This window comes from Microbacterium petrolearium (assembly GCF_054782875.1).
This window is the reverse complement of sequence record NZ_BAAGRQ010000005.1, coordinates 1-113,528: the sequence shown is the minus strand read 5'-3', so window position 1 is coordinate 113,528 and position 113,528 is coordinate 1. Positions and strand designations below refer to the sequence as shown.

The 113,528-nt window shown below is 72.2% G+C and carries 106 protein-coding genes, 3 tRNA genes, 1 other RNA gene and 1 pseudogene (1 of these 111 running past the window's edge); 69 read left to right on the top strand and 42 right to left on the bottom strand.

Going from position 1 to position 113,528, the window contains the following annotated elements; all coding sequences use genetic code 11:
• The 3 genes in view from ACYVJ0_RS05945 to def are tightly spaced (at most 10 nt apart) and all read left to right on the top strand, a layout consistent with a single transcriptional unit that may run on beyond the window.
• Positions 1-722, top strand: the final stretch of a protein-coding gene (locus ACYVJ0_RS05945; RefSeq protein ID WP_460816626.1) for a pyruvate carboxylase. 2,686 nt of this gene lie to the left of the window's left edge; only the last 722 of its 3,408 coding nucleotides appear in the window; the start codon falls outside the window, past its left edge; the stop codon is at positions 720-722.
• Positions 723-732: 10 nt separating this feature from the next.
• A complete protein-coding gene (locus tag ACYVJ0_RS05940; protein ID WP_460816625.1) occupies positions 733-2,625 on the top strand; it encodes a MinD/ParA family ATP-binding protein in 1,893 nt (630 codons plus the stop codon).
• On the top strand, positions 2,622-3,113 hold the full coding sequence (gene def, locus ACYVJ0_RS05935; protein WP_449854820.1) for a peptide deformylase: 492 nt from the start codon (positions 2,622-2,624) through the stop codon (positions 3,111-3,113). The genes ACYVJ0_RS05940 and def overlap by 4 nt, the downstream gene beginning before the upstream one ends.
• 80 nt (positions 3,114-3,193) lie before the next feature.
• Here def and ACYVJ0_RS05930 read toward each other — a convergent pair whose 3' ends face one another.
• Positions 3,194-5,017 (bottom strand): AMP-dependent synthetase/ligase, encoded by a 1,824-nt coding sequence (locus tag ACYVJ0_RS05930; protein WP_460816623.1) that lies wholly within the window; start codon positions 5,015-5,017, stop codon positions 3,194-3,196.
• Between the two features lie 127 nt (positions 5,018-5,144).
• Here ACYVJ0_RS05930 and ACYVJ0_RS05925 point away from each other — a divergent pair, with 127 nt between their 5' ends.
• Together ACYVJ0_RS05925 and ACYVJ0_RS05920 are read left to right on the top strand one after the other, a co-directional pair.
• Complete coding sequence (locus ACYVJ0_RS05925) at positions 5,145-5,855, top strand: lysophospholipid acyltransferase family protein (protein ID WP_449854822.1); 711 nt, start codon at positions 5,145-5,147, stop codon at positions 5,853-5,855.
• A gap of 71 nt (positions 5,856-5,926) precedes the next feature.
• Positions 5,927-7,261: a class II 3-deoxy-7-phosphoheptulonate synthase gene (locus ACYVJ0_RS05920; protein WP_460816622.1), complete on the top strand. Its 1,335-nt coding sequence runs from the start codon at positions 5,927-5,929 to the stop codon at positions 7,259-7,261.
• Between the two features lie 22 nt (positions 7,262-7,283).
• Here ACYVJ0_RS05920 and ACYVJ0_RS05915 read toward each other — a convergent pair whose 3' ends face one another.
• The 4 genes from ACYVJ0_RS05915 to ACYVJ0_RS05900 all read right to left on the bottom strand — a co-directional run bounded on the left by ACYVJ0_RS05915 (position 7,284) and on the right by ACYVJ0_RS05900 (position 13,694).
• Complete coding sequence (locus ACYVJ0_RS05915; protein ID WP_460816620.1) at positions 7,284-8,309, bottom strand: helix-turn-helix domain-containing protein; 1,026 nt, start codon at positions 8,307-8,309, stop codon at positions 7,284-7,286.
• A gap of 267 nt (positions 8,310-8,576) precedes the next feature.
• A complete protein-coding gene (locus ACYVJ0_RS05910; protein WP_460816618.1) occupies positions 8,577-10,139 on the bottom strand; it encodes an HNH endonuclease signature motif containing protein in 1,563 nt (520 codons plus the stop codon).
• Positions 10,140-10,345: 206 nt separating this feature from the next.
• Positions 10,346-12,304 (bottom strand): Stk1 family PASTA domain-containing Ser/Thr kinase, encoded by a 1,959-nt coding sequence (gene pknB, locus ACYVJ0_RS05905; RefSeq protein ID WP_460816617.1) that lies wholly within the window; start codon positions 12,302-12,304, stop codon positions 10,346-10,348.
• Positions 12,305-12,377: 73 nt separating this feature from the next.
• Positions 12,378-13,694 (bottom strand): LysM peptidoglycan-binding domain-containing protein, encoded by a 1,317-nt coding sequence (locus tag ACYVJ0_RS05900; protein WP_460816615.1) that lies wholly within the window; start codon positions 13,692-13,694, stop codon positions 12,378-12,380.
• 171 nt (positions 13,695-13,865) lie between these two features.
• Between ACYVJ0_RS05900 and ACYVJ0_RS05895 the strand changes: the two genes are divergently transcribed.
• Positions 13,866-14,216, top strand: a complete 351-nt coding sequence (locus ACYVJ0_RS05895; RefSeq protein ID WP_460816614.1) for an Rv2175c family DNA-binding protein — start codon at positions 13,866-13,868, stop codon at positions 14,214-14,216.
• Positions 14,217-14,255: 39 nt separating this feature from the next.
• Here ACYVJ0_RS05895 and ACYVJ0_RS05890 read toward each other — a convergent pair whose 3' ends face one another.
• Positions 14,256-15,344 carry a polyprenyl synthetase family protein gene (locus tag ACYVJ0_RS05890; RefSeq protein WP_460816612.1) on the bottom strand — a complete coding sequence of 363 codons (1,089 nt, stop codon included), beginning with the start codon at positions 15,342-15,344 and terminating at the stop codon, positions 14,256-14,258.
• Between the two features lie 64 nt (positions 15,345-15,408).
• Between ACYVJ0_RS05890 and ACYVJ0_RS05885 the strand changes: the two genes are divergently transcribed.
• The 25 genes from ACYVJ0_RS05885 to ACYVJ0_RS05765 all read left to right on the top strand — a co-directional run bounded on the left by ACYVJ0_RS05885 (position 15,409) and on the right by ACYVJ0_RS05765 (position 43,208).
• Positions 15,409-15,798: a DUF3040 domain-containing protein gene (locus tag ACYVJ0_RS05885; protein ID WP_460816610.1), complete on the top strand. Its 390-nt coding sequence runs from the start codon at positions 15,409-15,411 to the stop codon at positions 15,796-15,798.
• Positions 15,799-16,048: 250 nt separating this feature from the next.
• Positions 16,049-16,480 (top strand): division/cell wall cluster transcriptional repressor MraZ, encoded by a 432-nt coding sequence (mraZ, locus tag ACYVJ0_RS05880; RefSeq protein WP_449854832.1) that lies wholly within the window; start codon positions 16,049-16,051, stop codon positions 16,478-16,480.
• A 101-nt stretch (positions 16,481-16,581) separates the two neighbouring features.
• A complete protein-coding gene (gene rsmH / locus ACYVJ0_RS05875) occupies positions 16,582-17,535 on the top strand; it encodes a 16S rRNA (cytosine(1402)-N(4))-methyltransferase RsmH (RefSeq protein ID WP_460816608.1) in 954 nt (317 codons plus the stop codon).
• The gene (locus ACYVJ0_RS05870; RefSeq protein ID WP_460816607.1) at positions 17,532-18,167 is read left to right on the top strand and encodes a hypothetical protein; all 636 of its coding nucleotides are present in this window, start codon (positions 17,532-17,534) and stop codon (positions 18,165-18,167) included. The genes rsmH and ACYVJ0_RS05870 overlap by 4 nt, the downstream gene beginning before the upstream one ends.
• Positions 18,168-18,186: 19 nt before the next feature.
• Complete coding sequence (locus ACYVJ0_RS05865) at positions 18,187-19,971, top strand: peptidoglycan D,D-transpeptidase FtsI family protein (RefSeq protein ID WP_460816606.1); 1,785 nt, start codon at positions 18,187-18,189, stop codon at positions 19,969-19,971.
• Positions 19,972-19,996: 25 nt separating this feature from the next.
• A complete protein-coding gene (locus tag ACYVJ0_RS05860; protein WP_460816604.1) occupies positions 19,997-21,409 on the top strand; it encodes a UDP-N-acetylmuramoyl-tripeptide--D-alanyl-D-alanine ligase in 1,413 nt (470 codons plus the stop codon).
• The gene (gene mraY / locus ACYVJ0_RS05855) at positions 21,406-22,515 is read left to right on the top strand and encodes a phospho-N-acetylmuramoyl-pentapeptide-transferase (RefSeq protein ID WP_460816602.1); all 1,110 of its coding nucleotides are present in this window, start codon (positions 21,406-21,408) and stop codon (positions 22,513-22,515) included. Before ACYVJ0_RS05860 ends, mraY begins: the two co-directional genes overlap by 4 nt.
• Complete coding sequence (murD, locus tag ACYVJ0_RS05850) at positions 22,497-24,053, top strand: UDP-N-acetylmuramoyl-L-alanine--D-glutamate ligase (protein ID WP_460816600.1); 1,557 nt, start codon at positions 22,497-22,499, stop codon at positions 24,051-24,053. The genes mraY and murD overlap by 19 nt, the downstream gene beginning before the upstream one ends.
• Positions 24,019-25,266 (top strand): putative lipid II flippase FtsW, encoded by a 1,248-nt coding sequence (ftsW, locus tag ACYVJ0_RS05845; RefSeq protein WP_460816598.1) that lies wholly within the window; start codon positions 24,019-24,021, stop codon positions 25,264-25,266. The genes murD and ftsW overlap by 35 nt, the downstream gene beginning before the upstream one ends.
• A 62-nt stretch (positions 25,267-25,328) precedes the next feature.
• A complete protein-coding gene (locus ACYVJ0_RS05840; protein WP_460816596.1) occupies positions 25,329-26,402 on the top strand; it encodes a UDP-N-acetylglucosamine--N-acetylmuramyl-(pentapeptide) pyrophosphoryl-undecaprenol N-acetylglucosamine transferase in 1,074 nt (357 codons plus the stop codon).
• Positions 26,403-26,538: 136 nt separating this feature from the next.
• A complete protein-coding gene (murC, locus tag ACYVJ0_RS05835) occupies positions 26,539-27,939 on the top strand; it encodes a UDP-N-acetylmuramate--L-alanine ligase (RefSeq protein ID WP_460816594.1) in 1,401 nt (466 codons plus the stop codon).
• 7 nt (positions 27,940-27,946) lie between these two features.
• On the top strand, positions 27,947-28,987 hold the full coding sequence (locus ACYVJ0_RS05830) for a cell division protein FtsQ/DivIB (RefSeq protein WP_449854842.1): 1,041 nt from the start codon (positions 27,947-27,949) through the stop codon (positions 28,985-28,987).
• Between the two features lie 441 nt (positions 28,988-29,428).
• A complete protein-coding gene (ftsZ, locus tag ACYVJ0_RS05825) occupies positions 29,429-30,598 on the top strand; it encodes a cell division protein FtsZ (RefSeq protein ID WP_460816592.1) in 1,170 nt (389 codons plus the stop codon).
• A 2-nt stretch (positions 30,599-30,600) separates the two neighbouring features.
• Positions 30,601-31,284, top strand: coding sequence for a YggS family pyridoxal phosphate-dependent enzyme (locus ACYVJ0_RS05820; protein WP_460816708.1), 684 nt, complete (start codon positions 30,601-30,603; stop codon positions 31,282-31,284).
• Between the two features lie 34 nt (positions 31,285-31,318).
• Positions 31,319-31,774, top strand: coding sequence for a cell division protein SepF (locus ACYVJ0_RS05815; protein WP_460816590.1), 456 nt, complete (start codon positions 31,319-31,321; stop codon positions 31,772-31,774).
• A 109-nt stretch (positions 31,775-31,883) separates the two neighbouring features.
• Positions 31,884-32,132: a YggT family protein gene (locus ACYVJ0_RS05810; RefSeq protein WP_449854554.1), complete on the top strand. Its 249-nt coding sequence runs from the start codon at positions 31,884-31,886 to the stop codon at positions 32,130-32,132.
• 127 nt (positions 32,133-32,259) lie between these two features.
• Positions 32,260-32,850 carry a DivIVA domain-containing protein gene (locus ACYVJ0_RS05805; protein WP_449854549.1) on the top strand — a complete coding sequence of 197 codons (591 nt, stop codon included), beginning with the start codon at positions 32,260-32,262 and terminating at the stop codon, positions 32,848-32,850.
• A 10-nt stretch (positions 32,851-32,860) separates the two neighbouring features.
• A complete protein-coding gene (gene lspA / locus ACYVJ0_RS05800) occupies positions 32,861-33,568 on the top strand; it encodes a signal peptidase II (protein WP_460816589.1) in 708 nt (235 codons plus the stop codon).
• Entirely contained in the window at positions 33,568-34,488 is a 921-nt protein-coding gene (locus tag ACYVJ0_RS05795) for an RluA family pseudouridine synthase (protein ID WP_460816587.1), read from the top strand. The genes lspA and ACYVJ0_RS05795 overlap by 1 nt, the downstream gene beginning before the upstream one ends.
• Positions 34,489-34,549: 61 nt before the next feature.
• Positions 34,550-35,125, top strand: coding sequence for a GNAT family N-acetyltransferase (locus ACYVJ0_RS05790; protein ID WP_460816585.1), 576 nt, complete (start codon positions 34,550-34,552; stop codon positions 35,123-35,125).
• A gap of 35 nt (positions 35,126-35,160) precedes the next feature.
• The gene (gene dnaE / locus ACYVJ0_RS05785; protein WP_460816584.1) at positions 35,161-38,673 is read left to right on the top strand and encodes a DNA polymerase III subunit alpha; all 3,513 of its coding nucleotides are present in this window, start codon (positions 35,161-35,163) and stop codon (positions 38,671-38,673) included.
• Between the two features lie 72 nt (positions 38,674-38,745).
• The gene (locus ACYVJ0_RS05780) at positions 38,746-40,326 is read left to right on the top strand and encodes a hypothetical protein (RefSeq protein WP_460816582.1); all 1,581 of its coding nucleotides are present in this window, start codon (positions 38,746-38,748) and stop codon (positions 40,324-40,326) included.
• A 20-nt stretch (positions 40,327-40,346) separates the two neighbouring features.
• Entirely contained in the window at positions 40,347-41,675 is a 1,329-nt protein-coding gene (gene hisD, locus ACYVJ0_RS05775) for a histidinol dehydrogenase (protein WP_460816581.1), read from the top strand.
• A 12-nt stretch (positions 41,676-41,687) separates the two neighbouring features.
• Positions 41,688-42,185 carry a transcriptional regulator NrdR gene (gene nrdR, locus ACYVJ0_RS05770; protein ID WP_449854542.1) on the top strand — a complete coding sequence of 166 codons (498 nt, stop codon included), beginning with the start codon at positions 41,688-41,690 and terminating at the stop codon, positions 42,183-42,185.
• A gap of 3 nt (positions 42,186-42,188) precedes the next feature.
• A complete protein-coding gene (locus tag ACYVJ0_RS05765) occupies positions 42,189-43,208 on the top strand; it encodes a quinone-dependent dihydroorotate dehydrogenase (RefSeq protein WP_460816580.1) in 1,020 nt (339 codons plus the stop codon).
• Positions 43,209-43,428: 220 nt separating this feature from the next.
• Here the strand turns inward: ACYVJ0_RS05765 and ACYVJ0_RS05760 are convergent, their stop codons facing one another.
• Positions 43,429-43,989, bottom strand: a complete 561-nt coding sequence (locus ACYVJ0_RS05760) for a DUF3043 domain-containing protein (protein WP_460816578.1) — start codon at positions 43,987-43,989, stop codon at positions 43,429-43,431.
• A 68-nt stretch (positions 43,990-44,057) separates the two neighbouring features.
• On the opposite strand from ACYVJ0_RS05760, the gene ACYVJ0_RS05755 reads away from it, so the two are divergent.
• The 5 genes from ACYVJ0_RS05755 (at position 44,058) to ctaF (ending at position 49,195) form a co-directional block, all read left to right on the top strand.
• A complete protein-coding gene (locus tag ACYVJ0_RS05755) occupies positions 44,058-45,452 on the top strand; it encodes a dipeptidase (RefSeq protein WP_449854539.1) in 1,395 nt (464 codons plus the stop codon).
• Positions 45,453-45,563: 111 nt separating this feature from the next.
• Entirely contained in the window at positions 45,564-45,929 is a 366-nt protein-coding gene (gene erpA / locus ACYVJ0_RS05750) for an iron-sulfur cluster insertion protein ErpA (protein WP_449854538.1), read from the top strand.
• A 158-nt stretch (positions 45,930-46,087) separates the two neighbouring features.
• The gene (ctaC, locus tag ACYVJ0_RS05745) at positions 46,088-46,996 is read left to right on the top strand and encodes an aa3-type cytochrome oxidase subunit II (RefSeq protein ID WP_449854537.1); all 909 of its coding nucleotides are present in this window, start codon (positions 46,088-46,090) and stop codon (positions 46,994-46,996) included.
• Positions 46,997-47,001: 5 nt separating this feature from the next.
• Positions 47,002-48,750, top strand: a complete 1,749-nt coding sequence (gene ctaD, locus ACYVJ0_RS05740) for an aa3-type cytochrome oxidase subunit I (RefSeq protein ID WP_460816577.1) — start codon at positions 47,002-47,004, stop codon at positions 48,748-48,750.
• A gap of 4 nt (positions 48,751-48,754) precedes the next feature.
• Positions 48,755-49,195 carry an aa3-type cytochrome oxidase subunit IV gene (gene ctaF / locus ACYVJ0_RS05735; protein WP_449854535.1) on the top strand — a complete coding sequence of 147 codons (441 nt, stop codon included), beginning with the start codon at positions 48,755-48,757 and terminating at the stop codon, positions 49,193-49,195.
• 76 nt (positions 49,196-49,271) lie between these two features.
• Here ctaF and ACYVJ0_RS05730 read toward each other — a convergent pair whose 3' ends face one another.
• The 3 genes from ACYVJ0_RS05730 to ACYVJ0_RS05720 are packed head-to-tail and all read right to left on the bottom strand — an operon-like array spanning position 49,272 to position 52,719.
• Positions 49,272-50,732: an MFS transporter gene (locus tag ACYVJ0_RS05730; protein WP_460816575.1), complete on the bottom strand. Its 1,461-nt coding sequence runs from the start codon at positions 50,730-50,732 to the stop codon at positions 49,272-49,274.
• A complete protein-coding gene (locus tag ACYVJ0_RS05725) occupies positions 50,729-52,063 on the bottom strand; it encodes a M20/M25/M40 family metallo-hydrolase (protein ID WP_460816574.1) in 1,335 nt (444 codons plus the stop codon). Before ACYVJ0_RS05725 ends, ACYVJ0_RS05730 begins: the two co-directional genes overlap by 4 nt.
• Positions 52,060-52,719 carry an SIMPL domain-containing protein gene (locus tag ACYVJ0_RS05720; protein ID WP_460816572.1) on the bottom strand — a complete coding sequence of 220 codons (660 nt, stop codon included), beginning with the start codon at positions 52,717-52,719 and terminating at the stop codon, positions 52,060-52,062. The genes ACYVJ0_RS05725 and ACYVJ0_RS05720 overlap by 4 nt, the downstream gene beginning before the upstream one ends.
• A gap of 277 nt (positions 52,720-52,996) precedes the next feature.
• On the opposite strand from ACYVJ0_RS05720, the gene ssrA reads away from it, so the two are divergent.
• Positions 52,997-53,367, top strand: a transfer-messenger RNA (tmRNA) gene (ssrA, locus tag ACYVJ0_RS05715).
• 58 nt (positions 53,368-53,425) lie between these two features.
• On the opposite strand, the gene ACYVJ0_RS05710 is transcribed toward ssrA, so the two are convergent.
• From ACYVJ0_RS05710 to ACYVJ0_RS05630, 17 genes are all read right to left on the bottom strand, one after another.
• Entirely contained in the window at positions 53,426-53,704 is a 279-nt protein-coding gene (locus ACYVJ0_RS05710; protein WP_460816571.1) for a hypothetical protein, read from the bottom strand.
• Between the two features lie 6 nt (positions 53,705-53,710).
• Positions 53,711-55,159, bottom strand: coding sequence for a phytoene desaturase family protein (locus ACYVJ0_RS05705; protein WP_460816569.1), 1,449 nt, complete (start codon positions 55,157-55,159; stop codon positions 53,711-53,713).
• Positions 55,160-55,206: 47 nt separating this feature from the next.
• Positions 55,207-55,848 (bottom strand): hypothetical protein, encoded by a 642-nt coding sequence (locus ACYVJ0_RS05700; protein WP_449854529.1) that lies wholly within the window; start codon positions 55,846-55,848, stop codon positions 55,207-55,209.
• On the bottom strand, positions 55,845-56,861 hold the full coding sequence (locus tag ACYVJ0_RS05695; protein WP_449854528.1) for a hypothetical protein: 1,017 nt from the start codon (positions 56,859-56,861) through the stop codon (positions 55,845-55,847). The genes ACYVJ0_RS05700 and ACYVJ0_RS05695 overlap by 4 nt, the downstream gene beginning before the upstream one ends.
• Positions 56,858-57,859, bottom strand: a complete 1,002-nt coding sequence (gene pilM, locus ACYVJ0_RS05690; protein WP_449854527.1) for a type IV pilus biogenesis protein PilM — start codon at positions 57,857-57,859, stop codon at positions 56,858-56,860. Before pilM ends, ACYVJ0_RS05695 begins: the two co-directional genes overlap by 4 nt.
• Positions 57,860-57,875: 16 nt before the next feature.
• The gene (locus ACYVJ0_RS05685; protein ID WP_460816568.1) at positions 57,876-58,703 is read right to left on the bottom strand and encodes a prepilin peptidase; all 828 of its coding nucleotides are present in this window, start codon (positions 58,701-58,703) and stop codon (positions 57,876-57,878) included.
• Positions 58,703-60,466 (bottom strand): hypothetical protein, encoded by a 1,764-nt coding sequence (locus tag ACYVJ0_RS05680; RefSeq protein ID WP_460816566.1) that lies wholly within the window; start codon positions 60,464-60,466, stop codon positions 58,703-58,705. The genes ACYVJ0_RS05685 and ACYVJ0_RS05680 overlap by 1 nt, the downstream gene beginning before the upstream one ends.
• Positions 60,457-61,107, bottom strand: coding sequence for a PilW family protein (locus tag ACYVJ0_RS05675; protein ID WP_460816565.1), 651 nt, complete (start codon positions 61,105-61,107; stop codon positions 60,457-60,459). Before ACYVJ0_RS05675 ends, ACYVJ0_RS05680 begins: the two co-directional genes overlap by 10 nt.
• Positions 61,104-61,547, bottom strand: a complete 444-nt coding sequence (locus ACYVJ0_RS05670) for a type IV pilus modification PilV family protein (protein WP_460816564.1) — start codon at positions 61,545-61,547, stop codon at positions 61,104-61,106. The genes ACYVJ0_RS05675 and ACYVJ0_RS05670 overlap by 4 nt, the downstream gene beginning before the upstream one ends.
• A 79-nt stretch (positions 61,548-61,626) precedes the next feature.
• Positions 61,627-62,049 carry a prepilin-type N-terminal cleavage/methylation domain-containing protein gene (locus ACYVJ0_RS05665; protein WP_460816562.1) on the bottom strand — a complete coding sequence of 141 codons (423 nt, stop codon included), beginning with the start codon at positions 62,047-62,049 and terminating at the stop codon, positions 61,627-61,629.
• A gap of 129 nt (positions 62,050-62,178) precedes the next feature.
• Positions 62,179-63,414: a type II secretion system F family protein gene (locus ACYVJ0_RS05660; protein WP_460816560.1), complete on the bottom strand. Its 1,236-nt coding sequence runs from the start codon at positions 63,412-63,414 to the stop codon at positions 62,179-62,181.
• A complete protein-coding gene (locus tag ACYVJ0_RS05655; RefSeq protein WP_460816559.1) occupies positions 63,411-64,595 on the bottom strand; it encodes a type IV pilus twitching motility protein PilT in 1,185 nt (394 codons plus the stop codon). The genes ACYVJ0_RS05660 and ACYVJ0_RS05655 overlap by 4 nt, the downstream gene beginning before the upstream one ends.
• Positions 64,596-64,709: 114 nt before the next feature.
• Positions 64,710-66,398, bottom strand: a complete 1,689-nt coding sequence (locus tag ACYVJ0_RS05650; protein WP_460816557.1) for a GspE/PulE family protein — start codon at positions 66,396-66,398, stop codon at positions 64,710-64,712.
• Positions 66,399-66,490: 92 nt separating this feature from the next.
• Positions 66,491-67,096, bottom strand: a complete 606-nt coding sequence (locus tag ACYVJ0_RS05645; RefSeq protein WP_460816555.1) for a hypothetical protein — start codon at positions 67,094-67,096, stop codon at positions 66,491-66,493.
• Positions 67,093-67,911 carry an inositol monophosphatase family protein gene (locus ACYVJ0_RS05640; RefSeq protein WP_460816553.1) on the bottom strand — a complete coding sequence of 273 codons (819 nt, stop codon included), beginning with the start codon at positions 67,909-67,911 and terminating at the stop codon, positions 67,093-67,095. The genes ACYVJ0_RS05645 and ACYVJ0_RS05640 overlap by 4 nt, the downstream gene beginning before the upstream one ends.
• 164 nt (positions 67,912-68,075) lie before the next feature.
• Positions 68,076-68,151 (bottom strand) — tRNA-Lys (locus ACYVJ0_RS05635).
• A 164-nt stretch (positions 68,152-68,315) separates the two neighbouring features.
• Complete coding sequence (locus tag ACYVJ0_RS05630; protein ID WP_449854516.1) at positions 68,316-68,567, bottom strand: DUF6458 family protein; 252 nt, start codon at positions 68,565-68,567, stop codon at positions 68,316-68,318.
• 140 nt (positions 68,568-68,707) lie between these two features.
• Here ACYVJ0_RS05630 and ACYVJ0_RS05625 point away from each other — a divergent pair, with 140 nt between their 5' ends.
• Positions 68,708-69,019 (top strand): helix-turn-helix domain-containing protein, encoded by a 312-nt coding sequence (locus tag ACYVJ0_RS05625; RefSeq protein WP_460816552.1) that lies wholly within the window; start codon positions 68,708-68,710, stop codon positions 69,017-69,019.
• Between the two features lie 60 nt (positions 69,020-69,079).
• On the opposite strand, the gene ACYVJ0_RS05620 is transcribed toward ACYVJ0_RS05625, so the two are convergent.
• The 4 genes from ACYVJ0_RS05620 to ACYVJ0_RS05605 form a co-directional block, all read right to left on the bottom strand.
• Positions 69,080-69,379 carry a hypothetical protein gene (locus tag ACYVJ0_RS05620; protein WP_460816550.1) on the bottom strand — a complete coding sequence of 100 codons (300 nt, stop codon included), beginning with the start codon at positions 69,377-69,379 and terminating at the stop codon, positions 69,080-69,082.
• An 82-nt stretch (positions 69,380-69,461) separates the two neighbouring features.
• Positions 69,462-70,481, bottom strand: a complete 1,020-nt coding sequence (locus tag ACYVJ0_RS05615) for a hypothetical protein (protein WP_460816548.1) — start codon at positions 70,479-70,481, stop codon at positions 69,462-69,464.
• A 21-nt stretch (positions 70,482-70,502) separates the two neighbouring features.
• Positions 70,503-71,195: a phosphocholine cytidylyltransferase family protein gene (locus ACYVJ0_RS05610; protein ID WP_460816546.1), complete on the bottom strand. Its 693-nt coding sequence runs from the start codon at positions 71,193-71,195 to the stop codon at positions 70,503-70,505.
• A gap of 79 nt (positions 71,196-71,274) precedes the next feature.
• Positions 71,275-72,135 carry a hypothetical protein gene (locus ACYVJ0_RS05605; protein WP_460816545.1) on the bottom strand — a complete coding sequence of 287 codons (861 nt, stop codon included), beginning with the start codon at positions 72,133-72,135 and terminating at the stop codon, positions 71,275-71,277.
• Here ACYVJ0_RS05605 and ACYVJ0_RS05600 point away from each other — a divergent pair.
• The 3 genes from ACYVJ0_RS05600 to ACYVJ0_RS05590 are packed head-to-tail and all read left to right on the top strand — an operon-like array spanning position 72,092 to position 75,155.
• Positions 72,092-73,321: an ABC transporter ATP-binding protein gene (locus ACYVJ0_RS05600; protein WP_460816543.1), complete on the top strand. Its 1,230-nt coding sequence runs from the start codon at positions 72,092-72,094 to the stop codon at positions 73,319-73,321. The genes ACYVJ0_RS05605 and ACYVJ0_RS05600 overlap by 44 nt on opposite strands.
• Positions 73,297-74,865, top strand: a complete 1,569-nt coding sequence (locus tag ACYVJ0_RS05595) for a hypothetical protein (RefSeq protein ID WP_460816541.1) — start codon at positions 73,297-73,299, stop codon at positions 74,863-74,865. The genes ACYVJ0_RS05600 and ACYVJ0_RS05595 overlap by 25 nt, the downstream gene beginning before the upstream one ends.
• A 23-nt stretch (positions 74,866-74,888) precedes the next feature.
• Positions 74,889-75,155, top strand: a complete 267-nt coding sequence (locus ACYVJ0_RS05590) for a DUF3039 domain-containing protein (protein WP_449854508.1) — start codon at positions 74,889-74,891, stop codon at positions 75,153-75,155.
• Between the two features lie 37 nt (positions 75,156-75,192).
• Here ACYVJ0_RS05590 and ACYVJ0_RS05585 read toward each other — a convergent pair whose 3' ends face one another.
• Positions 75,193-76,521 carry a nicotinate phosphoribosyltransferase gene (locus tag ACYVJ0_RS05585; RefSeq protein WP_460816540.1) on the bottom strand — a complete coding sequence of 443 codons (1,329 nt, stop codon included), beginning with the start codon at positions 76,519-76,521 and terminating at the stop codon, positions 75,193-75,195.
• A 51-nt stretch (positions 76,522-76,572) separates the two neighbouring features.
• Between ACYVJ0_RS05585 and murI the strand changes: the two genes are divergently transcribed.
• The 3 genes from murI to rdgB are packed head-to-tail and all read left to right on the top strand — an operon-like array spanning position 76,573 to position 78,737.
• Positions 76,573-77,397, top strand: coding sequence for a glutamate racemase (gene murI, locus ACYVJ0_RS05580; protein WP_460816538.1), 825 nt, complete (start codon positions 76,573-76,575; stop codon positions 77,395-77,397).
• Positions 77,398-77,403: 6 nt separating this feature from the next.
• A complete protein-coding gene (gene rph, locus ACYVJ0_RS05575; RefSeq protein WP_449854505.1) occupies positions 77,404-78,147 on the top strand; it encodes a ribonuclease PH in 744 nt (247 codons plus the stop codon).
• Entirely contained in the window at positions 78,144-78,737 is a 594-nt protein-coding gene (rdgB, locus tag ACYVJ0_RS05570) for an RdgB/HAM1 family non-canonical purine NTP pyrophosphatase (protein WP_460816535.1), read from the top strand. Before rph ends, rdgB begins: the two co-directional genes overlap by 4 nt.
• A gap of 6 nt (positions 78,738-78,743) precedes the next feature.
• Here rdgB and ACYVJ0_RS05565 read toward each other — a convergent pair whose 3' ends face one another.
• Positions 78,744-81,173 carry an ATP-dependent DNA ligase gene (locus tag ACYVJ0_RS05565; protein WP_460816533.1) on the bottom strand — a complete coding sequence of 810 codons (2,430 nt, stop codon included), beginning with the start codon at positions 81,171-81,173 and terminating at the stop codon, positions 78,744-78,746.
• 65 nt (positions 81,174-81,238) lie between these two features.
• Between ACYVJ0_RS05565 and ku the strand changes: the two genes are divergently transcribed.
• Entirely contained in the window at positions 81,239-82,039 is an 801-nt protein-coding gene (gene ku, locus ACYVJ0_RS05560; protein ID WP_460816531.1) for a non-homologous end joining protein Ku, read from the top strand.
• Here ku and ACYVJ0_RS05555 read toward each other — a convergent pair whose 3' ends face one another.
• Both ACYVJ0_RS05555 and ACYVJ0_RS05550 read right to left on the bottom strand, forming a co-directional pair.
• The gene (locus ACYVJ0_RS05555) at positions 82,040-82,735 is read right to left on the bottom strand and encodes a DedA family protein (protein ID WP_460816530.1); all 696 of its coding nucleotides are present in this window, start codon (positions 82,733-82,735) and stop codon (positions 82,040-82,042) included.
• A 53-nt stretch (positions 82,736-82,788) separates the two neighbouring features.
• Positions 82,789-82,870, bottom strand: a tRNA-Leu gene (locus tag ACYVJ0_RS05550).
• A 152-nt stretch (positions 82,871-83,022) separates the two neighbouring features.
• Here ACYVJ0_RS05550 and ACYVJ0_RS05545 point away from each other — a divergent pair.
• The 7 genes from ACYVJ0_RS05545 to ACYVJ0_RS05515 are packed head-to-tail and all read left to right on the top strand — an operon-like array spanning position 83,023 to position 87,557.
• Complete coding sequence (locus tag ACYVJ0_RS05545; RefSeq protein WP_460816707.1) at positions 83,023-84,192, top strand: CpaF family protein; 1,170 nt, start codon at positions 83,023-83,025, stop codon at positions 84,190-84,192.
• Complete coding sequence (locus ACYVJ0_RS05540) at positions 84,189-85,046, top strand: type II secretion system F family protein (RefSeq protein ID WP_460816528.1); 858 nt, start codon at positions 84,189-84,191, stop codon at positions 85,044-85,046. Before ACYVJ0_RS05545 ends, ACYVJ0_RS05540 begins: the two co-directional genes overlap by 4 nt.
• Positions 85,043-85,984 (top strand): type II secretion system F family protein, encoded by a 942-nt coding sequence (locus tag ACYVJ0_RS05535; RefSeq protein ID WP_460816526.1) that lies wholly within the window; start codon positions 85,043-85,045, stop codon positions 85,982-85,984. Before ACYVJ0_RS05540 ends, ACYVJ0_RS05535 begins: the two co-directional genes overlap by 4 nt.
• A gap of 47 nt (positions 85,985-86,031) precedes the next feature.
• Entirely contained in the window at positions 86,032-86,250 is a 219-nt protein-coding gene (locus tag ACYVJ0_RS05530) for a hypothetical protein (protein WP_460816524.1), read from the top strand.
• Positions 86,247-86,645: a TadE/TadG family type IV pilus assembly protein gene (locus tag ACYVJ0_RS05525; RefSeq protein ID WP_449854498.1), complete on the top strand. Its 399-nt coding sequence runs from the start codon at positions 86,247-86,249 to the stop codon at positions 86,643-86,645. The genes ACYVJ0_RS05530 and ACYVJ0_RS05525 overlap by 4 nt, the downstream gene beginning before the upstream one ends.
• Complete coding sequence (locus ACYVJ0_RS05520; RefSeq protein WP_460816522.1) at positions 86,620-87,114, top strand: TadE family protein; 495 nt, start codon at positions 86,620-86,622, stop codon at positions 87,112-87,114. Before ACYVJ0_RS05525 ends, ACYVJ0_RS05520 begins: the two co-directional genes overlap by 26 nt.
• Complete coding sequence (locus tag ACYVJ0_RS05515) at positions 87,111-87,557, top strand: pilus assembly protein TadG-related protein (protein ID WP_460816520.1); 447 nt, start codon at positions 87,111-87,113, stop codon at positions 87,555-87,557. The genes ACYVJ0_RS05520 and ACYVJ0_RS05515 overlap by 4 nt, the downstream gene beginning before the upstream one ends.
• 32 nt (positions 87,558-87,589) lie before the next feature.
• Here the strand turns inward: ACYVJ0_RS05515 and ACYVJ0_RS05510 are convergent, their stop codons facing one another.
• Positions 87,590-88,810, bottom strand: a complete 1,221-nt coding sequence (locus ACYVJ0_RS05510; RefSeq protein ID WP_460816705.1) for an MFS transporter — start codon at positions 88,808-88,810, stop codon at positions 87,590-87,592.
• Positions 88,811-88,957: 147 nt separating this feature from the next.
• On the opposite strand from ACYVJ0_RS05510, the gene prfB reads away from it, so the two are divergent.
• Positions 88,958-90,067 (top strand): peptide chain release factor 2, encoded by a 1,110-nt coding sequence (gene prfB / locus ACYVJ0_RS05505; RefSeq protein ID WP_460816518.1) that lies wholly within the window; start codon positions 88,958-88,960, stop codon positions 90,065-90,067.
• Between the two features lie 567 nt (positions 90,068-90,634).
• Here prfB and qcrB read toward each other — a convergent pair.
• Genes qcrB through ctaE form a run of 4 tightly spaced genes read right to left on the bottom strand, consistent with a single transcriptional unit; the run spans position 90,635 to position 94,871 of the window.
• Positions 90,635-92,347, bottom strand: a complete 1,713-nt coding sequence (qcrB, locus tag ACYVJ0_RS05500; protein ID WP_460816516.1) for a cytochrome bc1 complex cytochrome b subunit — start codon at positions 92,345-92,347, stop codon at positions 90,635-90,637.
• Positions 92,347-93,399 (bottom strand): cytochrome bc1 complex Rieske iron-sulfur subunit, encoded by a 1,053-nt coding sequence (gene qcrA / locus ACYVJ0_RS05495; protein WP_460816704.1) that lies wholly within the window; start codon positions 93,397-93,399, stop codon positions 92,347-92,349. Before qcrA ends, qcrB begins: the two co-directional genes overlap by 1 nt.
• 36 nt (positions 93,400-93,435) lie before the next feature.
• Complete coding sequence (gene qcrC, locus ACYVJ0_RS05490) at positions 93,436-94,239, bottom strand: cytochrome bc1 complex diheme cytochrome c subunit (RefSeq protein ID WP_460816514.1); 804 nt, start codon at positions 94,237-94,239, stop codon at positions 93,436-93,438.
• 20 nt (positions 94,240-94,259) lie between these two features.
• Positions 94,260-94,871, bottom strand: a complete 612-nt coding sequence (gene ctaE / locus ACYVJ0_RS05485) for an aa3-type cytochrome oxidase subunit III (RefSeq protein WP_449853749.1) — start codon at positions 94,869-94,871, stop codon at positions 94,260-94,262.
• A gap of 147 nt (positions 94,872-95,018) precedes the next feature.
• Here ctaE and trpD point away from each other — a divergent pair, with 147 nt between their 5' ends.
• Together trpD and ACYVJ0_RS05475 are read left to right on the top strand one after the other, a co-directional pair.
• A complete protein-coding gene (trpD, locus tag ACYVJ0_RS05480) occupies positions 95,019-96,080 on the top strand; it encodes an anthranilate phosphoribosyltransferase (protein WP_460816512.1) in 1,062 nt (353 codons plus the stop codon).
• A 266-nt stretch (positions 96,081-96,346) separates the two neighbouring features.
• Complete coding sequence (locus tag ACYVJ0_RS05475) at positions 96,347-97,438, top strand: MFS transporter (RefSeq protein ID WP_460816510.1); 1,092 nt, start codon at positions 96,347-96,349, stop codon at positions 97,436-97,438.
• 21 nt (positions 97,439-97,459) lie between these two features.
• Here the strand turns inward: ACYVJ0_RS05475 and ACYVJ0_RS05470 are convergent, their stop codons facing one another.
• Together ACYVJ0_RS05470 and ACYVJ0_RS05465 are read right to left on the bottom strand one after the other, a co-directional pair.
• Positions 97,460-98,377, bottom strand: coding sequence for a 5'-3' exonuclease (locus tag ACYVJ0_RS05470; protein ID WP_460816508.1), 918 nt, complete (start codon positions 98,375-98,377; stop codon positions 97,460-97,462).
• A gap of 4 nt (positions 98,378-98,381) precedes the next feature.
• Entirely contained in the window at positions 98,382-99,434 is a 1,053-nt protein-coding gene (locus ACYVJ0_RS05465) for an FUSC family protein (protein WP_460816506.1), read from the bottom strand.
• A 56-nt stretch (positions 99,435-99,490) separates the two neighbouring features.
• Between ACYVJ0_RS05465 and ACYVJ0_RS05460 the strand changes: the two genes are divergently transcribed.
• The 14 genes and pseudogenes from ACYVJ0_RS05460 to ACYVJ0_RS05395 all read left to right on the top strand — a co-directional run.
• Complete coding sequence (locus ACYVJ0_RS05460) at positions 99,491-100,039, top strand: DNA polymerase III subunit gamma/tau (protein WP_460816504.1); 549 nt, start codon at positions 99,491-99,493, stop codon at positions 100,037-100,039.
• On the top strand, positions 100,036-100,386 hold the full coding sequence (locus ACYVJ0_RS05455; protein WP_460816502.1) for a hypothetical protein: 351 nt from the start codon (positions 100,036-100,038) through the stop codon (positions 100,384-100,386). The genes ACYVJ0_RS05460 and ACYVJ0_RS05455 overlap by 4 nt, the downstream gene beginning before the upstream one ends.
• A 131-nt stretch (positions 100,387-100,517) precedes the next feature.
• Positions 100,518-102,107, top strand: a complete 1,590-nt coding sequence (gene serA, locus ACYVJ0_RS05450) for a phosphoglycerate dehydrogenase (protein WP_449853739.1) — start codon at positions 100,518-100,520, stop codon at positions 102,105-102,107.
• Positions 102,108-102,109: 2 nt separating this feature from the next.
• Positions 102,110-103,162, top strand: coding sequence for a 3-isopropylmalate dehydrogenase (locus tag ACYVJ0_RS05445; RefSeq protein ID WP_460816500.1), 1,053 nt, complete (start codon positions 102,110-102,112; stop codon positions 103,160-103,162).
• Between the two features lie 105 nt (positions 103,163-103,267).
• Positions 103,268-104,359: a branched-chain amino acid aminotransferase gene (locus tag ACYVJ0_RS05440; RefSeq protein ID WP_460816499.1), complete on the top strand. Its 1,092-nt coding sequence runs from the start codon at positions 103,268-103,270 to the stop codon at positions 104,357-104,359.
• Between the two features lie 25 nt (positions 104,360-104,384).
• Positions 104,385-105,152 carry a fumarylacetoacetate hydrolase family protein gene (locus ACYVJ0_RS05435; RefSeq protein WP_460816498.1) on the top strand — a complete coding sequence of 256 codons (768 nt, stop codon included), beginning with the start codon at positions 104,385-104,387 and terminating at the stop codon, positions 105,150-105,152.
• On the top strand, positions 105,152-106,357 hold the full coding sequence (locus ACYVJ0_RS05430) for an MFS transporter (protein ID WP_460816496.1): 1,206 nt from the start codon (positions 105,152-105,154) through the stop codon (positions 106,355-106,357). The genes ACYVJ0_RS05435 and ACYVJ0_RS05430 overlap by 1 nt, the downstream gene beginning before the upstream one ends.
• Before the next feature lie 125 nt (positions 106,358-106,482).
• Positions 106,483-106,842 (top strand): annotated as a pseudogene (locus tag ACYVJ0_RS05425) (D-glutamate cyclase family protein); the annotation flags it as partial.
• Positions 106,843-106,897: 55 nt separating this feature from the next.
• Positions 106,898-108,409, top strand: a complete 1,512-nt coding sequence (gene gltX, locus ACYVJ0_RS05420; RefSeq protein WP_460816495.1) for a glutamate--tRNA ligase — start codon at positions 106,898-106,900, stop codon at positions 108,407-108,409.
• An 83-nt stretch (positions 108,410-108,492) separates the two neighbouring features.
• Positions 108,493-108,564: transfer RNA gene (locus ACYVJ0_RS05415), tRNA-Gln, on the top strand.
• Positions 108,565-108,754: 190 nt separating this feature from the next.
• Complete coding sequence (locus ACYVJ0_RS05410; protein WP_460816493.1) at positions 108,755-108,955, top strand: helix-turn-helix domain-containing protein; 201 nt, start codon at positions 108,755-108,757, stop codon at positions 108,953-108,955.
• A gap of 103 nt (positions 108,956-109,058) precedes the next feature.
• On the top strand, positions 109,059-110,153 hold the full coding sequence (locus ACYVJ0_RS05405; RefSeq protein WP_460816491.1) for a tyrosine-type recombinase/integrase: 1,095 nt from the start codon (positions 109,059-109,061) through the stop codon (positions 110,151-110,153).
• 816 nt (positions 110,154-110,969) lie between these two features.
• Positions 110,970-112,298, top strand: a complete 1,329-nt coding sequence (gene mobF, locus ACYVJ0_RS05400; protein WP_460816490.1) for a MobF family relaxase — start codon at positions 110,970-110,972, stop codon at positions 112,296-112,298.
• Positions 112,237-113,528 (top strand): ATP-dependent DNA helicase (locus ACYVJ0_RS05395; RefSeq protein ID WP_460816488.1); only part of this gene is annotated, 1,292 nt, incomplete at its 3' end. The genes mobF and ACYVJ0_RS05395, both read left to right, overlap by 62 nt.

The window sequence follows — 113,528 nt, the reverse complement described above, 5'->3', positions numbered from 1 at the left end:
AGGAGAACCCTCACAATTACGACATCCCGGATTCCGTCGTCGGATTCATGGCGGGGGAGCTGGGCGACCTGCCCGGCGGGTGGCCCGAGCCGTTCCGCTCCAAGGTGCTCGCCGGCCGCGAGGCCACCGTGCGCACCGTGGAGCTGACCGACGAGCAGCGCGAGGGGCTGGCGGGCGACACCGCCACCCGCAAGCGCACCCTCAACCGGCTGCTGTTCCCCGGTCCCGCCGCCGAGTTCGAGCGCAACCGCGAGCAGTACGGCGACCTCTCGGCCCTCGGCACCCCCGACTACCTCTACGGCCTCACGCCGGGCGAGGAGCACATCGCCGAGATCGACCCCGGCGTGCAGCTGTACGTGGGACTCGAGGCGATCGGCGAGGCCGACGACAAGGGCATGCGCACCGTCATGACGACGCTCAACGGCCAGCTGCGCCCGGTGTACGTGCGCGATCGCAGCATCGCCGTCGAGACCCGCCAGACCGAGAAGGCCGATCCGGCGCAGACCGGCCATGTCGCGGCGCCGTTCGCGGGCGTCGTGACGCTCAAGGTGGCGGAGGGCGACGAGGTGCAGGCGGGCCAGCCGGTCGCGTCGATCGAGGCGATGAAGATGGAGGCGGCCATCACCGCGCCCGTCGCGGGGCGCGTGCAGCGCCTCGCCGTGACGGGCACGCGGCAGGTGGAGGCGGGCGACCTTTTGGTCGTCGTCGCGCCCGCCGAGTAGTTTTCTCTGTGTGACACCCGACAAGAACGACCTCCTCGACGAACCCGAGGATCATGGGATCCTCGGTGACGCGGTGGCCGACAGCTCCGTGATCGGCGTGCCCGGCACGCGGACCTCGCAGCTGCGCGTGCCGTTGCCGCGCGGCTACGAGGACCTCGACGACGACGCCGACGTGGTCGACGACTCCGACGACCTCGCGCGCGGCACGATCGTGCTGGAGCTGCCGGCCGACGACGACGCCGACGACGACACCACCGACGAGCCCGAGGCGGAGATCGACGAGCCGGAGGCCGAGACCGGCGAGATCGAGGAGGACGCCGTCGCGGCGGCGCGGGCGCGCATCGGCGAGGCCCTCGTCGCGGCCCGCGCGGCGATCGCCGCCGACTCGCCGCTCGCCGGGGTGGGCGGCACCGATCGCGCGGACGCGGCGCCCGACGCCTCCGCCGCGCCGGAGGCCGGCGAGGCGGCCGCGGAGGAGCGCGCCACGAGCACCGGGGCGGGCGAGACGATCGAGCCTGCGGATGCCGCCCAGCCGGACGCGACGATCGAACCGCCGTCGGCGCCGGAGCCCGAGCCCGCACCCGTGCCCGAGCCGGCACCCGAGCCGGAGCCGCCGTCGGCGCCCGAACCCGAGCCGACGCCCGAGCCCGAGCCCCAGCCGACGCCCGAGCCCGCGCCGGCCGCCGCGCCGCGCGAGCGCGTCGCGGAGGTGCCGCGCCCCGCGGACGCCGCCATCCAGACCGACGCGCACGCGGCGGACGACACCGAGAAGGACGAGCCCGACGTGAGCCCTGCCGACCACCAACCCACGAATGACGACGCGCCGGTGCAGGGCGCCGCAGCCGCCCCGGGCGAGTCGGCGGCGCTCGCGCGCACGACCCGGTTCGTCGCGCAGCCGGTCGAGTCCAAGCGCGTGAACGCCGCGGGCGCCGAGAGCGCCGACCAGCTCACGAGCGACCGGCTCGTCGAACCGGGCCGCCACGCCAAGGTCGAGCCGGAGGGCGCCGCGTGGCGCTCCCTCGTGTTCCGCGCCACGCGCGGCCTCATCAACCCGGGGGACAGCCGCAGCGTGCGCGCCCGCAAGCAGCTGAGCGCGCAGATCTCGTCGCCCCTGCACGGCGGCGCGCGCTTCGTGCCCGTCGTGAGCCGCAAGGGCGGCGTGGGCAAGACCACCGTCACCACCCTGCTGGGCATGGCGCTGGCCGACGCCCGCGACGACCGCATCATCGCCGTCGACGCCAACCCCGACCGGGGCACGCTCGCCGAGCGTGTCGCGGGCCGCTCGGGCCGCACGGTGCGCGACGTGGTGCGCGATCACGCGCGCATCTCGGGGTACGGCGACATCTCCGACCTCGTCTCGCGCGACGAGACGCGACTGGACGTGCTCGCCTCCGACACCGATCCGCACGTCGCGCAGGCGTTCGACGACAGCGACTACCGCACGGTGGCGCAGGTCGCGGCGCACTACTACTCGATCGTCCTCACCGACACGGGCACGGGGATCGTGCACTCCGTCATGGAGGGCACGCTCGACCTCGCCGACGAGCTCGTCGTCGTGGCCGGGCTCAGCGTGGACGAGGCGCGCCTGGCGTCCGAGACCCTGACGTGGCTCGAGGCGCACGGCCGCGGGGACCTCGTCGAGCGGGCCGTCGTCGTGCTGAACCAGTCGTCTCCCGGCACGCCGCTCGTGCGCCTTGCGGAGCTCGAGTCGCACTTCGCCAGCCGCGTGCGCGCCGTCGTGCGCCTGCCGTACGATCCGGCCGTCGCGACCGGCGGCGCGATCGACTGGGCCGAGCTGCGGCGCGAGACGCGGCAGGGCGCGCGCGAGCTCGCCGCGCGCGTCGTGGAGGGCCTGCGCGGCACCGCGCGCTCGGCGGCGGTCGCGAAGGGCGGCGCGCGGTGACCGTCCGCGAGATCCGCCTCTACGGCGACCCCGTGCTGCGCACGCCTTGCGCGCCGATCGAGGTGATCGACGCGGGCATCAGGGCCCTCGTCGACGACCTGCTCGACACCGTGAAGCTGCCCGGCCGAGCCGGCGTCGCGGCGCCGCAGATCGGCGTGGGCCTTCGCGCCTTCAGCTACAACGTGGACGAGCGCGTCGGGTACGTGCTGAATCCGCGCATCGTCGAGGTGCGTGGCGAGGCCGTGCCCACGGGGGAGGGGTGCCTCTCGGTGCCCGAGCTCTGGCACGACGCGCTGCGCCACCCGTACGCGCGCGTGGAGGGTGTCGACCTCGACGGGCAGAAGGTCGTGCTGGAGGGCGAGGGCCTGTTCGCCCAGATGCTGCAGCACGAGACCGATCACCTCGACGGCGTCGTGTACCTGCAGCGGCTGCCGAAGGAGGAGCGCGCCGTCGCGATGCGCCGCGTGCGCGAGAGCTCCTGGTTCTGACGCGGCACGGATCGATCCGCGCCGCACGGTGATGCACGAAGGCCCGGCCCCTCGGGGAGCCGGGCCTTCGCGCGTGCGTGTCAGCCGAGCACGACGTTGGTGGTCGTCTCGCCCGTCGCGGCGTAGAGGTCCTCGACCTCGGCCGAGAAGTCGCGCAGGATCTCGGCGCGCTTGATCGACAGCTTCGGCGTGAGGTGTCCCGTCGCCTCCGTCCACTCCGTGCCGAGGATCGTGAACTTGCGGATCGACTCCGCGCGCGAGACGCGGGCGTTCGCCTCGTCGATCTGGCGCTGCACCTCGGCGCGCACGATCGGGCTCTTCGCCGCCTGCTCGAGCGTGAGGTCCGGCGACTCGCCGTGCGTCTCGAGCCACGCGGGCAGCATCTCGGGATCGAGCGTGACGAGCGCCGAGATGAAGGGGCGCTGATCGCCCACGACGACGACCTGGCCGACGATCGGGTTGGCGCGGATCGGGTCCTCGAGCACGGCGGGCGCGACGTTCTTGCCGCCGGCCGTGACGATGATCTCCTTCTTGCGGCCCGTGATGGTCAGGTAGCCGTGCTCGTCGAGCGATCCGATGTCTCCCGTGCGGAACCAGCCGTCGTCGAACGTCGCGGCCGTGGCCTCGGGGTTCTTCCAGTACTCCTTGAAGACGCTGATGCCGCGCACCTGCACCTCGCCGTCGTCGGCGATCCGGATGTCGACGCCCGGCAGCGCCGGTCCCACCGTGCCCACGCGGATGTCGGTCGGCAGGTTCACCGACGCGGGTGCGGTGGTCTCGGTGAGGCCGTAGCCCTCGAGGATCTTGATGCCGAGGCCCCGGAAGAAGTAGCCGAGGCGCGGGCCGAGCGGCGCGGAGCCCGAGACGGCGTACTCGACGTTGCCGCCCATGAGCGCGCGCAGCTTGGAGTACACGAGCTTGTCGAACAGGGCGAACTTCAGCCGCAGCGCGAGGCCGACCTTCTCGCCTTCCTGCACCCGCCGGGAGTGCTCGATCACCGTCGCGGCGGCCGCCTGGAAGATCCGGCCCTTGCCCTCCGCCTCCGTCTTGGCCTCGGCGGAGTTGTAGACCTTCTCGAACACGCGGGGCACGGCCAGCAGGATGGTGGGCTTGAACGACCCCAGCGCCTTCACGAGGTTCTTCGTGTTCGGCTCGTGGCCGGTGCGCACGCCCGCGTGGATGTACAGGATCGACATGAACCGGGCGAACACGTGCGCCGTCGTGATGAAGAGCACCGTCGAGGCGTTGCGCAGCGGCAGCTCGAGGGCCTTCGCGGAGTTGCGCGCCAGCTCCACGAAGTTGCTGTGGGTGAGCACACAGCCCTTCGGGCGCCCGGTCGACCCGGACGTGTAGATGATCGTGGCGAGGTCCTCGCCGCGCGCGAGCGACCGGCGACGCTCGATCTCGGCGTCCGGGACGTCGCGCCCCTCGGCGGTGAGCGTCTCGATCGCGCCCTCGTCGAGCCGCCAGACCCTGCCGATGAGCGGCAGCTCGTCCTTGACCTCCTCGTAGCGGGCCACGTGCTCGCCGTGCTCGGCGATGAGCGCGACGGCGCCGGAATCGGACAGGATCCACTGCACCTGGGCGGCGGAGCTCGTCTCGTACACGGGCACCATCACGGCGCCGGCGTAGAAGAGCCCGAAGTCCACGAGCGTCCACTCGTACGTGGTGCGCGCGATGAAGCCGATCTTGTCGCCCGGCTCGATGCCGGCCGCCACGAATCCCTTGGCGAGGCCGATCACCTGCCGCTCGAACTCGCGCGCCGTGATGTCGCGCCAGCCCTCGCCGTCGGGCACGCTGAACAGCGCGAGATCGGGGGTGGCTTTCGCGCGGATCGCCAGCAGGTCTGCGATGTTCGCCTCGGGGTCGGCGGGGACGATCGCGGGTACAGAGGTCACGTTCACGGCAGCTCCTTTGACACCGCTCGGATGGGTCTCTCCACTCTAAGCGCACTGTGGGCGCTGCGCCGCGCGAACGCGAGGGTTTAGGCTCGATGGCGCCCGGGACGACGACGGAAGGCGGGAGCGCGCGGTGTTCTACTGGTTCCTCAAGTACCTCGTCGTCGGTCCGATCGTGAAGGCCGTGTTCCGGCCGTGGATCGTGGGCAAGGAGAACATCCCCGCGGAGGGCGCCGCGATCCTCGCGAGCAACCACCTGTCGGTGATGGACTCGGTCTTCCTGCCGCTGCTGATCGACCGCCCCATGTCGTTCCTCGCCAAGTCCGAGTACTTCACGGGGCGCGGGCTGAAGGGCTGGGCGACGAAGTGGTTCATGAAGGGCACCGGCCAGATCCCCATCGACCGCTCGGGCGGGCAGGCGTCGGAGGACGCGCTGAACACGGGGCTCGGCGTCATCGCGCGCGGCGGCCTGCTCGGCCTCTACCCCGAGGGCACCCGCAGCCCCGACGGCGTGCTCTACCGCGGCCGCACGGGCGTGGCGCGCATGGCGCTCGAGGCGAAGGTGCCCATCGTCCCCGTGATCATGGTCGACACCGAGAAGATGCTGCCGATCGGCTCCACGATGCCGCGCGTCGTGCGCGTGGGCATCGTGATCGGCGAGCCGCTCGACTTCTCGCGCTACGCGGGCATGGAGAACGACCGCTTCGTGCTGCGCTCCGTGACCGACGAGATCATGGTGGCCCTGCAGCGGCTGGGGCAGCAGCGGTACAGCGACGAGTACGCCTCGTCCGCCAAGGCGCGGATCGCCAAGGAGCGCCGCGAGGGCGCCGCCGTCACGCCCTGACGAGCCCCGCGCCGCGCCCGGGCGGGCCGCGCGCGGTCGGGACCGTTCCGAGCGCGCATTAGGATCGGAACATGGCCGATCCGCACCACCTCGATGCCTGGCGTTCGCTTCCGATCAAGCAGCAGCCGGCGTATGCGGACCCCGCGGCGGTCGCCGAGGTGACGGCCGAGCTGGCGGCCCTGCCGCCGCTCGTGTTCGCGGGCGAGGTGGACTCCCTGAAGGCCAGCCTGGCCGAGGCCGCCGCCGGTCGCGCGTTCCTGCTGCAGGGCGGCGACTGCGCCGAGACGTTCTCGGGCGCGACGGCCGACAAGATCCGCAACCGCGTCAAGACGGTGCTGCAGATGGCCGTGGTCCTCACCTACGGCGCGTCGATGCCCGTCGTGAAGATGGGCCGCATGGCGGGCCAGTTCGCCAAGCCGCGCTCGAGCGACACCGAGACGCGCGGCGACGTGACGCTGCCGGCCTTCCGCGGCGAGATCGTGAACGGCTACGACTTCACGGCCGCCTCGCGCGAGGCCGACCCGCAGCGCCTGCTGCAGGCGTACCACACGTCCGCGTCGACCCTGAACCTCATCCGCGCGTTCACGAAGGGCGGCTTCGCCGACCTGCGCGAGGTGCACTCGTGGAACCGCGGCTTCGCGCAGAACCCGGCGAACCAGCGCTACGAGCGCCTGGCGACGGAGATCGACCGGGCCATCAAGTTCATGGGCGCGGCCGGCGCCGACTTCGACGCGCTCAAGACCGTCGACTTCTACACGGGCCACGAGGGCCTGCTGATGGACTACGAGCGGCCGCTCACGCGCATCGACTCGCGCACGAACACGCCGTACAACACCTCGGCGCACTTCCTGTGGATCGGGGAGCGCACGCGCGATCTCGACGGCGCGCACGTCGACTACTTCTCGCGCATCCGCAACCCCATCGGCGTCAAGCTGGGCCCGTCGACCACGCCGGAGACGGCGCTCGCGCTGATCGACAAGCTCGACCCCGAGCGCGAGCCGGGCCGCCTGACGTTCATCACGCGTATGGGCGCCGGGAAGATCCGCGACGCGCTGCCCCCGCTGCTCGAGGCCGTGAAGGCCGCCGGCGCCCAGCCGCTGTGGGTGACCGACCCGATGCACGGCAACGGCATCACGACGGCCACGGGCTACAAGACGCGTCGCTTCGACGACGTCGTCGACGAGGTGCGCGGCTTCTTCGAGGCCCATCGCGCGGTCGGCACGTTCCCGGGCGGCGTGCACGTGGAGCTCACGGGCGACGACGTCACGGAGTGCCTGGGCGGCTCGGAGCACATCGACGAGGCGACCCTCGCCACGCGCTACGAGTCGCTGTGCGACCCGCGCCTGAACCACATGCAGTCGCTGGAGCTGGCGTTCCTCGTCGCCGAGGAGCTCGAGCGCCTGTAGGCGCCTCAGGCGTGGGCCGGGATCACGGCGCCGCGAGGATCGCGTCGGACAGCCACGGGCCGAGCTCTCGGAACGCGGGCCCGTCGCCGTCGCCGTGCTCTCGGCGCGCGCCGGCGAGAAGAGCCGCATCCGGGCAGGGCTGATCGTTGATGATCGAGACCAGTTCGAGGTAGCGGCCCTCGGTCGCGTTGTAGTCCGTGTCCTGGAGCGCCGCGAGGGTGACGCCGTCGAGGTCGCGATAGCGGGCCGCGAGCCGTCGCCTGAGGTCGTCGTCCGCCGCGACGCCGGAAGACTCCGCGAGCTGCTCGACCAGCTGCCCGGCGAGGGCCGCAACCCTGGCGTCGCCTGCGGCGAACCCCGCCTGGTGGGCGGCCACCAGTCTCGGCATCAGGTCGGCGCCGGCGGAGGCGATGAACTCCTGCACGCGGGGTGTGAACCCGGGGAAGTGCGCATGTGTATCGCGCAGGTGGGAACGGGTCGTCTCGCGGAACCGCTTGTCGCGCAGCAGCTCCGCCAGGGTGATCCAGGCGTCGAGCTGCTCCGGGGTGGGGTCGGGCGGCAGCACGGGCCGGGCGCGGCGGATCTGCTTGCTCGCCTCGTCCGGAAGGCCCGCGCAGACATCGTCGAGGAAGTCGTCGATCAGTCGCTGGCGCTCCTCGTCGGACATCGTCACCAGCTTGCGCAGGAGGTTCGCGCGCTCCGCCGTGCCCTCCTGCCGCACGAGCGCGCGGAGCACGGCCCGCTTCGTCTGCATGTCGGTCGTCCGCTTCTCGATCACGTCGAGGTGCTCGGCCAGCATGTCGCGCAGCGAGGTGGTGCCGGCGAGGACCGGTCGCACCTGCTCCAGGCCGGTGTCGAGGTCGCGCAGCGTGCGGACGAACTCCAGGCGGGCGATCGCCTCCACGTCGTAGAGGCGATGGCCGCCGTCGGTCGCGTCGGTGGGCTGCACGAGCCCCTCATCGGCGTAGTAGCGGATGGCGCTGACGCTGAGCCCGGTGCGGTGCGCGACCTCGCCGATGGAGGAGAGGGTGTCTTCTGAGATGTTCATGTCCCCACCATGCGACCTCAAGCCGCTTGAGATGCAAGCCCTGCAGCCGGGAACCGTCACCGGATCCGATCGGCGAGCTCGTCCGGATGACGATCCGGACCGTCGTGCCGCGCCGGCGGCGGCCGCCGGCGGACGATCCGCGCCGGTGACGTTCGTCCACGCATCCCGGCCACGGTGGGCCCCACGGGTCCTGATGGTGCGGGGGCGCGGCTCGCTCCGGTCCGCTCGGCCGGGGTGGCTCACGCCCCCCCCGGAGCCGGCGACCGGTCACGCGGCGCGTGGTGGTGGCCCCAACGCCCAGCGCAGGGGTGAGCGGGTGGGGAGTTCGGTGGGTTCGCTGCTGTCGGGTGGGTGGAGCAGGAAGGGGCCGTGGCGGTCGCGGGTGATGCGGAAGCGGTGGTGGTGGAGGTTCATGTGGTGGAACCGGCAGAGGAGGATGCCGCGGTCGGTGTCGGTGCGTCCGCCGTGGGCGGCCCAGGTGTCGATGTGGTGGGCTTCGCAGTAGGAGGCGGGCATGCCGCATCCGCGCCATCGGCAGCCGCCGTCGCGGATGGCGAGGGCGATGCGCTGCTTCGGGGTGAACAGGCGCTGTTCCCGCCCGACGTCGAGGGGGTTCCCGTGCGCGTCGACGGTGACGGGGGTGTGCCCGGTGGTGCAGATGGCCTGCTCGACGGCCGGGGTGGGGAGTGGGTGGCCGCCATCCTCGGTGTATCCGGGGCCGGGCCAGGGGATGGGACCGGTCCTGCCGGTGCGGCCGGCACCGTTGCCGGCGACTTCGGCGGTCCCGCTGGGAGCGCCATCGCCCGTGCCGCCGCCGCCGGCGACGTGGCGGGTGGGGTCGATGGTGACGACGCGGACGCCCGGCTGGCGGGCACCGAACACCGTTTCGGCGTCGGCGACGGCGCCGGCGCGGAGCACCCCGAGGATGAGGTCGTAGGTGAGCTGGTCGTTCGTCCGGGGGTCGTCGGTGAGCTGTTGCGCTTTCGCGGCCTCGTCGGCGTCGACGAACCGGGGTCCGCCGCGGCGGGGCCGCAGGGCCGCGTCGATCACGGCCCGCATCCACGCCGCACCGTCGTCGTCGAACACGATCTTCGCGTGCGCGATGCCGTCCGCGTCCGTCCACATCCGGAACGAGCGTGCCTCGAACCGGGCCAGGAACCGCGCCTCCGCACCCTCCGGGTCCAACCGGTCCCGCAACACCCGCGCCGCGGTGGCGAGATCCTCGACCGTGCACTCGGCCGCGACGGCGACCAGCTGCTCGGCCGCGAGCCGCCATGCCTCCACTGCGGCATCCGCGCTGGCCGGCGACGAATCCTGCGACGAGCCGGTGGGTGGCTGGCCGAGGCCGCGGAGGATCGCGTCCATCTGCGCCGCCGTCACGGCCCCGCTCAGCAGGGCCTGGTCCACCGGGTCGTGCCACGGCGGCGCCGGCGGAACATTCGGGGCATCCGGATCGGCCGGATCGGCGGGACTGGGACCATCCGGCGCAGCACCCGGTCCCAGCGCGGACTCCACCAGCGACTGACCCACCCGCACCTGTCGGGCGGCGTCGCCGCGGGTGCTTCCGGACAGCTCCTGCACGAGAGCGACCGCGTTGCGATGCCCCCGACCCTGCGCGAGGCCCTTGTGCCCCGCCGCCCGTGACGACCGCGCGGAGACCACCCCGGCTGCGACCGCGCGGACGCGTTCGGCGGTCTTCGCCAGATCCGTCGCCACGGTCAGCAGCGCCAGCACGTCCTCGTCGGGAAGGGCCGCTACGACAGCGACATCCACCGGCGGCAGCGACGCGACTGCGCCCGCCCGGTCCTGGAAATCGCTGAGGAATGTCATACCCGCATCGTCCCACCCACCACCGACATCCGAACCCGCGGAAGACCCGGCCAGGGGCCGAAATGCCCGTTCTGTGGATAACCCGGTGGAAACGACGGGTGTGGACGAACCGACACCCCGCACGACCCCAACCAGAAGAGTTGCGCTGGTCGCGGCCTTCGGCGCTCCGTTCAGCAACCGACCGGTGGACAGCCGAGCGCGACGGATCAGATCGGCGAGCTCGTCCGGATGAGGAGCTGGATGGTCGTGCCGCGCTGGCGGCGGTCGCCGGCGGAGGGATCCGTGCCGGTGACGTCCGTCCACGCGTCCGGGAACGTGTTCCACAGCGGGTTGTAGCTCACCTCGAAGCCCTGATCGCGCAGGGTCTGCGCCGCCGCGTCGCGCGTCATGCCGGCGACATCGGGCACCTCGAACAGCTCGGGGCCGAGCGACTCGATGAGCGTCACGGTCTCGTCGCGCGCCCACACGCCGTCCTTGGGGACGATGCCGATCACGCGGCCGGCCTCGATGTCGCTGCTGTACTGCTTCTGCCGCTCGCCGGCGACCTGCAGACCGGCTTCGGTGAGGGTGGCCGTGGCGGAGTCGACGCTCAGGCCCGTCACATCGGGCACGGGGCCGAGCGAGACCGACAGGATCGCCCCGTCGCCCTCGTGCGCGGTGCAGCCGTCGATGCAGTCGAGGACCTCGTCGGATCCGCTGGGCTGGATCCGCACGTTGCTCACCCTGCCGCGCTCCGGCTCGAGGAAGTACTCGCGCACCTCGATGACCGAGAGCCCCAGCGCCTCCAGCTGCGCCGTCACCTCGGCCTGCGGGATGTCGGTGAGCTTCGGGATCGCGACCTCGGCGGGCCCGATCGAGACCTCGAGCGTGACCACCGTCTCCTGATCCACGCGGGCTCCCGCATCGGGATCCGTGGCCATCACCTCGCCGGGGGTCACGTCGACGCTGTGGACGTCGCGCCGCTCGGCGACGAGGTTGTGCTCCTCGAGCACGGCCGCCGCCTCGTCGTACGCGAGTCCCTGCACCTGCGGGACCGCCACCTGCGAGCCGGGGCCGGATCCCCACCACCAGCCCGCGCCGCCGGCCGCCGCGGCCAACAGCAGCACGAGCGCGACGAGCAGGCCGCCCCTGCGTGTGCGTCGCGCGCTCGCCCGGCGCAGGCGCGAGGAGTTGTCCTCGCTCGGCGCCACCGGCCCGGTGCTGCGCGGCACGTCGTCGGTCAGAGCGGTCGTGGCGGCGAAGGGCAGCACCTTGGTCGCCTCGGCGTCGCCGCGGTCGACCTCGGGCATCGCGCGGGTGCGCGAGGCGAGCGGCGCGATGCCGAGCTCGCGCTCGATCTCGCGCAGGCGCTCGAGCATCTCCTGCGCGTCGGAGGGCCGCTCGTCCGGCGTCTTCTCGGTCGCCCACAGCACGAGCTCGTCGAGCTGCTCGGGCACGCCGGGGTTCTTCACGCTCGGCCGCGGCACCGAGTCGGTCGCGTGCTGGTAGGCGATCTGCATGGGCTGCTCGCCCTTGTACGGCTGCTCGCCCGCGAGCATCTCGTAGAGCATGATGCCGAGCGCGTAGATGTCGCTGCGGGCGTCGGCCGTGCCGCGCGTGACGAGCTCGGGCGCGAGGTAGGCGATCGTGCCGAGCAGCTGGGCGCCCGTGGCGGTGTTGGCGCTCGTGGCGCGCGCGAGGCCGAAGTCGCCGATCTTGATGCGGCCGTCCTCGGCCAGCAGCACGTTCTCGGGCTTCACGTCGCGGTGGATGAGCCCGGCGCGGTGCGCCGCCGCGAGGCCCGAGAGCACGGCGTCCATCACGGTGATCGTCTGCGTCACGGTGAGGCGCTTCTGCTCCTTCAGCAGCTCGCGCAGCGTGATGCCGGGCAGGTACTCCATGACGAGGTAGGCGAGCTCGCCGTCCTGGCCCTGGTCGAACACGTTGACGACGTGGGGATCGGCCAGCCGGGCCGCCGAGCGCGCCTCCTGGATGAAACGGCTCTGGAAGACGCTGTCGTCGCTGAGATGCGCGTGCATCACCTTGAGGGCCACGCGGCGCTCGAGTCGCAGGTCGGTGGCGACGTAGACCGTCGCCATTCCGCCGCGCGCGATCCGCGCCCGCACACGATACCGGCCGTCGACAAGCCGCCCGATGAGGGGGTCGACCTGCTGGCTCGTGCTCACGGGAGAAGTCTACGGAAGGCGGCCTGGCAACCCGGCCAGCGGCGCACCGCGCGCGCCCACCCCATCGTGCCGCTCAGCCCAGCGTCGCGAGCCAGGCGTAGGCCTGCTGCTCCCACTGGCCGTAGCGCTCGGGGAAGGCGGAGATCTGGACGGCCTGGGCCGCGTCGCCGAACGACAGGCCCTCCCAGCCGGCGATGTCGTAGAGCCCGCGCGGCTCGCCGCCGTTGGGGGCGCCGCGGCCGCCGAAGAACGCCTTGGTGGCGCGGGCCGGATCGAGGATCTGCTCGGGCGTGCCCCAGCCCTGGCTGGGTCGCTGCTGGAACAGGCCGAGCGAGTCGCGGTCGCCGTGGTGCACGTTGCGGAGCTCGGACTCGACCATCGCCGTGGCCAGTGCCGTGGCGATGGCGCGGTCGGAGGCTCCCACCTCGCGCCCCACGCGGATGATGAGGCGCGCGTGCTCGGTCTGCTCGGCGTCGAGCGTCGCGTGCCTCTGCGCGTCGGCGGCGGCCGGTTGCGGCATGCTCAGCAGGAGCTTCTGACCCGGGTAGATGATGGCGCCGTCCGAGAGGCCGTTGGCGCGCAGCAGCGTCGACACGGCCACGCCGTGCTTCTGCGCGATCGCCCACAGCGTCTCGCCCACCTCGACGACGTGTGCATCGGCCTGCGCCTCGGGGGCGCCGGCCGCGGGGGAGATCGCGGTCGTGGCGGCGGCGGGCACCGGCGCCGGCGCGGCGCCGATACGCAGCTGCTGGCCCGGGTGGATGACGGCGGCGTCGCTGATCCCGTTGGCGCTGAGGATGGCCTGCACGCTCATGCCGTGCTGCCTGGCGATGGCCCACACGGTCTCGCCGGGCGCCACCGTGTGCGTCGTCGCGGCGGGCGCGGGTGCCGCGGCGGCCGGAGCCGGGGCGGGCGCTGCGGCGGGGGTGGGCGCGGGGGTCGTGAGCGCGAGCTTCTGGCCGGGGTAGATGACTGCCGACGCCTTGAGTCCGTTCGCGGCCAGCAGCGCCTCGACGGTCATGCCGTGCTGACGGGCGATCGACCAGATCGTCTCGCCGGCGGCGACGGTGTGCACCGTGGGGTCGGACGGCGCGGGCACGGGCACCGATCCCGCCGACGGGGGAGTGAGCCGCAGCACCTGGCCGGGATGGATCGTGCTCGTCGTGCGCAGGCCGTTCCACACGAGGACGTCGATCGTGCGCAGGCCGTTGCGGATGGCGATGCGCGTGATGGTGTCGCCCTCCTCGACGACGTGCTGCTCGGCGGTGGCGTGCGCCGGCGTCGCGTACATCGCGCCGGCGAGCGATCCGACGATCGCGACCGGCGCCGTCGCCAGCATCGTGCGGTGCGCTCGCGCGCCGTCCGTCGAGTTGCGTCGTGTTCCACGCATCACTGACCCCCTCGCGATCTCCAGACACACCGTGTCAGACATGTATATCCGTGTCAACTGGTGCTAGCGGGCGAGGGTGGTGTGACTGGAGTGAGTTCTGAGACTGGTGGGACGAGTACTCGGCGCACCGGGCGAGACTCCGGTCGGCCCCCGGAGTGCGAGAATGGCGGCGTGGTGGATCAGACTCCTGCGACGTACCCGACCGACTGGCTGCCGCTCCCCGATGTGGCGGAGCTGCTGGGCGAGACCGTGAGCCGCGTGCGCCGGCTGCTGGACGAGCGCGCGCTCGTCGGATCGCGCCGCGACGGCATCCTCAAGGTGCCGTCGGTCTTCCTCGTGGACGGGCGGCCGCTGTCGTCGCTGCGCGGCACGGCGATCCTGCTGCACGATGTCGGCTTCTCGGACGACGAGGCCATCGACTGGCTGCTGACGCCGGAGGAGTCGCTCGGCGTCGCGCCGATCGAGTCGCTGCTGGCCGGCCGCAAGGCCGAGGTGCGCCGCGTCGCGCAGGCGCTCGCCTGATCCCGGCGACTCGACGCCTCGCGGCGGTCAGGCGTGCGCTCAGGACGTGCGCTGCGTGGCGGCGCGCGCGAGCTCGCGCAGCGAGCCGACGGCCGCGTTGTCGAGCCGGGCGCCGCTGAGCGCGCGATCCGCCTCGCGTGCGTAGGACGCGATCGCGTCCTCCGTGCGATCGAGAGCGCCGGAGCGGCGGATGGCGTCGGCGAGCATCGAGATCTGGCCGTCGTCGAGCGTCGGGTCGCCGAGCAGCTCGTCGAACACGCGGCGCACCGAGCCGGGCACGCTCTCGCGCGCCCACGCGATGAGCACCGTGCGCTTGCCCTCGCGCAGATCGTCGCCGGTCGGCTTGCCCGTCTCCGCCGCGTCGCCGAACACGCCGAGCACGTCGTCGCGCAGCTGGAACGCCATGCCGAGCCGCCGGCCGAAGTCGCCCAGCGACGCGCGCTGGTCCGGCTCGCCGCCGGCCAGCGCGGCGCCGATCACGAGCGGCTGCTCCACGCTGTAGCGGGCCGACTTCAGCGAGGCGACCCGCAGTGCGCGGGCCGCGTGATCGCCGTCGGGCACCGTGCGCCATGCCGATTCCTCGGCGAGGTCGAGGAACTGGCCCATCGTCACCTCGCGACGCATCAGGGCGTACTCGGCGCGCGTGGCTGCGGCCGTGGTGGGGGAGAGCGCGAGCGCGTCCTCCATGAGGTCGTCGCTCCAGGCCACCAGCAGGTCGCCGACGAGCAGGGCGCCGGAGCGACCGAACGCCGCCGCATCGCCCGCCCAGCCGGCCGCGCGGTGGGCCGCCTCGAGCGCGCGGTGCGCGGAGGGGCGGCCGCGGCGCGTGTCGGCGTTGTCGACGAGGTCGTCGTGCACGAGGGCGGCGGCCTGGAAGATCTCGAGCGCGCACGCGGCCGGCAGCAGGGCCTCGCGCGCGGCGCGCGCGCCGTCGCGATCCGCGACGGCTCGCCAGCCGGCGGCGCAGAATCGGGCGCGCAGACGCTTGCCGCCGCGCAGGGCGGCGGCCGCGTGGTCGACCATGAGCACGGCCTCGTCGCCGTGCTCCGAGGCCTCTGCCCTGCGGTCTGCGACGAAGCTATCCAAACGCTGGGAGATGTCCGCGATGAGGTCGTCGGCAGGCTGCACGGGGCCTAGCCTAGTGAGAGGACCCGGCGATAGACTGGGGCGAGCGAAGCACAAGGGGGACCGGATGCCTCTCTCCGAACAGGAGCAGCGTCTGCTCGACGAGATGGAACGCCATCTCATGCAGAACGACACCGACGTCGTCAACGCCTCGAATGCCGGCCGCGCGCTCAGCTACCGCAATCTCGTCATCGGTGCGATCATCGCGCTCGTCGGTCTCGGCGGCGTGATCGCGGGCGTGGCCCTGTGGCAGTCCAACATCGTCCTCGGCGTCGTCCTCGGCGTCATCGGCTTCGTCGCGATGCTCGTGGGCGTCGTGCTCGCCACCAGCCCTTCCGCCGCGCCCCCGATCGCCCCGGGCTCCGCGCCGCGCCGTCCCTCCGGCGGCGGGGCCGGATCCGCCTCGTTCATGGATCGCATGAACGAGCGCTGGGACCGCCGCCGACAGGGCGGCTGACTCCCTTCCCCTCCACTTCGACGAAAGCCCCGGCCATCGCGGCCGGGGCTTTCGTCGTCTCTGCCGCCGCGTCCGGCTGATCCTTCCACTCGCCCTCCACCGGCCTCCACCGCCGCCTTCCCTTGAGTTTCCGGGGAAGGCGGCGGCTTCTTTGTCGTGCGAAGATGCTCTTGACCCTTGCGGGTGGGGGAAAGTGGAGTAAAGTGGGGCGCACCTCGGGTTGGCCGGACGATGAGGGGGGTGAAGGCCGATGCTGTTGGGCACACACACCCCCAAGCTCGACGACAAGGGCCGCGTCATCCTCCCCGCCAAATTCCGGGAGGAGCTCGCCGGCGGCGTCGTCGTGACGCGCGGCCAGGAACGCTGCCTCTACGTCTTCAGCACGTCGGAGTTCGAGCAGGTGCACGAGCGCATCCGGCAGGCGCCGCTGAGCAACAAGCAGGCGCGCGACTTCCTGCGCATGTTCCTCTCCGGCGCGAGCGCCGAGACGCCCGACGGTCAGAACCGCATCACGGTGCCCCAGCACCTGCGCCAGTACGCAGGGCTCGAGAAGGAGCTCGTCGTCACGGGCGTCGGCGCGCACGCCGAGATCTGGGACGCCCAGGCGTGGAACGACTATCTCTCCGCGAACGAGGAGAACTACTCCGAGATGGAGCAGGAGGTGATCCCCGGCCTCTTCTGACCCTCTGGCTGTGACCCTCACCCGACGCGCCCTGACCCCACTTCCCCGGTGTCAGGTCGAGCGGATGGGGATCAGAGCCAGAGGAGCAGGGCCCCGACATCATGAACCTCCGCGACATCCACACCCCCGTCCTGCTCGAGCGCTGCGTCGAGCTGCTCGGCCCTGCGCTCCGCGCCCCCGGCGCCGTCTACGTCGACGGCACCCTCGGCATGGGCGGTCACTCCGAGGCGTTCCTCGAGCGGTTCCCGCAGGCGAGGCTGGTGGGCCTCGACCGCGACCCCGATGCCCTGCGCATCGCGGGGGAGAGGCTGGCCCCGTTCGCCGACCGGATCACGCTCGTGCACACGGTGTACGACGGCATCCGCTCCGCCCTCGACGACGCCGGCGTCGCGCGCGCCGACGCGATCCTCTTCGACCTCGGGGTGTCGTCGCTGCAGCTGGACGAGGCCGAGCGCGGCTTCGCGTACGCGCAGGATGCGCCGCTCGACATGCGCATGGACCCGACGGGCGGCCCCACGGCCGCCGACGTGCTGGCGACCTACGCCGAGGGCGACCTGCGGCGCATCTTCGAGCGCTACGGCGAGGAGAAGCTCGCCGCCCGCTACGCCCGCGCCATCGTGCGGGCGCGCACGGAGGCGCCCATCGAGCGCTCCGGTCGCCTCGTCGACATCCTGCAGGACGCCACGCCGGCCGCCGTCAAGAACGCAGGCCACCCCGCCAAGCGCGTCTTCCAGGCGCTGCGCATCGAGGTCAACGGCGAGCTTTCCGCCCTCGAGCGCGCGATCCCCGCCGCCCTCGACGCGCTCGCGGTGGGAGGCCGGATCGTCGTGCTGTCGTACCAGTCGCTGGAGGACCGCTTCGTGAAGCGCCTGTTCGCGGAGGCCATCGCCTCGAGCGCCCCGCGGGGGCTGCCCGTGGAGCTCCCGGAGCACGCCCCGCGGTTCCGCGCCCTCGTCCGCGGCGCGGAGCAGGCGAGCGACGAGGAAGCCGAGCGCAATCCGCGCGCCAAGCCCGTGCGCCTGCGCGCGCTCGAGAAGCTGAGGGAGGCCGCATGAGCCTGGCCGAGCAGTTCCCCGCCCTGCCGTCGCGGCACGTCGCGCGGCCCGAGCGCCGCGACGAGGCGCCCGAGCGCCGCCTGCGGCCGGTTGAATCGACCCTGCCGCGCCGGCGCCCTCGCATGGTCTACGCCATCGTCGCCGTCGGCGGCGCGGTGGCGATCGCCGTCGCGCAGATGGCGCTGTCGGTGCTCACCACCCAGGACAGCTACCGCGTGGCCGACCTGACGCAGCAGCAGCGCGAGCTCTCGCTCGAGGCGCAGGCGCTCGAGGACGCCGTCGCCGGCCTGAACTCGCCGCAGTACCTCGCGGCCAACGCCGCCGCGCTGGGCATGGTGGTCGGCGGCGCGCCCACGTACCTGCGCCTGAGCGACGCCGCGATCATCGGCTCCGGCGCGGCCGCTGAAGGGACCTCCTCCGTGTCGGCCCAGGACCCGCAGATCGGCAACGCGCTCGTGGGCGACACGCCGCTCGTGACCGATCCCGGCCGCTCGCTGCAGGGGGCGGTGCCCGCCGAGGAGGCGCCGGGCGGCGCGATCGGCGGCGACGCCGCGACCGGCGCGGAGACGCCGCCGTCCGGATCCGAGATCCCACCCCTGACCGAGGGGCTTCCGAGCCCCGCGACCCGGTGACACGACAGGAGCATCGCCCATGACCTCGAGGTCGGAGCGCACGCCGCGTCAGCGCACGGTCATCGCGCTGTTCGCGGTCGTCGCGGTGCTCGCCGCGTTCCTCGTCCGCCTCGTCGACATCCAGGTGGTGAACGCCGACGACCATGTCGGCGATGCGCAGGCCATGGGCCTCGCGGGGGAGCGGACGCTCTACGGCAATCGCGGCAGCATCGTCGACGCCGACGGCACGGTGCTGGCGAGCAGCACGCAGCTGTACGACGCGCAGATCGACCCGTTGCTGGCCACGAGCATGGAGCGGCTCTCGGACGACGGCAAGACGAAGGAGATCGTCCCGTTCGCGGACTTCGCGGGGCAGATCGCGCAGGTCACGGGCCAGGATCCGGCGGATCTGGAGAAGATCGTCTCCGACGCCCTCGCGGACAACCCCGAGTCGCGGTTCGCGTACATCAAGCGCGGCGTCAGCACCGCGCAGTACCGGGAGCTCGTCGAGCTCGGGCTGCCGTTCATCACCTTCGCGCCGCAGCCGTCCCGCGTGTATCCGAACGGCGCCGTGGGCGGGAACCTGCTGGGGTTCATGAGCAACGACGGCGAGGCGCTGGCCGGCTACGAGCTGCTCGGCGACGCGTGCCTGCAGGGCTCGAACGGGCGGGAGACCTATCAGCAGAGCCCCGACGGCGTGCGCATCCCCGGCACCGAGACGGTGGAGCCGGCGCAGGACGGCGGCACGCTGCAGATGACGATCGACGCGGACCTGGAGTGGTACCTCAGCGAGATGATCGCGGAGGAGACGCAGCGGATGGGCGCGCTCAGCGGCACCGTGACGGTGGTCGAGGTGGCCACGGGCAAGATCCGCGCCGCGGCGGAGTACCCGGCGCTCGATCCGAACGACGTCCTCGCGTCGGATCCCGCCGACCGCGGCTCGCGCATCTTCACGACGACGTTCGAGCCGGGGTCGACCTTCAAGCCGATCACCGCGTCGATGCTGCTGGACCAGGGGGCGGCCACGCCGATGTCGACCGTGCCGGCGGCCGGGCGCGAGACGTTCCCGAACGGCGCGGCGGTGGGAGACCCGTTCTCGCACGAGACGTACAACTACACGCTCGCCGGCGCGCTGATCGACTCGTCCAACGTGGCCATGTCGAAGTTCGGCGAGAAGCTGCCGGCGCAGGTGCGCCACGACTACCTCGAGAAGTTCGGGGTGGGGCAGCGCACGGCGATCGGCTTCCAGGGGGAGGAGCCGGGCGTTCTGCACCCCGCCGAGAACTGGGACAACCAGACGTACTACGCGACGAACTTCGGCCAGGGCTTCACGACCACCGTGCCGCAGGTGGCGAGCGCGTATCAGGCCATCGCGAACGGCGGCCTGCAGCAGCCCCTGAGTCTCGTCGAGTCGTGCACGAAGGCCGACGGCACGGTGGTCGAGCCGGAGCTGCCCGAGCCGAAGCAGGTCATCAGCGAGCAGGCCGCCGCCGAGACGGCGCTCATGATCGAGAACGTGGCGGCGCAGGGCAGCATCGCCGAGCAGATCGAGGTGCCGGGCTACCGCATCGCGGCCAAGACCGGCACCGCCCAGAAGCCGGCCGAGGGCGGCGGCTACAAGGCGGGCGTCTACTTCACGAGCATCGTCGGCTTCGCCCCGGCCGAGGACCCCGAGTACGTCGTCATGGTCACCCTCGATGAGCCCACTCAGGTAAGGTCGTCTGCGGCCACGGCCCCGGCGATGCAGAAGGCGATGACGCAGGTGCTGAAGCACTACCGCGTGATGCCCTCGACCGGGGAACCCCACCTCTTCCCGAAGTATTGATGCGCGCGCTCGCGCGGAGGTCCAGATGATCGCCCTGACCCTGGCAGAGGTCGCCGCCGCGGTGCGCGGCGACCTGCGGCCGCACGGCTCCGACACCCCCGACACCGTCGTCTCGGGAGGCGTCGACACCGACTCGCGCGCCATCCGCTCCGGCGGCGTGTTCGTCGCGAAGCCGGGCGAGGCGACCGACGGGCACCTGTTCGTCGGCAAGGCGATCGAGAACGGCGCGGCGCTCGCGATCGTGGAGCGGCCCGTCGACGAGCCCGTGTCGCAGATCGTCGTGGCCGACGCCGTCGCCGCGCTGGCCGAACTGGCCCGCGAGGTGGTGGCGCGCGTGCGCGCCGGCGGCCGCCTGCGGATCGTCGGGATCACGGGATCGAACGGCAAGACGACGACGAAGAACATGCTCGCGGCCGTCCTGGGTCCCGAGGGCGAGACGGTCGCGCCCGTGGCGTCGTTCAACAACGCCGTGGGCGCGCCGCTCACGATGCTGCGGGTCACGCACGACACGCGGTTCCTCGTCAGCGAGTTCGGTGCCGACGCGCCCGGGCAGATCGCGCGTCTGGCCGGGCTCGTCACGCCCGACATCGGCGTGGTGCTCATGGTCGGCATGGCGCACGCGGGCGGCTTCGGCGGCATCGAGGAGACCGTGAAGGCCAAGTCGGAGCTCGTGCGCGCCGTGCGGCCGGGCGGCGTGGCGGTGCTGAACGCCGACGATCCGCGCGTGGCCGGCATGGCGACGATCGCCGCCGAGCGGGGCGTGGACGTGCGCTGGTTCGGCCGCGACGAGGGCGCCCAGGTGCGCGCGGGCGAGGCGACCGTGACGGCCGCGGGCACGGCGACGGAGGTCTCCGTCGACGGCCGCACCCTGCCGCTGCGCCTGCGGGTGCTCGGCGCCCACCACGTCGTCAACGCCCTCGCCGCGATCACCGCCGCCACGGAGCTCGGCGTCGCCCCGGACGACGCCGTCGCGCGGCTCGAGGAGCTCGAGCTCGCGGAGCGCTGGCGCATGCAGGTGCTCGGCAGCGAGCGCGTGCGCATCATCAACGACGCGTACAACGCCAGCCCCGACTCGTACCACGCGGCGCTGCGCACGCTCGCGCAGATCACGGGTCCCGACGAGCGCATGGTCGCCGTCCTGGGTGCGATGAGCGAGCTGGGCGAGTACGACAACGCCGAGCACGCGAAGGTCGCGCTCCTCGCGGTGCGCCTGCGGATCCCGCGCATCGTCGTCGTCGGCCGCGAGGCGCGCGGGCTGTACCTGTCCGTCATCGCCGAGGGCTCGTGGGACAGCGAGGCGGTGTTCTTCGAGACCGCCGACGAGGCCTACGACTACCTCATGGGCGAGCTGCGCGACGGCGACCGCGTGCTCGTGAAGTCGTCGAACGCGGCGGGCCTGCGGTTCCTGGGGGATCGTCTGGGAGAATCCTTCTCGTGAGATCACTCCTGACGGCGGCCGCGATCTCGTTCGCGTTCACGCTCTTCCTCACGCCGGTCTTCCTGCGGTTCTTCCGCAGGTGGGGCTGGGCGCAGGTGATCCGCACGCCCGACGACCCCCGCAACCCCAATCACGGCGCGAAGCGCGGCACGCCCACGATGGGCGGCGTCATCTTCATCGCCGGCACGATCCTGGGCTATCTCGTCGGCTGCTACGCGGGCAACAACCCGCCGACGCCGTCCGGTCTGCTCGTGATCTGGCTCATGCTCGGCTTCGGCGCGGTGGGCTTCATCGACGACTGGCTGAAGGTGCGCAAGCAGCACTTCGGCGGGCTCGGCAGCTGGCAGAAGATCGTGGGCCAGATCCTCGTGATCATCCCGTTCGCCGTCGCCGCGCAGGCCTTCCCCGACGACTGGGGCCAGACACCCGGCGGCTTCGGCGTGTCGTTCTTCCGCGAGCTGCCCTGGCTGTCGTTCGCGCTCGTCGCTCCCGTGCTGGGCTGGCTTCTGTACCTCGCGTGGCTCGCGCTGCTGGGCGTCGGGTTCTCGAACGCCGTCAACCTCACCGACGGCCTCGACGGGCTGGCCGCCGGCATCGGCATCTTCGTGATGGGCGCCTACAGCCTCATCGCGTACTGGCAGTTCAACCAGGCGTGCACGGGCGAGGGGCTCGCGGCGGTCGACCAGTCGGCGTGCTACACGGTGCGCGACCCGCTCGATCTCGCGATCATCGCCGCCGCCGTCGTGGCGGGTCTCGTCGGCTACCTGTGGTGGAACGCGCCCAAGGCGCAGGTGTTCATGGGCGACGTGGGGTCGATGTCGATCGGCGGCGCCGTGATGGGCATGGCGGTGCTCACGCACACCGAGCTGCTGGGCATCCTCATCGCCGGCGGGTTCATGCTCGGCCCGGGATCCGTGGTGCTGCAGCGCCTGTACTTCAAGGCGACGAAGGGCAAGCGGCTGTTCCTCATGAGCCCGCTGCACCACCACTTCGAGCTGCGCGGCTGGCTCGAGGTGACGATCGTCGTGCGGTTCTGGATCATCGGCGGCATCCTCGCGGTCATGGGCGTTGGCCTCATGTACGTCGAATGGCTGAGCCTCCTGTGAACGCCGCCGATCGCCTCGCGACCCTGACGAGCTGGCGCGCCGACTGGTCCGGCCTGCGCGTGGCCGTGCTCGGGCTCGCCGCCACCGGATTCTCCGTGGCCGACACGCTCGCCGAGCTCGGGGCCGACGTGCTCGTCGTCAGCGAGAAGGCCGAGGAGGAGTACGCGCGCCTCGTGCCCGTGATCGGCGCGCGGCTGCACCTTGGTCCGCTCGATGAGGTGCCCGCCGAGCTGGAGGCCTTCGATCCCGAGCTCATCGTCGCCTCGCCCGGGTTCCCGCCGTCGCACCCCGTGATCCGCTGGGCCCTCGAGCGGGGCGTGGCGCTGTGGGGCGACATCGAGCTCGCGTGGCGGGTGCGCGACAAGGTGCTCCGGCCCGACGGCACCCCCGCCGAGTGGGTGCTCGTCACGGGCACGAACGGCAAGACCACGACCACGCGCCTGGCCGCGACGATGATGAAGGACGGCGGGCTGCGCGCCGCGCCCTGCGGCAACATCGGCGTGCCCATCCTCGATGCCGTGCGCGATCCGGCTGGCTTCGACGTGCTCGTCGTCGAGCTCTCCAGCCACCAGCTCTGGTACCTCGGCCTCAGCGCGCTCGAGGGCCAGCCGGTGCCGCACGCGAGCGTGTGCCTCAACCTGGCCGACGACCACCTGCAGTGGCACGGGTCCTTCGAGGCCTACCGCGACGCCAAGGCCGTGGTCTACCGCAACACCCGCGTCGCGTGCGTCTACAACAAGGCGGACGAGGCGACGCGGCGCATGGTCGAGGACGCCGACGTCGTCGAGGGCGCGCGCGCGATCGGATTCGACCTGGGGGTGCCGGGACCGAGCGACCTCGGGGTCGTCGACGGCATCGTCGTGGACCGCGCCTTCCTCGACGACCGCCGCACCTCGGCCCTCGAGCTCACGACGCTCGCCGAGCTCGCGGAGCGCGACCTCGCGGCCCCGCACGTCGTCGCGAACATCCTCGCCGCCGCCGCGCTGGCGCGCTCGCTCGGCGTCGAGCCGGTCGCGATCCGCGACGCGCTGCGGGGCTTCCGCCTCGACCCGCACCGCATCGAGGTCGTGGCGCGCGCGCAGGGGATCACCTGGGTCGACGACTCCAAGGCGACCAACCCCCACGCGACGGCCTCGTCGCTCGCGGCGTTCCCCGGCGCGATCTGGATCGTCGGCGGGCAGCTGAAGGGCGTCGACATCGGCGACCTCGTCGCGGCCCGCGGCCCCGGGAGCAAGGCGGCCATCGTCATCGGAACGGAGCGGGGCGAGGTCGTCGCGGCGTTCCGGCGACACGCGCCCGGGGTGCCGCTGTTCGAGGTGGACCACACCCAGACTGAGGATGTCATGACCAGGGCCGTCGAGCTGGCGGCGCAGGTCGCGCGGGACGGAGACGTGGTGCTGCTGGCACCGGCCGCCGCCTCATTCGACCAGTTCCGCGGCTACGACGACCGCGGCGACAGATTCGCACAGGCCGTGAGGGCATGGATCGAGAGGGGGACGCGCGATGAGCACGACGACGCGTCCTCCGGCGGCCGCTGACGCGCGCGGGACGGACGAGCCCGGCCCGCGCCGCGGCCTGCTGGCGCGGGTCTCGCTCGGTCAGGCGTTCGCGGCGGCGCCCGTCGAGTTCCTGCTCATCTCGTCGACCGCGCTGATCCTCACGGGCTTCGGCGCCGTCATGGTGCTCTCGGCCACGTCGGCGACCTCCATCACGGCCGGCGGCGGGCCGTACGACGCCGCCATCCGCCACGGGCTGTTCGCGCTCGTGGGCGTCCCGCTGATGTTCATCGTCAGCCGGTTCCCCATCGCGTTCCTCAAGAGGATCTCGTGGTTCGCGCTCATCGCGGCGGTGCTGCTGCAGCTGCTCGTGTTCACCCCGCTCGGCTACGAGTCCGGCGGCAACCGCAACTGGATCGATGTCGCGGGCTTCACGCTGCAGCCCTCGGAGTTCCTCAAGCTCGCGCTCGCGCTCTGGGTGGGGTTCATCCTGTACCGCAAGCGGACCCTGCTGGCGAACTGGAAGCACGTGTTCATCCCGCTCGTGCCGGTGGCACTGCTCGCGATCGGCACGGTGCTGGCGGGCGAGGACCTCGGCACGGCCATGATCCTCGTGCTGCTCGTGCTGGGCGCGCTGTTCTTCTCGGGCGTCAAGCTGCGGATCTTCATCCTCCCCGTGCTCGTCGGCATCGTCGGTGTGTTCGCGCTGGCCGTGACGAGCCCCAACCGCATGGCGCGGATCATGAGCTTCCTCGACTCCGAGTGCGCCGACTACTACGACTCCTGCTATCAGCCGCTGCACGGCATCTGGGCGCTGGCCGAGGGCGGCGTCTTCGGGGTGGGCCTGGGCAACTCCAAGCAGAAGTACGAGTGGCTGCCGGCGGCGGCGAACGACTACATCTTCGCGATCGTGGGCGAGGAGCTCGGCCTCATCGGCTGCGCCGTCGTCCTCACCCTGTTCGCGCTGTTCGCCTACGGCGCGTTCCGCATCATCCGGCGCACCGACGATCCGTTCGTGCGCGTCGTCGCGGGCGGCATCACGGTGTGGATCGTGGGGCAGGCCCTCATCAACATCGGCGTCGTGCTGCGGGTCTTCCCGGTGTTGGGCGTGCCGCTGCCGTTCCTGTCGTCCGGCGGCACCTCGCTCATCTCGGTCCTGCTCGCCTCCGGCGTGCTCCTCGCCCTCGCGCGCACGCTGCCGCCGGTGTCGGAGACGATGACCCCGGCTCCGACTCCCGCGCCGCGCCGCCGCTGACCGGCGCCCGCCGGCGCGCGCCGCTCGGCGGGGATCCATCCGCACCCTGCGAGGATGGACGGGTGACGACCTATCTGCTCGCCGGCGGCGGCACCGCCGGCCACGTCAACCCCCTGCTCGCCGTGGCCGACGGGCTGCGCGAGCGCTCCGCGGACGACGAGGTGCTCGTCCTGGGCACGAGGGAGGGACTCGAGGCGCGGCTCGTCCCCGAGCGCGGCTACGAGCTGCTCGTCGTCGACAAGGTGCCGTTCCCGCGCCGCCCGAACGGCGCCGCCCTGCGGTTCCCCGTCCGCTTCGCGCGTGCCGTCTCGCAGGTGCGCGGGCACATCCGCCGCCACGGCGTCGACGTCGTGCTGGGCGTCGGCGGCTACGCCTCGGCACCCGCCTACGTGGCGGCGCGGCGCGAGCGCGTGCCGTTCGTCGTGCACGAGGCCAACGCCCGCCCCGGCCTGGCCAACGTGCTGGGCGCGCGCGGCGCGGCGGCCGTCGGCGTCGCGTTCGCGGGCACGCCACTGCGGGGCGCGGAGGTGGTGGGCATGCCGCTGCGTCCCGAGATCGCGCGCCTCGACCGCGACGCCCGCCGCGCGGAGGCCCTGGAGCTGTTCGGCCTCGCCGCCGACCGCCCCGTGCTGCTCGTGTTCGGCGGATCGCTCGGCGCCAAGCGCATCAACGACGCCATGGCGGGCGCGTGGCGCGACATCGTGGACGCGGGATGGCAGATCCTGCACGCCGCGGGGGAGCGCGCCGGCGAGGTGGACGCGGGCGGCGAGGGCTACGTCGTCGTGCGCTACCTGGACCGGATGGACCTGGCCTTCGCCGCGGCGGACGTCGTGCTCTCTCGCGCCGGGGCCTCGACGGTGAGCGAGATCAGCGCGCTCGGCATCCCCGCCGTGTACGTGCCGTACGCCGTCGGCAACGGCGAGCAGCGGCTGAACGCGGCCGGCGCCGTGGGCGCCGGGGCGGCGATCCTCATCGACGACGCCCAGCTCACGCCCGCGCGCCTGCGTTCGGAGCTCGTGCCGCTGCTGCGCGACGCGGGGCGCCTCGACGAGATGCGCACCGCGGCGGCGCGCGCGGGGACCCGCGAGGGCACCGCGCACGTCATCGCGATGCTCGACCGAGCGCTCGGCCGCTGATCCCGCCGCGCCGCTCGTGGGCGTCGGCGCCCCGCGAGGCGGATGCGGTGCCGTGCGGCGCGCATCGTGGGAGTCCGCCGCCTGTTCGGGCGCGCCGAGCGCGAGTGTCGGCGGGCGAACCTAGACTCGAAGTGCCATGATCAAGCCCGACCTCTCCGTGCCCATCCCGAGCCAGATCCGCGCCGTGCACTTCATCGGCATCGGCGGATCGGGCATCTCGGGACTCGCGCGCATGTTCCTCGCCGCCGGCGTCCCCGTCTCGGGCTCGGACCGCTCCGAGAGTCAGAACACGCGCGACCTCGCGGAACTGGGCGCCACGGTCCACATCGGGCACGATGCCGCCAACCTCGGCGACGTCGACACGGTCGTGTACACGGGGGCGATCTGGCCCGAGAACCCCGAGTACCTCGCGGCGAAGGAGCGCGGTCTCACGCTGCTGCACCGCTCGCAGGCGCTGAAGTACCTCGTCGGCGCCCGCCGCCTCGTGTCCGTCGCCGGCGCGCACGGCAAGACCACCTCGACCGGCATGATCGTCACGGGCCTCGGCCGGCTGGGCGCCGACCCGAGCTTCGTCAGCGGCGGCGTCATCCAGGACAGGGGCGCGTCCAGCGGCACCGGATCCGACGACCTGTTCGTCATCGAGGCCGACGAGTCCGACGGCACGTTCCTGCTCTACGACACCTCGATCGCGCTCATCACGAACGTCGACGCGGACCACCTCGACCACTACGGCTCGCACGAGGCGTTCGACGACGCGTTCGTGCGCTTCGCCGACGGCGCACGCGAGGCCGTCGTCATCTCGGCGGACGACGAGGGCGCGCGCCGGGTGAGCGAGCGCCTCACGCACCGGAACGTGACGACCTTCGGCGAGTCGCACCGCGCCGACCTGCGCATCGTCGACATCCGCACCGACGGGCCCGTCGCCTTCGCGCTGGAGCACGCGGGCGAACGGGTCGAGGGCCGGCTGCAGGTGCCGGGGCGCCACAACGCGGTCAACGCCGCCGGCGCGGTGGCCGTGCTGCTGCAGCTCGGCTACGGTCTCGAGCCCGCGCTCAGGGCCGTCGAGGGCTTCGGCGGCACGGTGCGCCGCTTCGAGCTGCACGGCGCCGAGCGCGGCGTGAGCGTGTTCGACGACTACGCCCACCACCCCACGGAGGTCGCCGCCGCACTCGCGGCCGCCCGCACCGTCGTCGGCGACGGGCGGATCATCGCCCTGCACCAGCCGCACACCTACTCGCGCACGCAGCTGATGGCCGGCGAGTTCGCCAAAGTGCTCGAGGAGCTGGCCGACCACACCGTCGTGCTCGACGTGTACGGCGCCCGCGAGGATCCCATCCCCGGCGTCACGGGCGAGCTCGTGAGCGGCGCGTTCGACGATCCGTCGCGCGTGCGCTTCCTCGCCGACTGGCAGGAGGCGGCCGAGTACACGGCGGGCGTGGCGCGCGAGGGCGACTACGTCATCACCCTCGGCTGCGGCGACGTGTACCGGATCATCCCGCAGGTGCTCGGCGCCCTGCGCGAGGGCGCGGAGGGCTGACGGGGGCATGAAGCGGCCCGGCCCCCTTCCCGCAGCGCGGCCGACCCCGCCCGAGCCGCGTGAGCCCGAGCGGGAGCTCGCGCTCGCGCGCGACGACCACGACCACGCGGTGGACACCGCGCCGATCGCCGACGTCGTCGAGCTGCCGCCCCGTCGCCTCTTCGGCCGGCGGGCCGAGCGGCGGCGTGAGGGGCTCGACGACGGTCCCGACGGGCTCGACGCGACCGTCGATGCCGAGGAACCGGACCTCGACGGCACGCGCGGCGAGGAGCAGGCGACGGGATCCGTCGGCTGGCGAGAGCTCTGGCGCGCCTCCCGCGCCCGCCGCCGGGCGCTGCGCGCGGAGATCCGCCGCTTCACCGCCCGCACGCGCCGTCGCCGCTGGTACGCGATCGGCGCCGCGGCGGCCCTGCTGCTGCTGGTCGGCGGCAGCGTGGGCGCGGCGTACAGTCCGCTGTTCGCGGTGCGCGACGTCATCGTCGTCGGCTCGGAGACCCTCGACGAGGCCGCCGTCGAGGCGGCGCTCGCGACGCAGGTGGGCCGGCCCCTGCCGCTGGTGGACCACAGCGAGGTGAAGGCCGCGCTGCTCGGCTTCCCGCTCATCGAGACCTACGCGATCGAGGCGCGACCGCCGCACGAGCTCGTCATCCGGATCGTGGAGCGCACGCCCGTCGGCGTGATCCAGACGGACGCCGGCTTCACGCTCGTCGACGCCGCGGGCGTGGCGCTGTCGACCACCGCCGAGCCTCCCGCGGGTCAGCCCGTGATCTCCGTCGAGGCGGGTCCCGGCTCCGAGACCTTCGCCGCCGTCGGCCAGGTGCTGCGCTCGCTCCCGGCCGAGCTGCACGGGCAGGTGACCGCGGCCACGGCGAGCACGCCGCAGGATGTGCGGCTCACGCTCGGCGCCACCGGCACCGAGATCGTGTGGGGGACCGCCGACGAGTCGGCCATGAAGGCGCTCTCGCTGCAGAAGATGATGGCCGCGAAGCCGCCCGAGGGCGTCGCCCTGTACGACGTCTCCTCGCCCGAGGCCGTCGTCGTGAGGTAGCGGGGTGTGTTCTTTTCAGAAGCGTCTGCGCCGCTCGGGCACCCGCTGTGCGGGTGCCGCTCGCGTGCTCGCGCCGTCGCGTCCCGCGCCGGCGAGGCGGCGCTGCGCGCCGCGGGGCGGCCGCATTGGCGGCCGCACGCTCGCGCTTCGCGCTCACACAGTGATCGGTTGTGCTGTGGCTTGCTGACCGGTTGCACCCCTCGGTTGCTGAACGGAGCGGCGGAGCCGCGGAGATGAAGCGACCACCGCAACCGCGTCGGCGCGCGGCACGCAATCCGGGTGGGAAGCGCGACACGCCCCGGTCCAATCCGAACGCGATCCGCTGGCCCGCTTACCTTCGGAGAAGGGAAATACATACCGGGCAATTCTTTAACGTTCAGGTTGAACGTGAAGGTTGACCGCTCGGGATGAGAGCCAGGGTTCGCACAATCGGAGGCCGGCATGAGCCAGAACCAGAACTACCTCGCCGTGATCAAGGTCGTCGGCGTCGGCGGCGGTGGCGTCAACGCCGTCAACCGCATGATCGAGCTGGGCCTGCGCGGGGTCGAGTTCATCGCCGTCAACACCGACGCGCAGGCGCTGCTCATGAGCGACGCCGACGTCAAGCTCGACGTGGGCCGCGAGCTCACGCGCGGCCTCGGCGCGGGCGCCGACCCGGAGGTGGGGCGTCGCGCGGCCGAGGATCACGCCGAGGAGATCGAGCAGGCCCTCGCGGGCGCCGACATGGTCTTCGTCACGGCGGGCGAGGGCGGCGGCACCGGCACGGGCGGCGCGCCCGTGGTCGCGCGCATCGCCAAGTCCATCGGCGCGCTCACCATCGGCGTCGTGACCAAGCCGTTCTCCTTCGAGGGTCGCCGCCGTCAGCAGCAGGCCGAGACGGGCGTGGCTGCGCTGAAGGAGGAGGTCGACACGCTCATCGTCGTGCCGAACGACCGCCTCCTCGAGATCAGCGACCGCGGCATCTCGATGGTCGAGGCCTTCGCCACGGCCGACCAGGTGCTCCTTGCCGGTGTGCAGGGCATCACCGACCTCATCACGACCCCCGGTCTCATCAACCTCGACTTCGCGGACGTCAAGAGCGTCATGCAGGGCGCCGGATCCGCGCTCATGGGCATCGGCTCCGCCCGCGGGGCCGATCGCGCCATCAAGGCCGCCGAGCTGGCGGTCGAGTCGCCGCTGCTCGAGGCCTCGATCGAGGGCGCGCACGGCGTGCTGCTGTCGATCCAGGGCGGATCGAACCTCGGCATCTTCGAGATCAACGACGCCGCGCAGCTCGTCAAGGAGGCCGCCCACCCCGAGGCCAACATCATCTTCGGAACCGTCATCGACGACACCCTCGGCGACGAGGTGCGCGTCACGGTCATCGCGGCCGGCTTCGACGGCGGCGAGCCGCAGACGCGGCTCGACGTGCCGTCGCTCGCGGCCCGCCCCGCCGCCCCCGCGGTCCCGGCCGCGGCGGCTGCCGCCGATCCGGCCGAGCGCGCCGAGGGCGCGGCGCCGAAGGACGAGCGCGAGAGCGTCTCCGTCGCGGCGGCGCCCGTGGTGCCCGACGCGAGCGGCTTCGACTCGGCGTTCGACGAGGACCTCGACATCCCCGACTTCCTGAAGTGACCGTGCCGGATCTCGCCGCCCGCCTCGCAGACGTCGACGAGCGCATCGCCGACGCCGCGAGGGCGGCCGGGAGGGATCCGGACGAGCTGACGCGCATCGTCGTCACCAAGTTCCATCCGGCCGCCCTCGTGCGCGAGCTGCATGCGCTCGGCGTGCGCGACGTGGGGGAGAACCGGCAGCAGGAGCTGACGGGCAAGACCGAGGAGTGCGCGGACCTCGCGGATCTCCGCTGGCACTTCATCGGCCAGGCGCAGACGAAGAAGGCGAAGGCCATCCGCCGTGCCGCCTCGGTCGTCCACTCGGTGGACCGCGAGAGGCTGGCGGATGCGCTCGAGGCGGCGGGCGAGGGCATGCCCACCCTCGACGTGCTGCTGCAGATCAACCTCACCGACGATCCCGGCAGGGGCGGCGTGGCGCCCGAGGGCGTCGAACCGCTCGCCGAGCACATCCTGGGGCTGTCCACGCTGCGTCTGCGCGGCGTCATGGCGGTCGCGCCGCTCGACGAGAACCCGGCCGCGGCGTTCGCGCGGCTGGCCGAACACGCCGAGCGCGTGCGCCGGCTCGCGCCGGAGGCCACGTGGCTCTCGGCGGGGATGACGGCGGATTTCGCGGAGGCGATCGCGGTGGGCGCGACACACCTGCGCATCGGGACGGCAATCACGGGGGCGCGGCCCGACCGGGCTTAGCCTCGAAGACAACGAGCACCTTACGGAGGACGCGATGGCGAACCCGCTCAAGAAGACGATGGTCTACCTCGGCCTGGCGGACGAGGAGGAGTACGACGAGGCCGACGAGCGGCAGACGCCCGTGCGCGCCACGCGCGAGGAGCGCCACGCCCGCGACGAGGAGGTGCCCGCGCCCGTGACGCCGATCCGCCGCCCCGCCGTCGTGCGCCAGCCCGCGTCGGCGCCCGTCACCGAGATCGTCACGGTCCACCCCAAGCAGTACCGCGACGCGCAGACGATCGCCGAGCACTTCCGCGACGGCGTGCCCGTGATCATGAACCTCTCGCAGATGAGCGACGCCGACGCGCGCCGCCTCATCGACTTCGCGAGCGGCCTCTCGCTCGGCCTGTACGGGCGGATCGAGCGGGTCACCAGCAAGGTGTTCCTGCTCAGCCCCGAGAACATCGCGGTCTCGGGCGACGGCGCCATCACCGGCGACGACGCGCTCTGAGCGCCGTCGGCCCCGGTCGGGCGCGTCGGGCATCCGGTCGCGCCCGGGATAGGCTCATCTCGTGATCGCGCTCGTCTTCACGCTGCTGAACCTCCTCGTGCTCCTGTACATGCTCGTGCTGTTCGGGCGGCTGATCCTGGACTACATCCCGCTGTTCAACCGCGAGTGGCGTCCGAAGGGCGCCATGCTCGTGATCGCGGAGGCGGTGTACACGGTCACGGACCCCCCGATCCGCTTCCTGCGCCGGTTCATCCCGCCCCTGCGGGTGGGCGGTGTCGCGATCGACTTCGCGTTCGCGATCACGATGTTCCTGTGCATCATCCTGCTCTCCGTCACGAGCGTCCTCGCCGGCGTCTGAACCCGTTCTCGGATTCGCGTCTGGGGTACGGCTCCCGGCATGGTCCGGTTATGCTTGCTCGAGACTGAAGCCGCGGGCCCGACCCCGCGGCCCTCCGACTGTCTCTGATCGAAAGAGGTCCCTCCCCATGGCACTCACCCCGGATGACGTCGTCACCAAGCAGTTCCAGCACGTCCGGTTCAAGGAGGGGTTCGACCCGGATGAGGTCGACGACTTCCTGGACGAGATCGTCGTCGAGTGGCGCAAGGCGCTCGAGGAGAACGAGCGCCTGAAGGCGCGCGTCGCCGAGCTCGAGTCGGGCGCGACGCCCGCGGCCCCCGCGGCCGAGGCTCCGAAGCCCGTCGAGACGCCGCAGCCGGCCGCGCCCGCCGAGGCGCCGCAGGCGAACGCCGCGACGAGCGCCGTGAGCATCATCGAGCGCGCGCAGCGCCTGCACGACGAGCACGTCGCCGAGGGCAAGGCCGAGGCCGAGAAGCTCGTCGCGGACGCACGCTCGCAGGCCGGCGAGATCATCGCCGACGCCGAGCGCAAGCAGCAGGAGATCCGCGTGCGCCTCGAGAACGAGCGCAAGTCGCTCGAGTCGCGCATCACGGAGCTGCGCGGTTTCGAGCGCGACTACCGCGCCGAGATGCGTTCGTTCTTCGAGACGAAGCTGAAGGACCTCGAGAGCTCGAGCACCGCGTCGTCGTCGACGCCGGTCTCGGCGATCGGTCTCTGAGCCCGGCCCGTTGAGCGGCCGAGCCCCCCTTCGCACGGCGGCGGCCGGCGCCCTCATCGCGATCCTCGCGGTGACGGTGCTGGCCGCCGACCAGTTCTCCAAGCACCTCGTCCTGCAGTCGCTGGAGCCCGGCACCACGGTGCCGGTGGTCGGCGACGCCCTGCAGTTCGTCCTCGTCTTCAACCCCGGCGCCGCGTTCTCGCTGGGTGAGGGCGTCACCTGGATCTTCACGATCGCGATGGCGGTCGTCGCGGCCGCGATCGTCTACGTCGCCGCCACGCGGGTGCACTCCCGGCTGTGGGCCGTCGTGCTCGGGCTGCTGCTGGGGGGAGTGCTCGGCAACCTCGCCGACCGACTGTTCCGCGATCCCGGCTTCGCCGTCGGGCACGTGGTCGACTTCATCCTCACGCCCTGGATGTGGTTCTGGGCGCCGCACCCGGCGATCTACAACGTCGCCGACATCTTCATCGTCGGCGGCATGGCGGCCGTCGCGCTGCTGCTCGTGATCGGGCTGGAGCTCGACGGCACGCGCGGCGAGAAGGCGGCGGACGGCGGCGGCGCTCCCGCGGCCGACGACGCCGGCGAGGCCGCCGCGCGCCCGGCGGTCGAGACGGTCGAGGGCGACGCGTCGGCCCCCGCCGAGGCCGATCGCGCCGCGACGGATCGGGACGACGCGGTCGACCGGGTTCCGGCGGACGCCGCGGGAGACCGGGACTGATGGAGTCCCGCAGGCTTCCCGTCCCCGACGGGCTGGACGGCACGCGCGTCGACGCGGCCCTGGCCAAGATGCTCGGCTTCTCGCGGACCTTCGCGGCGGAGGTCGTCGAGGCCGGCGGCGTGCAGCTCGACGGCGCGGTCGTCGCGAAGTCGGATCGCGTCACGGCGGGCTCGTGGCTCGACGTCGAGTGGCGGCCGAAGGAGGAGCCGCGCGTCGTCGCGGTCGTGGTGCCCGAGCTCGGGATCGTCCACCAGGACGACGACATCGTCGTGGTCGACAAGCCGGTGGGCGTCGCCGCCCATCCGTCGCTCGGCTGGGAGGGCCCGACCGTGCTCGGCGCGCTCCTCGCAGCTGGGGTGCAGGTCGCCACGAGCGGCGCCGCCGAGCGGCAGGGGATCGTGCATCGCCTCGACGTGGGCACGAGCGGGCTCATGGTGGTCGCCAAGACCGAGCGCGCGTACACGCTGCTCAAGCGCGCCTTCAAGGAGCGCACGGTCGACAAGGTCTACCACGCCGTGGTGCAGGGGCATCCGGATCCGCTGGTCGGCACGATCGACGCGCCGATCGGGCGACACCCCAGCCACTCGTGGAAGTTCGCCGTCACGCGCGACGGCAAGGACTCCGTGACCCACTACGAGACGATCGAGGCCTTCCCGGGCGCCTCGCTGCTCGAGATCCATCTGGAGACGGGCCGCACGCACCAGATCCGCGTGCACATGGCCGCCCACCGGCATCCGTGCGTCGGCGATCCGCTCTACGGCGCCGACCCGACCATGTCGGCGCGCCTGGGACTGACGCGCCAGTGGCTGCACGCCCACCGCCTCGCCTTCGACCACCCCGGCACGGGCGACCGGGTCGAGTTCGCGTCGCCGTACCCCGCCGACCTCCAGAACGCCCTCGACATCCTCCGCGGCGAGTAGCACCGCGCGCGAGGGTCGACCACCCGTTCCCGATGTCGGGGGCGGCGGGCAGGATGGCGGCATGGCCATCACGACGCGCCCCGCGACCGACTTCGAGGGCGTGCGCGCGCTGGTGGGGCCCAAGCGCCCCGACGCGAACGTGTGCTGGTGCCTGAGCCACCGGGTTCCGGCGAAGCTCAACCGCGAGCTGGTCGGGCCGGCCAGGGCCGAGTTCGTGCGCGCCATGTGCGAATCGGATCTGCCGCCGGGCGTGCTCGCGTACGACGGCGACGAGCCGGTCGGCTGGGCCGGTGTCGCGCCGCGCGCCGACACCCAGTTCGCCCGCAGCCGCACGATCCCGCACGTCGACGATCTGCCTGTCTGGACCGCGTGGTGCTTCCGCGTGCGCCCCGGGCACCGGCGCAAGGGCGTCCTCGACCGCCTGCTCCGGGGCGCCATCGCCTTCGCGCGTGAGCGCGGCGCCCCCGCGCTGGAGGGCTACCCGGTCGACAACCGCGGTGAGCGGGTGGACCAGACCATGGCGTTCGTGGGCTTCCGCGACATGTTCGAGCGCGCGGGCTTCACGAAGGCAGCCGACACGATCTCGGTCTCGGGCGGGTTCCCCCGCGTCGTCATGCGCCTCGACCTGCGCCGCTGAGCCGCGGTGTCGGAGGTCGAACCTAGACTCGATCCATGGCCTCCGACTCCTTCGTTCACCTGCATGTCCACAGCGAGTACTCGATGCTGGACGGGGCGGCGAAGCTCGGGGCGATGACGCAGGCGGCGGCCGATTACGGGATGCCGGCGATCGCCGTCACCGACCACGGCAACACGTTCGCGGCGTTCGAGTTCTACCGGGCCGCGCAGTCCGCGGGCGTGAAGCCCATCATCGGCCTCGAGGCGTACGTCACCCCCGGCACGCACCGCACCGACAAGACGCGCGTGGCGTGGGGAAGCCCCGACCAGAAGAGTGACGACGTCTCGGGCAGCGGCGCGTACACCCACATGACGATGTGGGCCGAGAACACCCCCGGCATGCACAACCTGTTCCGGCTGAGCTCGCTGTCGAGCATCGAGGGGTACTACTTCAAGCCGCGCATGGACCGCGAGCTGCTGCAGACCTACGGCAAGGGCCTGATCGCGACGACCGGCTGCCCCTCCGGCGAGGTGCAGACCAAGTTGCGTCTCGGCCAGTACGACGCCGCGCGCCAGGCGGCCGCCGAGTTCCAGGACATCTTCGGCAAGGAGAACTACTTCGCCGAGATCATGGATCACGGCCTCGACATCGAGCGCCGCGTGATGACCGATCTGCTGCGCCTCGCGAAGGACCTGGGCATCCCGCTCGTGGCCACCAACGACTCGCACTACACGCACCAGCACGAGGCCGACGCCCACGCGGCGCTGCTGTGCGTCCAGTCCGGATCGACGCTCGACGACCCGAACCGGTTCAAGTTCGACGGCGACGGCTACTACGTCAAGACGGCCGCCGAGATGCGTCAGCTGTTCCGCGATCACCCGGAGGCTTGCGACAACACGCTGCTCATCGCCGAGCGGTGCGACGTCGAGTTCGACACGAGCGCCAACTACATGCCGAAGTTTCCCGTGCCCGACGGGGAGACCGAGGAGAGCTGGCTCATCAAGGAGGTCGAGAAGGGCCTCCACTACCGCTACCCGAACGGCGTGCCAGACCGCGTGCGGCAGCAGGCGGACTACGAGACCGGGATCATCCTGCAGATGGGCTTCCCCGGCTACTTCCTCGTCGTCGCCGACTTCATCAACTGGGCCAAGGACAACGGCATCCGTGTCGGCCCGGGCCGTGGTTCGGGCGCCGGGTCGATGGTCGCGTACGCCATGCGGATCACCGACCTCGACCCGCTCGAGCACGGCCTCATCTTCGAGCGCTTCCTCAACCCGGACCGCGTCTCGATGCCCGACTTCGACGTCGACTTCGACGACCGCCGCCGCGGCGAGGTGATCGACTACGTCACCGACAAGTACGGCGACGAGCGCGTGGCGCAGATCGTGACGTACGGCACCATCAAGTCGAAGCAGGCGCTCAAGGACGCCGGCCGCGTGCTCGGCTTCCCGTTCAGCATGGGGGAGCGGCTGACGAAGGCGATGCCCCCCGCCGTCATGGGCAAGGACATGCCGCTCGACGGCATGTTCAACCCCGAGCACCCCCGCTACAAGGAGGCCAGCGAGTTCCGCGCGCTCATCGAGAGCGACCCCGAGGCCAAGACGGTCTACGACCGCGCGGTCGGCCTCGAGGGACTGAAGCGGCAGTGGGGCGTGCACGCGGCGGGCGTGATCATGTCGAGCGAGCCGCTCATCGACATCATCCCGATCATGAAGCGGGAGCAGGACGGCCAGATCGTCACGCAGTTCGACTACCCCGCGTGCGAGGCCCTCGGCCTCATCAAGATGGACTTCCTGGGGCTGCGCAACCTCACGATCCTCTCCGACGCGCTCGACAACGTCCGGGCCAACCGCGGCGAGGAGGTCGACCTCGAGCACCTCTCGCTCGACGACCGCGAGGCCTACGCGCTGCTGTCGCGCGGCGACACCCTCGGCGTGTTCCAGCTCGACGGCGGGCCGATGCGCTCGCTGCTGCGCCTCATGAAGCCGGACAACTTCGAGGACATCTCGGCCGTCATCGCCCTGTATCGGCCGGGCCCCATGGGTGCCAACTCCCACACGAACTACGCGCTGCGCAAGAACGGGCTCCAGGAGATCACCCCGATCCATCCCGAGCTCGAGGAGCCGCTGCGCGACATCCTCGACACGACCTACGGCCTGATCATCTATCAGGAGCAGGTCATGGCCATCGCGCAGAAGGTGGCGGGCTTCAGCCTCGGACAGGCCGACATCCTGCGCCGCGCGATGGGCAAGAAGAAGAAGTCGGAGCTCGACAAGCAGTACGCGGGCTTCTCGGGCGGCATGAAGGAGCGCGGCTACTCCGAGGGCGCCATCAAGGCGCTGTGGGACATCCTGCTGCCGTTCTCGGACTACGCGTTCAACAAAGCGCACTCCGCCGCATACGGCGTGGTGTCGTACTGGACCGCGTACCTCAAGGCCCACTATCCGGCCGAGTACATGGCCGCGGTGCTCACGAGCGTCGGCGACTCGCGCGACAAGCTCGCGATGTACCTCAACGAGTGCCGCCGCATGGGCATCCGGGTGCTGCAGCCGGATGTGTCGGAGTCGATCGGCTTCTTCTCGGCCGTCGGCGACGACATCCGCTTCGGCCTCGGCGCCATCCGCAACGTCGGATCGAACGTGGTCGACGGCATCGTCGCGGCACGCAAGGACGGGCCGTACACGAGCTTCCACGACTTCCTGAGCCGCGTGCCGATGCACGTGGCCAACAAGCGCACGGTCGAGTCGCTCATCAAGGCGGGCGCCTTCGACTCGATGGGCTCGACGCGGCGCGCCCTGCTGGAGGTCCACGAGCAGGCGGTCGAGGCCTCGGTCGATCGCAAGCGGAACGAGGCGCAGGGGGCGATCGGCTTCGACTTCGACAGCCTGTGGGACGAGCCCGAGACGGCGCAGAAGGTGCCGGAGCGCCCGGAGTTCACGAAGAAGGACAAGCTGGCGTTCGAGCGCGAGATGCTCGGCCTCTACGTCTCGGATCACCCCCTCGCCGGGCTCGAGGTGCCGCTCGCGAAGCACCGCAGCATCACGATCCACGACCTCATCGCCTCGGAGGATCTGCAGGACGGCGACCAGGTGACGGTGGCGGGTCTCGTGACGAGCGCGCAGCATCGCGTGGCCAAGTCGAGCGGCAACCCCTACGGCATGATCACGGTCGAGGACTTCGAGGGCGAGGTCACCGTGATGTTCATGGGCAAGACCTACACCGAGTTCCAGCCGATCCTGCAGCAGGACTCGCTCCTCGTCGTGCGCGGCCGCGTGTCGCGGCGTGACGACGGCCTCAACCTGCACGCGCAGTCGGCCTTCGTCCCCGACGTCGGGGGTCTCGAGGCGTCCGGGCCGCTGACGCTGCTGCTGCCGGAGCAGCGCGCCACGGAGCGGCTCGTCCTCGAGCTCTCCGAGGTGCTGCAGCGCCACGCCGGCGACACGGAGGTGCGGCTGAAGATGCACCGCGGCAGCTCGGCCAAGGTGTTCGAGGTGCCGCTGCCGGTGCGGATCACGGCCGACCTGTTCGGCGACCTCAAGTCGCTGCTCGGGCCGCAGTGCCTCGGGTAGTCCTCCCCGTCGACGCGTCGGCGGTGGCGGTTAGGATCGAAGACGGAACGCTCGACGATCAGAGGGAGACCCGTGTCCGAGAACAGTGAGGTCGCCGCAGGCGGCGTGCCCGGCCTGTGGAAGTTCACGCTGCGCGAATGGATCGTCATCGGGACGGGTCTCGTCCTGCTGATCCTGTCGTTCTTCAGCGTCATCGACGGTGATTACGCGCCCATGTGGGGCCAGGGGCTCGTGCAGATCGCGGCGCTGCTGGCTCTCATCGCCGCGACCGCGATGCTGGTCGTGCGCCGCCTCGCCCCGGGGGCGAAGATCCGCATCGGATCGCTCTCGGTGGATCAGTTCGCGTCCGTCGCGTTCGTCTCCTACGCGATCGTCGCGTGGCACTCGCTGCTTTTCATCAGCGTGCTCGGCGCCCAGCTCGGCGAGCTGATGTCGTTCTTCGGACCGGGCGAGTCCGTGCTGTCGGCCGGCTGGGCCGCCTGGGTCTCGGCGTTCGTCGCGCTCGTCGGCGTGTTCTTCACCGTGTTCGCCCCGCTCGTGCCGCCGTTCCGCGCCGACTTCGACGGCCGCGAGGAGGTGCCCGCGGCGCGCGCCGCGCGCCCCGCGCGCCCCGTCGTGCAGAAGCCGCGCGCGCCCAAGCCGGAGCAGGGGCAGCAGGGCGCCTGGCCCGGCTACGGCGCCCCCGGACAGCAGCAGGGCGGCTACCCGTACGGGCAGCAGCAGCCCGGCGCCTACCCCTATGGCCAGCAGCCCTACGGCCAGTACCCGCCCCAGGGTCAGCCGTACGCCCCGCAGCCCTACGGTCAGCCGGGCCAGGAGCAGCCGTACGGCGCTCCCCAGCCCTATGGCCAGCCCGGCCAGGAGCAGCAGGGCCCGCAGGCCCACGGTCAGCAGTTCGGCCAGCAGCCGTACGGGCAGCCCGGCCAGGGACAGCCCGGGCAGGAGCAGTCCGGCCAGGAGCAGCAGTACGGCCAGCAGCCCTACGGCGCGCCCCAGCCCTACGGCCAGCAGCCGTACCCGCCGCAGCAGGGCACGCCGCCGCAGGCGCACGAGCAGGGTCAGCCCACGCCGGCCGCGCCGCACGGCGGCAACCCGTACGTCGCCCCGACGGCCTCGCAGCCCGAGATCGACGAGGTGACGGAGGCGCCGGCCGACGCCGATGCTGCTCGTTCCGCGCGCGCTCACGCTGGATCCGACATCGAGGCGAGCCTCGGGCTCGCGCCGGCCGAGGACGAGGCGCCGTCGTACCGCCGCACGAGCGGCGAGCCCGCGAGCGAGCCGGTGGACCCGCTGGACGCCGAGACCGTGATCCGAGGCAACGGCGAGAGCGCTTCCGATGAGACGGCGCAGGCCGTGGCCTCCGTGGCCGCCACCGAGGAGCCCGCGCCGGCCCCGGAGGCGGGCGAGCAGGCGCCGGCCGATGGGCAGGCGCAGGGCAGTCCCGCATCGCTGCCCGTCACGAACAACCAGCCGTTCTGGGCGCTCGCGCCGGTGGAGCGCGACGTCGTGGATGAGAACGGCACGCCGCTGTTCCGCATCGGTCCGACCGCATGGGCGCTCGTACTCGAGGAGCGCGGCGACGTCTTCGTGGTGCGCCACGACGACGGACGCGTCGGCTACCTGCTCGACACCAGCGGCGTCACGCGCGGCTGACCCGCGAGGAGCACCACCTGATGCGCACGATCGATCTGCGCGGCCGTCGCCTGAACACGGCCGATCTGCTCGCCGCCGTCCCGCGCGCCACCGCGGCGCGGGCGGCGGCGCTGCAGGCGGCCGCCGAGATCGTCGAGGACGTCCGCGCGCGGGGCGAGCAGTCGCTGCGCGAGCAGGCCGAGCGCTTCGACGGCGTGACGGGCCACGCGGTGCGGGTGCCGGCCGAGCACGTCGCCGACGCCGTCGCCGGGCTCGACCCCGAGGTCCACGCCGCGCTCGAGGAGTCGATCCGCCGCGTGCGCGAGGCCTCGGCCGCGCAGATCCCGCCCACGCGCGTCACCGAGCTCGCGCCCGGCGCGCGCGTCACGCAGCGCTGGCAGCCCGTCGGGCGCGTCGGCGTGTACGTGCCGGGCGGCAAGGCCGTGTACCCGTCCAGCGTGGTCATGAACGTCGTGCCCGCGCAGGTCGCGGGCGTGCGCAGCATCGCGCTCGCCTCGCCGCCGCAGGCCGACGCCGAGGGTCGCGTGCACCCGACGATCCTCGCCGCGGCCGGCCTGCTCGGCGTCACCGAGGTCTACGCGATGGGCGGCGCCGGGGCGATCGGCGCGCTCGCGCACGGCGTCGCGACGCTCGGCCTCGAGCCCGTCGACACCGTCACCGGTCCCGGCAACAACTTCGTCGCGGCGGCCAAGCGTGCCGTCGCCGGCGTCGTGGGAGTCGACTCCGAGGCCGGTGCCACCGAGATCCTCATCGTCGCCGACGACACGGCCGACGCGCGCCTGATCGCGTACGACCTCGTGAGCCAGGCCGAGCACGACGAGCAGGCCTCGGCGGTGCTCGTGACCGCGTCCGCGGACCTCGCGCGCGCCGTCGATGCGGCGGTGGAGCAGGTCGCCGCGGCCACCCGGCACCGCGAGCGGGTCGCCGCCGCGCTGGCGGGGGAGCAGTCGGCCATCGTGCTCGTCGACGATGCGGCCGCGGCCGAGGCGTTCAGCAACGCGTACGCGCCGGAGCACCTCGAGCTGCACCTCGCCGACGCCGCCGAGGCGGCGTCGCGCTACACGAGCGCGGGCGCGCTGTTCCTCGGCCCCTATGCGCCCGTGAGCCTCGGCGACTACCTCGCGGGATCGAATCACGTGCTGCCGACGGGCGGCCAGGCCCGCTACGCCGCGGGCCTCGGCGCGCAGACGTTCCTGCGTCCGCAGCAGGTCATCGAGTACGACCGCGACGCCCTCGCCGAGGTGAGCGACCGCATCGTCGCGCTCGCGGCGTCCGAGGCGCTTCCCGGCCACGGCGACGCCGTCGTGGCGCGCTTCGCGTCCGGCGACGTCGCAGGCTCCGCCGCGTAAGCTGGCCCGGCTATGCACTGTCCCTTCTGCCGCCACGCCGACTCCCGCGTCATCGACTCCCGCACGAGCGACGACGGCCTCTCCATCCGCCGTCGGCGCCAGTGCCCGCAGTGCGGCAAGCGCTTCTCGACGATCGAGACCGCGTCGCTCAACGTCATCAAGCGCTCCGGCGCGGTCGAGCCGTTCAGCCGCGACAAGGTGATGGCGGGCGTGCGCAAGGCGTGCCAGGGGCGTCCCGTGACGGACGCCGATCTGGCCGTGCTCGCCCAGAAGGTGGAGGAGGCCGTGCGGCAGACGGGCCTGAGCCAGATCGACGCGAACGAGATCGGCCTGGCCACGCTCGGCCCGCTCCGCGAGCTCGACGAGGTCGCCTACCTGCGGTACGCGAGCGTCTACCAGGCGTTCGAATCGCTCGAGGACTTCGAGGCGGCCATCGCCGACCTGCGCGCCGATCACGCCGGAGTGGGCGCGCACACCGCGGGCGGGGCCGATCAGGGCGCGGGGGCCTGACGCGTGTACCCGCTGCTGTTCCGCGCGTTCCTGTCGCGCCTCGACCCCGAGACGGCCCACCACCTGGCCATGGCCGTGATCCGCGTGCTCGGCTCCCGCCCGATCGCGCCGATCGTGCGCGCCTTCACCCGGCCCGATCCGTCCCTGGCCGTCGACGCGCTCGGCGTGCGGTTCCCGTCGCCGTTCGGCGTCGCCGCCGGGTTCGACAAGAACGCGGTCGGCGTGCGCGGCCTCGATGCCCTCGGCTTCGGACACGTCGAGATCGGCACGGTCACCGCGATCCCGCAGGACGGCAACCCCCGCCCGCGCCTGTTCCGCCTCGTCCCCGACCGCGCGGTCGTGAACCGCATGGGCTTCAACAACCGGGGCGCTCGGGCCGCCGCCCGGCGCCTGGCGCGACTGCGCCGCGGGGGAGCGGTCGTCGGGGCCAACATCGGCAAGAGCCGCGTCGTCGACGTCGAGCACGCCACGGCGGACTACGTCGCCAGCGCGACGATGCTCGCGCCGCTCGCCGACTACCTCGCGGTGAACGTCTCCTCGCCCAACACCCCGGGCCTGCGCGGGCTCCAGGCCGTCGAGACGCTGCGCCCCCTGCTCCAGGCCGTCAAGGCGGCCGCGGGCCGGACCCCGCTGCTCGTCAAGATCGCGCCCGACCTCCCGGACGACGAGGTCACGGCCGTGACCCGACTCGCGGTGGATCTGGGCCTGGCGGGCATCATCGCGACGAACACGACGATCGCGCGCGAGGGACTGCTCACCGACGCGGGCGTCGTCGAGGCCGCCGGTGCCGGCGGGCTCTCGGGCGCGCCCCTCAAGGCGCGCGCGCTCGAGGTGCTGCGCGTCATCCGGGCCGCGGCACCCGATCCGGCGTTCTGCGTCGTCTCGGTCGGCGGCATCGAGACCGCCGAGGACGTGCGCGAGCGCCTGGCCGCGGGCGCGACCCTCACGCAGGGCTACACGGCGTTCCTCTACCGCGGCCCGCTCTGGGCCCGCGAGATCAACCGCGCCCTCGCCCGCCCTTAAGTCCGCAAGTCTGTGCCAAGTCCGCGCGTGCGTCCGCCCGGACTCAGCACAGACTTGCGGACATGCACCGAGCCCTGCGACGGCGCCGCGAAGCGGCCCCGGAGCGTGCGGGCGCGAGTGCGCCCGCCGTCACGCCGGATGGCGCGGAGCGCCCTCCCGAGCCCGCCAGGGCGCGCCGTCAGGCGTGCCCGCAGCGTGCGAGACACGTGACACGGATGACTCAGGCCGGGTACTCGCCGCGCTTCACCTGCGGCTTCGGCAGGCGCATCCAGCGCATCTGCACGGAGCGCATCGCGGCGTACCAGCCGAGGCCCTTCTCGCGCCGGTCCTTGCCGAACTTCTCGGCGGCCTTCTTCTTGACGGTGTTCGAGAGGATCACCATGTCGCCGACCGTGAAGAGCACGAACACCCAGAGGCCGATCATGCCGTAGTACTGGAACTGGATCGGCAGGAACATCGTGACGATCAGCACGATGATGAGGGCCGGCATGAGCAGCTCGCCGAGGTGCCAGCCGGCGTCGGTGTAGTCGCGCACCCAGCGGCGCTGCGGGCCCTTGTCGCGGGGCTGCAGGTAGCGCTCCTCGCCGTTGGCCATGCCGACGCGGGCGCGGTCCTGGCGCTCGCGCAGCTCGGCGCGGGCGCGCTTGCGCGCCTCCTTCGTGTTGGCGACGAGCGGGCGGCGGTTGGCGGCCTCGCGCTCGGCGCGGGACGGGGTGGGACGGCCCTTGCCGACGGTCGTCATCGACGCGTCGTCGCCGGCGGACGCGGGGGTGTTGGCCACGGGGAGCACCTCGGATCGTTCGGGGGCCGCGCGCGGAGGGGCACGGCATGCCGATCTAGGATACCCGCATGACCTCCACGCCCACCCCGGACCAGCAGCTCGTCGAATCGGCGGAAGGAGGGATCCCCGCGGCGCTCGCCGACCTCGGGCGCCTCGTGCGCATCCCCGGCATCGCGTGGCCCGCCTTCGATCAGGATCAGCTCGTGCGCAGCGCCGACGAGATCGCCCGGCTCGCGCGCGAGACCGGCGTCTTCGACGAGGTGCGCATCCACCGCGCGGCCATCCCCGGCACGGACGAGGTGGGCCAGCCCGGTGTGCTCGCCACGCGCGCGGCCCGCAACGGCCGCCCGACCGTCATGCTCTACGCCCACCACGACGTGCAGCCCCCGGGAGACGACGCGCTCTGGGAGACGCCGCCGTTCGAGCCGACCGTGCGCGACGGCCGCCTCTACGGGCGCGGCGCCGCCGACGACAAGGCCGGGGTGATGGCGCACATCGCCTCGCTGCGCGCCCTGCGCGAGACCTACGGCGACGACCTCGACCTCGGGATCGTCCTCTACATCGAGGGCGAGGAGGAGTTCGGCTCGCGCTCGTTCACGCAGTTCCTCGAGGACAACGCCGAGGCGATGCGCTCGGACGTCATCGTCGTCGCCGACTCCGGCAACTGGGACTCCGAGACGCCGGCCGTCACGGTGTCGCTGCGCGGCAACGCGAAGTTCCACCTCACGGTGCGCACGCTCGATCACGCCTCGCACTCGGGCATGTTCGGGGGAGCGGTGCCCGACGCGATGCTCGCGACCATCAAGATGCTCTCCTCCCTGTGGGACGAGAACGGCGCGGTGGCGGTCGAGGGCCTCACGGCGCGCGATGCCGAGACACCCGAGTACGGCGAGGACACGTTGCGCGAGGAGACGGGGCTGCTCGAGGGCGTGCGCCCGATCGGCGACGGCACGATCCTGTCGCGCATCTGGAACAAGCCGTCGATCACGGTCACCGGCATCGACCACACGAGCGTCGCCGCCGCGTCGAACACGCTCTCGCCCGAGGTGACCGTGGTCGTGAGCGCCCGCGTGGCGCCGGGACAGGACGCGCGGGCCGCCTACGAGGCCATCAAGGCGCACCTCGAGGCGCACAACGCCTTCGGCGCGCAGCTCACCTTCGGCGAGGTCGACTGCGGCGACGGCTTCCTCGTCGACACGAGCGGATGGGCCGTGCAGGCGGCGCGCGACGCGATGCGCGACGGCTACGGCAAGGATCCCGTGGACTACGGCGTGGGCGGATCGATCCCGTTCATCGCCGATCTCGTGCAGCGCTACCCGGGCGCGCAGATCCTCGTGACGGGCGTGGAGGACCCGCACTCGCGCGCGCACAGCCCGAACGAGTCGCTGCACCTCGACACGTTCCGACACGCCGTGATCAGCGAGACGCTGCTGCTCGGGCGCATGAACGCCCGCGAGGCCTGAGCCGCCGAGCAAGACGGCGGCCGCGCGGCGCCATCCGCCGCCGCCGCGGTTAGAATCGAACAAGCTCGCCCCGTGCCGTCCGTCGGCGGGGCCCGATAGGAGGAGAGCGTCATGACCGACACGACCCTGACCGCCGACACCGCCGCCCCCGCCCACGGCGTGGGCCTCACCGAGGCGGCCGCCGCCAAGGTGAAGAGCCTGCTCGAGCAGGAGGGCCGCGACGACCTGCGCCTGCGCGTCGCCGTGCAGCCCGGCGGCTGCTCCGGCCTCATCTACCAGCTCTACTTCGACGAGCGCTACCTCGAGGGCGACGAGACCGTCGACTTCGACGGCGTCGAGGTGATCGTCGACAACATGTCGGTGCCGTACCTCGACGGCGCGAAGATCGACTTCAAGGACACGATCTCGGAGCAGGGGTTCACGATCGACAACCCCAACGCCTCGGGCTCCTGCGCCTGCGGCGACAGCTTCCACTGATCCGCCCTGCGAACGGCCCCGCCACCACCGCTGCGGGGCCGTTCGGCGTACCCGCAGCACGCCACGCGCGAGGGCGCCCCGCTGGGAGTGTGGCCGGAATCCCGTGTGCGCTTGCCCTAGACTGGCAGGTGCCCCATCCACGTTCGAAAGGTGAATTCGTGCCCTCGAAACGCCGCATCCGCTGGGCAGCGATCCCCGTCGCCGCAGCCACCGTCGCCACGCTCGCCGCGTGCTCGCCCACGGAGCTGCACGGCTACCTCCCCGGCTTCGTGGAGGACGGGCCTGCCACCACCAACCAGACCGAGGGAATCGCCTCGCTCTGGGTCGGGTCGTGGATCGCCGCGCTCGTCGTGGGCCTCATCACCTGGGGCCTCATGCTCTGGGCGATGATCGTCTACCGCCGACGCAAGGGCCAGACGGGCCTGCCGGTGCAGCTGCGGTACAACATGCCGATCGAGATCTTCTTCACGACGGTGCCGCTCATCCTGGTGCTCGGCCTGTTCGCCTTCACGGCGCGCGAGCAGACCAAGGTCGAGACGCCCTGGGCCGAGGACGAGGTCGACGTGGAGATCACCGCGATCGCCAAGCAGTGGGCGTGGGACTTCCAGTACGACGGCGACGAGGAGGACAACTCCGACGCCGTGTGGACGATGGGCATCCAGGCGCAGCCCGACGCGAACGGCAACATCGATCAGGAGCAGCTGCCGACGCTCGTGCTGCCGGTCGACAAGAAGGTGACGATCGACCTCGAGTCGCGTGATGTCATCCACTCGTTCTGGATCATCGACTTCCTGTACAAGAAGGACATGTACATCGGCCACGACAACTCGTGGTCCTTCATTCCCACCCGCGAGGGCACGTACGCCGGCAAGTGCGCCGAGCTGTGCGGCGAGTACCACTCGATGATGCTGTTCAACGTCGAGGTCGTGAGCGAGGCCGAGTACGAGGCGTACCTCGACGAGCTCGAGGCCAAGGGCCAGACCGGCGACATCAACGAGGCGTACGACCGCCTGGGCAACGCGCCGGGCACCGGCGCGCAGAGCGACGACGAGGAAGAGAGCCACTGAGCACCATGGCGACGAGCACCCTTCAGGAGCAGACTCCCGTCCTGCCGGCCCGACAGGCCGCCCTGCTCAGCGGATCCCGCGTCGAGCAGAAGGGCAACATCGTGGTCAAGTGGATCACCTCCACCGACCACAAGACGATCGGGTACATGTACCTCATCGCGTCGATGCTGTTCTTCTGCCTCGGCGGCGTCATGGCACTGCTGATCCGCGCCGAGCTGTTCGCGCCGGGCATGCAGATCATCCCGACCAAGGAGCAGTACAACCAGCTGTTCACGATGCACGGCACCGTGATGCTGCTGATGTTCGCGACGCCGCTGTTCGCGGGCTTCGCCAACGTCATCCTGCCGCTGCAGATCGGCGCGCCCGACGTGGCGTTCCCGCGCCTGAACGCCTTCGCCTTCTGGCTGTTCGCGTTCGGCTCGCTCATCGCCGTGGCCGGCTTCCTCACCCCGCAGGGCGCCGCGTCGTTCGGCTGGTTCGCGTATCAGCCGCTCGCCAATGCGTCGTTCACACCAGGGTTCGGCGGCAACATGTGGATGCTGGGCCTCGGCATCTCGGGCTTCGGAACCATCTTCGGCGCGGTGAATTTCATCACGACGATCATCACGATGCGTGCGCCCGGCATGACGATGTGGCGCATGCCGATCTTCACGTGGAACACGCTCATCACGAGCCTGCTCATCCTCATCGCGTTCCCCGTGCTCGCCGCCGCGATCCTCGCGGCCGCCGCCGACCGCGTCCTCGGCGCGCACATCTACGACCCGGCCAACGGCGGCGTGCTGCTGTGGCAGCACCTGTTCTGGTTCTTCGGCCACCCCGAGGTGTACATCATCGCGCTGCCGTTCTTCGGCATCGTGTCGGAGATCTTCCCGGTCTTCAGCCGCAAACCGATCTTCGGCTACAAGACGCTCGTGTACGCGACCATCGCGATCGCCGCGCTGTCGGTGTCGGTCTGGGCGCACCACATGTACGTCACGGGCGCGGTGCTGCTGCCGTTCTTCGCGCTCATGACGATGCTCATCGCGGTGCCGACGGGCGTGAAGATCTTCAACTGGATCGGCACGATGTGGCGCGGCTCGATCACGTTCGAGACGCCCATGGTGTTCGCGCTCGGCTTCCTCGTGTCGTTCGTCTTCGGCGGTCTGACCGGCGTCATCCTGTCGTCGCCGCCGCTGGACTTCCAGCTGTCCGACTCGTACTTCGTGGTGGCGCACTTCCACTACGTGGTGTTCGGCACGGTCGTGTTCGCGATGTTCGCCGGGTTCTACTTCTGGTGGCCGAAGTGGACGGGTCGCATGCTGAACGAGCGGCTCGGCTACGTGCACTTCTGGATGCTGTTCATCGGCTTCCACATGACCTTCCTCATCCAGCACTGGCTGGGCGTGGACGGCATGGTGCGCCGCTACGCCGACTACTCGGAGGCCGACGGCTGGACCTGGCAGAACCAGCTGTCCACCATCGGTGCGGTCATCCTGGGCGCCTCGCTCATCCCGTTCTTCCTGAACGTGTGGATCACCGCCCGCAAGGCGCCGAAGGTCACGGTCAACGACCCGTGGGGCTACGGCGGATCGCTCGAATGGGCCACCAGCTGCCCGCCGCCGCGCCACAACTTCACGTCGATCCCGCGCATCCGCAGCGAGCGCCCCGCGTTCGACCTGAACCACGGCGAGGCGCCCGTCCCGGTGGGCGTGGGCCCGGCGAAGGACGCGCCCGACGCGCCCACGGTGGATCTGTCCGACGGAGAGGTGAAGTAAGGCCATGCGCTCCAACGTCGTCATCTGGTGGCTGCTGACAGCCTTCTTCGCCCTCGCGTTCTCGGTCTACGCGATCTGGGACCTGCTCGACAACCCGCGCGGCCTGCCCTGGTACCAGGCGGTGGACTGGACGGGCGGCACGGCGCTGCTGTTCTCGGCGTTCATGTCGGCGCTCGTCGCCTTCTACGTGCAGCTCGTGCACCGCGGCCAGAAGGGCGTGGAGCTGCCGGAGGACCGCCTCGACGCCGACATCGACGACGGCGAGACCGAGCTGGGCGAGTTCAGCCCGTGGTCGTGGTGGCCCATCATGCTCGCGGGCGCCGCGGCGCTCGGCGCGCTGTCGCTCGCGGTCGGCATCTTCCTGCTGCCGTTCGCGGTCGCGCTGCTGGCCGTCTCGATCGTCGGCTGGGTGTACGAGTACTACCGCGGCAACTTCGCCCGCTGACGCGCAACGCAGCCTCGCACGAGGGCCCGGATCCACACGGATCCGGGCCCTCGGCGTTCCGACCCGGTGTCGGTGCTCAGGCGACGGGGACGTCGGCCCGCGCGTCGGTGAACGCCTGCCGGGGCACGAGGAGCAGCGCGCCGGCCGCCGCGAGGGCGGTCACGCCGCACACGAGCCACACGGTCACATAGCCGGCGAACGAACCGGCCGTGCCCCCGGCGGCGCCGGTGGCTCCGTTCAGCAGCGCGATGCCGAAGACGCACGAGGCCACCGCGCCGCCGACGGTCTTGACGGAATTGGTCAGTCCCGTCGCGACGCCGGTCTGCGTGTGCGGTGCGGCGGCCGCCGCCGCGGCGGGCAGTGCCGCGACGAGGGCGCCCGAGCCGAGGCCCACCAGGAGCATGTTGGCCGTGACCTGCAGGTACGTGGCGTGGGAGGGCAGGAACAGCAGGAAGCCGACGCCCACGCACAGTGCCGCCAGCACGAGGGCGGTGCGCGGCGTGATGAGGCGCGCGACCAGCGGGTAGGTCAGCGCGCCCATGATCATGGCGATCAGGTAGAACCCGATCAGCAGCGAGGTCGTGAATCCGGCGGTGCCGAGCCCGTAGCCGTAGACCTCCGGATCGGTCCGCGCGAAGGTCGACAGGGGCGCCTGGGCGCCGAGCACGCTCACCCCGAACAGGCCGGCGGTGAGGAAGACCGGCCACAGGGCGGGGTCGCGGAACATGCGCACGTCGATCAGCGGGTCGTCCTGGCGCAGCTCCCACCGCGCGAACGGCACGAGCAGCAGGGCGCCGACGGCCAGCACGCCCCAGGCGAGGGCGTCGCCCACGCCGCCCAGCCGCAGCAGACTCAGCCCGCCCGTGATCGCGAGGAGGGCGAGCGAGACGAGCACGAGGCCGGTGGTGTCGAAGCGCCCGCCGGCCGGGTACGGCGATTCCGTGACGCCGAAGAGGATGACGAAGAAGCACGCCACGACGGCGACGGCGGGGACGAGCAGCACGATCCACAGCGGGATCGCGTCGACGAGCGCGCCGCCCGCGAGCGCGCCGACGATGGCGCCGCCCTCGAGCGCGGTCACGAGGATGCCGGCCGCCCGCGCCGTGAGCACGGACGCGGATCCCTCGCCCGTGCGCGCCACGACCGCTCGCGCCCGCGACCAGATGAGCGCCACCTCGAGCGGCAGCCACACCACGTAGAAGCCCTGCAGGGCCCACGCGACGAGGAACACGCCGAACGCGTCGGTGAACGGCAGCGCGAGCGAGGCGGCGGCGGTCAGCGCCGTCGAGATGAGCAGCATGCGCTTGTGCCCGATCATGTCGCCGAGCTTCGCGAACGCGGGCACCACGAGCGCCGAGAGCATGAGCTGCGAGCCCTCGAGCCAGTTCACGTCGGCGTCGTGCACGCCCAGGTGCCGCGCGATGTCCGTGAGCATGGGCGTGTAGTAGCCCTGGATGATGCCGCTCGTGAACTCCACGAACGCGAGGAAGCCGACGATGCCGACGAGCGGTCCCAGCCGCGTGCGGGCGGCGCTCACGACAGCCCCCGGATGAGGGCGACGTGGAAGTCGCGGCCGCGCTCGAGCGAGGCGATCTCGACGTGCTCGTCGGGGCCGTGGATCGAGGCCCGCTGGGTCGCCGACATCTCCAGCGGCGCGAAGCGGTACACCGCCAGCCAGCGCCGGTGGAAGTGACGGGCGTCGCTGGCCTGCATCATGAGGTACGGCACGACGAGAGCGTCGGGGAACGCCGCTTCGGCGGCGGCGCGCAGCGCGTCGAAGGCGGGACCGTCGGCGGGGGACTCGGGCGACGGGTCGCTGCCGTCCACCAGCTCGACCGTCACCCGGGGGTCGCGGATCCGACGGCGCACGCGCCCGATGACGGAGCCGACCGTGTCGCCGGGAATGAGGCGCAGGTTGAACGTGGCGGTCGCCTCGGCGGGCAGCACGTTGTCGGCGCTGCCGCCGGACTGCCTGGTCGCGGCGATCGTCGTGCGCACGAGCGCCGCCGGCTCGGCGCCCATGCGGGCGAGGACCGGGCCGGCCAGGCGCGGGAACCGGGCCAGCAGGCGCACGCCGAGCCCGGCGGGGCCGGTCGCGCGGGCGCCGAGCACGCCGAGCATGCGCGCGACGGTCGCCGGCGCTCGGGGCGGGAAAGTCGCCGCGTCGAGGCGCTCGACCGCGCGCGCCAGGCGCGAGATCGCGGTGTCGCCGCGCGGGGCCGACGCGTGCCCGCCGTCGCCCCGCACCCGCAGGCGCAGCGTCACGATGCCCTTCTCGCCGAGGCCGATCATGGCCGCGCGCCCCGGCACGAACGGCAGCGGCGCGTCGACGACGGCGCCGCCCTCGTCGAGCACGAGCCACGGGGCGACGCCGCGCTCGGCCAGCGTGCGCGCGATCTCCTCGGCCGCGCCGCCGAAGACCTCCTCGTCGCCGCCGAACGACAGATAGACGTCGCGGGCGGGGGAGAAGCCCGCCGCCAGCAGGTGCTCGACCGCCTCGAGGACGACGAGCAGCGGGCCCTTGTCGTCCAGCGCGCCGCGGCCCCACACCCGTCCGTCGGCGACGCGGCCCTCGAACGGCGGCACGCTCCATCCCTCGCCCTCCCGGGCGGGAACGACGTCGACGTGCGCCATGAGCACGAGCGGATCGCGATCGCTCGCGCCGCGCCACCGGTACAGCAGCCCGAGCTCGCCGATCCGCTCGCGCTCGAGGCGCGTGTGCGCGAGCGGGTAGAGCTCCTCCAGCAGCGACGCGAACTCCTCGAAGCGGGAGCGTCCGCGGTCGGCGTGATCCGCGCTGACGGTGGGGATGCGGATCATCCGCGCCAGCCGATCGGCGATCGGCGAGGCGCCGCCGATCCCGCTCATGACCGCGCCGAGAATCGACCCTCGACGGTGGCCGAGACGACGATGTCCTCGGGCTCCAGCTCGACCGGCGGGGGAGCAGCGGCCGCGGCGCCGCGCGCCATCATCGCGCTCGCGAAGGGCTGCGGCGCGTCGCGCGAGAGCATGTCGTTGTCGGCGATCTCGACCGGGGTCACCTCGCCGTACCCGAGGGCGTCGGCATACGCCCTCGCCCGCTCGAGCGCGACGCCCACGGCCTCGGCCGCCGTCTCCCGCTCGACGCGCGAGCGCGTGTCGTCGGCGAGCCGCCAGCTCACCCCATCGACCTGGATCTCGTCCATCTCGGCGAGCTCGCCGATCCAGCCCGAGAGCTCGGCGAAGTCGTCGAACGTCGCGCGGAACGCCACCGTGCCGTGGTGGACGGCGGGAAGCTGCCTGCCGTCCTTGTTCCACGGTCGGTTCGACCAGAAGTACGCGCGCTCGCTCGACCAGCGGACGAGCCGCTCGCCCTCCTCCAGCGAGGTCAGGCGAGTGCGCACGACGTCGGAGGACTGCGCCACCCGACGGGTGACCGTCGCGCGGTCCGCCCCGTCGGCGCGCACCTGCACGCTCACCACCGCGAGCTCCGGCGTGACCCGGCGCTGGGCCGTGCCCCGCACCGAGATGATGACCTCGCCCACGTCGGGCTCCCTTCGTCGCGTGCCGCTGGGCCGAGGGTATCGCAGGGCCCCGGCGATCCCGCGCACCGGCGTGCGATCGCCCTCCGGTGTCCAGGGACCCGATCCGGAATCCGTCGGAATGGCGCGGTGGCGCGATGCGTTGTAGTCTGTGATGCTCGGATGTATCCGAGACCCGGCTCGCCGGGGCACACGCGCCGAGAGGCGCCGGCAGCGCACCTCGGTGCGGTGACAACTCCACAGCGTGCGATATGCGGTTCCCTTCGCGAGAAGGATCCACGGGGCTGATCGGTTTCGACAGTGCTTGTGAATCTGCGAGAAGCGGGCCGAGGATGCAGGGTTATCTCGTAAACGCCCCCTGCAAAAACAATAAGTGCCAACGCTAAGCGCACTGACTTCGCCCTCGCTGCCTAAGCGAGCCCGATAGTCCGTCAGACCGTGGGTGATCCCGACACGGATTCTGGCGTCATCTAGGGATCTTGCTGCGTGACGGTGTCGGGACGTCACGCGGGACTCTTCCTCGACTGGGCTCGTCGACCTATGTGTCTGTGCTGAAGGTCGGAGCCGAGCAGAACGCCTCCACAGACTGCGCCCGGAGAAGCCCCAGAGACTCAGCGCTGGACGGGGGTTCGATTCCCCCCAGCTCCACAGACCGCATCGCACCTGTGTCATCGAAGAGACCGCCCTCCGGGGCGGTCTCTTCGTCGTTTCAGGCCCGCCAGGCCGGCCGGTGCGCACGGTCCCAGGCGCGGCGATTGCGCACGCCGGTCACGATCATCACGATGCCGGCGACGAGCACGGCCACCCCGATGATCGGGAAGACGACCAGCGCGGCGCCGTTCTGCGCCACGAACGCGTCCCAGCCGCCACCGCCGAACACGAAGATCACGAACGGCATGATGCCGACCGCGGGGGACAGGGGGTAGATCGCCAGGATGCCGAGCACGATCCGTGCCACTCCGGGCTTGCGCGGGGCGCCAGACTCCATCGGGGATCACCCTTCCTGCGGTCGCGGGCCCAGACCGGGCGCGGGGAGGTCGAACACGTCGCGCAGGGCCAGGCGGGCGGCGTTCCAGCCGCTCATGCCGTGCACCCCTCCGCCCGGGGCGGTCGACGACGAGCACAGGTACAGGCCCGGCACGGGCGTGCGCCAGGGGGCGTAGCCGGCCACGGGGCGCGCGAGCGTCTGCAGCGTCGTCATGGCGCCACCGCCGATGTCGCCGCCGACGAGGTTCGGATCGAGTGCCTCCAGGGCGCCGGGGCCGGTGGCGGTGCGCGCGAGGACGACGTCGCGGAAGCCCGGCGCGTGCTCCTCGATCGCGCGGTCGATGAGGGCGGCCCCGTCGCCGTCCCAGCCGTGCGGCACGTGGGCATAGGCCCATGCCGTGTGGTGGCCGGCGGGCGCGCGCCCTGCATCGAACAGCGAGGGCTGCGAGAGCAGCACGAAGGGCCGCTCGGGCAGGCGGCCGGCCGCCACGGCGGCCTCGGCGCGCGCGATCTCGCGGAGCGTCCCGCCCAGATGCACGGTGCCGGCCCGCCGCACGGCGTCGTCGCGCCACGGGATCGGGGCGGACAGCGCGAAGTCCACCTTGTAGGCGGCGGCGCCGTGCCGCCAGCGGCGCAGTGCGCGCCCATAGCGAGCGGGCAGCCGGGGCGCGGCGACGCGCAGCACGTCGCGCGGCACGAGGTCGAGCAGGATCGCGCGGGCGGGCGGAAGGTCGCGCAGATCGTCGACCGGCGAGCCCGTGCGGATGACGCCGCCGTGCGCGAGCAGATCCGCGGCGAGCGCGTCGGCGATCGCCTGCGAGCCGCCGTGCGGGATCGGCCACCCCCGCGCGTGCGCGTGCGCGGCGAGCGTGAGGCCGGCGCCGACCGACGCCAGTCGGGGGATCGGCGTGACGCCGTGCGCGAAGACCCCGGCCAGCAGGGCGGGCGCGGCCGCGCCGCGGAAGAGGGAGCCCGTGAGGCCGAGCAGGTGGGGCGCGGCGGCGAGGGCGAGCGTCGCGAACCCGCGCAGGGCACCGGGGCGGGGCAGGAGCACGCCGCCGCTGGCCTCCGAGACCTCGTCGATCCGGTCCACGAGCGGGCCGAGCGTGCGACGCCACGCGCGGCCGTCGCTCCCGAGGGCGTCGACGGTCGCATCGAGCGAGCGGAAGGCCGCTCCCGTGCGTCCACCCGGCAGCGGGTGTGCGTACGAGACGTCCGGCACGGTGAACGCGACGCGCTCTGCCAGCCCGAACGCGCGGAAGAACGGCGAGCCCAGCGCCATGGGGTGCACGGCGGCGCCCACGTCGTGCCGGTAGCCGTCGGCCGCGCGGGTGCGGGCGGCGCCGCCCACCGCGTCGGCGCGCTCGTGCACCTCGACCGCGAGGCCCGCGCGCGCGAGCGTCACCGCGGCCGCGAGCCCGTTCGGGCCGGCCCCCACCACGATCGCGTCAGGCATCGCCTTCAGGATGGCATGCGGAGGGGGCCGGCGAGGTCACGTCGCGATCACTGCGGCAGGATCCAGATGAGCCCCTCGATCGTGGCGGTGGTCTCGGCGGTCATGATGTCGCCCCGGTCGCCCGCGGCCGACATCGTCACATCGGTCACGAGCGTGTACCGGTCGCCGTGCTGCAGCCGGTCGATGAACGTGCGCACGTCCGGCCCGCTGCCCGCGACATCGATCGAGACGGGCACCGAGAGCAGCACGCCCGCCTGCGCGCCGACGGCCGCGGCCGCGGCGTCCTCGGCCGAATCCGCGGCGTCGGCACCCGCCGATGCCTCGTCGCCCTCGCCGCCCGCGAGGGCCGCATCCCCGAAGGTGAGCCGGTTCAGCGCCACGCCGGCCCCGGACGTCATCGCCGTGGCGTCGAGCTGCTCGATGTACACGTCGTACTCGCTCGACGACGGCAGCTCTCGGCGGAGCTCGTCGAGATCCGCCTGATGCTCCTCGAGCGCGCTCTGCGTGCGCCGCAGCTCCGCCAGGCGCAGCGCGAGGGCCTTGTTCGTCTCGGCGATGCGCGCCTGCTCGGCGGCGGCCGCATCGGCCTGGTCGAGCATCGGCTTGATGCCGACGACGAAGCCCACCACGAGGATCGCGATCGCGAGGATCGCGCCGAGCAGGTAGGTCACCCGCACCCGGTCCATCATTCCGTGTCCTCCTCGGTGGTGTCGGCCCCGCTGTCGGTGTCGCCGCCCTCGGTCGATCCGGCCGGTTCGGCGGTCTCGGCGGGGTCGTCGGCGCCGACCACGTCGTCGCCCGCGGCGCGCAGGCGCTCCGGCCCGAGGTCGAACGTCAGCTCGACGCGGTAGCCGCCCCCGTCGAGGGGCTCGCTCGTGCGCGGCGCGGTGTACACGACGCCCTCGATCTGCGCGATGCGGCGCAGCCACTCGGCGATGTCGGGGGCCGACGACGTGTGCGCGACGACCTGGACGGTGGCCGCGCGCGCGCCGGCCTGCAGCACTCCCGTCGGCTCGGGGAGGTCCTCACCCGGAGTGGGCGCGTCGATCGTCAGCGAGGAGATGCCCGCGTCGGACGGAAGCGCCGCCTGCAGATCGGTCAGCAGCTGCGCCCAGAGGACGTCGGTCGCGGCCGCCTCCTCGAGGGCGTCCTCGGTCTTGTGGATATCGGCGAGCAACGTGTTCGCGTCGCCGAACTGCAGCTGCTGCTCGGTCAGGTCGGTCGTGAGCGCCTGGGAGCGGTCCCTGGCGGTCGTCTGGATGCCCGCCCACGCGGTCGCCCCTCCCACGCCCAGAGCCAGCAGCAGCGCTGCGCCGAGCACGACCACGAGCGCGCCGTCGCGCGCGCGGCGACCCTCACGCTGACGACGCAGCTCGGGCGGCAGCAGGTCGGCGCGCGGGACGGCGCCGATGACGAGCTGCCCGCGCCGCGGCTTGGTGGCCGGCGTCGTGCGCGCCGGCTTCGCCTTCGCCTTCGACTTCGGCGCCTTCGGCTTCGACTTCGGGGCCTTCGCCGTCGGCTTCGCGCCCGCCTTCCCGAGCGCCGTCGTGGGGGTCGCGTCGGGCTCCTCGAGCGTGAGGTCCGGCAGCAGGGCCGTGTCGGAGGAGGTGCGCCGTCGCCGGAGCGGGGCAGCGCCCGTGCCGGCGCGATCCGCATCGTCTCCGGACGCTCCCCGCGCGTCCGCCAGCTCGTCCACGCTCATGCGGCACCTCCCAGGGCCAGGCCGATCGCCACGCCGGGTGAGCCGTTGGCGATGGCATGCGGATCCACGTTCTTGCCCAGCCGCACGCCCGCGAGCGGGTCGGCGAGCGTCACGGGGCGGCGCGTGCGCGCCTGCAGCTGCTCGAGGGTGTGCGGCATGCGGCCACCGCGCCCCGCGAGCAGGATCTGCTCCGCGCCCGCATCGCCCATGCTGTTGGCGTAGTAGTCGAGGGTGTTGGCGATGCTGTTGATGAGCGACGCCGTCGCGTCGGCGAGCGCCTGCGCGTCGGCGAACGATCCGGATCGCACGGGGCCGGCCAGCTCCTCCTCGGGCAGGCCGGTGATCGTCGACAGGTTGCGCAGCATCTCGTCGATCCCGCTCGGGATGATGCGCAGGAACTGCGGGATCGAGTCGACGGCGATGAGCACGTTCGTCGCCGACGCGCCGATCTCGACGAGCGCGACCGTGCCCTCCGCATCGCGCAGGTGCGTGCGGGCCAGGGCGAACGCGACGAGGTCGACGGAGTCGGGCAGCAGGCGCGCGCGCCGCAGCGTGCGCACGTTGTCGTCGATCGCGTCGCGGGCCGCCGCGACGAGCAGCCCGCGCACCTTGCCCGGCTGCCCCTCGGGCCGCTCGATGGGGTAGAAGTCCATGAGCGCCTCGTCGGCGGGGAAGGGCAGCATCGCCTCGGCGTGGATCGGCAGCCCGGCCCGCACCATCTCGCGTGTGCCGTCGTCGACGGTGAGGGGGCGGGCGATGACGCGCTGGCTGCCGACTCCGAGCGCGACCGCGCGGGTGGAGAACCGCTGCGTCGCCCACAGGGTGCGCAGCGCATCCGCGACGGTGTTCGGCTCGATCACCTCGCCGTTCACCACCGCGCCGGTGGGCAGCGGCACCTCGCCGTAGCGCTCGACGCGCGGGCTGCCCTTGCCCACGCCCGACACCTCGGCGGCGCGCACCGATTCGCTGTCGAAGTCGACGCCGATCACTTTCGCCACGGTCGTTCCTTTCCGTTCATGCCAGTCCGAAGAGCCCGACGTACCAGTCCGCCACGGGCCGCCCGGCGAAGACGCCGATCCACGCGCCGGCGATCATCCACGGGCCGAAGGGGATGCCGCCGCCGCGATCCACGCGCCTGGCGGCCATCAGAGACAGCCCCACGACGGCGCCGAGGGCGAAGGCCGAGATCGTGCCGACGGCGAGCGCGCCCCATCCCGACCAGCCGAGGAAGAGACCGAGCCCCAGCGCGAGCTTGACGTCGCCGCCGCCCATCGCGTCGGGCCGGATGAGCCACACGGCGCCGTACGCGACGAAGAGCGCGGCGGCGCCGAGCCCGGCGCGCCCCAGTGCCGCCCAGTCCCCGCTCAGCGCCGCGGCCGCGGTCAGCAGCACGGCGCCCGTCGCGGCGAGGGGCAGCACGAGGGCGTTCGGCAGGCGCGTGGTGTCGAGGTCGATGGCCGCCAGGGCCACGCCGAAGGCGGCGAGCGCGAGGAAGGCGACGAGCACGAGGGCCGCGGAGGCCGCCTCGGCCGCCGAGCCGGCGGCGAGGATCTCCGGGGTGAAGCGGATCGCCACGGCGGAGAAGAGCGCGCCGGTGACGGCCTCGACCACGGGGTAGCGCGGCGAGATCGGGGCGCCGCAGTCGCGGCAGCGGCCGCGCAGCAGCAGCCACGAGAGCACGGGCACGTTGTCGCGCGCGCGGATGCGGTGCCCGCACTGCGGGCACGCGCTCGGGGGCGAGACGATGGAGCGCCCCGCCGGCACGCGGTGCGCGACGACGTTGAGGAACGACCCGATCGCGAGGCCGAACACCCCCACGCCCGCGGCGACGACCGGGAGCATCAGAACCACCTCTCGGCCGACTCGGACGTGTCGCGGTACGAGTCGAGCGTGGGCGGCGTCGCCGTCGGGCCCGTGCTCGTGCCATCGCCCAGGTCGACGCCCGGCAGGCCGGACGGGACGTAGGTGAGGGTGGCATCACCGGCGACTGAGACGCCGGCGGCGAAGATCTGGCCGGTGATGCTCAGCCCCGACGCCACGCTGACCTCGCACGGGGAGTACATCATCGTGGTCACATTGGTGAACGTGAAGGAGCCGCCCGCCGCGATTGTCTCTCCGCCGCACGTGGGGCGGCCGTCGTCCGTCTCATCGGCGTTGATCAGCCACACCCGGCGGTCGCCCGAAGCGGTGAAACCGGCGCTGCCGTCCAGCCGGAAGTCCTTCGCGTAGATCGCGAGGTCGGCGGGGAGGGAGATCACGTTGTCCGTGCCGCCGCCCAGGTTCACCCCCGAGGGGCAGTCGCGGGCGTCGAGGAGCGTGGGCAGGCCACCACCGGCGGCGATCGCCGCACGAAGCTCGGGAGTGCCGCAGGGCGCTGCAACCTCGACCTCGGTGAATCCGGACCAGAGCTCCGGGTCGTAGGGGAAGTCGATCCAGTCGGCGACCTCGGGCACGGGGCCGTGCGTGGGCTCGGGCGGCACATCGCTCGGAGGTCCGACGGTGTAACGCGCTGGATAGTTCTTGGCATCGCCCTTGATCTCGGCGGCGCGCAGCTCGCCCTTGATGAAGCTCTTGCTGCTCTTCGCACTCGAGTCCAGATTCGCCGTCCCGCTCACCCAGACGTTGCCGTCCGCCCCGTTGTCCTTCCCGATGCCGACGCCGAGGAAGTTCAGATCGTCACCCACGATGGCGTTCGTGTGAATGCGTCCCGTCCACCCTGTCGTGAGGTCGTCGCGCGCCCAGACGCTCCCGCTGATGGTCATGCTTTTCATCGTCACGTCATCCGCGACGACGTTGCCGCCGACGCTGCCGTTCTCGAGGTTCGCGAAGTCGCTGACCCAGATGCTCCCGCCCACGCGGCCGCTGCCGGTGATCGTCACGTCGCGGGCCACGAGGTCGGCGCCGATGACGGCCCCGCCGCCGCTGACCGACACGGATCCCGAGACGAAGGCCCGGCCGGTCATCCCGCACCCGCCGGCGACGGTGAGATTTCCGTTGACGACCCAGCTGACGTCGCCCTGGGACCCGCCGTCGCACGTCACATCGCCCTCGTGCACGTGCACCTCGGGAAGGTGGCTCTCGGTGCCGCCGAGCGCCACGAGCTTGCCGGATCCGCCGAAGGCTGACCCGCTGTAGGCGTAGATGGCCGGGCCGCTCGGCACGAGCGTCGGGCCCTTCACCTCCACCGCGTAGCGCGCCTCGACCGTGCGGCCCCCGGTGCGCGCCTCGAAGTCGCGGGCGTCGGCGTAGCCGGTGGACACGATGCGGTAGGGCTCTCCCGCCGCGGGGCAGCCGGCCTGCTCGCCGCTCGCGGTCGTGCGCAGGATCACGGCGCGGTAGAACGGCTCGGTGTCGTTGGCGTCCGTCGCCGTCGTGCAGCCCGCGGCGAGGGCGTGCTGCGCCACGGCGACGCCGGCCTCGGCGGCGAAGCCGGCGGTGACGACGTCGCGCGTGTCGTCGGTGCGGCTCAGCGACGTCATCGTGGCGGCCGTGAGGGTGGCGGCGATCACGAGCGTGACCATCGCGATGCCGATGGCGGGGATGAGCGCGGAGCCGCGGGCGTCGCGGCGCAGGCGGCGCATCAGGCGGGTGGGTGTCAGGCGCATGGGTTGTCGCCCTCCTTCGCGAGACGCGGGGTGGCGTAGGTGTGGATGACGGTGGGATCGGACGTGCTGAACGCCGCGTTGCGGGCGGCGCCGACGCCGAAGCGCACGAGCACGCCCTGCTCGCCCGGCTGGCTCGCGAACTCGGGGACGAGGTCGCGGACCTCCGGCGGTGCGTCGCGGTCGACGAGGCTGAAGACGCCGAGGTCGCCGTCCGGCCGCACGTGGGTGGCGAGGGCGAACCAGTCGCCCAGGTCGGGGTTCTCGGCGGCGGGTTCGTCGATGGGGCTCGGCGACAGGCGGGCGTACAGCGTGGCGCCGGCGTCGGGCTCGTCGGCCGGATCGTCCCACACGAACCAGGCGCGGCACTCGCGGTCGCCCTCGGGGCCGGCGGCCGTCACGAGGAAGTCGCCGGTGTCGGAGACGGTGATGTGGGTCGCGTCGCGCACGCTGCCCGAGATGGTGCGGGCGGCGTTCTGGCCCTCCAAGACGGACTCGGAGGTGCCGGTGACGAGCGCCGAGCCGCGGTAGGCGCCGAGCAGCAGCGAGACGCCCGCGATCAGCACCATCCCCAGCACGACGCAGAAGACGAGCAGCTCCACGAGGGTGAAGCCGCGCTCGTCGCGGGGGAGGGGGCGGGTCACGGCGCCACCCCGGTGCGGACGATGGCGGTGGCCGACGCGAGCACGCGCGGGGATCCGTCGGGCCGCGGCGCGGTGGCCTCGACGCGCACGGTGAGGGTGGATGCCGGCTCGCACGCGATGGCCGCCGGATCGTTCGTGGGATCTGCGCCCTGCACGGCGCGCGTGAGCGTGATGACCGTGCCGCGGGAGTCCTCGACGGGCGGCGGCGTCTCGGCGAGCCAGGCGCGGATCTCGCCGCACGCGAGCTCGCGCGCGGAGACGGGGGAGAGCTGCTCGGACACGGCCTGGGTGGCGGTCGTGACGGCGTTGTACGAGGTGGCGGCCCTGAGGCTGACGTAGAGCGCGGGCGCGAACAGCATCGCGACGACGGCGAGAACCGTCATCGCGACGAGCGCCTCGGCAGCGCCGAAGCCGCGTTCGTCCTTGAGCACTCGGGACACCTGATTCCGTGTGAAGGGATGGAGCGGGGAGGGGTGGTGCCGGCGCCCGGGATGATCCGGGCGCCGGCACCATCGGAGTTCAGTTCTCGGTGGGATCGCCCGTCTGACCCGTGACGTACGTCCACTTGCCGTCGGTCGCGGTGAACTCGACGCTGTCCGCGTCGCCGTCCGTCGCCGCCGCGCCGGTGACCCAGATGCCATCACCGGCAGTGGCGCTGGTCGCCGTGGTCATCTCCTGCTCGGCCTTCTCGATCGCGCCGGCGATGTCATTCGGGTTGTCGAACAGCTCGGACGCGTAGATCGACTTGGCCTGGGTGGCGGCCGACTTCACGGCGGCCTTCTCGGCGTTCTCGACCGAGCCCATCACGAGCGGGATGGCGACGGCGGCGAGGACGCCGATGATGAGGACGACGACGAGCAGCTCGACGAGGGTGAAGCCCTTCTCGTCCTTCTTGAGCAGCTCGCTGCGGCGGCGCATGAGCGCCGGGAGGATGGTGTTCATTCTTGCTCCTTTATCGGGGTGGTGAGGTGCTTCCGGCCGCGCGCGACCGGGGGTGTCCGGGGCGGATCCGGGGGAGCTCTCCGCGGTCCGGACGGTCTTCTCTCGGGTGGACGGGTGGGGGATTGGCCGCTACATGCTGTTCATCTGGTCGAAGATGCCGAACATGGGCAGGTACATGGCGAGGATCATGCCGCCGACGATCACGCCGACGACGACGACCATGATCGGCTCGATCATGGCGGTGAGCCGCTCGGCCGTGAGCTGCACCTCGCGGTCGGTGAACTCGGCCACGCGCTGCAGCATGGCGTCGAGCGAGCCGGTGTCCTCGCCCACCGCGACCATCTGCGTCACGAGCGGCGGGAACACCTCCTCGCCGGCCATGAGCGTCGCGAGCGAGCGGCCCTTGCGCACGCCGTCGGCGATGCGGCCCACGGCCTCCTCGACGAGCGCGCTGTCGGCCGACTGCTTCACGATCGACAGGGCCTGCAGGATCGGCACGCCGGCGCCGATCGTCGTGGCGAGGGTGCGGGTGAAGCGCGCGATGGCGGCCTTGCGGAAGAACGGCCCGAGCACGGGGATGCGCGACCGGGCGCGGTCGATCGCGATGCGCACCTCGGCCTGCGTGCCGTAGCGGCGGAACCACAGCCACACCGCCAGCGTCGCCACGAGCACGACGGGCAGGATCCACACCATGTTGTCGGAGAGCGCGACCATCACCTGCGTGGGGATCGGCAGCTCGCCGCCCAGGTCCGAGTACATGCCCTCGAAGACGGGCACGATGAAGGTCAGCATCGCGAACACGGCGAGCACCGCCACGCACAGCACGATCACCGGGTAGGTCATCGCCGACTTCATGGTGTCGCGGATCTTCAGGTCGGCCTCGAAGCCCTCCGCCGCCGACTCCAGCGACTGCGAGAGGAACCCGCCGGCCTCGCCCGCGCGCACGAGGTGCACGAGCAGCGGCGGGAACACGTCGGGGCGCTTGGCGAAGGCGTCGGAGAGCGCGTTGCCCCGCTCGATCTCCTTGAGCACGCCCTTCAGCACCTCGCGCAGCTTCTCGTCGTCGACCTGCGCCGTGATGATGTTCAGGCCACGCACGAGCGTGAGGCCCGCGTCGATCATCGTCGCCAGCTGGCGGATCACGAGCGTCACCTGCCGCAGCGGGATGCGCCGCTCGAAGCCCGAGAACCCGATGTCGCGGGTGAGGAAGCTCGACTCGGTGACGGAGGTGGGGGTCAGCCCCAGTGCCCGCACGCGCGCGAGGGCCGCGGCCTTGCTCGGCGCGTCGATCGTGCCGCGACGGCGCTTGCCCGCCTCGTCGGTGCCGACGTAGTCGAACGCCTGGGTCGGCTGCGTCGCGGTCACGGCTGCCTCCTCAGGGCACGCCGCGAGAACTCGTCGCCGTAGTCGGGCTCGCCGGCGACACCCACGTTCGAGCGCCGCGCGAGCTGGTGGAAGCCGTCGCGGTCCTGGGCGCGCTCCAGGCCCGCCTCGTACGTGATCCGGCCGGCGTCGATGAGCTGGGCCAGGCTCTGGTCGAGCGTGTGCATGCCGTGCGCCGATCCGGACTGGAGCACACCGGGGATCTGGTGGATCTCGCCCTCGCGGATGAGGTTCGCCACGGCCGGCGTCATCACGAGCACCTCCGTGGCCGCGACGCGACCGGTTCCCGACGCGTCGGGGATGAGGGTCTGGGCGACGACGCCGCGCAGCGTGGAGGCGAGCTGCGTGCGCACCTGCGACTGCTGGTGCGGCGGGAAGACGTCGATGATGCGGTCGATCGTCTGCGGCGCGCTCTGCGTGTGCAGCGTGCCGAAGACGAGGTGCCCCGTCTCGGCCGCCGTGAGCGCGACCTGGATCGTGTCGAGGTCGCGCAGCTCGCCGATGAGGATGACGTCGGGGTCCTGGCGCAGCACCTGGCGCAGCGCGCGGTGGAAGCTCAGCGTGTCGCTGCCCACCTCGCGCTGGTTCACGATCGAGCGGTTGTGACGGTGCAGGAACTCGATCGGGTCCTCGATCGTCATGATGTGCTCGGACCGGGTGCGGTTGATGTGGTCGATCATCGCCGCGAGGGTGGTCGACTTGCCCGAGCCCGTCGGGCCCGTCACGAGCACGAGACCGCGGGGCAGCTCCGCGAAGCGCGCGAGCGTGTGCGGCATGCCGAGCTCCGAGAGCGGCTTGATGTTCACCGGGACCATGCGGAACACCGCGCCGACCGATCCCCGCTGCACGAACACGTTCACGCGGAACCGGGCGCCCGCCGCGTACGCGAAGTCGAGCTCCTGCTCCTTCTCGAACGCGTTGAGCTGATCGCGGGTGAGCAGGCCGAGGATCTCGCGATGCGTGTCCTCCGGCATCCACACGGGCGCGCCGGGGATGGGGCGCAACTCGCCGTGCAGGCGCATCATCGGCGGGATGCCGACCGTGATGTGCAGGTCGGACCCGCCGTCGGCGACCAGGCGCCTCAGGGCGTCGTGGATCGTGAAGGGGCGCGCGGCACCGTCGGGTCCGGGGCCGAGCGCTGTCGGGTCAGCGGCATCATGCACTCAAGCGATCATGCCGGTACCCGAGCAGGATGGGTAGCACTGCCCGGGGAGAATTAACCGGGGACATTTTGACACATCCGGTGTCTCGGTATACCGGGTGCACCGATCGGCGCCTCAGGCGACGACGCGGAGGATCTCCTCGACCGACGTGATGCCCGAGAGCGCCTTCTCCCAGCCGTCCTCGCGCAGCGTGCGCATGCCCTGCTTCCGGGCGAGCTGGGAGATCTCCGTCCCCGAGGCCCGCTGCACGGCGAGGCGCTCGATCTCCTCGCTCACGGCCATCACCTCGTGCACGGCCGTGCGGCCGCGGTAGCCCGTGTCGGCGCAGTGCGGGCAGCCGACGGGGCGGAACAGCGGGCGGTCGTCGCCGTCCGGCCGGGCGAACCCGCTGGCGGCGAGCTCCGCCGTGCCGAGCTCCACGGGCTCCTTGCAGCGCTCGCAGAGCTTGCGGATGAGGCGCTGGGCGACGACGACGTCGAGGGCGGAGCCGACGAGGAACGGCTCCACGCCCATCTCGATGAGGCGGGTCACGGCGCTCGGCGCGTCGTTGGTGTGCAGGGTGGAGAGCACGAGGTGACCGGTGAGGGCCGACTCGATCGCGATGTTGGCCGTCTCGGCGTCGCGGATCTCGCCGACGAGCATCACGTCGGGGTCGGAGCGCAGGATGGCGCGAAGCGCGTTCGCGAAGGTCAGACCCGCCTGGTTGTTGATCTGCACCTGGTTGATGCCCGACATCCGGTACTCGACGGGGTCCTCGATCGTGATGACGTTCACCTCCGGCCGTGCGAGCTCCGTCACCGTCGAGTACAGCGTCGTGGACTTGCCCGATCCGGTGGGCCCGGTGACGAGGATCATGCCGTAGGGCTTCGTGTACGACGCGCGGTAGACCTCGAGGTTGCGCGGCGAGAGGTTGAGGTTCTCGAGCGAGACGACGCCGCCGGCCTGATCGAGGATGCGCATCACGATCTTCTCGCCCCAGACCGTGGGCAGCGTCGCCACGCGCAGGTCGACCTTCCGACCCTCGTGCGTGACCGAGATGCGGCCGTCCTGCGGGATCCGCCGCTCCGAGATGTCGATGTCGCTCATGACCTTCAGGCGCGAGATCACGCCGTTCTGGATCGCCTTGGGTGCGCTCGGCATCTCGTGCAGCACGCCGTCGATGCGGCAGCGCACCCGCACGCGGTCGGCGCCCGGCTCGATGTGGATGTCGCTCGCGCGGTCGCGGATGGCCTGGCTGAGCACGAGGTTGACGAAGCGCACGACGGGCGCGTCCTCGTCCTCGCCCACCCCGCCCGACACGGCGAACGAGCCGTCGTCGACGGACTCCTCCGCGCTCGTCTCGAGGCTCGTGGACAGCTGGGTGAGCTCCTCGTCCGCGCGACGGTGCCTGTCGATGTAGGCATGGATGTCGCTCGCGGTCGCGACGACGATGGCGACCGGCACGCGGAACGCGACGCGCACGTCGTCGAGGGCGATGACGTTCTCGGGGTCCGCCATCGCGAGCACGAGCCGCTGCTCGCCGCCGACGTCGCGCACGGCGAGCGGCGCGACCTCGTTCGAGTGCGCGAACGACACCGAGAGTCGCTGCAGGAGCTCGGGCTGCGTCACCTCGTCGTCGAGACGCACGAAGGGCGCGCCGAACTGCGTCGCGCGCGCCTGGGCGAAGGCCTCCTCGGCCAGCTCGCCCGTCTCGATCAGCGCGCGCAGGCGCGCCATCTCCTCCTGGTCGGAGCCGGCGAGTTCCAGGGCGCGCTCGCGGGGCAGCGCCCCCTGACGGACGAGGATGTGGATGAGCCCGGCCACGGTGCGCCTTTCGGGACGACGTCGGTGCGATCGGGCTGCATCTTACGCCGTCCCCATGACGTGATGGGGGTGCCCAGGCAGCCGCCTGGCGGTCAGGCGGGCGGCCACGAGACGAGCACGAGGCTCTGCTTGGTGTCGGCGAGCGTGACCCAGCCGTCGCCGAAGCCGTAGGTCATGCCGTAGCCCTGGTCGTCCGTGGCGATGGCGTAGGCCGGGTCCTCGGTGAGGAACACGGCCCCGTCCTGCTCCTCGCGGATCCAGCCCTGCGTCTCCAGCTCGGCCTGCAGGGTGGCCGCGGTCTCGGCGTCGAGGGGCGCCCAGCCGAAGATCTGCACGTGATCGGTGGCGACGCTGTAGTCGCCCCACACGCACTGGATCCCCTCCGGCACCACGGTCGCGCCGATCCGGAACTCCTCCGGCTCGGCGCTCCACCCCACGCTCTCGAACTGATCCACGACCTCGGCGGGGATGATCGTCTCGCACGTCGGATCGGCAGCGGGCTCGGGCGTCTGCTGCCCGCCCTGCTCGTCGCCCTGCGGATCCGCGCCCTGCGGCTGCTCGGTGGCCGGCGGCGGCGTCGACGGCGCGGGGGCGGTCGGGGCGTCCTGCGCGCAGCCCGCGAGCGCGATCGCGACGGCCGCGACGCCGACGAGCACGGGCAGGGCGCGGAGTGCGGCCCCGGCTCGGCGGCGGCTCATGTGCTCGCTCCCCGCAGCACGCCCAGGATCGCGTCGTGCAGCAGGCCGTTGCTGGCGAGCGCCGACCCGGAGGCGATCGTCTCGTCGCCCTCGAAGGAGGTGAGCCGGCCGCCCGCCTCGCGCACGATCGCGGCGGCGGCGGCGATGTCGTACTCCTTGACGTCGAACTCGCCGACGAACTCGATCCGGCCCTCGGCCAGCAGCATGTACGACCAGACGTCGCCGTAGGCGCGATCGCGCCACACGCGCGACTGCAGCGCGAGCAGCGCGTCGAGTCGGCCGGCGTCGCGCCACTGAGCGAGGCTCTGGAAGCTGATGGAGGCGTCCTCGAGCGCGTCGACCCGCGAGACGCCGATGCGGCGGGCGCCGTCGGGCGCGCTCGTCCAGGCGCCCGCTCCCTCGGCGGCCCACCAGCGGCGCCCCATGGCGGGCATGCTCACGACGCCCAGGCGCACGGCGCCGTCGACCTCGAGCGCGATCATGGTGCCCCAGGCGGGGACGCCGCGCAGGTAGTTGGCCGTGCCGTCGATGGGATCGACGATCCAGCGGCGAGCGGCGGCGTCGCCCTCGCCGTACTCCTCGCCGAAGATGCCGTCGCCGGGCCGCTCGGCAGCCAGCAGCTCGCGGATCGCCCGCTCGGCGGCGAGATCGGCCTCGGTCACGTGGGTGCGATCCGCCTTGCGCCGCACATCCAGGTCGACCGCGTCGAAGCGCGCGAGCGTCTGCGCATCGGCGGCGTCCGCCAGGCGCAGGGCGAGCGCGAGGTCGTCGCTCGGATCGAACGCGGCGGGGGAGTAGGGATCGGGGGAGTCCACCGCTCAAGGCTATCCGGCGCGATATCACGGTCCGGGAACGTTTCGCCGCGAGACGGCTCCACCGCGCAGCCCTCTGCAGGAGAGAGGGGGCGCGGATCGCGTCACCCCGCCGTGGAAACGCGAATCCCCGGCGACCCTTTCGGGTCTGATCGGGGATTTCCGTGTGGTGCACCCCCAGGGACTTGAACCCTGAACCCACTGATTAAGAGTCAGTTGCTCTGCCGATTGAGCTAGAGGTGCGTTCCGGATCCGGGGCCTTTCGGCTTTCCGAACCGAGGATCGACTCTATCAGCTTCCCGGTGGGTTCGCCAATCGATCCGGGTGCCTCGCGCCTTCCGCACGTGGCGAGGTGGACCCCGCCATCCGGGGAGGGGGCGCTCCACCCGGACGACGGGGACCGTCGCTCACAGCGGGTCGGCGTCGGTGCGTCGCTCGGTCACGCGCGACGCGCCGCCCGTGTCGCCGACGGTGCGGGTGCGCTCGATCGAGGAGCGGCGGCGCAGCAGCAGGACGAGACCCACGACGAACACGACGACACCGGCACCCATCAGCAGGTAGCCGACGAAGTCGTCGTTCAGCCACGGCACGTCCAGCTCCAGCCCGAACGCCAGGATGGCGCCGAGGATGAACAGCACTACTCCGGTTCCGATACTCATGCCCCGAACGATACGGGTGCTCCCCGGCGGCGTCATCGGGCTTGACATCGCCGCGGATACAGGGATGGAGCGAAGGGGTGGCGTATAATCTGGGGCATATGAGCACCCGTGCCGCGCGTCGCGGTCTGAATGCTGGTGGCATGGGCGAACCGCACTCCCTCGCGGCGAAGAAGGTGGGCGCGCGCGTGGCGGAGCTGCGTCACCGCGCCGGCCTGAGCGCGAAGGCGCTCGCCGAGTGCGCGGACCTCGACCTCACCCACCTGCAGCGCGTGGAGCGCGGCCAGGCGAACCCGACGCTCATGACGCTCGTGCAGATCGCCGTCGCGCTCGAGGTCGATCCTGGCCTCCTCGTGCAGGGGATCGCGGCGGAGGAGCTGCAGGAGGGGCGTCTGCCGTACGGCCACACGCAGCGCGCGACGCGGCGGCGCCGCACCTTCGTCTCGGAGCTCTGAGCGTCGGCGCCCCGGCCTGTCGCACAGGGACGGCCCGACGCGAGGGGAGCGCTGGACGGTTCACACGGTGAAGCGCCACAGGTACTCGGCGTCGGCGTCGAACCACGCGAGGGTGGTGACGGCGCTGGCGCGATCCACATCGCACAGGCACAGCTGCAGTGCCTCGCCGGGCCGCACGCGGCCCCAGCGCTCGGTGCGCGCGCGCCCGTGCTCGTCGCACAGGAAGACGCGGACGGCATCGGCGGGATCGCGGCCGCGGTGGCGCACGATCGGGTGCGCCGGATCGGCACGGTCGATGTGCCACGGCACGGGGTACGCGCCTCGGCCGGGAGGCCGGCGGCGCAGGGGGAGCGGGAACATGAGGGCGACGCTAGGCAGGTCCTCCGACGCGCGGGACCCCCACGAGGGGCTCAGCGGCCGAGCTGTGGACGAGGCGCGCCGCTCAGCGTGCTGTGGAGGAAGCGCCGGGATCGCCGCCCGCGGGGCCTGCGTCGTCGGCGGCATCCGCCGCCGCCGCGCCCGCCTCGTCGCGCGGGCCTCGGCCGCCCGGCACGATGCGGCGCGCGACGCCGAGGGCATCGCGGCCGAGGGCGCCGAGCCCGCGCCCCGCCACCGCGACACCGCGCGAGGCGGTGCCCGCGGCGCCGGCCACGGCCGATCCGATGCGGCCGGCCGCGCCGCCTACGCGGCGCTCGATCCGCTCCGCGCCCTCGCGCGGCTCGAGAGCCGCGGGCAGCGTGGCGGGTGCGGGTCCGAAGGCGCGCCGCGAGGCCGTCACGACGCGGCGGCCGAGCACGTGGTTGCCCGCGCCGCCCACGGCCGCGCCGACGCCGAACGGCAGTGCCTTGCCGATGAACGAGCCGGCGCCCACGCGCGCGAAGTGCCGCACGAACGCCGTCTTCAGCCGGTCGGCGACCTGCCGCGTGACGGTCTTGGGCAGCGACTTCGTGATCAGGTCGCCCCAGTAGGCGCCCCGGCCGATCCCCCTGCCCGACGCCTGCGCCGCCAGCTGGCGCAGCAGGTCGACGCCCTCCTGGCCCATCATCAGCGTCATCACGAGCGTGCGAGCGCGATCGCGGTCCTCGACGGCGATGCCGTGCACCTCCGCGAGCGACTGCGCGAACAGCGTCGTGGCTTCGAGGAAGCCGGCCGTCTCCGCGCCCGACAGCGCGAGCGTGATGCCCGTTCCCACGCCGGGGACGACCGCCGTGGCGCCGACGGCGGCGCCCCCGGTCGTCACGGCCGCGAGATACCGGCGCTCGAGCACGCGCACGATCTGCTCGGGCGTGGCGTCGGGGTGGCGCAGGCGGATGGATCGCAGGTGCGCGAGCACCACCGGGCGGTGGATGGACATGACCCGGTCGAGCGCGCGGACGTGCGCCGGATGATCGGCCGCGGGCGTCTCACCCTGCCACGGAGCGTCGTCCGGCAGGGAGTGGATCTTCGCGACCTTGTCGGGCACGGGGAGATCCTACGTCGTCGATCAGACGAACTGGTTGGCTCGCGCCAGGTCCTCGGCGAAGTCGACCTCGACGGCGTAGAAGTCCGAGATGTCCATGGGGAGCACCCGGATGCCCTCCTCGGCGATGGCGAGCTCGATGCCGCGCTCGAAGTAGTCCTGGTCGTCGACGCGCTGCAGGTGGCGGATGAGCGAGCGCTTGTCGGCGCGCGAGATGTAGTTGATGCCCACGGCCTCGCCGATGCCGCCGACGACGGTCTTCGACAGCTCGTCGATGTGGCCGGTGGCGGAGACGGTGTACTTGACCTCCTCGTCGCTCACCTTCGCGGTGTTCACCGCGACGAACGACGTGTCGGCCTCGATGAGGGCGGCGGCGCGGCCGAGCACGCGGGGGTCGAAGACGACATCGCCGTTCATCCAGAGCACGCCGCTCTTGCCGGTGGCCTGCAGCGCGCGCAGCAGGCTCTTCGAGGTGTTGGTCTGGTCGTAGCGCTCGTTGTAGACGTAGTTGGCCTGCGGGAAGCGCTCGACGATGTCCTCGGCGCGATAGCCGACGACGGTGGTGATGCGGGCGTCGTCGCCGAAGGCGGCGCGGATGTTCTCGTGCTGCTGCTGCATGATGGAACGACCGTCGCTCAGCTCGGTCAGCGACTTGGGCAGCGCACGGCCGAGGCGCGTGCCCATGCCGGCGGCCAGGATGACGGTCTGAATGCTCATATCCTCATGCTCTCATTCGGCGTTCACGACGTATTCATGATGAGTTCACCGTGACGAATGAACCAGATGGTAGCGAGAATCACTGGGAAGGGGCACGATAGCGCGCCGTCCGCGACCGGATCGTTGCGCGATCGCCCATTCCGCACAGCGGGCGCGCCCGCCGCGCGCATTCAGGCGGTGCTGGGTACGTTGAGAGGGTGACGCCCTCCCCACGCGACGAATCAGCAGAGACGCCGGACGGTGGACCGCCCCAGGAGGCGCCGGCCGCCGAGGAGACCGCGCCGAGCGCGGCCCGCAAGCGACCTGCGGCGCCGCGGAAGCGGCCCGCCGCGTCGTCGTCCGCGCGCGCGTCGTCGTCCGCGCGCGCATCCGGCGCGACCGAGGCGGGCGAGTCGCCGTCCGAGACGGCGGACGCCGCCGCGAAGAAGCCGGCCGCGCGGAAGACCGGCACCACCGCCCGCAAGACCGGCGCAGGCTCGTCCACGTCCACGTCCACTTCCCGAACCGCATCCGCCCGCACGGGATCGACGGCCGCCTCGAAGGCGCGCACCCCGGCGAAGGGTCGCGCGGCATCGACGGCGGAGCCGACGGAGGACGCGGGCGCCGCGAAGGACGCGGGGGGCGCGAAGGACGCATCGGCACCGGGCTCCGGCACGGCGGCGCGGAAGCCGCGCGCCCCGAGGGCCGCGGGGTCCGCCGCCTCCCGCACGAAGGCCGCGGGGAGCGGGAGCACCTCCGCGCGCGCCGGCAGCACGGCCGCGCGGAAGACCGCGGGAGCTGCCAAGGGCACGGACTCCGCGAAGCCCACCGGTGCGGCGAAGCCCCGTACGGCGAAGCCCGCCGGCGCCGCGAAGCCCGCCGAGGCGCCGAAGCCTGCCGCGGCGGAGAGCGAGCCGATGGCGAGGAAGTCGGCTGCCCGCGACGCGGAGTACAAGGACATCGCCACGCAGCCCGTGCCCACGGCGGGGCCGCAGGTGCGCGCCGTCGTGGCGAGCACCGACGAGGCGCCCGCGATCTTCAAGCGCGCCGCGCCGGCGGCTGATGTGCCCCCGGCCGCGCCGGCCGACGCCGAGCCCGCCACGGCGACGACGCCCGAACCCGAACCCACGGCTGAGCCGAGGCCCGAACCCACGGCCGAGCCGGCGCCAGAGGCGCAGCCCGTGCCGACATCCGAGTCGGAGGCCGTCGAGGCGGAGCCGGCCGAGGCCGCGCCCGGCGAGGCGCCGCCGGCCGAGCCCGAGCCTCAGGCGGAGGAGCGCGCCCCCGAGCCGGCCACGCCGCCGCTGCCGCCGATCCCGGCCGCCGTCGCCGCCGCGACGTCGGCGCCCGTCGAGACGGGCGGCCCCGCCGACGCGCCGACGTCGCCCGCCGACGCGCTGCGCGTGCGAGGGCTCGTGAAGGCGTACGGCGGATCCGATGCCGTCTACGGCGTCGACATGACCGTGCCGGCCGGATCGTTCTACGGGATCGTCGGGCCGAACGGCGCGGGCAAGACGACCACCCTGTCGATGATCTCCGGGCTGCTCAAGCCGGACGAGGGCAGCATCGAGGTGTTCGGCGTCGACATGGTGCGTCGTCCGCGCCAGGCGAAGGCGCTGATCGGCGTGCTGCCCGACCGCGTGCGCACGTTCGACCGGCTCACCGGGCGCCAGCTGCTGTACTACTTCGGCGTGCTGCGGGGCCTCAAGCCGTCGGTCGTCGCCAAGCGCACCGCCGACCTGGCGCGCGCCTTCGACTTCGCCGACGCGCTGGGCCGCGTCGTGGCCGACTACTCGGCGGGCATGACGAAGAAGGTGATGCTGGCGGGCGCCATGATCCACTCGCCGCGCATGCTCGTGCTCGACGAGCCGTTCGAGGCGGTGGACCCCGTCTCGTCGGCCAGCATCCTCGAGATCCTCTCGGCGTACGTGGAGCACGGCGGCACGGTGGTGCTGTCGAGCCACGGCATGGACCTCGTCGAGAGCGTCTGCAGCCGCGTGGCCGTGGTGGTGTCGGGCAACGTGCTGGCGGAGGGAACCGTCGACGAGGTCAAGGGCGAGATCTCGCTGGAGCAGCGCTTCGTGGAGCTCTCGGCCGGTGGCGCGAGCATGGAGGGGCTCGAATGGCTGCACGCATCCTCCGACTGAGACTCGCCCTGCTCCTCGGGGGCCTGCGCGCCCCGGGCGCCGTCGCCTCGCGGATCGCGGGCGTCCTCGTGCTGCTCGCCGCCGTCGTGCTCGCGTGCGCCGGCATCCTGAGCCTCGCCGAGGACGGCCCCGCCGTGGCGGACGCCGTGCTCACCCTCGCCGGCACGGGTGTGCTCGTGGGCTTCGCGCTGGCGCCCGTCATGAGCGCCGCGGACGACCCGCTCGATCCGCGTCGCTTCGCCGTGCTCGGTCTCGACGCGCGGCAGCTGACGGGCCCCCTCGCGCTCGCGTCGCTCGTGAGCCTGCCCACGCTCGCGCTCCTGGCCGTCGAGGTCTGCACCGCGATCACCTGGACGCGCCTCGGGGTGCCGGCCGTCGTCGCGATCCTCGCGGCGCTCGTGCACGCGGCGACGTGCATCGTGCTCGCGCGGCTGAGCATGGCGTTCGGCGCCCTCGTGCTGCGCGGCCGCCGCACGCGCGAGCTGTCGAGCCTGTTCGTGCTCGGCATCATCGTGGTCGTGCTGCCCGTCGCCGTCTTCTTCGCGTCGCTGGAGTGGCGCGGGCGCGTGCCCAGCCAGCTGCAGGCCGTGGTCGAGGTGCTGGCCCTCACGCCGGTGGGCGCCGCCTCCGGCCTGCCGGGGGCCGTGGCGCTCGGGCAGGAGCCGACGGCGGGGCTGGCCGCGGGCGTGGCGCTGCTGACCCTCGCGGCCGCGGCCGCGGTGTGGGTGTGGTCGGTGCACCGCATGCTCGTCACCGTCGATCCGCCGCTCGACGACCGCGAGCGCAGCGGCCTCGGCTGGTTCGCCGTCATGCCGGCGACGCCGGGCGGCGCGATCGCGGCGCGCAGCATCATGTACTGGTTCGGTGACAGCCGCCACCTCGTCAACCTCGGGATCATCCCCGTCGTCGGGCTGCTGCCGATCGTGCCCCTGCTGGTGGCGGGGGTGCCGGCGAACTACGCGGCCCTCATCCCCGTGCCGATCATGGCGCTGTTCCTGGGGTGGGTCTCGCACAACGACGTCGCCTACGACTCCTCGGCCATCTGGATGCACATCACGGCGGGCGTCAGCGGGCTCGCCGATCGCGTCGGCCGCATCGTCCCCGTGCTCATGGCCGGCATCGCGCTGCTGGCCGTCGCCATCCCGCTCGCCACGGCGTTCTACGGGCGGTGGGCGCTGCTGCCGGCGCTCGCGGGCGTCGCCACGAGCCTCTTCCTCACGGGCCTGGGGCTGTCGAGCGTCTCGTCGGTGCTCGCGCCCTACCCCGTGCCGCGCCCGGGCGACAGCCCGTTCCGCCAGCCGCAGCGGACCGGCTCGAGCGGCGTGGTCGCGCAGGCGCTCGTGATGCTCGGCGCGCTCGTGCTCTCGGCGCCGACGCTGTGGCTCGCGTGGCGCGCGCTGACCGACGACATCGCGCTCGCCGCCGACGCGCAGTGGGCGGGCGTCGGCACGGGCGTCGGCGTGCTCGTGCTCGGCGTCGCCGCGGGCTCGCTGCTGTGGAGCCGGCGCTCGTACCAGATCATGGAGTTCGCCGCGACGACCTGACGCCCGGCAACTAGAATCGGGGCATGAGCACACCTCTGGACAGCCCCGGGCAGGGTGGCACCGGGCTCCTCGACCGCGAGCTCGAGCGACTCCTCGAGGAGGAGCACGTCGAGCCCGGCGACCACGAGCGCTTCTCGCACTACGTCAAGAAGGACAAGATCCTCGAGTCGGCGATCACCGGCAAGCCCGTGCGTGCGCTGTGCGGCAAGAAGTGGACGCCGGGTCGCGACCCGGAGAAGTTCCCCGTCTGCCCGCAGTGCAAGGAGATCTACGAGTCGCTGAACAGCTGACCGCGAGCCGCTCCGCCCTCGGGCGGGGCGATCCGGATCACGCGCCCGCGTCGACGAAGACGGTGGGGATGGCAGGGTCCGACTTGCTCAGCGCGAGTGCGCGGATCGGCATCTCCTCGCGCACCCGCAGGTGGTGGGCGCGGGCGGCCTCGACGCCGGCCGGGCCCTCGTGCGCCGCGTCGACCTCGCCGTCGACGACGAGCGGCACCTGCAGCGGGCGCGCGTCGGGGTAGTCGGCGGGCGTGGGCGCCTGCTCGAAGCCGTCGGCGATCTCGACGCGCTCCTCGAACGCGACGCCGCGTTCCAGGCGCCGGAAAGCGGTCTTCAGTCCGCCCTGCGATCCCTTGTCCTGGGCCTTCTTCGCCACGGCGACCCAGCCGCCGTCGGTGCCCTGGCGCGCCACGAGCTTGTAGACCATGCCCGCCGTCGGATATCCGGATCCCGTCACGACCGACGTCCCCACGCCGTACGCGTCGACGGGGGAGGCCGCCAGCGCCGCGATCGCGTACTCGTCGAGGTCGCTCGTCACCGTGATGCGGGTCGCGGTGGCGCCGAGCCGGTCGAGCTGCGCGCGGACCTCGGCGGCGACGATGGGCAGGTCGCCGGAGTCGATGCGCACCCCGCCGAGTCCGGTGCCGGCGATGCGGACGGCCGTCTCGACGCCCTTCTCGATGTCGTAGGTGTCGACGAGCAGGGCGGTGCCCGATCCGAGCGCGTCGATCTGCGCGCGGAAGGCGTCCTCCTCACTGTCGTGCAGCAGCGTCCACGAGTGCGCGGCGGTGCCCATGGTGGGGATGCCCCAACGGCGGCCCGCCTCGAGGTTGCTCGTGGCGCGGAATCCGGCGATGTAGGCCGCCCGCGCGGCGGCGACGGCCGACTCCTCGGCCGCGCGCCTGGCACCCATCTCGGCGAGCGGGCGCTCGCCGGCGGCGATGCTCATGCGGGCGGCCGCGGTGGCGACGGCGGAGTCGTGGTTGAGCACGCTGAGCGCGAGGGTCTCGAGGATCACGGCGTCGGCGAACGTGCCCTCCACCGTGAGGATCGGCGATCCGGGGAAGTACAGCTCGCCCTCGCGGTAGCCGGTGATCGATCCGGTGAACCGGTAGCCCTCGAGGTACGCGAGCGTCTCGGCGCTGACGACCCTCTCGTCCCGCAGGTAGCGCAGCTCGTCGTCGCCGAAGCGGAAGTCGCGCAGCAGGCCGAGCAGGCGGCCCGTGCCGGCGACGACGCCGAAGCGGCGGCCGCCGGAGAGGCGCCGGGCGAACAGCTCGAACGTGCAGCGGCGCGACGCGGTGCCGTCGCGCAGGGCCGCATCGATCATCGTGAGCTCGTAGCGGTCGGTCAGCAGGGCCGTGGAGGCGCTCATAGGGTCACTCTATCGGCGGGCGGGCGCCCGGCCTCGCGTACGCTGGATGCGATGGATGACGCGCCGATCGGGATCTTCGACTCCGGGGTGGGCGGTCTCACGGTCGCCAGGGCGATCGGCGACCAGCTGCCGCGCGAGTCGCTGCTCTACATCGGCGACACGCTGCACTCGCCCTACGGGCCAAAGCCGATCGCCGACGTGCGCCGCTATTCGCTCGAGGTGCTCGACACGCTCGTCGAGCAGGGCGTGAAGATGCTCGTCATCGCCTGCAACACGGCGTCGGCGGCGATGCTGCGCGACGCCCGAGAGCGCTACGACGTGCCCGTGATCGAGGTGATCGGACCGGCCGTGCGCACCGCGATCGCGACGAGCCGCAGCGGCCGGATCGGCGTGATCGGCACGGAGGGCACGATCGGATCGGGCGCCTACCAGGACATGCTCGGCATCGCGCCGGGCGTGGAGGTGTTCACCGCGGCCTGCCCCCGCTTCGTCGAGTTCGTCGAGGCCGGCGTCACCGACAGCCCCGAGCTGCTCGCCGTGGCCGAGGAGTACCTGCGGCCCCTGCGCGAGGCGCGCGTGGACACGCTCGTGCTCGGCTGCACCCACTACCCGTTCCTCGAGGGCGCCATCAGCTACGTGATGGGCCCCGAGGTGTCGCTCGTCTCCAGCGACAGCGAGACGGCGAAGGACGTCTACCGCGAGCTCGTCGGCCGCGATCTGCTCGCGGGGCCCGACGCACGCCCGCACCACGTGTACGAGGCGACCGGCGCCGACACCGAGACGTTCACGACGCTCGCCAACCGCCTGCTGGGACGCGAGGTGCGCGACGTGCGCCTCGTGCGCACCGGCACCATCGACCTGCCCCCGATCCGTTAGGAAGACATGACCGACTCACCGCGCGCGGACGGCCGCGCCCTCGACCAGCTCCGCCCCGTGACCATCGAGCGCGGCTGGAGCACGCAGGCCGAGGGGTCGGCGCTCATCTCCTTCGGGCAGACGAAGGTGCTCGTGACCGCCTCGTTCACGAACGGCGTGCCGCGCTGGCTCACCGGCAAGGGCCGCGGCTGGGTCACGGCCGAGTACGCCATGCTGCCGCGCGCCACGAACGACCGCAGCGACCGCGAGAGCGTGAAGGGCCGCATCGGCGGCCGCACGCACGAGATCTCGCGCCTGATCGGCCGCGCCCTGCGCGCCGTCGTCGACACGAAGGCGCTGGGCGAGAACACGATCGTGATCGACTGCGACGTGCTGCAGGCCGATGGCGGCACGCGCACGGCCTCGATCACGGGCGCGTACGTCGCCCTCGTCGACGCGATCGAGTGGGGCCGCGAGAAGGGCTTCATCGGCAAGAAGGCCACGCCGCTGCGCGACTCGGTCGCGGCCATCTCGGTCGGGATCGTCGGCGGCCGGCCGATGCTCGACCTGCCGTACGTCGAGGACTCGCGCGCCGAGACCGACATGAACATCGTCATGACGGGCACGGGGAAGTTCATCGAGGTGCAGGGCACGGCCGAGGGCGCGCCCTTCGACAAGGCGGAGCTCGACGCGCTGCTCGAGCTCGGCGCGAAGGGCTGCGCCGACCTCACCGCGATCCAGAAGGCGGTGCTGGCGGAGGAGCGCTCGTGAGCCGCGTCGTCCTCGCCACGCACAACGCGCACAAGGTCGCGGAGTTCCAGTCGATCGTCGCGACGATCCGCCCCGACCTCGAGGTCGTCGCCTACGACGGACCCGAGCCCGTGGAGGACGGCACGTCGTTCGCCGAGAACGCCCTCATCAAGGCCCGCACCGCCTCGGCGCACACCGGCCTGCCGGCGCTGGCCGACGACTCGGGCATCTGCGTGCACGTGCTGGGCGGATCGCCCGGCGTGTTCAGCGCGTACTGGGCCGGTCACGCGAAGGACGACCGCGCCAACCTCGCGCTGCTGCTCGACCAGCTCGCCGACATCCGCGATCCGCACCGCACCGCTCACTACAACTCCACGATCGCGCTCGTCACGCCGAACGGGATCGAGCACACGGTCGAGGGGATCTGGCCCGGTCGCCTCGCGGAGGCGCCGCGCGGCGAGGGCGGCTTCGGCTACGACCCGATCTTCATCCCGGACGGACAGGACGGCGAGGAGCGCTCGGTGGGCGAGTGGACGGCGGACGAGAAGAACGCCGTCTCGCACCGCGCCCGCGCCTTCCGCGAGCTCGGCCCCCTCCTCGCCGCCCTGTAGGGCCCGTCACTCCACGACGACGTCCCCCGGCGTGAGGTCGGGCCGCAGCCCCCGCCAGCGGGGGTGGCGCAGGCTGCCGCCGGGCGTCCACTCCGAGAACTCCACCTCGGCCACGTGCGCGGGCTCCACCCACCGCGCCGCGCGCGCCTGCGGACCCGGCACCTCGGCGAAGGGGCTCTCGTCGGCCGGCCGCAGCAGCTCCTGCAGCCCGCGCAGCTCGCGGTCGCCGAAGCCCGTGCCGACCTTGCCCACATAGCGCAGCCGGTCGCCGTCGGGAATGCCCAGCAGCAGCGATCCGATCGTCCCCTCCCGGTTGCCCTGCCCGGGGTTGATGCCGCCGATCACGACCGACTGCGTGCGGGTGAGCTTGAGCTTGAGCCACTCCTCGCTGCGCACGCCGCGGCGGTAGGGGGAGCACGGGTCCTTCACGACGACGCCCTCCAGGTCGAGTCGCCTTGCGGTCTCCAGCGCCGCGTCGAGGTCATCGGCCACCGGCGGCAGGTCGATCGCCGCGCCCGCGTCGCCCGCGATGCGCTCGAGCGCCTCGCGACGCTCGGCGAGGGGCCGGCCCGCGAGGTCGCGGCCGTCCACCTCGAGCGCGTCGAAGAGGTACAGCCGCACGGGCACGCGCGGCGCGATCCGCTGGATGTGCATGGCACGGGTGAGGTGCATGCGCTCCTGCAGGCGCGCGAAGCTCGGGCGCCCCGCGGCGTCGAGTGCCACGATCTCGCCGTCGAGCACCGCCTCGTCCGCCTCGATGTGCGCCGCCCCCGGGTTGGACAGCTCGGGGTAGCGCAGCGTGATGTCGGTGCCCGACCGCGCCCGCAGCCGCAGCACGCCGCCCGACCAGTGCGCCACGGCGCGCACGCCGTCCCACTTGAACTCGATCCACGGCTCGCCGCGCCGGATCAGGTCGCGCGCGGCGGCGGTCGTGCCCGAGACGGCGAGCATGGGCGTGAAGCGGTCGTCGGGCGGCGGATCGGCCGGCTCGTCGAGCGGCGGATCGGTCCACGGCTCGGCCGCGACGCCGTCGGGCTGGGGTGCGCCCTGCGCGTCGGTCTTGGTGCGGTGCATGAGCCACGTGGACTTCTCGCCCTCGCCGTCGGTGCGGATGAGGGCGACGCGCACGGGGCCGCCGAGCGGGCCGCCCTCGCGACCCGTGAGCGTGACGATGATCTCGTCGTCGCGCCACTCGTGGGTCTCGTAGGTGCCGGCATCCCAGATCGTCATGATGCCCGCGCCGTACTGGCCCTTCGGGATCACGCCGTGGAAGTCGAGGTACTCGATCGGGTGGTTCTCGGTCTGCACCGCGAGGTTGTTCTTCGACGTCGTGGCCGGGATGCCCTTGGGCACGGCCCAGTTCACGAGCACGCCCTCGTGCTCCAGGCGCACGTCCCAGTGAAGGCGGGTGGCGTGGTGCTCCTGGATGACGAAGCGATTGCCGCCGCCGGGCTCGTCCGGATGCGGCGAGCCCGGCACGGGCTCGGGGGTGTGCTCGGCGCGGCGCTTGGCGATGTACGACGCGAGCGGCCCGCCATCGCGCGGCGCGAGCGCGGCGAGGGGATCGCCGATCCGCTCCGCGCGCTCGAGCACCTCGTCGAGCAGCAGGTGGCGCAGGTCGGGGTCGTCCAGCTCCTCCCACGTGCGCGGCGCGGCCACCCAGGGCCGCTCCCGGCCGCGCAGCGAGTAGGGCGCGATCGTCGTCTTCTTGCCGTTGTTCTGGCTCCAGTCGACGAACACCTTGCCGGGGCGGGCCGCCTTGCTCATGGTGCTGACGACGAGATCCGGATGATCCGCCTCCAGCGCCCGTGCGAGCTCGCGGGCCACGGCCGAGATCGCGTCGCTGGACTGCTCGCCGGGCAGGGCGGCGTAGAGGTGGATGCCCTTGCTGCCGCTCGTGACGGGGAGGGGATCGAGCCCCATGCCCGACAGGATCGCCCGCGCGTGGCGGGCGACCTCGGCGCACTCGGCCAGCCCCACGCCGGGGCCGGGGTCGAGGTCGAGCACGAGCCGGTCGGGGTGCAGGCGCTCGCCGCGGTCGTCGAACCGCCACTGCGGCACGTGCAGCTCGAGGCTCGCGACCTGCGCGAGGTAGACGAGCGCGGCGGTCTCCTCGACGAGGGGATACTCCTTGGTGCCGCTGGAGTGCGCGATCGCCTGGCGCGGCATCCAGTCGGGCGCGCCCGCCTCGAGGTCCTTCGCGAAGAACGACGGCAGCGGATCGTCCGCCGTGCCGACGCCGTCCACCCACCGCTTGCGCGTGACGGGGCGGCCGGCGACGTGCGGCAGCAGCAGCGGCGCGATGCGCGAGTAGTAGCCGATGACGTCGCCCTTGGTCGTGCCCGTCTCGGGATAGATGATCTTGCCGAGGTTCGTCAGCCGCACGCGGCGCGAGCCCACGCGCACCGTCTGCGCCGCACCGTCGCTCGCCGCCATGCGACCAGCGTACGGGCGGGTGTCAAGGTCTGGTGCGCCCGCGGCGCGGGGTGTTCACTGGGGTCATGCGATCCATCTGGAAGGGCGCGCTCACCTTCGGGCTCGTCAATGTGCCGGTCAAGGTATATGCCGCAACCGAGGATCACGACGTGCCCCTGCACCAGGTGCACAACAAGGACGGCGGGCGCATCCGCTACCAGCGCAAGTGCGAGGTGTGCGGCGAGGTGGTGGCCTACGCCGACATCGACCGGGCGTACGACGACGGCGATCGCACGGTGGTGCTCACGGACGAGGACCTCAAGTCGCTGCCCTCGGAGCGCAGCCGCGAGATCGACGTGGTGGAGTTCGTGCCGACCGAGCAGGTCGATCCGATCACCTTCGACAAGGCGTACTTCCTCGAGCCCGACTCGAAGTCGCCCAAGGCGTACGTGCTGCTGCGCGAGACGCTGCAGCGCACCGACCGCACGGCGATCGTGCGGTTCTCGCTGCGGCAGAAGACGCGGCTGGCGGCGCTGCGGGTGCGCGGCGACGTGCTGATGGTGCAGACGCTGCTGTGGGCCGACGAGGTGCGCGACGTGTCGTTCCCGTCGCTCGAGGACGCGCCCAAGGTGAGCAAGAAGGAGCTGGACATGTCGGCCAGCCTCGTCGAGAGCTACTCGGGCGACTTCGATCCGGACGAGTTCGTCGACGAGTACCAGAAGGAGCTGCGCACGCTCATCGACGCCAAGCTCGAGAAGGGCGACGCGATCGACACGGAGGCGACGTTCGGCGAGACGGCCGAGGAGGAGGGCGGCGAGGTCATCGACCTCATGGAGGCGCTGCGCGCGAGCGTGGAGAAGTCGCGCCAGAAGCGCGAGGCCGGCTGATCAGTCGGTGAGCAGCTCGGGCTCGGGCGCGGTCTCGGCCAGCGCGGCCTCGCGCTTGGCGGTGCGGCGCTCCTTGAGGTAGTGCCACAGCACGAACAGGCCCGTGGCGGCGACGGCGGCGAGCAGGATGAGGTCGATGTAGTCGGTGACGAAGTCGCGCACCCACGGGATGTAGGCGATCACGTAGCCGAGCAGCGTGAGGCCCACGCCCCAGATGACAGCGCCGATGAAGTTGTACAGCGTGTACAACCGCCACGGCATGTGCCCGATGCCGGCGGCGACGGGCGCGAACGTGCGCACGATCGGCACGAAGCGCGCCACGATGATCGTGAGCCCGCCGAAGCGCTGGAAGAATGCGTTGGTACGCGCCACGTTCTTGCGGCTGAACAGGCCGGAGTCGCGCCGCTCGAACAGCGCCGGACCGCCCTTGTGCCCGATGACGTACCCGACCTCGCCGCCGACGAACGCGGCCAGGCCGATGAGCAGAGACACCACCCAGATGTTCGCGCCGAACACCTGATTCGTGTGCGTGAGCAGGCCCGAGATGATGAGCAGGGTGTCGCCGGGCAGGATGAACCCGAACAGCAGGCCCGTCTCGGCGAACACGATGAGGCACACGACGAGCAGCGCCCACGGTCCCGCCGCGGCGATGATGGTCTCGGGGTCGAGCCAGGGGACGAGTGCTGTCTGGTGCAAGGCGTTCCTGTCCGAAGGAATCTCGACGGCGGGGCGGCTGCCCCGACCGCCCGTGCGGAAGGTGGGACTTGAACCCACACGCCCGAAGGCACAGGAACCTAAATCCTGCGTGTCTACCGGTTTCACCACTCCCGCGTGCCGTCCGCCCAGTCTACTGAGCGGCGGCGACATCTCTCCGGGGGGTTCTCCCGAGGATCCGGGGTCCTTCCCGCCGTTGTGGATAACTTCCGACGCCGCTGGCCGGTCCTTGCGAGGATGCCGGCGTGGAAGCCGTGCACGTCGAGCTGATGGATCGCGTGCGGCGGCGGCTGCGCGAGGAGGGGATCGATCCGTCGCGCGACGCCGTCGCCGCCGAGCGGGCCGTGCGCGCCGAGGTGCGGCGGCACAGCGACCTCGCGATCGCGCGGGGCCTTCCGGCCGTCGACGATGAGGCGGCCGCGACACGCGCGGTGCTGGCGTCGATGAGCGGGTGGGGGCCGCTGGATCCGTACCTGCGGGATCCGCGGGTGGAGGAGCTCTGGATCAACGCCCCGGACCGGATCTTCATCGCCAGGGCGGGGATCGCGGAGCGCGTGCCGCTGCGCCTCACGGATGGACAGGTGCGCGATCTCGTCGAGCGCATGCTGCACGCCGCGGGCCGCCGCGTGGACCTGAGCCAGCCGTTCGTCGACGCGTCGCTGCCCGACGGCTCCCGGTTGCACGTCGTCATCCCGGATGTGACGCGGCGGCACTGGGCCGTGAACATCCGCCGCTTCCTGGGCGGGCACCGCACGCTCGACGACCTCGCGGCGCTCGGATCGATCGACGGGCGCGGCGCCGCGCTGCTGCGGCAGGCGATGCGGGAGGGGCGCAGCGTGCTCGTCTCGGGCGCCACGCACACGGGCAAGACGACGCTGCTCGCGGCCCTGCTGGGTGAGGCCGCCCGCGGGCAGCGGATCGTGACGGTGGAGGAGACGTTCGAGCTCGGCGTGGAAGCCACCGACCTCGTAGCGCTGCAGGGGCGGCAGCCGAGCCTGGAGGGCACCGGTGAGATCACGCTGCGGCGGCTCGTGAAGGAGGCGCTGCGCATGCGCCCCGACCGCCTCGTGATCGGCGAGGTGCGCGACGCCGAGGCCCTCGACCTCGTGCTCGCCCTGAACACCGGCGTGCCGTGCGCCGCGACGATCCACGCGAACTCGGCCGCCGAGGCCCTCGCGAAGCTCGCGATGCTGCCGCTGCTGGCCGGGCGCAACATCGACCGCGACTTCCTGCTGCCCGCCATCGCCGGCGGCGTCGACCTCGTCGTCCACTGCGAGCGGCTGCCCGACGGATCGCGGCGGATCGGTGAGATCGCGCGGGTGACGGGAGAGGTCCAGGACGGGACGATCGCCACCGAGCCGGTCTACCGAGCGCGGCGCGTGCCCGAGCGCGTCCGCGAGCCGGCATGGCCCGCGGCGGAGAGGGCGGTGGCGCGATGATCGTGCTGCTCGGGCTCGTGCTGGCGGCCGGCATCCTGCTCGTCGTCTCGCCGTGGCTCTGGCCCGCGGGCGAGCGCGCCGAGCGGGTGCCGACGGAGGGGATGGCGACGCGCCTGCTGGAGGCCGGCGGGTTCGCCCACGTGCCGCCGCGCGTGCTCGTGGCCGGGTGCGCGTGCGCGGGGCTGCTGGCCGGAGCCGTGGCCTGGCTCGTGACGGGCGTGCCCGCGCTGGCGACCGCCGCACTCGCCGCGGGGGCGTTCGCGCCCATCGCGTGGCTGCGCTCCCGTCGCCTCCGGCTCGCGCGCGAGCGCCGCGGACTGTGGCCCGACGTGTGCGACCTGCTCATCGCGTCGGTGCGCGCAGGCATGTCGCTCCCGGACGCCGTCGCGGCGCTGGCCGACTCCGCGCCGTCACCGCTGCGCGCCGCGTTCGCCGCATTCGGCAGGGACATGGCGGCGTCGGGCCACTTCGATTCCAGCGCCGACCGGCTCAAGCACGCGCTCGCGGATCCGCTGGCCGACCGGATCATCGAGACGCTGCGGATGGCGCGCCAGGTGGGCGGCACCGAGCTCGTGCCGGTGCTGCGCGCGCTGTCGGCCTCGGTGCGGGCCGAGGCGGCGCTGCGCGGCGAGGTGGAGTCGCGGCAGTCGTGGACGCGGGGCGCGGCCGTGCTCGGGGCCGTGGCGCCGTGGGTCATCGTCGCGCTGCTGGCGATGCGGCCCGAGGGGGCCACGGCGTACTCGAGCCCCGAGGGCGTGGCGCTCATCCTCGCCGGTGCGATCGTGTCGGCGGTGGCGTACCGGCTCATGCTGCGGATCGGGCGCCTTCCCGAGCCGAGCAGGTGGTTCGCATGACCGTGCTGACGGATGCGGCCCTCGCCCTGCTCCTCGGCGGGGCCTTCGGCGCCGGGGTGTGGACGCTGCTCGCGCTCGTGCCGCGGTGGGGCGCCGTGCCGCTCGCGCGGCGCATCGCCCCGTACATCCGCGACGTGACCGATCCCGGCGGCACGTCGCTGCACGACGGTGCCGTCGATCCCGGCGCCGCGCTCGCCGGGGGAGCGGCGGCGGTGTGGGACCGGCTGCGGACCGCGGTCGCCCGCGCGCTGGGCGGCGGCGAGAGCGTGGCCCGGCGGCTCGTGCGCGCGGGCCTCGCGCCGGATGTGACCGCCTTTCGCGGCCGGCAGCTCGCGTGGGCGCTGGGCGGGGCGGCCGGCGGCGGGTTGCTCGCGGTCGCGCTCGCCCTGGCCGGGCGGTTCTCGGCCGCCGCGGCCCTGCTGCCGCTCCTCGCGGGCGTCGCGGGCGCCGTGGGCTGCGACGCGCTGCTCACCGCCAGGGCCAGGGCGCGGGGCGCCCGCATCGCGGAGGAGCTGCCGACGGTGCTGGAGTTCCTCGCCCTGTGCCTGGCCGCGGGCGAGGGGATCCTCGACAGCGTGCGGCGCGTCTCGTCGGTCGGCGCCGGGGAGCTCACGGCCGAGCTGCGCCGGGTCGTCGTCGAGGCGGGAACCGGATCGAGCCTGGCCGACGCGCTCACGGCGGCGGCGCGGCGCATGGACGTGCCCGCCGCGAGCCGGGCGATCGACCACCTCGTGGCCGCGATCGACCGCGGGGCGCCGCTCGCGCAGACCCTCGAGGCGCAGGCGGTGGACGCCCGCGAGGAGGCCAAGCGGCAGCTCATCGAGCAGGCGGGGCGGCGCGAGATCGGCATGCTCGTGCCGCTCGTGTTCGGGCTTCTGCCCCTCTCGGTGATCTTCGCCGTGTTCCCGGGAATCGTCATGCTGCGGATCGGACTGTGAGACCCGCCACGCGCGGGGAGAGGAGAGACGTCATGTGGGAGGACCGGATGGATTGGAAGGTCTGGAAGGAGCGGATCCGGACCGGGGCGAGCGACATCATCGCGCCGCCGGGGCGATCGCTCGCCGAGGACGAGACGGGGGACGTGCCCGGCTGGGTGCTCGTCACGCTGATGACCGCCGGATTGGTCGTCGCGATCTGGGCCCTCGCGGGTCCGGCCCTGTCGGGGCTGTTCGAGCAGGCGATCTCGCGCGTCTCCGGGCTGTGAACGGCGCGCGCGAGCTGACCGGCGACGAGCGGGGGTCCGCCGTCGTCGAGTTCGTGCTCGTCGGCGCGCTGCTCACGATGCTCACCCTCGGCGTGCTGCAGCTGGGCTTCGCCATCTACGTGCGCAACGTCGTGCATGACGCCGCCGTGGAGGGCGCCTACCACGCGGCCCTCGCCGACGTGCCTGAGGCCGAGGGCGCCGCCCGCGCCGGCGAGCTGATCGCCCGGGCCGTGGGGGACGCGTACGGCCACGAGGCGAGAGTGACGACCGCGGTGGTCGGAGGCACGGAATCGGCCGTCGTCACGGTGCGCGCCACGCTGCCGCTGGCGGGTCTGCTCGGCCTGCCGCGCGCCCTGGAGGTGAGCGCGCATGCGCCGCTCGAGTCGCTGGACTGAGGCGGACGCCAGTTCTGGCGCTGGCGGCGGGCTGGCGGGCGACGAGCGCGGATCGGCGGCGCTCGAGTTCATCACGGTCGGCCTGCTCATGCTCGTGCCGCTGGTCTACCTCGTCGTGGCGGCGGGCGCGGTGCAGAACCACGCGCTCGGCGCGGAGGCCGCGGCGCGCTTCACGGCCAGGGCCATCGCGCAGTCCGAGGGGGACGGTGCCGCGGCGGGCGCCGCGGACGCCACGCTCGCGGCGATCTCGGCGGAGTACGGCATGGACCGCGGACGCACGGACGTGCGGATCGAGTGCGTGCCCGCCGGCGACGGCTGCCCGGCCGCGGGATCCACGGTGCTCGTCACCGTCCGATCCGAGGTGTCGCTGCCGCTCGTCCCGCCGATCCTCGGTCTCGATCGCATCGCGACCGTGCCGGTCGAGGCCACCTCCGGGCAGAAGGTCTCGCGGTTCTGGAGCGCCGGATGATCCGCGCTCTGACCCCACTCCTCCGCGGCCGCCGCCTCGCCAGGGACGAGGAAGGGAGCACCCTGCTGCTCACGCTCGGCTACGCCCTGCTCGGGCTCGCCGTGATCGTCGTGTGCGTCGACGCGACGTCGCTGTATCTGGCGCAGAAGCGCCTCGACGCCCTCGCGGACGCGGCGGCGCTCGCGGGCGCCGACGGCTTCGCGATCGTCGCGGCCGAGGGCGGGCCGGAGGCGGTGCTGACGGGTGAGGACGTGCGCGAGCAGGCCGCGGCCGTCATCGAGCTGACCGGCGGGGGAGCGACGCTCGTCTCGGCCGGCACGCCCGACGGCCTCTCGGCGCGCGTCACCGTCGCCGACACGTGGCATCCGCCGCTGACCTCCCCGTTCGTCCCCGGCGGGGTGCCGCTCGAGGCGACGGCGACGAGCCGCACGGCGCTGAACTGACCGGCGCTGACCTGAGGCTGGCCGGCGCTGGCTCAGCGATCCGGGGCGTACCGCGGCAGCCAGCGCAGGAACGCGAGCGCGCCGAGCAGGCCGATGAACCCGACCGCTCCCGTCGCCACCGAGAGCGAGAACGCCGCCGTGAGGCCCGAGAACACCAGGGGAGTGGCGGCGCCGCCCGCGTCGGTGAGCGTGCGCCACGAGCCGAGGAACGACGCCGGCTCCTCCTTGGGTGCCACGTCGGCGCCGACGGTGAGCAGGATGCCGCTCGAGAGCCCGTTGCCCACGCCGATCACGATGGCGAACACGCCGAACCACAGGCTGGCCTGCGACACGTCGTGCGTGAAGGCGAGCGCCACGAGCGCGCCGCCCATGAGCAGCGTCGACGGCACGGCCGCCCAGATCCGGCCGAGGCGGTCCATCACCTGGCCGCTCACGTAGAACAGCGCGAAGTCCAGGGCGCCGGCCACGCCCACGACCAGCGCGATCGTCGACGAGTCGAGCCCGAGCGAGACGCCCCACAGCGGCAGCACCGTCTGGCGCGCGCCGCGCACGGCCGCGAGCGACGCCGCCGCCGCGCCGAGCCGCGAGAGCACCGCCCGGTTCTGCCACATGGTGCGGAACACGCCCGCGCGCTCGGACGTGGGGATCGATCCCGTCACGGGCTCGCCCGTGTCCTCCGCCATCCCTGCGTCGGCCCGCGGGGGAGCGGGCCGGGTCAGACGCGACTCGGGATCGGGCCCGAGGCCCACGAGCAGGGCCACGCCGACGAGCACGACGCCGAAGAACCAGATGCTGGCGCGCTCCGATCCGAACACCGCCAGCAGCGCCGCGGCCACGAACGGCCCCGTGAACGCGCCGAGTCGGAAGGATCCGCCGAGCAGCGACAGCGAGCGCGCGCGGTACGCGTACGGCACGCGGGTGGTCATGAACGTGTGCCGGGCCACGGCGAACGCGGCGGCGAAAAAGCCGACGACCAGCGCCGCGAGTGCCAGCAGCGGCACCGAGTCGGCGAAGAGCATGACGGCCGCCCCGCCGATCGAGCCGATCGCCGCCGCCGTCATCGTGAGCCGCTCGCCGATCCGGTCCACGAGCCAGCCGGCCGGGATGTTGCCGCACAGCTGGCCCACCACGAGCGCGGCGGGGACGAGGGCGGCCAGCGCGAGGGAGGCGCCGGCCTCGGCGGCGATGACGGGCAGCAGCGGCACGATCGCGCCCTGGCCGACCGAGTAGAGGGCGGTGGGGCCGTAGATCATCGGCGCGAACCGCAGCAGGGTGCGCCGGACGCTCTCGCCGTCATCGAAGGCGGAGGAGGTCACCCGCTCCACGTTACTCCGGCTCCGGCGCGCGCCCGCACGCGCGCCGCCGGGCTCACAGCGGCGGCGCGATAGGCTGGTGAGGACATGATTGAGCTCGATCTCTCCGCCGACATCCAGGCGCTGCGCACCACGTTCGCGAACATCCGAGAGGTGGTCGACGTCGACGCGCTGCGCGCGGACGTGGATCGCCTCGAGCAGGAGGCCGCCGATCCGGAGCTCTGGAACGACCAGGCCAACGCGCAGAAGGTGACGAGCGCCCTCAGCCACGCCAAGGCGCAGCTGTCGAAGGTCTCGAAGTTCGAGAGCCGCCTCGACGACCTCGAGGTGATGGTCGAGCTCGCCAACGAGATGGAGGACGACGACGCCGCCCAGGAGGCGCGCACCGAGCTGGCCGCGCTCGAGAAGGCCATCGGCGACCTCGAGGTGCAGACCCTGCTCGACGGCGAGTACGACGACCGCGCGGCTGTCGTGACCATCCGCTCCGGCGCCGGCGGCGACGACGCCACCGACTTCGCCGAGATGCTCATGCGCATGTACCTGCGCTGGGCCGAGCGCCGCGGCTACCCCGTGAAGGTCATGGACACCTCCTACGCGGAGGGCGCGGGCATCAAGTCGACCACCTTCGAGGTCGACGCCCCCTACGCCTACGGCACGCTCTCGGTCGAGGCCGGCACCCACCGTCTCGCCCGTATCAGCCCGTTCGGATCCGCCGACAAGCGCCAGACGTCGTTCGCCGCCGTCGAGGTCATCCCCGTCATGGAGGAGGCCAAGGAGGTCGACATCCCCGAGGGCGACATCCGCGTCGACGTGTTCCGCTCGTCCGGACCCGGCGGCCAGTCGGTCAACACGACCGACTCCGCCGTGCGCATCACGCACCTTCCCACCGGGATCGTCGTGTCGATGCAGAACGAGAAGTCGCAGATCCAGAACCGCGCCGCCGCCATGCGCGTGCTGCAGACCCGCCTGCTGCTGCTGCAGAAGGAGGAGGAGGCCGCGAAGAAGAAGGAGCTGGCCGGCACGATCACGGCGAGCTGGGGCGACCAGATGCGCTCGTACTTCCTCTACGGCCAGCAGCTCGTGAAGGACCTGCGCACCGGCTACGAGGTGGGCAACCCCGCCAGCGTCTTCGATGGCGACCTCGACGGCCTCATCAACGCCGGCATCCGCTGGCGCAAGCGCAAGGTCGAGGATTGAGCTCTCTTTTTTGAGACTGCGCTGCTCGGGCACTTTTTTGAATCTGCGCCGCTCGGGCACCCGCTTCGCGGGTACCCTCACGTGCTCGCGCTCTCGCGTCCCGCGAGAGCGAGGCGGCGCTTCGCGCCGCGGGGCGGCCGCATTGGCGGCCGCACGCTCGCTTCGCTCGCACAGTGATCGGTTGCTGTGGAGGGGTACCCCAGCGGTTGCTGAACGGAGCGCCGGAGGCGCGGAGATGAAGCGACCAGCGCAAGCGTCATGGAGTTGCTGTGGTCGCTTCATCTTCGTTCGCTGGCGCTCACTTCGTTCAGCAACCGGGGGGTTTCCGCGGAGCGGTCGCGGCGCGCACAGCGGGGACGGAGGGGTTCCGCTGCCCAGTAGGGGGTGAGCGAAGCGAACCGGGCCCCCGCTGGGCGGCGGAACCCCGCAGTCCCCGCGGAACCGCCACCGCTCACGCGAACGCAGAACCGCACCCGCACCGCACACGTGTACGCGAAAACGGAAACCGACGCACAGGCACACGCGAAAGGGGCCCGGTCCGAAGACCGGGCCCCTCTCGCGTGGCGCTCAGTGCTTGTCGTCGCCCGACTCGAGCTCCGGGTGGCCGTGCCGGAACTCCGGCGTCTCCTCCGGGCTCGGGCCGTACTCGGCCAGCGCGTGGTGCTGGTGCTCGATCGCGTGGTCGAGCTCCGTCTGGGTCACGGGAGCCAGGCGGTCCTCGAAGAACCAGCGCGACAGCGATGCGCGCAGCTTCTCGCTCGCCGGGATCTTGCCCTGGTCGTTCGGGCGGACCACGAGCGGCTCGTAGGTCTCGTCCGGGATCAGGCGCCAGCGCTCGTACTCGTCGAGCGGCTTGTGCACCTCGCGGTACTCGCCGCCCGGCAGGCGCACGATGCGGCCGGACTCGTAGCCGTGCAGCAAGATCTCGCGGTCCTTCTTCTGCAGCGCCAGGCAGACGCGCTTGGTGACGAAGTAGACCACGAACGGACCGAGGATCAGCAGGGCCTGGAGGAAGTGGATGACGCCCTCCATCGTGAGGCTGAAGTGCGTCGCGATGATGTCCGACGAGGCGGCGGCCCACAGCGTTGCGTAGAACACGACACCGGCGGCGCCGATCGCGGTGCGCGTCGCGGCGTTGCGCGGGCGCTGGGCGAGGTGGTGCTCGCGCTTGTCGCCCGTGATCCACGCCTCGATGAACGGGTAGAACATCACCAGCACGATGAAGATGCCGAGCACGGCCACCGGCACGAGGATGCCGAGCGACAGCGTGTAGTTGCCGAGCTGGATGTCCCAGTTCGACGGGGCCAGACGCAGGGCGCCGTCGGCGAAGCCGATGTACCAGTCGGGCTGGGTACCCGCGGAGACGGGGGAGGGGTCGTACGGGCCGTAGTTCCAGATCGGGTTGATCTGCACGAGCGAGGCGATCAGCACGATCGCGCCGAACACGATGAAGAAGAACCCGCCCATCTTCGCCATGTACACCGGCATCATCGGGTAGCCCACGACGTTGTCGTTCGAGCGGCCGGGGCCGGCGAACTGCGTGTGCTTGTTGACGATCATGAGCACCAGGTGCAGGCCGACGAGGGCGATCACCAGGAGCGGCAGGATCAGGATGTGCAGGGTGTAGAGACGGCCGACGATGTCGGTGCCGGGGAACTCGCCGCCGAACAGCAGGAACGAGGTCCACGTGCCGATCAGGGGGATGCCCTTGATCATGCCGTCGATGATGCGCAGGCCATTGCCCGAGAGCAGGTCGTCGGGGAGCGAGTAGCCCGTGAAGCCCTCGGCCATCGCGAGGATGAACAGCACGAAGCCGATCACCCAGTTGAGCTCGCGCGGCTTGCGGAACGCGCCGGTGAAGAAGACGCGCAGCATGTGCACGCCGATGCCGGCCACGAAGACCAGGGCGGCCCAGTGGTGGATCTGGCGGACGAGCAGACCACCGCGCAGGTCGAAGGAGATGTGCAGCGTCGACTCGAGGGCGGCCGACATCGCGATGCCGCGCATCGGCTCGTAGGCGCCGTAGTAGTGCGTCTCGACCATCGATGCCTGGAAGAAGAACGTCAGGAACGTGCCGGAGAGCAGCACGACGACGAACGACCAGAGCGCGATCTCGCCGAGCATGAACGACCAGTGGTCGGGGAACACCTTGCGGCCGAGCTCCTTGACGAAGCCGGACAGGCTCGTGCGCTCGTCGATGTAGTTGGCGGCGGCGCCGACGAACTTGCCGCCGAGCGGCTTGTCGTCCTTCTTCTCTTCCTGAAGCGTGGTGGTGCTCATCAGTGGCGCTCCCAGAAGCTCGGGCCGACGGGCTCGGTGAAATCGCTGCGCGCGACGAGGTAGCCCTCGTCATCGACCGTGATCGGCAGCTGCGGCAGGGGACGGGCGGCGGGGCCGAAGATGACCTTCGCCTCCTCGGTGACGTCGAACTGCGACTGGTGGCAGGGGCACAGCAGGTGGTGCGTCTGCTGCTCGTACAGGGCGACTGGGCAGCCGACGTGCGTGCAGACCTTCGAGTACGCGACGATGCCGTCGTACGACCAGTCCTTGCGCTCCTCGCGCTCCTTCAGCTGCTCGGGAAGCAGGCGCATGAGGAGCACGATCGCCTTGGCCTTCTCCTCGAGATAGCCCTCGTCGTGGCCGAGGCCCGCGAGGTCCTCGGGGATGACGTGGAAGGCCGAGCCGAGGGTGACCTCCGACGCCTTGATGGGCGTGCCCTCGGGATCGCGGGCCAGGCGCATGCCCTCTTCCCACATGGTGTGCTTGAGCAGGTGCACGGGGTCCTGGTCCATCGGCGCGAGGCCGCGGAACAGGGTGAGGCCGGGCAGGATCGAGGCGCCGAGCGCGACGAACAGCGAGTTGCGGATCATCTTGCGGCGGCCGAAGCCCGAGTCGTCGTTCGCGTCCGAGAACGCCTGGACGGCGGCGGCGCGCGTCGGCTCCGAGCCGCGCGTGCTGTGACGCTCCTCGACGTACTCCTTGTCGCTCATGAGCGCCTTGGACCAGTGGATCGCGCCGATGCCGATCGACAGCAGGGCGGCGGCGATGCCGAGGCCGATGAACATGTTGTTGTAGCGGATCGAGAGGAAGGATCCGTCCTCGATCGGGAACAGCATGTAGGCGGCGACGGCCCAGAGGCTCGCGGCGGCCGAGATGTAGAACAGCGTGTAGACCGTGCGGACCGCGGCCTTCTCGGCCTTCGGGTCCTTGTCGGTCATCCGCTCACGGTGCGGCGGCAGACCCGGGTTCCGCACGGGGTCTGAGACAGGGACGGCGAGGCCGGGGGAGGCCTGGTACGCCTCCACCGCCTGCGTTTCGCCCTCGTGTGCCATGGTGCTCCTCGTCACTTCACGTTCGTTCGTCATGCGTCAGTTCGACTTCGCGGTGATCCACACCGTGATCGCCACGAGGGCGCCGATACCGAAGATCCAGATGAACAGGCCCTCGGAAACCGGTCCCAGCGAGCCGAGCGTGAAGCCGCCCGGAGCCTCCATCTGCTGCTGATAGAGCAGCGCCGAGATGATGTCGCGCTTGTCTTCCTGCGTGAGGTTCATGTCGTTGAAGACGGGCATGTTCTGCGGCCCCGTCACCATGGCGGCGTAGATGTGCAGGCCGCTGGTGTCCAGGATGTCCGGGGCGTACTTGCCCTCCGTGAGGGCACCGCCCGCGGCGGCCACGTTGTGGCACATGGCGCAGTTGATGCGGAACAGCTCGGCGCCGCGCGCCACGTCGCCCTCGCCGTCCAGCACGTGGTCGGACGGGTAGCTCGGGCCGGGGGCCACCGAGTGCACGTAGGCCGCCATGGCCTGGATCTGCTCCTCGGTGAACTGCACGGGCTTCCGCGGGGCCTGCGGGCCCTGCGCCTGCAGCGGCATGCGGCCGGTCGACACCTGGAACTCCACGGCCAGCTCGCCGACGCCGACGAGCGAGGGGCCGTTGTCGGTGCCCTGCAGGTCGAGGCCGTGGCAGGTGGCGCAGTTGGCCTGGAACAGCTTCTCGCCATCCTCGACCGTCATCGCGCTCTCGACCTTCGAGGTCTCGGCGGTCGACGCGACCGCTGCCGACGCCGCGGCATAGCCGCCGCCCGTGATGAGCAGGCCGATCCCGATGAGCGCTGCGGTGGCCAGGGGGCTGCGGCGGCCGGTCGAGCGACGCTTCTTCTCTCGTGCCATGTGGTGATTCAGCTCCGCTCTCACTTGAGGAAGTAGATGACGATGAACAGCGCGATCCAGACGACGTCGACGAAGTGCCAGTAGTACGACACGACGATCGCGGTCGTCTCCTCCTTGCGCCGGAACTTCTTGACGGCGTAGACGCGTCCGATGGTGAGCAGGAACGCGACGAGGCCGCCCGTGACGTGGAGGGCGTGGAAGCCGGTGGTGATGTAGAAGGCCGACGCGTAGGAGTCGGCGCTGATCGGCATTCCCTCGGCGATGAGCTGCGCGTACTCCCACACCTGACCCGACACGAAGACCGCGCCGAGGATGAAGGTGAGCCAGAACCACTCGACCATGCCCCACGACTTCCAGCCGGTGCCCTTGACGCGGTACGGCTGCCCGCGCTCGGCGGCGAACACGCCCATCTGGCACGTCACACTGGAGAGCACCAGGATGATCGTGTTGACCAGGGCGAACGGCACGTTGAGCAGCTCGGTGCGATCCGCCCACAGCTCCGGGCTGGTGCTGCGAAGCGTGAAGTAGATCGCGAAGAGGCCGGCGAAGAACATGACTTCGCTGCCGAGCCAGACAATCGTGCCGACCGCGACCGGGTCAGGTCGCTTCACTTTCGGTGCCGGGGCATACATCGCAGGGGTCGTCACCCGTCCATTATTGCCGATGCGCGGGCATGGTCCAGGCAGCTTCGACATCGCGTCGAAGTTAGGGTGCCCTAAGAGAAGCCTGCGAACCAGGCGGGAAACCGCCGACGATCGGCCGTGGATAGGATCGGGAGCATGGCGGAACCCACCTGGCCCGACGTGTTCACCGCGCTCCTGTCCGGCGCCGATCTCAGCGTGTCGGAGGCCACGTGGGCCATGACGCGCGTCATGCGCGGCGAGGCCACGCCCGCGCAGCTCGGCGGCTTCCTCACGGCGCTGCGCGCGAAGGGCGAGTCGGTCGAGGAGATCATCGGCTTCCGCGACGCGATCCTCGACGCGGCCGTTCCGCTGCCCGTCGACCCGAACGTGCTCGACATCGTCGGCACGGGCGGCGATCGGATCGGCACGGTCAACGTCTCGACGACCGCCTCGATCGTCATCGCCGCCACGGGCGTGCCCGTCGTCAAGCACGGCAACCGCGCGGTCAGCTCGAAGACGGGTTCGTCCGACGTGCTCGGCCAGCTCGGCATCGACCTGACGCTGTCGCCCGAGGCCGTGGCCGGCGTGCTCGAGCGCGCGGGCATCACGTTCGCGTGGGCGGCCGCGTTCCATCCCGGCTTCAAGCACGCCGCCCCCGTGCGCGGCGAGCTCGGCGTGCCCACGGTGTTCAACTTCCTCGGGCCGCTCGTGAACCCGGCGCGCGCCGAGGCGAACGCGGTCGGCGTCGCCAACCCCGACGTCGTGCCCCTCATCGCGGGCGTGTTCCGCACGCGCGGTGCGACCGCGCTCGTCTTCCGCGGCGAGGACGGCCTCGACGAGCTGACGACCACCGGCTACAGCCGCATCTGGCAGATCTCCAACGGCGACCAGCACGAGTTCGACATCCACCCGCGCGACCTCGGCATGCCCACCGCCACCCTCGACGACATCCGCGGCGGCGATCCGGTGCACAACGCCGCCGTGCTGCGCCGCACGCTCGCCGGCGAGCAGGGGGCGGTGCGCGACATCGTGCTGCTCAACGCCGCCGCCGGCATCGTCGCGTACCGCCTGTCGCAGGACCCCGCGCAGGCGCAGCGCAACCTCATCCAGCGGCTGATCGAGGCCAGGGACGAGGCGGCCGCCGCGATCGACGACGGGCGCGCCGAGGCCAAGCTCGAGGCCTGGGTGCGGGCCACGCGCGAGGTCGCCGCGTTCTGACGCGCGTCGTGGCGCCGCGTCCTGTCCCCCGGGCCGCCGCCCGGGGCCTCCGGCGACGCGGACCTAGACTGGCCGGGTGATGTCCTCGCCCGCCTCCCTGCCGAGGCGGGCCTTCCCGTGGCTCGTCGTCGCGGGCGTGCTCGTGGCCGCCCTGAGCCTGCGGGCGCCCGTGCTGGCCGTCTCTCCCGTGCTGCGCGACATCGAGCGGCAGCTGGGCCTGGACGCCGCCGGCGCGTCGCTCATCATGAGCCGGCGCGTCGCTCATCATGACGAGCGCCGTGCTGATGTTCGCCGTCGTCACGCCCGCCGCGGCCCTCGTCATCCGCCGCGCGGGGCCGGAGCTGGCGCTGCTCGTCTGCCTCGCCGGCGTCATCGCCGGCACGCTCGTGCGCTCCGTGCCGTCGTACGGCTGGATGATCGCCGGCATGATCGTCGCCGGGGCGGCGATCACGATCGGCAACGTCGTCATCCCCGTCATCATCCGCCGCGACGTGCCCGAGCGCCACGTCGCGACCGTCACCGCGGCGTACACCGCCATGCTCAACGTCGGCTCGCTCTTCGCCACGCTCGGCACCGCCCCGCTCGCGCAGGCGACCGGCTGGCCCCTCGCGCTGCTGTCGTGGAGCCTGCTCTCGGTGGTCGGCATCGTGCTGTGGGCGGTGCACCTGCGGCGCGACCGCGTGCCGGGCGCCACGTGGGCCGAGCGCTACTCGGGCGCGACGGGGGCCGCGGGCGGCGCGGCGGAGGCGCTGGCCATGACCGGACCCGTGCCCGTTCTCACCGGAAGGGGCCGCGCGGTGCGGCACCCCGTGGTGTGGCTGCTGACCGGCACGTTCGCGTGCCAGTCCGCCGCGTACTACGTGCTCTCGACCTGGCTGCCCGCCATGGCCGCCGACCTCACCGGCGCCGATCCGACGGCGGCGGGCGCGCTCGCGTCGATCTTCCAGGGCGGCGCGATCGTCGGCGCGTTCGTCGTGCCCGTGCTCGCGCGGTACCTGCCGCTCATGGTGCCCGCCGCGGTCGTGAGCGCGTGCTGGATCATCGTGTCCGCGGGCATGCTCGCCGCGCCGCAGCTGCTGGCGCTGTGGGCGGCGGTCGGATCGATCGCCCATGCGGGCGGCTTCGTCGTGATCTTCACGGTGCTCATGCGCGTGGTGCGCACCGACGCCGAGGCGGCGACGGGATCGGCGCTCGTGCAGGGGCTGGCCTACGTGTTCGGCACCGTCGGCGCCCCGATCGCCGGCGCGCTCCACGACGCCACGGGCGGCTGGAGCGCCTCGCTGGGCTTCAGCCTGGCCCTGGGCGTCGGATTCGCCGTGCTGCTGACGTGCGCCGTCGTCGGGGCGCAGCGGCGCTGAGGCGAGCCCGCAGGTGCCCGCTCAGCCCGCGACCGCGGTGATCGCCGCGATGGCGCGATCCATCGAGGTCGACACGCCCCAGCGGGCGGCGAACGCCCGCGCCGCCTCGGCGTCGAAGCCGCCGAGCGCGTCGTCGAAGGGCTCCAGCTCGAGGTCGCGCGCCACGGCCACCACGCGCGGGGCGACGTCGAGATAGTCCGCCGCGGCGGCGAGCTTGGCGCGCACGCCCGCCGACATCCCCTCGCCGGCCTCGGCCGCCGCCCGGATGCCCGCGAGGTCGCCGTGCGCCGCCAGCAGGGTCGCGGCGGTCTTCTCGCCCACGCCCTTCACGCCCGGCAGGCCGTCGGACGGGTCGCCGCGCAGCGTGGCGTAGTCGGCGTACTGCGCCGCGTGCACGCCGTACTTGGCGCGCACGACGTCGTCGGTCACGACCTCGAGGCTGCTCATGCCCCGCGCCGTGTAGATCACGCGCACGTCGCGCTCGTCGTCCACGAGCTGGAACAGGTCGCGGTCGCCCGTGACGACGTCGACGCGGCCGGGCTCGCGCGTGGCGAGGGTGCCGATCACGTCGTCGGCCTCGTGCCGCGCCGCTCCGACCACCGCGACGCCGAGCGCCGCGAGCGCCTCGCGGATGATCGGCACCTGCGCCTCGAGCGGATCGGGCACCTCCTCGACGTCCGGGGCCCCGACGACCTCCTGCACGACGCGGTGCGTCTTGTACGTGGGGATCAGGTCCACGCGCCACTGCGGGCGCCAGTCGTCGTCCCAGCACGCCACGAGCCGGGTGGGCTCGTACGTCGACACGAGCTTGGCGACCATGTCGAGCAGCCCGCGCACGGCGTTCACGACCGTGCCGTCGGGGGAGCGGAACGTGTCGGGCACGCCGTAGTAGGCGCGGAAGTACAGCGAGGCCGTGTCGAGGAGCATGAGCCGGGTCATGCCGTCATCCTTCCATCCGGTCCTCGCCGCGCGGCTCGGTGAGCTCGCCGTGCACGCGGCGCAGGTCCTCGAGGAGCGAGCCGATGAGGATCCAGTGCGGCCCGGTGGGCGGATCGGCCGTGAGCGGCGAGGTGAGCGCGGGCAGCGTCGTCGTCTCGGGCGCGCCGGGCGCGGAGCGACGCAGGCGCAGACGCACGTCGTGGGCCGCCGCGCGCAGCTGCGCCGCGATGCCGGGTACGGCCGGCTCGCGCGCGATCTCGTCGTCGTGGTGGTCGTAGAACGCCCGCGTCATGCCGACGGTCTGCCGGATCACCGACGTGAAGGTGCCCAGCAGCGCGCGCTGGGCCGCGATGGCCTCGCGGTGCCGCCGGGCGCGGGGGTTGAGGGTGAGCGACTCGTCGGCCGCGTCGAGCGCCGCCTCCGCCGCATCGCGCATGGGGCGCAGCAGCCGCGCCTGCACCATGAGCGACTCGAGCTCGGCGGCCGTGTTCGTCGTGCCGAGCGCGTCGGCCAGCCGCTCGAGCGAGCGCGCCAGCTCCTCGCCGAGCCGATCGATGGCCTCGCGCGCCGGCGCGACCGCGACGGGCGGCACGAGCGCGAGGTTCACGACGAAGCCGATGACCGCGCCCAGCACCGTCTCGATGACCCGGTCGAACGCGTACGAGGGCGTGGCCGTGCCGAGCGCGATCACGAGCAGCGCGCTGATGCCCGCCTGATTCGACGTGCCCGCCGTCATCCGCAGCGCCCAGGCCAGCAGGATCGCCGCGCCGACGGCGACCGGCAGCGCCCATGCCGGATCGGGGAGCGCGAGCCCCACGAGCGAGGCGACGACGACGCCCGCGATCACGCCCGCGCTGCGCTCGATCCCCTTCAGGTACGACTGGTTCAGGCTCGGCTGCACCACGAGCAGTGCCGCGATCGCGGCGAACACCGGGGGCGGGCCGTCCTGGATCAGCCAGCTCGCCAGCAGCCAGGCCGCGATCGTGGCGAGGAACGCCTTGGCCGCCTGCAGCGCCGGCGTGCGCCGCGACGCGCGCACCGCCCCGAGCACCTTCATGCCGTTCACGCTACGCCCGCGGGCGCGGCGCGACGGTGATCGCTACGCTGTGGCGTATGGCTCGACCTGATGACGACGCGCTCTCGTGGGCGGGCGACGAGGACGATCCGACCCTCGATCCCGGGGCGCCGGAGGGCGCCGCGGTGCCGACGGCGGGTCGCGCGGGTGCCGCGCCGGAGCCGGCCGCCGCGCCGCCCGCGCCCGAGCCGGCCGTCGAGCCGGAGCCGGAACAGCGCCCGGCGGACGAGACCGCCACGGACGAGCCCGAGCCCGAGCCCGAGTCCGAGCCCGCGCCCCAGCGCCTCGGCGACGCCGCGCTCGTCACCCTCGGCGTGCTCGGCGGCGTCTACCTGCTGTGGACCATCGGCTGGCTGCTGGGCGCGATGCGCCTGCGCGCGTGGATCCAGGTGCAGACCGGTGCCGTGGCCGACGCGATGTTCCACGGCAGCATGGTGCTCGGCATCCTCGCCCCGGCGATCTGGTTCGGAGGCGCCTGGTTCCTCACGCGCGGCCGCCCGGCGTGGCTGCGCATCGCGGCGCTGCTCGTGGGCGTGGTCGTTCTCGTGCCGTGGCCGTTCGTGATGGTGGGGGTGATCGGGCAGTGACCGAGTCGACGAGCGCCGTGAGGCGGCCCACCTGGATCGTCGCCACGATCGCCGGCGCGTTCGCGCTGCTGTACGCCTACGCCGTGTGGAGCGCGATCTCGCAGCTCGTGCAGAGCGTGCAGACGACCTCGTCCGCCGGGCTGTCGCTCAACCCGCTGGGGTGGATCGTGTGGCTGCTTGCGATCGCGCTGCCGATCGCGCTCTTCGCGCTCGCCGTGTCGATCGGACGCACGCGCGGACTGCGCACTCTGGCGATCCTGCTCCTCGTCGGGCTGAGCATCGTGGCGGTGTTCTGGCTCGACGTCGTGGCATATACGACGGTCAACACGAGCAGCCTGATCGGCTGAGCCGCCGGGCCCGCCCGCGCCGGGCCGGAGCGGCCTCGCGCGGCGGATAAGGTGGAGGCGACCGCGCCCCGACGGCGTGCGGCGCGTCGCCCCCGCACCGCGCGCCCGCACAAGCACCGAAGGATCCATCCGTGTCGAAGCCCGTCGTCCTCCTCGCCGAACAGCTCTCGCCCGCCACGATCGAGGCCCTCGGGCCCGACTTCGAGGTGCGCACCGTGGACGGCACCGACCGCCCCGCGCTCTTCGAGGCGCTGGCCGAGGCCAACGCCGTGCTCGTGCGCTCGGCCACGAAGATGGACGCCGAGGCGATCGCCCAGGCGCCCAAGCTCAAGGTGATCGCCCGCGCGGGCGTGGGACTCGACAACGTCGACATCAAGGCGGCCACGACCGCCGGCGTCATGGTCGTGAACGCGCCGACGTCGAACATCATCTCGGCCGCCGAGCTCACGTGCGGCCACATCCTCAGCCTCGCCCGCCACATCCCGGCCGCGCGCGCGTCGATCGCCGCGGGGGAGTGGAAGCGCAGCAGCTTCACCGGCACCGAGCTGTTCGAGAAGACGCTCGGCGTCGTCGGCCTCGGCCGGATCGGCGCGCTCGTCGCCGCGCGCATGCAGGCGTTCGGGATGCGCGTGGTCGCCTACGACCCCTACGTCACGAGCGCGCGCGCCCAGCAGCTGGGCGTCGAGCTGCTGAGCCTCGACGAGCTCGTCGCGCAGGCCGACTTCCTCACGATCCACATGCCGAAGACCCCCGAGACGACGGGCATGATCGGCGCCGCGCAGCTCAAGGCCATGAAGAAGACCGCGTACGTCGTGAACGTCGCCCGCGGCGGCCTGATCGACGAGGACGCGCTGCACGAGGCGCTCACGAACGGCGAGATCGCCGGCGCCGGCCTCGACGTCTTCACGAGCGAGCCGCCCGCCGACACGCGCCTCACGGGGCTGCCGAACGTCGTGGCCACGCCGCACCTCGGCGCCTCCACCGACGAGGCGCAGGAGAAGGCGGGCGTGTCCGTCGCCCGCTCCGTCAAGCTCGCCCTCGAGGGCGACCTCGTGCCCGACGCCGTGAACGTCGCCGGCGGCGTGATCGACCCGTTCGTGCGCCCCGGCATCGCGCTCGTCGAGAAGCTGGGCCAGGTCTTCAGCGGCCTCGCGCACGGCGCGCTGCAGCACCTCGAGATCGAGGTGCGCGGCGAGCTGGCCGACTACGACGTCAGCGTGTACCGCCTCGCGGCGCTCAAGGGCATCCTCGCGAACGTCGTGAGCGAGACCGTCTCGTACGTCAACGCCCCCGTCTTCGCCGAGCAGCGCGGCATCGAGACGCGCATGATCGTCGAGAAGGAGAGCCCGGAGTACCGCAACATCACGATCCTGCGCGGCACGCTCTCGGACGGCACGACGCTGAGCGTGGCCGGCACGCTGGCCGGCACGCGGATGGTGCAGAAGATCGTCGGCATCAACGGCTACGAGATCGAGGTGCCGATCGCCGCCCACCACGTCGTGATGCGCTACGACGACCGCCCCGGCATCGTCGCGATCTACGGCAAGGTGTTCGGCGACGCCGGCATCAACATCGAGGGCATGCAGGTGGCGCAGGCCATCGACGGCCAGGCCCTGTCGATCGTCACCGTCAACGCCCGCGTGCCCGACGACCTCCTCGCCGAGATCGGCGAGGCGATCGGGGCGACGATCGTCCGCCAGATCGAGATCGTCGAGGACTGATCGTGTCGCGCACCATCAGGCTCGCGGTGATCCCGGGCGACGGGATCGGGCCGGAGGTCACGGCCGAGGCCGTGAAGGTGCTCGAGGCGGCCACCGCCGGCACCGACACGACGTTCGCGCGCACGGAGTTCTCGCTGGGCGCGGACCGCTACCTCGCCACCGGCGACGTGCTCACGGACGAGGACCTCTCGGCCATCGCCGCGCACGACGCGATCCTGCTCGGTGCCGTGGGCGGCGTGCCGAACGATCCGCGCCTGAAGGACGCGAGCATCGAGCGCGGCCTGCTGCTGAAGCTGCGCTTCGCGCTCGACCACTACGTGAACCTGCGGCCGTCGCGCCTGTACCCGACGGTGCCCGGCCCGCTGGCCGATCCGGGCGAGGTGGACTTCGTCATCGTCCGCGAGGGCACCGAGGGCGCGTACGTCGGCAACGGCGGCGTGCTGCGACCCGGAACGCCGCACGAGATCGCGAACGAGCTCGGCGTCAACACGGCCTTCGGCGTCGAGCGCGTCGTCCGCTACGCCTTCGCGCTGGCCGAGCGGCGCGCCAAGCGCCTCACGCTCGTGCACAAGACGAACGTGCTCGTCAACGCCGGGCGGCTGTGGAACCGCGTCGTCACCGAGGTCGGTGCGGAGCACCCGGACGTCGAGGTCGACTACATGCACATCGACGCGGCGACCATCCACCTGGTGGATCGACCGAGTAGATTCGACGTGATCGTCACCGACAACCTCTTCGGCGACATCCTCACGGACCTGGCCGGCGCCATCACCGGCGGCATCGGCCTGGCAGCCTCGGGCAACATCAACCCCGAAGGCGCCTTCCCCTCGATGTTCGAGCCCGTGCACGGATCGGCGCCCGACATCGCCGGCACCGGCACGGCCGACCCCACGGCCGCGATCGGATCGGTCGCGCTGCTGCTCGATCACCTCGGCCTGCGCGCCGAGGCCGAGCGCGTCACCCTCGCGATCGAGGCCGACATCGCCGCCCGCACGGGGGAGCCGCGCAGCACCACGCAGATCGGCGACGCGATCGCCGCGCGGCTGCAGGCGTAATCTTCCACTGACGCCGGATCCCGCGGATCCACGGTCGCCGGGTTCCGATCCGCGACACCCGATCCGGATCCGGCGCCCACCGGCACACACGCAGACAGGACCGACATGACCACCGCAGCCACCACCACGGAACCGCTTCCGTTCGCGGTCACGAAGAACCTCGCCGCGAAGAGCCCCGCCGAGCGCGAGGCGCTGCTCGTCGATCCGGGCTTCGGCACCGTCTTCACCGACCACATGGTCGACATCTGCTGGTCGGAGAAGGGCGGCTGGCACCGCCCGCGCGTGCAGCCCTACGGCCCCATCCCGCTCGATCCGGCCGCCGCGGTGCTGCACTACGCGCAGGAGATCTTCGAGGGACTGAAGGCGTACCGGCACGCCGACGGCGGGATCTACACCTTCCGTCCCGAGCAGAACGCGCGGCGGTTCAACCGCAGCGCCCGGCGCCTGTCGATGCCCGAGCTGCCCGAGGAGCACTTCCTGCAGGCGCTGCGGGAGCTCATCGCGGTCGACGGCGCCTGGGTGCCGAGCGGGCCGGACCAGACGCTGTACCTGCGCCCCTTCATGTTCGCCAAGGAGGCCTTCCTCGGCGTGCGCCCGGCGAAGAAGTACGCGTTCTACGTGATCGGCAGCCCCGCCGGATCGTACTTCTCGGGCGGCGTGACGCCCGTGCGCATCTGGCTCAGCGAGAACTTCGCCCGCGCGGCGCGCGGCGGCACCGGGGCGGCCAAGACCGGCGGCAACTACGCCGCGAGCCTGCTGCCGCAGGCGGAGGCGTACCAGCAGGGCTGCGACCAGGTGGTGTTCCTCGACGCGGACGGCAACATCGAGGAGCTCGGTGGCATGAACGTCGTGTTCGTGAAGAAGGACGGCACCCTCGTGACGCCGGAGTCCGAGAGCATCCTCGACGGCGTCACCCGCAACTCGATCCTGCAGCTCGCGGCCGACCGCGGCCACGCCGTCGAGCGCCGCGCGGTCTCGCTCGCCGAGTGGCGCGAGGGCGTCGCCTCGGGCGAGATCGTCGAGGTGTTCGCGTGCGGCACCGCGGCGGTCGTCACCCCGATCGGCGCGCTCAAGGGCGCGGGCTTCGAGGACGCGCAGCCGATCGGATCGCTGGGCCTGTCGCTGCGCGAGGAGCTCACGGACATCCAGTACGGGCGCCGCGAGGACACCCGCGGCTGGCTGTACAAGCTCGACTGAGCGCGGGTCTGGCTAGGCTGGCCGGGTGAAGATCGCGCGATTCAGCCACAACGACGCCATCCGCTACGGGATCCTCGACGAGGGCGAACTGGTCGTGCTCGCGGGCGACCCGATGTTCGCCGGGTTCGAGACGACGGGCGAGCGCGTGCCGCTCGGCGACGTCGCGCTGCTGGCGCCCGTCATCCCGCGCTCGAAGATCGTGTGCGTGGGGCGCAACTACCGCGCGCACGCCGCCGAGCTCGGCAACGACGTGCCGACCACGCCGCTCATCTTCCTCAAGCCGAACACGAGCGTCGTCGGCCCCGGCGACGCCATCGTGCGCCCGCCGCAGTCGAGCGACACGCAGTGGGAGGGCGAGCTGGCCGTGGTGATCGGGCGCATCGCCAAGAACGTGCCGGCCGCGAACGCGATGGACTACGTCTTCGGCTACACCGTGGCCAACGACGTCACGGCGCGCGACCTGCAGAACTCCGACGGGCAGTGGGCGCGCGCGAAGGGCTTCGACACGTTCTGCCCGCTCGGGCCGGCCATCGAGACCGACGTCGACCTGGCCTCGGGCGAGGTCATCACGCGCGTGAACGGCGAGGAGCGGCAGCGGGGCGCGTTCGCGGACATGGTCTTCGACATCCCGTTCCTCATCGAGTACATCTCGGCGGCGTTCACGCTGCTGCCCGGCGACGTCATCCTCACCGGCACGCCGGAGGGCGTCGGCCCGTTCCAGGCCGGCGACACGATCGAGGTCGAGGTGCCGGGCATCGGCATCCTCCGCAACGTCGCGCGCGACGCGGGCTGATGCCGAGCGACGCCGACCTGGCGCGCATCCAGCGGCGGACCGTCGCGACGCTCGCCGGCGGGCAGATCCTCGGCGGGCTCGCGTTCGGATCGACGGTGTCGCTCGGCGCGCTCCTGGCGGCAGACATCTCGGGCTCCGAGGGCTTCTCGGGCCTCGCCGTCGCCTCGAGCACGCTCGGCTCCGCGCTGCTCGCGATTCCGCTCGCGCGGTCCGCCGCGTCGCGCGGCCGCCGCATCGCCCTCACCACGGGCATGGTGCTCGCGCTCGTCGGCGTGCTCGTCGTGATCGTGGCGACGGGCCTGCGCTGGTTCCCGCTCCTGCTCCTCGGCTTCGCGCTGACGGGCGCGGGGCAGACGGTGAACCTGCAGTCGCGCTTCGCCGCGACCGACCTCGCCGCCGACGCCACGCGCGGTCGCGACCTGTCGCTCGTCGTATGGGCCACGACGGTCGGGTCCGTGGCGGGGCCGAACCTGCTGGGCGCGGGGGAGTGGATCGGGCAGCGGATCGGCATGCCGGAGCTCACCGGCCCCTTCCTCTTCTCCGTGGTGGCGCAGGCGCTCGTCGTCGCGTTGTACCTCGTGGCGCTGCGGCCCGATCCGCTGCTGCTGGCCCGCGAGCGCGACGCCGCGCGCCCCGCGACCCTCGCGGAGCACCCCGACCGCCCGCGCGTCGCCCGCTACGCGATCTTCGCGGTCGCGGGCTCGCACGGCGTCATGGCGGCCGTGATGTCGATGACCCCCGTTCACCTGGAGCATCACGGCGCCTCGCTGCAGATCGTCGGCCTCACGATCAGCCTGCACGTGGCGGGCATGTACGCGCTCTCGCCGGTCTTCGGCATCCTCGCGGATCGCCTGGGTCGCGTGCCGACGATCCTCGGCGGTCAGGCGATCCTCGTCGCGTCGCTGCTGCTGGCCTCGTTCGGGCAGGACGACCAGGCGCTCGTGACGGTCGCCCTCGTGCTGCTGGGGCTGGGCTGGAGCGCGTCGACGGTCGCGGGCTCGGCGCTGCTCGCCGAGGCGACGGCGCCGCCGCTGCGCACCCGCCGGCAGGGTCGATCCGACCTGGCCATGAGCCTGGTCGGATCGGTCGGCGCGATCGCCGCCGGCGGCATCCTGGCGCTCATCGGCTACGGCGGGCTCGCGCTCGTCGCCCTCGTCGTCGTGGCGGCCATCGTGCTGCTGGCACCGGCGGGCCGCGCGCGCTGACGCATTAGCCTCGAGGCATGTCCCTCACCGCCGACGACGTCTCGATCCTCCCGCCCGCCGCGTCGCGCGAGCGCTTCCGTGCCGGGCTCGCCACGCCCACCGCGGGCTGGTCGGCCGGCTATGCGTACCGCACGACCATCCCGACCGAGCGGGTGGGCCGCTTCGAGGGCCCCGTCGTCGTGTCGATGCGCCCGATCCCCGCCGCGCGCGTGGCCGACGCGGTGCGCATCACGTCGCGCTACCCGGCGGTGCACGGTGCGCCCGTGCACGTGGGCGACCCGGCCGCGATCGGGATCGCCGATCTCGCGCGCCCGGACTTCGGCGAGGCCGTCGACATCGCCGAGGGGACGATCCCCGTGTTCTGGGCGTGCGGCGTGACGCCGCAGGCCGCGGTGATGCAGGTGCGGCCCGAGCTGGCCATCACGCACGCGCCGGGGCACATGCTCGTGACCGACCTGCGCGACAGCGAGTTCCAGGTGCCCTGACCCGCGGCGCCGTCGGGCCCTCTTTTCACCGGCCATCCGAACTAAGCTGGTCGGGATGGCTACTCCCGATCCCCGCACCACGACCGCGACGGGCGCCGATGTGCGCGTGCGCTTCTGCCCGTCGCCCACCGGCCTGCCGCACGTCGGCCTCATCCGCACCGCGCTGTTCAACTGGGGCTACGCGCGCCACCACGGCGGCAAGCTCGTGTTCCGGATCGAGGACACCGACGCCGCGCGCGACAGCGAGGAGAGCTACCAGCAGCTGCTCGAGGCGCTGCGCTGGCTGCGGATCGACTGGGACGAGGGCGTCGAGGTGGGCGGCCCCCACGCGCCGTACCGCCAGTCGGAGCGACACGACCAGCACCGCGAGGTGCTGCAGAAGCTCATGGACGCGGGGCTCGTGTACGAGAGCTTCTCGACGGCCGAGGAGATCGACGCCCGCAACGAGGCGAACGGCCGCCCCAAGCAGCAGGGCTACGACAACTTCGACCGCGACCTGACCGAGGAGCAGAAGGCCGCGTTCCGGGCCGAGGGGCGCCAGCCCGCGCTGCGCCTCAAGGTGCCGGACGAGGACATCACGTACGTGGACCTGATCCGCGGCGAGGTGACCTTCCCCGCCGGATCGTTCCCCGACTACGTCATCGTCCGCCCCAACGGGATCCCGCTCTACACGTTCGTGAACCCGGTCGACGACGCGCTCATGGGCATCACCCACGTGCTGCGCGGTGAGGACCTCATGCCCTCCACCGGGCGCCAGATCGTGCTCTACCAGGCGCTCATCGACGCCGGCGTGACCGATTTCATCCCGCGCTTCGGCCACATGCCGCTCGTGCTCGGCGACGGCACGAAGAAGCTGTCGAAGCGCGACCCGCGCGCCGACCTGTTCCTGCAGCGCGAGAAGGGGTTCATCCCCGAGGGCCTGCTGAACTACCTCGCGCTGCTCGGCTGGTCGATCGGGCCGGACCGCGACGTGTTCTCGCTCGACGAGTTCGTCGCCGCGTTCGACATCGCCGATGTGAACCCCAACCCGGCCCGCTTCGACCAGAAGAAGGCCGAGTCGATCAACGGCGACCACATCCGCATGCTCGCGCCTGAGGACTTCGCGCAGCGCATCACGCCGTACCTGTTCGCGGCCGGGGTCGTGGGCGAGGAGCTCACCGAGCGCGAGACGGAGCTGATCATGGCGGCCGCCCCGCTGATCCAGGAGCGCCTGCCCCTGCTCGGCGAGGCGCCCGGCATGATCGGGTTCCTGTTCACCGACGAGGTGACCTACGACGACGACGCGCTCGCGTCACTGCCGGCGAACGCCGCGGACGTGCTGCGCGCGTGCGTGGATGCGCTCGAGGGGATGCCGGAGGCCGGCTTCGCGGCGGACGGGATCCAGGCGGCGCTGTCCGGCGCCCTCATCGAGGGGCTCGGTCTCAAGCCGCGCGTCGCGTACGGCCCGCCGCGCGTGGCCATCACCGGCCGCCGGGTGTCGCCGCCGCTGTTCGAGTCCATGGAGCTGCTCGGCCGCGAGCAGTCGCTCGCGCGCCTGCGCGGGCTGCTGGCTCGGCTCGAGGGCTGACACGCGCGGCGGGCGCCCGGTTTGGCCGCCCTCACCGCGTGCGGTAAGCTAGACAGTCGTTGCGGCTCATGCCGCGCGGCCCTTGGGGTATGGTGTAATTGGCAACACGGCTGATTCTGGTTCAGTTGTTCTTGGTTCGAGTCCAGGTACCCCAGCAACGAATCGCTAGAGTTCTCTAGGAAGTCCGGCTCCCTCCTCACTCCGTCGAGTGGCACGATCTGGCGTCTGGTGACCAGATTGGTGACCAGAAACCCCCGAGAGGCGCGTCTCGCCCTCGTCTCTGCTGATGAGGTACGCACTCGCCCCCGCTCGTTCGTGTGGGTACGCGCTCCGCACCTGTCTGGCATGGAAGCTCATGCACGCATCGAGGTCGAGCCCGCGTTCCTGACCCAGACCGAGGTCGCCCTACTGCTGGGCGTGCCCGAGCGCACGCTCGAAGGCTGGCGGCTTACGAAGTCAGGGCCGCCGTGGCTGAAGCTCGGCCGGCACGTCAAGTACGACCGCGACGACGTGCTCGCCTGGGCGCGTGAGCAGCGTCATGGCTAGGCCGAGGATCGCCGCAGGCGAGATTGGTCAGGTGCAGGTGACACAGCTCGCGAACGGGAAGTGGCGGGCGCGCGCCCGGATGCGCGATGACTCCGGTCAGTTGATGCAGCTCCGTGCCGAAGGCGCCACCGAAGCTGAGGCCCGCGAGGAGCTAAAGTCTCGCGCGAAGGCGCAGACGACGCACACGAAGTCCATCGTTACCGCCGCATCGACCATCGCAGAGGCGGCGGAGGCGTGGCTGCCGACGGTGAGGGTGCGCGCGGAGAACGGCACGCTGTCGTGGTCGACGTATGAGAACTACGAGACCACCGTCCGTCTCACCCTCGTCCCCGTCTGTGGCGGCGTCACGCTGGAGGCGCTCACGGTCGGCCGCTGCGACCGGATCATCCAGAATCTCCTGGCCGACCGGGGCGTGTCCGCAGCGCGGAAGGCGCGCTCGGTGCTGTCGCTCATCTGCGGGTTCGCCGTGCGCGACGATGCGATCCCGGCGAACCCGGTGCGCGACGTCGCGCGGCTGCCGACGCCGGAGAAGAAGACCGCGATGCTCACTCCGCAGCAGATCGAGGCGATCCGCGACCTCATGACCCGGTGGCGGGAGACGGAGGGCATGGGGCCGCGCCCGAACTGGCGGGCGCTCGTGGACGGCATGGACATCATGCTCGGCACCTCCGCCCGCGTGGGGGAGTGCATCGGCCTGCGCCGCTGCGACGTAGACATGACCACCGCCCCGCCGACGATCCTGATCGACGGCACCGTGATTCAGAACAAGGTGCAGGGCGTCCAGCGCAAGAACGCCCCGAAGCGCACCCGCCAACGTCGTCGCATCGCGCTCCCTGCTCTCGCGGCCGACGCGGTGCGACGCCGACTCGCGCTTGCAGAGCGTGGGCCGGAGGCACTGCTGTTCCCGACGAAGACCGGCAAGCCGATGAGCGTTTCCAACTACGAACGGCTGCTGCGCTCGTTCATCGACGACAACCGCGATGAGCTTGTGCGCCTCGGTGTAGAGGTCGACGAGTACTCGACGCACATTTATAGGCGCACCACCGCGACGCTCGTGGAGCGCGCGGCGGGGCTCACCATCGCGTCACGGCTGCTCGGGCACGCAAACGAGATGGTCACACGCAACAGCTACGTCATCACCGCCGAGCAGGTCGACGTCGTCACCGCCGACATCCTCGACACGATCCTTGGGACATGAGCCGTGCGGCTCGCTGGTTGCGCGGGACGGGCCGCGTACCTCCTCAACAAAGCCTTGCGCCTCTGCGAGAGGAGAGGTAACGTGCCTGCACCACAAGTCCATGAGCGTGCGGCGGCGGTGCGGAATCTCAACCACCGTAGATCGGCCGGACACGGCCGGACAGCGGTGCGGGGTCGAGGCTCGGCGACGGGGGTGTCGATTCGGCACCCCCGTGAAAGACCTCCGGTTGTGCCGAATCGACACCACCGTGGTGGCGCAAGTCTTGCACCACCACGAACCCCAGCCCCGGGATTGCAGGCGGTGTCAATTTGCCACCACCGTACGAGGACTCGGCCATCCAAACTTTGGGAGGCCGGACGGTTCCGTCAATTTGGCGGCACCGTGGACGACGCGGATAAACGTGTTGGACGGCGCGCTCACGCCCTTCGCTGACGGTCCCGGAAAATTGCCGGGACCGTCGCATCGGACCCTGAAGCGGTCGCCTCCGCACCTCGTGGCGCTGTGCACGATCGCCTCGCGCTGTCCGGTCGTGCTGCCAGTTCGCGTCCGCAAACGGATGAGTCCCTGAGATCGTCGTAGAGCGCTCGGCTGCGCTGATCGGCTTAACGACGCCCGTGCGTCACCATCGCTCCGCGACCATGCACGGCGCTCCCGAACCACCGTGGCCACTGTGCCCCGACCGTCTCGGCCGCTCATCTGCGCCCCCTGCCCAGACGCTCGCGCCACGCGCATCTCCTCGATTCATTCATGGACGTATGCCACCGCTGGTGGGGCGTGCGCACCTCCCTCATGAGACGACTCGTGAGGAGGCCCGGGGTGAAGGGCGGCGTGATCCTGTTCCGCGGTATCGGCGCGGCCGCGCGCCGATACCTGGAGTCGGACAGGTCGACCGCGGACGAGTACTACCTGGAGGGCGGCACCGCGCTCGCGGAGTTCACCGTCACCGACTCCGCGGGCGAGATCATCGAGGCGCGGACGCTCGACCCGGTGCAGTACGCCGCGTGGGTGGACTGGACGGACCCGATCAGCGGCACATCGATGGGAACCCCGCGCGGCGCGGGCGAGGGCATGCGGGGTTCGCCCCGGTTCGCGGAGATGGTGATCAACGCCCCGAAGTCCCTCTCCATCGCCGCCGCCCTGCACCCGGAGGTCTCCGACGTGCTCGACGCCGCGCAGCAGGATGCGGCGGCGGAGATCCGCCGGTGGCTCGCCCAGCACTCGGTCACCCGGATCGGGCCTCGGCACGCGCGAGAGATTGTGCCGGTGCAGCAGTTGCAGACCGTCGCGGTCGCGCACAAGACCAGCCGTGCGGGTGACCCGCACCGGCACATCCACTTCCAGATCGGCACCCGCGTCGACGCCGCGGGGAAGTGGCGCGGTCTGGACACCGCGGCGCTGTTCAAGCAGCAGGGTGCGATTCGCGCACTTGGCACCGCGATCATCGCCGCGCACCCGCAACTTGCCGCCGTACTCGACAAGAGCGGTCTCACTCTCGACCCGGCGACGGGAGAGGTCGCAGAGCTGGAGCCGTTCAACGCGGCCCTGTCGAAGCGCGGTACGCAGGTCGAACGCAATCTCGCCACCTTCGAGGCCGAATGGGAAGCTGCGCATCCCGGCGAGGAACCCGGGCCGGTCGTGCGGGCGCGGCTGAAAGCGAAGGCGTGGGAGCACGAACGCCCGGGGAAGAAGCCCACGGTGCTCGGCAGCGAGGCCGGTTGGCGCGCGGAGCTCGAAGACGCCGGCTACAGCCCGGATGCACCACGGGCGTACAGGCCTGCACCGGTCGCGCTCGACGAACTGCGCATCGATGAAGTCGCATCTCGTGCACTTGACCGTGCGGCGGCGGGCGCATCGGCGTGGACGGTGCACACGCTGCGCGAGCACGTCACCCGCATCACCACCGAGCACGGCGTCCAAGCCACACCCGAGGAGCTACGAGAGTTCCTGCAACTGGCGACGCATCTCGCAGCATCGGCTTGCCTCTCCGTCCTCCCACCCGGTGTGCCGAAGCCGGAGCACGTCGCGCATCTGACATCGCTGCGCGTCGTCGCTGTCGAGATGGAACTGCGCGACCGCACGCGCGGTGAAGTCCAACCAGCGCGTCCCGGAAGTCCACGAGCTTGCGGTGCAGGCAGGCCTGGATGACGACCAGGAGCGAGCGGCCGCAGTCGTCGCATCCGCCGACCCGCTCGTTGTGGTCGAAGGCGCCGCGGGGTCGGGCAAGACCACGATGCTCAAGACGGCCATCGAAGCCGCAGCAGCCGAGGGCCGTGGGATGCGGGTCGTCACGCCGACGAAGAAGGCCGCCGACGTCGCCGCCCAGGAACTCGGCATCCCGACCGACTCCGTGGCCGCACTCGTCTACGCACACGGGTTCCGGTGGAACAGCGACGGTATGTGGACACGCCTGCGGCCCGGTGATGCCGATCCCGAAACCGGAAGCACCTACCGGGGGCCGGCGCAGGAGGAGCGTCTCGCGAGAGGCGAGCGGATCGTCGTCGATGAGGCAGGGATGCTCGACCATGACTCCGCCCTCGCCCTGTTGCACGTCGCGGACGAGGCCGGGGCGACTGTCGCGCTCGTCGGAGACCGGGCGCAACTCCCGGCGGTCGGTCGCGGAGGTGTGCTCGACATCGCCATCAAGCTCACCCCAGCAGTCGTGGATATGACGAGCCTGCACCGCTTCACCGACCCCGCGTATGCGGCGCTCACGCTCGAGCTGCGGCATGCCCGAAACGCCACCGCGATCTTCGATCGACTGAACGAGCGCGGGCTGATCGCCCTGCACGACACCGATGAGGACCTGCAGTCGGCCATCGCCACGACGACGAGTACAGCGGATGCGATCACCGCGGCGACGAACGACGAGGCCCGGTCGCTGAATGAACGCATCCGCGCCGAGAGGGTCGACCGCGGCGAGGTCGATGACGCGCGGACGGTGTTCGGCAGCGACGGCCTGCCCATCGGTGTCGGGGACGTGATCCAGACTCGCCGCAACGAGTCCACGCTCGGCGTTGCCAACCGGCAGACCTGGACAGTGCAGCACGTCGGCGAAGACGGCGCGCTGAGCGTCGTCGAGATCGGCAGCGGCCGCAAGCGGCAGCGCACCGTGACCTTGCCCGCGGAGTACGTTGCCGAGGATGCGCATCTGGCCTACGCGGTCACCGCGTACGGCGTCCAGGGCGCGACCGTGAACGTTGCACACACGTTGCTCTCCGACGCTATCGATGCGGCAGGCGTCTACGTCGGCATGATGGGGTGTGACACTTCTTGTAGACGGTCGTTACCAGGAAGGAACGACAGGCAGAGATGTCTACGAATCGCAGGAAGTTCACTGAGGAGTTCAAGGCCGACGCGGTCCAGCTCGTCGTGCAG

Bases quoted from the DNA above. Each gene is read 5' to 3' on its own strand.
- murI (WP_460816538.1), top strand. From the start codon at position 76,573: ATGGATGACGCGCCGATCGGGATCTTCGACTCCGGGGTGGGCGGTCTC.
- ACYVJ0_RS05705 (WP_460816569.1), bottom strand. From the start codon at position 55,159: ATGCCTGACGCGATCGTGGTGGGGGCCGGCCCGAACGGGCTCGCGGCC.
- nrdR (WP_449854542.1), top strand. From the start codon at position 41,688: ATGCACTGTCCCTTCTGCCGCCACGCCGACTCCCGCGTCATCGACTCC.
- qcrB (WP_460816516.1), bottom strand. From the start codon at position 92,347: ATGAGCACCACCACGCTTCAGGAAGAGAAGAAGGACGACAAGCCGCTC.
- ACYVJ0_RS05685 (WP_460816568.1), bottom strand. From the start codon at position 58,703: ATGCTCCCGGTCGTCGCCGCGGGCGTGGGGGTGTTCGGCCTCGCGATC.
- ACYVJ0_RS05805 (WP_449854549.1), top strand. From the start codon at position 32,260: ATGGCACTCACCCCGGATGACGTCGTCACCAAGCAGTTCCAGCACGTC.
- ACYVJ0_RS05795 (WP_460816587.1), top strand. From the start codon at position 33,568: ATGGAGTCCCGCAGGCTTCCCGTCCCCGACGGGCTGGACGGCACGCGC.
- ACYVJ0_RS05620 (WP_460816550.1), bottom strand. From the start codon at position 69,379: ATGTTCCCGCTCCCCCTGCGCCGCCGGCCTCCCGGCCGAGGCGCGTAC.
- ACYVJ0_RS05700 (WP_449854529.1), bottom strand. From the start codon at position 55,848: ATGATGGACCGGGTGCGGGTGACCTACCTGCTCGGCGCGATCCTCGCG.
- ACYVJ0_RS05515 (WP_460816520.1), top strand. From the start codon at position 87,111: ATGATCCGCGCTCTGACCCCACTCCTCCGCGGCCGCCGCCTCGCCAGG.
- ftsZ (WP_460816592.1), top strand. From the start codon at position 29,429: ATGAGCCAGAACCAGAACTACCTCGCCGTGATCAAGGTCGTCGGCGTC.
- ACYVJ0_RS05405 (WP_460816491.1), top strand. From the start codon at position 109,059: ATGCAGCTCCGTGCCGAAGGCGCCACCGAAGCTGAGGCCCGCGAGGAG.
- ACYVJ0_RS05465 (WP_460816506.1), bottom strand. From the start codon at position 99,434: ATGAAGGTGCTCGGGGCGGTGCGCGCGTCGCGGCGCACGCCGGCGCTG.
- ACYVJ0_RS05410 (WP_460816493.1), top strand. From the start codon at position 108,755: ATGGAAGCTCATGCACGCATCGAGGTCGAGCCCGCGTTCCTGACCCAG.
- ACYVJ0_RS05790 (WP_460816585.1), top strand. From the start codon at position 34,550: ATGGCCATCACGACGCGCCCCGCGACCGACTTCGAGGGCGTGCGCGCG.
- mraZ (WP_449854832.1), top strand. From the start codon at position 16,049: ATGCTGTTGGGCACACACACCCCCAAGCTCGACGACAAGGGCCGCGTC.
- ACYVJ0_RS05860 (WP_460816604.1), top strand. From the start codon at position 19,997: ATGATCGCCCTGACCCTGGCAGAGGTCGCCGCCGCGGTGCGCGGCGAC.
- ACYVJ0_RS05595 (WP_460816541.1), top strand. From the start codon at position 73,297: ATGGCTGCACGCATCCTCCGACTGAGACTCGCCCTGCTCCTCGGGGGC.
- ACYVJ0_RS05630 (WP_449854516.1), bottom strand. From the start codon at position 68,567: ATGAGTATCGGAACCGGAGTAGTGCTGTTCATCCTCGGCGCCATCCTG.
- ACYVJ0_RS05900 (WP_460816615.1), bottom strand. From the start codon at position 13,694: ATGCGTGGAACACGACGCAACTCGACGGACGGCGCGCGAGCGCACCGC.
- ACYVJ0_RS05755 (WP_449854539.1), top strand. From the start codon at position 44,058: ATGACCTCCACGCCCACCCCGGACCAGCAGCTCGTCGAATCGGCGGAA.
- ctaE (WP_449853749.1), bottom strand. From the start codon at position 94,871: ATGTATGCCCCGGCACCGAAAGTGAAGCGACCTGACCCGGTCGCGGTC.
- rsmH (WP_460816608.1), top strand. From the start codon at position 16,582: ATGAACCTCCGCGACATCCACACCCCCGTCCTGCTCGAGCGCTGCGTC.
- ACYVJ0_RS05710 (WP_460816571.1), bottom strand. From the start codon at position 53,704: ATGGAGTCTGGCGCCCCGCGCAAGCCCGGAGTGGCACGGATCGTGCTC.
- ACYVJ0_RS05540 (WP_460816528.1), top strand. From the start codon at position 84,189: ATGATCGTGCTGCTCGGGCTCGTGCTGGCGGCCGGCATCCTGCTCGTC.
- ACYVJ0_RS05920 (WP_460816622.1), top strand. From the start codon at position 5,927: ATGGCCGATCCGCACCACCTCGATGCCTGGCGTTCGCTTCCGATCAAG.
- ctaD (WP_460816577.1), top strand. From the start codon at position 47,002: ATGGCGACGAGCACCCTTCAGGAGCAGACTCCCGTCCTGCCGGCCCGA.
- qcrA (WP_460816704.1), bottom strand. From the start codon at position 93,399: ATGGCACACGAGGGCGAAACGCAGGCGGTGGAGGCGTACCAGGCCTCC.
- ACYVJ0_RS05565 (WP_460816533.1), bottom strand. From the start codon at position 81,173: ATGGCGGCGAGCGACGGTGCGGCGCAGACGGTGCGCGTGGGCTCGCGC.
- ACYVJ0_RS05545 (WP_460816707.1), top strand. From the start codon at position 83,023: ATGGATCGCGTGCGGCGGCGGCTGCGCGAGGAGGGGATCGATCCGTCG.
- ACYVJ0_RS05520 (WP_460816522.1), top strand. From the start codon at position 86,620: ATGCGCCGCTCGAGTCGCTGGACTGAGGCGGACGCCAGTTCTGGCGCT.
- ACYVJ0_RS05460 (WP_460816504.1), top strand. From the start codon at position 99,491: ATGGCTCGACCTGATGACGACGCGCTCTCGTGGGCGGGCGACGAGGAC.
- ctaF (WP_449854535.1), top strand. From the start codon at position 48,755: ATGCGCTCCAACGTCGTCATCTGGTGGCTGCTGACAGCCTTCTTCGCC.
- gltX (WP_460816495.1), top strand. From the start codon at position 106,898: ATGGCTACTCCCGATCCCCGCACCACGACCGCGACGGGCGCCGATGTG.
- ACYVJ0_RS05590 (WP_449854508.1), top strand. From the start codon at position 74,889: ATGAGCACACCTCTGGACAGCCCCGGGCAGGGTGGCACCGGGCTCCTC.
- ACYVJ0_RS05665 (WP_460816562.1), bottom strand. From the start codon at position 62,049: ATGAACACCATCCTCCCGGCGCTCATGCGCCGCCGCAGCGAGCTGCTC.
- murD (WP_460816600.1), top strand. From the start codon at position 22,497: ATGGCTGAGCCTCCTGTGAACGCCGCCGATCGCCTCGCGACCCTGACG.
- murC (WP_460816594.1), top strand. From the start codon at position 26,539: ATGATCAAGCCCGACCTCTCCGTGCCCATCCCGAGCCAGATCCGCGCC.
- ACYVJ0_RS05645 (WP_460816555.1), bottom strand. From the start codon at position 67,096: ATGAGCCGCCGCCGAGCCGGGGCCGCACTCCGCGCCCTGCCCGTGCTC.
- rph (WP_449854505.1), top strand. From the start codon at position 77,404: ATGACCGACTCACCGCGCGCGGACGGCCGCGCCCTCGACCAGCTCCGC.
- ftsW (WP_460816598.1), top strand. From the start codon at position 24,019: ATGAGCACGACGACGCGTCCTCCGGCGGCCGCTGACGCGCGCGGGACG.
- ACYVJ0_RS05440 (WP_460816499.1), top strand. From the start codon at position 103,268: ATGACCACCGCAGCCACCACCACGGAACCGCTTCCGTTCGCGGTCACG.
- ACYVJ0_RS05600 (WP_460816543.1), top strand. From the start codon at position 72,092: ATGGCGAGGAAGTCGGCTGCCCGCGACGCGGAGTACAAGGACATCGCC.
- ACYVJ0_RS05610 (WP_460816546.1), bottom strand. From the start codon at position 71,195: ATGAGCATTCAGACCGTCATCCTGGCCGCCGGCATGGGCACGCGCCTC.
- ACYVJ0_RS05695 (WP_449854528.1), bottom strand. From the start codon at position 56,861: ATGAGCGTGGACGAGCTGGCGGACGCGCGGGGAGCGTCCGGAGACGAT.
- ACYVJ0_RS05535 (WP_460816526.1), top strand. From the start codon at position 85,043: ATGACCGTGCTGACGGATGCGGCCCTCGCCCTGCTCCTCGGCGGGGCC.
- ACYVJ0_RS05510 (WP_460816705.1), bottom strand. From the start codon at position 88,810: ATGATCTACGGCCCCACCGCCCTCTACTCGGTCGGCCAGGGCGCGATC.
- ACYVJ0_RS05830 (WP_449854842.1), top strand. From the start codon at position 27,947: ATGAAGCGGCCCGGCCCCCTTCCCGCAGCGCGGCCGACCCCGCCCGAG.
- qcrC (WP_460816514.1), bottom strand. From the start codon at position 94,239: ATGGCACGAGAGAAGAAGCGTCGCTCGACCGGCCGCCGCAGCCCCCTG.
- ACYVJ0_RS05815 (WP_460816590.1), top strand. From the start codon at position 31,319: ATGGCGAACCCGCTCAAGAAGACGATGGTCTACCTCGGCCTGGCGGAC.
- hisD (WP_460816581.1), top strand. From the start codon at position 40,347: ATGCGCACGATCGATCTGCGCGGCCGTCGCCTGAACACGGCCGATCTG.
- ACYVJ0_RS05470 (WP_460816508.1), bottom strand. From the start codon at position 98,377: ATGACCCGGCTCATGCTCCTCGACACGGCCTCGCTGTACTTCCGCGCC.
- erpA (WP_449854538.1), top strand. From the start codon at position 45,564: ATGACCGACACGACCCTGACCGCCGACACCGCCGCCCCCGCCCACGGC.
- trpD (WP_460816512.1), top strand. From the start codon at position 95,019: ATGGCGGAACCCACCTGGCCCGACGTGTTCACCGCGCTCCTGTCCGGC.
- ACYVJ0_RS05865 (WP_460816606.1), top strand. From the start codon at position 18,187: ATGACCTCGAGGTCGGAGCGCACGCCGCGTCAGCGCACGGTCATCGCG.
- ACYVJ0_RS05625 (WP_460816552.1), top strand. From the start codon at position 68,708: ATGGGCGAACCGCACTCCCTCGCGGCGAAGAAGGTGGGCGCGCGCGTG.
- ACYVJ0_RS05530 (WP_460816524.1), top strand. From the start codon at position 86,032: ATGGATTGGAAGGTCTGGAAGGAGCGGATCCGGACCGGGGCGAGCGAC.
- ACYVJ0_RS05810 (WP_449854554.1), top strand. From the start codon at position 31,884: ATGCTCGTGCTGTTCGGGCGGCTGATCCTGGACTACATCCCGCTGTTC.
- ACYVJ0_RS05870 (WP_460816607.1), top strand. From the start codon at position 17,532: ATGAGCCTGGCCGAGCAGTTCCCCGCCCTGCCGTCGCGGCACGTCGCG.
- ACYVJ0_RS05680 (WP_460816566.1), bottom strand. From the start codon at position 60,466: ATGCGCCTGACACCCACCCGCCTGATGCGCCGCCTGCGCCGCGACGCC.
- ACYVJ0_RS05430 (WP_460816496.1), top strand. From the start codon at position 105,152: ATGCCGAGCGACGCCGACCTGGCGCGCATCCAGCGGCGGACCGTCGCG.
- ACYVJ0_RS05475 (WP_460816510.1), top strand. From the start codon at position 96,347: ATGACGAGCGCCGTGCTGATGTTCGCCGTCGTCACGCCCGCCGCGGCC.
- ACYVJ0_RS05910 (WP_460816618.1), bottom strand. From the start codon at position 10,139: ATGACATTCCTCAGCGATTTCCAGGACCGGGCGGGCGCAGTCGCGTCG.
- ku (WP_460816531.1), top strand. From the start codon at position 81,239: ATGCGATCCATCTGGAAGGGCGCGCTCACCTTCGGGCTCGTCAATGTG.
- dnaE (WP_460816584.1), top strand. From the start codon at position 35,161: ATGGCCTCCGACTCCTTCGTTCACCTGCATGTCCACAGCGAGTACTCG.
- prfB (WP_460816518.1), top strand. From the start codon at position 88,958: ATGATTGAGCTCGATCTCTCCGCCGACATCCAGGCGCTGCGCACCACG.
- ACYVJ0_RS05605 (WP_460816545.1), bottom strand. From the start codon at position 72,135: ATGTCCTTGTACTCCGCGTCGCGGGCAGCCGACTTCCTCGCCATCGGC.
- ACYVJ0_RS05915 (WP_460816620.1), bottom strand. From the start codon at position 8,309: ATGAACATCTCAGAAGACACCCTCTCCTCCATCGGCGAGGTCGCGCAC.
- ACYVJ0_RS05885 (WP_460816610.1), top strand. From the start codon at position 15,409: ATGCCTCTCTCCGAACAGGAGCAGCGTCTGCTCGACGAGATGGAACGC.
- ACYVJ0_RS05585 (WP_460816540.1), bottom strand. From the start codon at position 76,521: ATGAGCGCCTCCACGGCCCTGCTGACCGACCGCTACGAGCTCACGATG.
- ACYVJ0_RS05725 (WP_460816574.1), bottom strand. From the start codon at position 52,063: ATGAGCGGGATCGGCGGCGCCTCGCCGATCGCCGATCGGCTGGCGCGG.